This is a genomic window from Vibrio sp. 10N.261.52.C2 (assembly GCF_041471425.1).
GTDB classification, from domain to species: Bacteria; Pseudomonadota; Gammaproteobacteria; order Enterobacterales; family Vibrionaceae; genus Vibrio; species Vibrio crassostreae_C.
Window position 1 is genome coordinate 1 of sequence record NZ_JBFROH010000070.1, and the last position, 94,806, is coordinate 94,806.

Genomic DNA, 94,806 nt, shown 5'->3' on the forward strand with positions numbered 1-94,806 from the left:
TTTAATTACGCAACAAAGCCGAATTTGATTGAAAAAATGGTCACTAAATGCAGAAAATGGATAGCCCTAGGGCGCGAGCATACTTTGATTGATTTATAACCCAAAGAAGACTCGAGCCCGATAATCATCGTTCCAACCAGCTTTCTTCAACTTCACTTTTTGGCTTGGCGCACCACAATCACATTACTTCAGCATGTTCATCACAAAGCGTCTAAACAGCGCTATATCTTCTACTGCACCATCTAACGTTATCCGTGAGCTATCATCTTTAAAAACAACATCTAAAACGTAATGCTGGTTGTTTTCAATACGCCAATGCTGACGAATATGTTAGTAGGGGCTTGAAGCTACTAAAAAACCTTTCGGTCTATCTATCGCAGACATACCAATTATCAGGATAATCCCAGATAGTGCTCTCCTTAAAACCTGATGCTGTCCATCCATCGCCTCCTAAGTGGGCAACATGGACTTTGATTTTTTTATCGGTGAAATCCTCGACAAACCCTGTATATTTTCCTTGATAGCTATACTTCGCGTTTTGGCAAATTCTTAGACCACGAGTTGAAAGCATTTGAATTCTATCTGCTTCTTTGCGCTGTTGTTCACGTAACGCTTGTTGCTTTTTCGCAATTTTTTGGGCTTCGAGAGCAGTTTGACGTTGCTTTTCAGCCGTCTCAATTTCAGCAGCAGTTTCAAAGCCATTATTTTTTGCGAGAGCAATCCACTTACTATCCTTTGTGTCTGTATCGTTTATGGGGGCAATAACCTCTGCATAAGAAGAAGTGCCAGTTGAGCACTGCATGTTACTTTGGGCTATATGCATTTTAAAGAGAGGGGTGTCCGAATTGGATTTTACGCACCATTGACCACGTAGTTCACCACCTTTGTTTTGACACAGATCCTTTAAGTCATCTTTAAGGCTGTAAAAGGCCGCTTCTGATACTGCACACCATGACTTTCGATATTTACGGAAATTATTTCCATCATCTCGACCGCCAACGAAAGCTAATGGGTTAAGTAAACCTTTTTCAGAAGCTGCTTGGTACTGTTCAACATAATCAATAGGGTCAGTAACGGAAGCATCAGGCATAGAAGCAAACTGATTTACACAGCCTGTGAGTGCAAGAGGCAAGGTTGTAAGAAGAAGTAATTTGTTCACTATGCATTCCTTGATATGAACGATTAAAATACTTGTAACATAACATGTTGTTTAATACTAAATCTATGAAGTAAATAGAAAAATAAAAATGTTAAACTTTTCTTGTTAACAATATTAAACAGCTTTGGTTCCTTCCTTACTGCTCTTCGGAGGAGCTGACTACATTCAGCCACTGCTATTAGAAAATGTTGGTCATTATGAATTTGTTTATTTTACGAAGAGCATATGCTCTAACAAGAAAAGGGGCAAATCCGTGTTAGTCCTACTAAAAATCCCCTCCTAGCCTCCCCTTAATCAGTATCTACAATCCATTGTGGTTCGTAGAAAGGGGAGGAACTGAATACAGATCGTTACATGTGCAGTTACACATTCAGCGCTAAAGAAGGTTCTCCCCCTCGGTCGTCAATCTAGAGGGGGGATAAACTTAATTGGAGGGGGAGTTAGAGGGGGTGGGTGTTCGAAATCAGCCCGAACGCACAGGATATCAATGCTCTCAATTCAGAAAAACATTACGCTTCACCCAAAAGATTGGAATGCCTAAGCGTTCCAATTTTAATATCTGATTTACCTACGCCGCCTAGTGCACCGAATCATAAATCAATGTGCTTCTTCAGCTCTTAACCAAAACTCGGACAGGTCTTCAAAAAGGTCATCGTTATCTAAGATGCTCAAATGGGTTTCGTTGTAGCCGAGGATTTGTGACGCGTGGAGTTGGGCTGGGCGCGACAATTGGCTTGATAAATTGATCACACCATCGTTGCTGTTGGTATTAAATAGGTCGCCCGAGTTATAACCAAAGGCTAAAAAGTGGGGAATGTGAATCTTACTGCTGTCAATTAATAAGTCAGCGATAAATTTCCCGTCTGGATTTAAATCAACCCATGCCGGCATTACTACGGGAGAGTACTCGACCCCTTGTTTAGCAGACTCGACACCACCAAACGGCGAAGATATGGTGGCTACGCTGCTTACAAAATCGCATAGCTGCCCAATACGGCACTGGCGAAGACTGTTGATGGCGACAAGCCCGCCCATACTATGTGCCACAACATGTAATTGTTGGATTTTGTATTCCGTTAACACCGTGTGCATGAGGTTATTCAGGCCTTTGGAGTTCAAAGCCAGAGACAAGCCTGAAGGATAGTTAAAGACCCAGATCTGATATTTAGATTGGTCGACTTTTTCAATCAGTGGGGCAAAATCTAACGCAGTGGCGTTGATGCCATGCACAAACAAGATCGGGATTTTGTTTGGGTCGAACTCTGACAGAAAGTAGAGCCCAGCGTTATCTTCGAGCAAAAAGGTCAGCGGCTGCCACATGCCGAGTTTGCCATTTTTTCTGTCAAAAGGTGGAGCTTCCAAGCTCACGACTGTGCCTATGTCGATCAAATCCAATTCGATTTTTAACAGTGAAGATAGTGAACGATCAACAAACGCTCTTGGGGCTTCACTCTCATTAACCGTTAGTGAGACTTCTATTGTTGATCTGTCTTGGTGATCACGTAGGTTGATTACACTGAAAGCTTCATCGGCTTGTAGGGTAAGGTCTTGATTCTTATCTTCAAAGATAAGTAGGTAGTGGATGTTATTCGATACATGTAAGTGAATACTGTCACTGTCTATGATGCCATCGTAGCCATCAACCTCGCCTTTGTTAATGTCTTTGATTTGTTCAATCACCACGGCAGAACCGGAGGCATGTTGATTCAAGGTAACCATGTATTGATTGGTTATGGAGTCGATGGCTTGTATCTCATTAGATAGATTTCTAAAGTTACCGCACCCTGACAGCAGTGAACTGAGTAATAGCACTGTGCTGATTAAGCGTGCAGTAAGTAATAGCTTCATTCTAATTTCATCCTTATCCCACCCCGATTTATCCATAAATCAATAACCTGAGTTTAATAGTAGCAATAAAACAGCGCTTAATAAAAAGGCAAGCAAACGACTATAAAGTTCGCTTGCTTGCCTGAGAGGTTTCATTACTTAGTGAGTATATTGAACACTAAAGCGTGTTTTTGTACACCTTGCCGTCTTTCATGATCAGTTTTTGTGTCTCTGTGTTTGCCACACAAGCAACACTGTCCAGTGGGTTGCCATCGATGATCAATAGGTCGGCATACGCGCCTTCAACCACTTGACCAAGCTTGCCTTCTTGGTACGGGTGTTGATAAGTCGACATCTCGAACAAACGTCCACAGTTTGATGTCGCCATGCGAAGCGCGGTGATGGTATCGAATACTTGCTCAATCGCACCAAGTTCATTCAATTGTGTCGCATGAACGTTGGTTTCACCCACACAGTCGGTACCAAAGGCGATGTTTTGGATATCGTATTTCTTAATCAGTTCTGCCGACTTGAACATGGCTTTACCTACGCGTTCTGTTTTGCGGTATGTCTCTTCGTTTGGTAGTGGGATCTTACGCTCTGCAATCAATGAAGAGGTAAAGTAAGAAGGAATCACCCAAATGCCTTTCTCTTTAATGATCTCGGCAATGTCGTCGTCCATGATGGTCGCGTGTTCGAAAGACATCACGCCCGCTTCAGCTGCTCGGCGCAGCGACATAAGTGCCGTAATCTGAAGCGGCATCAACCGCAGCTTTCATCTCTTCAGATGTGAACTGCAATGTGTCTAGCGGATCAAACGTTGAAGATGCGCCACCACCCGCCATGATCTTGATTTGGGATGCGCCCATAAATAGCTGTTCGCGAACCGCTTTTAAGACTTCTGAACGACCATCTGCCACTTTCATTGCGCCAAGCTTCCTCATAGGTGAGTCTTCATGGCCGTTTGCTAAACGCTCTTGTGCTTGGTTTTGACGGTAATCGGAGTGACCACAGGTTTGTGAGATAGCTGCCATTGAAGGCAGAATACGTGGGCCAGTGGCATAGCCGTTGTCGATACTGGTTTTTAAGGCCAAGCGTGTTACCTGCTACATCACGAATGGTGGTAAAGCCACGCATTAACATCTCTTCAGAAATCTTTGCTGAGCGAATCGCCACTTCTTCACGCGTCATGGTATCAATGACATTGACGCGTGAAGATAAAGTGATATGAACGTGCGCATCAATCAGGCCTGACATGACCGTGCCACCTTGAGCATCAATCGTTTCATCGGCAATCGTTGGGTCAATCTCTCCAATCTGAGTGATCAAGTTATCTTCGATGAGGATTGATACGTTCTCGATTAAGTTGTTATCAACACCGTTAAATACGTTCGCGTTAGTGATTAGTTTTTTCATAATCTGCACCTTTTGGAAATGAGTGTGTGTCGCTGATGGAGTCATCTTATGGGGCGCAGCATTTGAAGAATGGCCATTTGGTGACAGTGATGAATTGGGCGTGTTTTTGCTATTGCTATAAGAGAGGCAAAGGGGATTTTTGTCGAATCATTAATTTGAGGAATGAATGTTGGCGATGTCATGAAATGGTAAGTTTTGCTTCGATTCGAACGCTAAGATGTATTTCAAATCAAGGCGACTTATCAAATTAGAGAGAGACAGAATGACTAAATCAGACAAAGTTTACGGGTTCAACACACCACAACGTCTATTCGTAGGTTACACGTTAGCCGTGCTGGTGGACTTAGTAGTGCTTAACTTCTTCGATGAGTACTGGGACTTCGTCAACATTGAGTCTTTCACTATATCTTTGATTGCGGCGTTGTTGTTGCAGCTATTATTGAAGCTCTCTATTGGTTTAGAGCACAAGATTGCTGAACACTTCAAAAGCAAGCCGGGCACTGCACCTAAGGTGTACCGAGCAATCACCACTTACATTATCTTGGTGGGCTCAAAATTCGTGATGCTAGAAGCGATTAACCTTCTGTTCGGAGATAAGGTGAGTTTTACAGGACCTTGGGGCGGCGTGGTTGCTTTCTTCGCTGTGGTATTTACGATTCTGGTTGCTGAAGTGATTGTATCGAAGATCTACTTTGCTCTGGATGACAAACAAGATTCACATGTGAAAGCGCTTAAAGAGACCAACGCGTAACAGAACTAAAATACAGATGTGAATAACAGACGAGCCAGTTGAATAAGCTGGCTCGTTTTCGTTTGAGTTGCGATAACCAATTCGATACGCGAATTGGCTCTATTTTTCGTAAACCACGTTCCCGCGTAACACCGTCATCAACACCTGAGTTTTGGCGATTTGTCTTGCTGACACTGTGGTGATGTCGCGGTCGAGAATGGCGAAGTCAGCGGATTTTCCTACCTCAATAGAACCTGTTACGTCTTCAATCCCAAGACTTTTGGCGGCATTGAGCGTGTAAGCGTCGATGGCGGTATAGATATCGGTTAGGCCGGTTTTGCCCATGATTAAGCTGTTCGCGATGCCGACCAATGGGTTGATGTCGTGTACGTTCCAATCACTGCTTAAGGTGATATTGGCGTCGGTCTTGAGTATTGCATCGAGGTTCATCATGGCTTTGGCACGGCGAGCACCAAGGAAAGCTTCGGCCCATTGGTGTTGATGACTTGCAACGTAATCAGAGCCAACTTGGAAATCTGCAGTTACATCTAACTGGCGAAAGCGTGGCACATCTTCATCATTGATTAATTCGACATGGGTTAGGGTGTAGGGTTTGGTTGAACCTTGTTTGCGAATACTTTCTATCGCATCAAGAGATTCACGAACCGCTCCATCACCAATCGCATGAATGTGGGCGCTAAAGCCGATTTTCTCGAGCGCAGTTAACCATTCTTTCATTTGTTCTGGCGGAATATAGTTCAAGCCATTAGGAGACTGGGGTAGATAAGTATCTAAGTAGGGCGCGAGTGTTTTGGCGGTGCCATTGATAAAGATGCCATCACTGTACATTTTCACCTGATCGACAAGTAACAGATGGCTTTTATCGTCGGAATGCATTTTCTCAAAGACTTCTAATTGAGAAGACATCACCATCGATGGGTACACCCAAGGGCGTAGCGATACTCGCGCCGTTAAGTCTTGATTTTGCTCGGCCTCTAGCCAAACGTCATACCAACCTCGTTTCCAATACATGCGACCGTCGCCAATGGTGGTGATGCCGTGGGTTGCCGCTTCCTCAAGCCCGAACATTAACCCTTGGTAGCTTTGATCAAACAGTTCGCTTTGGCTGTTCCAAGCCATCTCCATCAGTTGATCGCCAGCATTGTCTAATAAGATGCCATTGAGCTTACCGCTGTCTTGGTCTTTTAAATAAGCGCCACCTTGTGGATCTGGCGATTGCTGGCTGATTCGGGCAATTTTCAGTGCTTTAGAGTTGGCCCACATCGAGTGTGAAGTCTGCTCCATGATCACCACTGGGCGATCCGGGAAGATGCTGTCGATGATCTCAAGTGGTGTGTATTCAGAGTCGCTATCGAGCGTCGCTTCCAAAGAAAAACCATAGCCCATAAGCCAACCTCTGCCATCGGTATCAGCATTGATCTTACACGCTTCTAAGTAAGGGATTTGCTCTTCTAATGTGGCTTCAGAGTCGAGTTCACAATTGCCACCCAGCTCTGAGGCGGCTTCAAACACATGGTTATGGTTGTCAATAAATCCCGGAAGGACAAAGGCATTGTCTACATCAATGACATCAGTGCTTTGCCCTTGAAAAGTTTGCGCCTGTGATTGGTTACCAATGAAGATGATCTTGCCTTTGTAGGTAACGATCGAGTCCGACTCACGATGCCCGTATATATCAGCATTGATAAAGATCTGGTCAGCACTTTGGTTATGAACAGATGTTTGCGCTTGAACTGGTGTTTGTGTTTGAACAATAGTGTTGGCTTGTGCAAGCACCGGCGCTACGGCCGATAAGCTTGTGAGTAATGCTATCCATGCAGTACGTGGCAGAGTGAGCTTGTTATTCATTATTATGTCTTCCATGTTCCACGGTTTAGTAAGTATAGAAAGCGAGTGGCGAGAATCATATCGTGAATTTTTAATAATAAAGTGTCCTTGGTTGCTCTCTTGTTTGAATGTAATTCCAGTGCCTTTTGAGGTGGTTGTGGGAATACAGCTCGTCAATAAAGGATTGCGAACCCATTCGCAGACTAAACAATTCACATAAGGTTCTGAATAAATTACAGTTAAGTGAGCTATAAAAATGGATTTAACGTATTACCAAGGATGTAAGTTTATGTTTTCACGAGACTTACTCGCATTACTAATAAAAACAAGTCGAGGTTAGGATGAAAAAAATATTATTGCTGCTTAGCGTGATCTTATTGGGTGGTTGTGTTGGCATGCCCGAAACGGTTAAGCCTGTTCAACAGTTTGAGTTGGAACGATACCTAGGGAAATGGTACGAAGTGGCTCGTTTGGATCACTCGTTTGAGCGTGGCTTAGACAACATCAGCGCTGAATACAGCCTTCGTGATGATGGCGGCGTGAAGGTGATTAACCGTGGTTATTCGGCGGAAGAAGGTGAGTGGAACGAAGCGGAAGGAAAAGCGTACTTCGTTGAGGGCTCTGAACAAGGCTATTTGAAAGTGTCTTTCTTTGGCCCTTTCTACGGCGCTTATGTCGTGTTTGAATTAGACAAAGAGGGCTACCAATACGCGTTTGTTTCTGGGCCCGACACTGATTACTTATGGCTACTCGCAAGAACGCCTGAAGTCGCACCAGAAGTGATGGAGAAGTTTAAAGCCATGTCGAAAGAGCGTGGCTTCAATACCGATGAGCTGATCGTTGTGGAACATACCCAATAAACCGATCGCTGTTATTGCTGAGAGTGACTGATGATTGATAAGGCACAGAGGATGAATTTCTCTGTGCCTTTTTTATTCAAAGATAGAGCTACAATTAACGAGGCTGGTTGCCGTTCAAGAATAGCGCGACACATTCGCGAGTGTAGTGAAGTCTTTCTTCTTCAGATTCTCCGCTATCGTGTCCGAAGAATCCCCAATACGCCGATTTGCCGTGAAACATCAGCAACAGTTGGCGTGCTGCAATGACTGGCGAGCTTGATGTCGACAGTGTGAGATCACCAGAGTCTATTTTCGACTGCAAATAATCAGCAAGTAACTTGGTGGTTTTCTGAGGCCCAGTTTCTAAATAGATAGAGGCGATCTCTGGATGCGTATTCGCTTGGCTAATGGCATTTTGAAAGGTTTGTCTAGATTGTTCATCAAGTAATAAATCCTGAAACTTCACACCAAATTTCACCAACTCATCACCCACCGCAGCATCCATATCAAAGGCAGCAGGACTGAGTTCTCGCTCCGCACACTTGGTTTGCATGCAGGTTTCGAAAAGTTCGTCTTTGTTTTTAAAGTGAGAGTAGACCGTTTGCTTGGAAACGTTCGCTGCTTTGGCTATCTGGTCCATATTGATCTTGAAGCCATGTTCAGAGAAAAGTTGGCTGGCTGCGGTTAAGATCTGCGATCTCTTCTGTTCACTCTTGATGATTTTAGTCACGTGCTTGCTTCTCGTTACTTAGTGTTGTCTCGTTACCTAGTTTGTCTCTTTGCTTGGTGCCTGTTGGTGCTCAGTTCTATGTGTCTCGTTTTACGCTAAGCATTATGCTTTTTGTGATGGTTTTATCAATCATTAACGATGAAACTTATTTTTAACACAATCAAACTAGACAGTCTAGTTTGATTTGGTTAGTCTAAAAAAAGAACATAATTGAGTACCGCATAGGAACAGTACGTATGTATAAATTGATGAAGGGAAGCGCAGTGGCAGTGGCGTTGTCGGCTTTTCTTGTTGGATGTGGCGAAAAGGAACAAGCCCAAGAGTCGGTTGATTCAACCTCTGAAACGGCATCGAGCGTCCAAACTATTTTAACCGTGGAAACGATGGCCTTGGCGCTGTCTTCCTCTTATGCAGTACAACGCGAATATGTCGGTGTGGTTAAGGCGGGTCAACAGGCCAATTTAGGTTTCGAGTTGGCCGGAAAAGTAAACGAGATTCTGGTGGATGTCGGTGACACAGTCACAACGGGTCAGCCGTTGATCAGACTGGATACCCAACTTTTGGAAACCGAGTCTAGCCAACTGAAAGCGCAGGCTGAAGAAGTCAAAGCTCAATTGAGTTTGGTGGCAGCGAACCTTAAACGTCAACGTTCATTGAAAGCGAAAGGCTTCAGTGCCGAAGCGGAGATTGATTCTCTCACCAGTGAGCAACGCGTATTGCAGGCTAACTTGCTACGCATCGATGCATCGGTAAAAGGCAACGAATTGAAATTAGTGAAATCGACAGTGCTTGCGCCTTATTCTGGCACCATCGCAACCCGCTATGTCTCGCTCGGAGATGTGGTGAATGTCGGTAATCCCACTCTGACACTGCTCGCTTCTGAGGGCAAAGAGGCCTTCATCGGTATTCCTGCTCACCAAATGCAAAAAGTCACCTCACTTTCTTCGCCTAGCATCCGAGTTGGGCGCACAGATTATGCCGTGGAGCTACTGAATCCCGGCGCAATGGTCGACACTCAATCTCGTAGTGTCGGTTTGCGTTACCTGTTTCCTGAAAAATCGTCGGTATTAGAAGGGCAACTTGCCTATCTTAAGTTTGATGAACAGATTGAAGAGCAAGGTTACTGGGTGCCATTAACGGGTTTGATTGACGGCCTACGCGGTGTGTGGAACATCTTTGTGATTGGTGAAGACAACAAAGTTGAGCGCCGAAGTGTTCAAGTGTTGTTTGCCAACAATCAACAAGCGTACGTGAGTGGGGCGATTGAAGACGGTGAACAAGTCATTGCCAGTGGCTTACATCGCTTAGTTCCCGGCCAAATCGTGAAACCAGTCAGCGCGGCTGAGTAGGTAATAGTATGAAAATAATAGAGACTATTTCCAACACTCGACTGCTTATCTTGATGACCGCGCTGCTGATGGTGAGTGGTATTTCGGCGTTCATGACGTTGCCACGTGCAGAAGACCCAGTAATCATCAACCGTTATGCGAACATCACAACCAGTTTCCCCGGCGCCAGTGCCGAACGCGTAGAAACCTTGGTGACTGAGGTTATCGAGAATAAGCTGCGTGAACTGAGTGAAGTTAAACTCGTGAGCTCAACCTCTAGGCCGAGCGTATCAATTGTTACGCTAGAGCTTAATGACACCATTACCGAGCCAGAACCGGTCTGGTCCCAAGCTCGCGACAAGTTATCTGATATCGAATCCATTTTGCCTGCGGGTGCTCAATCGCCTGATCTCGATAGCGACCATACCTATGCTTTCACGACCATCGCATCTCTAACTTGGTCTGGTGCAGGCGAGCCTGATAGGTTAACGCTGGGCCGTTATGCCAAAGAGCTCGCCAAGCGACTAAGAACTTTGTCGGGTACTGAATTCGTTGATGAATACGGGATGCCGCAAGAAGAGATTCAAATCAGTTTACGTACGGCCGATGCCGCTGCTCTAGGGCGTTCAAGCGCCAATATCGCTGAATCGCTCGAAGGGGCAGACGCCAAGAACTCGGCGGGTGAACTGGTCAGTGCTTATTCTCGCTTTGGCTTAGAAATTAAATCTGAACTGGATTCCATTGAACGCATTAAGCAAGTGCCAATAGCCACTGATAGCAAAGGTCACATCATCCGTATGGAAGACATTGCTTCGGTGAAACGTGGTGAGAAAACCCCACAAGACCAGATTGCTATTGTTGATGGTGAGCCGGGTGTGATTGTCGCGGCAAGAATGCACCCTGATCTGCGAGTTGATAACTGGACGTCGCGAGCTAATGCTCTGATTGGTAAATTTGAGCAAGAGTTACCAAGTAACGTTAAGGTGACAGTGCTGTTTAATCAGCAAGGTTATACCGAGACTCGCTTAGACGATTTAGGCAAAAGTTTGATGATCGGTTTCGGTCTGATTTTGATTGTGCTGTTTGTCACTTTAGGCGTGCGTGCCGCGATCTTAGTCGCCATTTCTCTGCCGTTAACCTCATTATTGACCTTGTCGATCATGAAAATGACCGGTGTACCGATTAACCAAATGTCGGTGACAGGCCTAATTGTGGCGCTCGGGATCATGGTTGATAACGCGGTGGTGATGGTCGATACCATTCAAGCTTATCGCTTGAAAGGGCAACAGCGCGCTGAAGCGACCATGAATGCATTGAAGCATTTATGGGTGCCGTTATTAGGCTCAACCTTAACTACCGTGTTGGCGTTTGCTCCGATTATCTTGATGCCGGGTGCATCGGGTGAATTTGTCGGTGGTATTGCGATTACCGTTTCTTTCTCATTGATCGGCTCTTACATCATCTCGCACACCTTAATCGCAGGCTTAGCGACCAAGTTATTACCGAAACAACTCAGCGACGTTGATAAGAAAGGGCGGCACCATTGGTACATGACGGGTTTGAGAATCCCGGCTTTGACGCGTTGGTTTTCGTCTTCTGTTCGCTTTGGCGTCACGCATCCAACCATCACGATTGCTTTGGTGTTATTGGTACCGTTTACCGGTTACTGGAGTATGTCTCAGCTGACTGAGCAATTCTTCCCGCCATCAGACCGAGACATGTTTGAGATTCAGGTTTACATGCCGCCGCAAGCGAGCATTTACGCCACCAAAAACACCTCTGAAAAAATCGACGATATCATTCATCGTTACCCTGAAGTGGAGCGTATCGATTGGCTCGTGGGCGCAAACTTCCCATCCTTCTATTACAACCTGCAAGCAAGGCAAAATAACGCGCCGTACTTCTCGCAAGCCATGGTGAAAACAGAGAACTTTGATCAAGCCAATGCGCTGATTCCTGAGTTGCAAAAGATGTTGGATAACGAGGTGCCGGAAGCACAAATCTTGGTACGAAAGCTTAATCAAGGGCCTCCATTTACCGCGCCCGTTGAACTGCGAGTGTATGGTGAAAACCTCGATACGTTGAAAGCGATTGGTGAGGATGTGCGATTGATTTTGGCGGGTGTTCCTCATGTGACGCACACAAGGGAAACGCTGCAACCAGGTACGCCGAAGGTGTGGTTGAAGGTTGATGAAGACACCGCAAAGCTGAATGGTATTTCATTGAACCAGTTCGCAGGTATGCTGCAAACTACGCTGACAGGTCGTGAAAGTGGCTCTGTGATTGAAGGCAGTGAGTCGGTACCAATCCGTGTTCGTGTGGCAGATGAGGCGCGTGAAAACTTGGCTCACTTAAGCAATATTCGTTTGCCAATCAGTTCAGATGTCTACTCGACAGGTATTAACGTATCGACACTGGCCGAACTGGAATTGACGACCAGTCGCGGTGCGATTACTCGTCGTAACGGGCAGCGTGTGAATACCATTGAGGGCTACATTGAAGCGGGTGTCTTGCCTCAAACCGTGCTCAATGAATTCCAAAAACGCCTAGAAAACTATCAGATGCCATCAGGCTATACGATTGGTTTTGGTGGTGAATCTGCTGAACGAGATAATTCAGTCAACAGCCTGATCTCGAATGTCGCAGTCGTGGTGGTATTGATGGTGCTGGTGGTGGTGATGTCATTCAACTCGTTCCGAATGAGCAGCATCATCTTCATGGTAGCAGGATTGGCGGGTGGGCTAGGGTTGTTGTCGGTGTGGATTTTCGGTTACCCATTTGGTTTTACGGTGATCATCGCGATGCTCGGGATTGCGGGCTTAGCGATTAACGCTGCCATTGTCATTCTGACCGAATTGAAGTTAGACAAGGAGGCTTCCTCTGGGAATGTTGATGCAGTCGTTGATGCTGTTATGTCGTGTACTCGTCATATCAGCTCAACCACGATTACAACCGTGGGCGGCTTTATGCCACTGATCATTGCTGGTGGTGGCTTCTGGCCTCCATTTGCGGTCGCGATTGTGGGCGGTACCGTATTAACCACCCTTATCTCGTTCTACTTTGTACCTGTGGTTTATCATTTGATGACTCGAAATCAGCGAAAATCCATGACTACTCAAGCGGCATAACTGTTTTTCAATTTAACGTCTCTTCAATTTGGCTACTCTTTAATTGCCCATAATCGAGCCGTATCTGGCTCGATTATGGTGTGGTTATTCTCGATAAATTCATCCCAATTCCTACCTTTTTGTTGTGCTTTTCACCGCTATTACGCCCTCAATTAGTCAAATTATCCTTTCTGTTAGTCATTATATTCTTTCAATTCGTTACATTAGTGCATAGATGAATGCTTGATTATCTTGTTGGTGAATGAGTGGGTGTTTTGAATAATCTAACCAGTGAATACCTTGTAAATGGTATGTGAATTCACAATTTTGACGGGCGTCACACTTCTATTTATTCGCTCTTTCTAATGTACCTTGAACTTGCCCCGAGCTTTGGTGGTGAGCGAGTGTTTATCTACTTTTTCTAAATCCCTTGTCAGTACTGGCTCCATCTGTGTAGCACGCTATTGATGTGTGTCTTAATCGCTTACTGCTTCTTAGTTTTCGTCTTCATAAATGGAAGGTTAGTTTCCAAGTTTGTTTGGTGAGCTTTCAATTTCAACTCTTCATAATGCGCCGAATGTAACAATGTATTTCAAAGTGTAACAATTAAGTCATGTTTTCTGCGTGGTTTTAACCCAGCAGTAACGAACCTTATTGCATTGCTTTTTGAGATGCGGCGTTTCACATGCTCAACACATAAATATTCTAATGATCATGACAACCAGTACTCAGACGTTCGTTCTGAGGCTGGATAACCATCGAGAAAGTTAATGGAAGCTTCAAGATATAAACGCATTTTATCGAGGACAAATTTGTCGAAGATTGGTTTGCTGGGAACCGTTCTGATGCTCGAAGGATGTAACTCCGCATTGCTCGACCCAAAAGGTAGCGTTGGCGTTCAGGAAAAAGAGCTGATTATCACGGCTCTGTTGCTGATGTTGATTGTCGTCATCCCAGTGATTCTGATGACCATCTACTTTGCTTACCGATACCGCGAGAGCAATACCACGGAAGAGTATGCACCTGACTGGGCACACTCAACCAAGATTGAAGTGGTGGTATGGACGATTCCAATCATCATCATCGCGATTCTAGCCACCATCACTTGGCGAACAACACACGAATTAGAGCCTTCCAAGCCTCTGGTGAGTGACGTTAAGCCTATGGTGATCGAAGTGGTCTCTCTGGACTGGAAATGGCTGTTCATCTATCCGGAGCAAAACATTGCGACGGTTAACTATGTTGCGTTCCCGAAAGATGTTCCGGTGACGTTTAAGCTGACTTCAGACAACATCATGAACGCGTTCTTTATCCCGCGTCTTGGTTCGCAGATTTATGCGATGCCGGGAATGGTGACCAAGCTGAACTTGATTGCTAATCATGAAGGTGACTTCAAAGGTTTTGCATCGAACTACAGTGGTAAAGGGTTCTCTCAAATGAAATTCACCGCATCAGCCATGCCTGATCAAGTGGCGTTTCTAAACTGGGTGGAAAAAGTGAAAGCAAGCCCGGACCGTATTGAAGACTGGGAGCAATTCCGTTCTTTGGCTGCGCCGAGTGTGGCTGAACCTGTGACTCTGTTCTCCAGTATCCCACCATTTTTATTCACTGATGTTGTGACCCAGCACCCTGGCTCAATGAACTGTTTGCCGGAAACCCAAGGATAATCGTCATGTTTGGAAGATTAACTCTAGACTCAATTCCCTACCACGAACCCATTATTTTGTTCACGTTAACCATGATCGCTTTAGTGGGGGGGTTAGTGGTGTATGCGGTAACCAAAGCCGGTAAGTGGCAATACCTTTGGAATGAATGGTTTACTTCTGTAGACCACAAAAAACTAGGCTTCATGTACATTGCAGTCGCGATGGTGATGTTAGTTCGTGGCTTTGCCGATGCCGTCATGATGCGTAGTCAGCAATTGCTTTCTGCAGCGGGTGAGACCGGCTATTTACCGCCACATCACTATGACCAGATCTTCACGGCTCACGGCGTGATCATGATTTTCTTCGTCGCGATGCCTTTGGTTATCGGCCTGATGAACATCATTGTGCCGCTGCAAATTGGTGCTCGTGATGTTGCGTTTCCTTACCTCAATAACCTGAGCTTCTGGCTGTTTGTAGTGGGTATTATCCTAACCAACATGTCACTGGGCTTAGGTGAATTTGGTCGTACGGGTTGGTTGGCGTATCCGCCGCTTTCTGGCATTGAGGCAAGTCCGGGAGTCGGGGTCGATTATTGGATATGGGCGCTGCAAATATCCGGTGTGGGTACCACGTTAACGGGTGTGAACTTCTTCGCGACTATTTTGCGCATGCGTACTCCGTCTATGCCAATGATGAAGATGCCAGTATTCACGTGGGCGTCTCTGTGTGCCAACATCCTGATCATCATCTCTTTCCCAATCCTAACGGTCACCATCGCGTTACTGACTTTGGATAGATACATCGGCACGCACTTTTTCACCAATGACCTTGGTGGCAACGTGATGATGTATGTGAACCTGATTTGGGCATGGGGACACCCTGAGGTGTACATCCTAATCTTGCCGATCTTTGGTGTGTTCTCTGAAGTGACTGCAACCTTCTCTCGCAAAAAATTGTTTGGTTATACCTCACTGGTATGGGCAACGGTGGCTATCACTATTTTAGCGTTTGTGGTTTGGCTGCATCACTTCTTCACCATGGGTTCTGGCGCTAACGTGAATGCCTTCTTCGGCATCGCGACCATGATTATCTCTATCCCAACCGGGGTTAAGATCTTCAACTGGCTATTCACCATGTACAAAGGTCGTATCCGCTTCACCACGCCAATGATGTGGACAGTGGGCTTCCTAATCACCTTTACTGTAGGTGGTATGACGGGCGTATTGATGGCAGTACCGGGCGCAGATTTCATTCTGCATAACTCAGTGTTCCTGATTGCTCACTTCCACAACGTAATCATCGGTGGTGTTGTCTTCGGTTGTTTTGCTGCGATTGGTTACTGGTTCCCGAAAGCGACTGGTTTCACTCTGAACGAGCTTTGGGGCAAACGCGCATTCTACTGCTGGATCATCGGTTTCTTGATGGCGTTCTTGCCGCTTTACGCTCTGGGCTTTATGGGCATGACGCGTCGTTTGAGCCAAGACATCAACCCTGAGTTCTTCCCACTACTGGCGGTTGCGGCTGCAGGTACGGGCGTGATTGCGATGGGTGTGGTGTGTCAGTTCGTTCAGATTTACGTGAGTGTTCGTGACCGAGACCAAAACCGAGATCTAACTGGTGACCCGTGGGGCGGACGTACCTTTGAATGGGCAACGTCTTCACCACCGCCGTTCTATAACTTTGCAAAACTGCCTAAGGGCGATGAGATCGATTCGTTCTGGTATCAAAAGCAAAGTGGCGAGTTTGATCCAACTCAGGAAGAAGAATACGAACGTATTCACATGCCGAAGAACACACCGACAGGCATTTATGTGTCTGCATGGGCGTTGGCATTTGGCTTCGCAATGATCTGGTACATCTGGTGGCTAGCGGCTGCAAGCTTAGTGGGCATCGTGGTGACGTGTATTCAACACAGCTACAACGACGATGTGGACTACTACGTGGAAGTTGAAGAGATCAAAGCGATTGAAGCGGCTCGACGTGCGCAGCTTGCAGAAGCGAAAAAACAGTCAGTGAAAGGCGATCATTCTGGTCGTGGTAACAGCGCTGACAGTGATGCTGATAGTGATAACAACGACAATAAAGATGACTTGGAGACGACGTATGCAAGCTAATACTCCGTCACACACTTATGATCTTGCACACTCGCATGATCATCACCACGAAGCTGCGGGCAATAAGTTGTTTGGCTTCTGGGTTTACTTGATGAGTGACTGTGTCCTGTTTGCCACGCTTTTCGCGACTTATGCCGTGCTTGAGAGTGGATCTATCGCAGGGCCTACAGGCAAAGATATCTTTGAACTGCCGTTCGTGTTTGTCGAAACCATGATGCTGTTGTTCAGTAGTATCACCTTTGGCTTTGGCATGATTGCGATGAAGCGCAAAGACGTTACCGGACTGAAGCGATGGATAAAAGTCACTTTCGTATTGGGTTTAGCCTTTATCTGTATGGAAGTGTATGAGTTCCATCACTTGATTGCAGAAGGCTATGGCCCTCAAGAAAGCGCATTTCTTTCTGCGTTCTTTACCTTGGTTGGCACACACGGTTTGCACGTAACGTTCGGTCTGATTTGGATGGCGGTGGCGTATCACCAGCTTTCAACCAAAGGCTTGAACGACAACATGTCGATGCGTTTCCAGTGCTTAAGCCTGTTCTGGCATTTCCTTGATATCGTTTGGATTTGCGTATTTACCATCGTGTACTTAATGGGGGTGATGTAATGGAACAGCATCTAGACAGCGGTGCAACGGATTACGTGAAAGGCTTTATTGCGTCACTGATTCTGACCATTATTCCGTTCTACATTGTGTGGTCACATGCGCTACCAAGCACGGAAACTTACGTGATCTTGTTCGGTTGTGCGCTGGTGCAAATCTTTGTGCACTTTAAGTACTTCTTGCATATGGAAGCGAAATCTTCCGATGGGCGTTGGAACTTAGTGTCACTGATGTTTACTGCCATTGTTGTATTGATTCTTATCGCTGGCTCGGTATGGATCATCTACAACATGAACGTCAACATGAAGTTGTAGGCCAAGGTATGCTGAAAAAATATTTGTCTATTACCAAACCGGGCATCATTTTCGGCAACCTGATTTCTGTTGCGACGGGGTTCTTTCTCGCCGCAAAAACAGAACCAGCCAGTGCGATGTTGTTACTGACGACTTTAGCGGGTGTAGGGCTTGTGATTGCATCAGGTTGCGTGGTGAACAACATCTTTGATCGAGATATCGACCAGAAAATGAAACGTACCCAGAACCGTGAATTGGTTCAGGGCAATATCAACACAGACGTCGCATTTATCTATGCGTTAGTTATGTTGTTGGCAGGCACGGCGCTGCTGTTTCAGTTCGCTAATCCGATCTCTGCGGTCATGGTGTTGCTTGGCTATGTGTTTTACGTCTTTTTCTACACCATGTGGTACAAGCGTACATCGGTGTACGGCACCTTAGTTGGCAGTATCTCTGGTGCAGTTCCGCCATTAGTTGGTTACCTTGGTGTGACGAATTACTTGAGCTTAGAAGCAGTTCTTCTGTTCATCATGTTCTGCTTATGGCAAATGCCACACTCGTATGCGATTGCGATGTTCCGCATTCAAGATTACCGCGATGCAGGCATTCCTGTTTTACCTGTGAAAGAGGGCGTTGATAAAGCGCATCAACACATGAAAGCGTATGTCGTGGCGTTTGGTGCGGTTGCTCTGGGGTTATTTTTACTCGGAGAGGCGGGTTATGAATACCTAGCCGTGTCGGCAGCCGTTTGCTTTATGTGGACCAAAGTGACGTTCCGTAAGGTTGATTGTCTTAACTACATCCAGTGGTCAAAGACAGTCTTCAAGGTCTCTCTGCTGGTGGTGATGAGCATCAGCGGCGTACTTGGACTGGAACTGATTCCGTTGCCTACGCTTTTTTGATTTAGTTTTGTCGTTGAACCCTCAATGTTTTTAAATCCGAGGGTTTAACGACCTTTTATCTGATTGTCTGTTTATCTTGTCATCTATATTGCCGTTCAGCTGAGAACTACAGCCCCTCGAAAATATCACTAAACCAATCTTCAAGTTGCTCTCGTTTGTCTTGAGGGCCATTGATTACCACTAAGCCATTCAGTGTCGCTTGATCCCAAGAGATCGTTCCGTTCGCCAATGCATCGAAAACATCGAGCTCTGTAATAAGCAATAAATCGCTTTCTGTCGGCAAAGTGTCTCTTCCTGAAACGTTCACGCCTTTTTCAATGCTGATTTGGCTGTAGTGACCTTTAATCGCTTCAAATAAGTTGAACTCAACCTTGCTCGGATGCGCCTTTGCGAGGGCTGATTTTATCGCAAACAGTTTGAAATGATCCGGTTTGTCTAGGTTTCCAAACTCGTCATCTTGTCGAGCATGAATGATGTTACCAAATACTTCGAGTGAGCCCGGTTCGGTCACCAAACTAAACCCGGTTTCTTGGTGTAAGCCGCAAGCGAATACCAGAGAAGAACTGAGTGAAAGCAATAGAACAAAACGTTTTAGCATGTGTGAACCTTAAACGAAGTAGGGCAGTTTCCTTACTTCAACAATAGACCTAGATCGTTGAGTGAGGGCTGCGAACTGTACCAATAAATAAACGATAAAGGGACCACAATGGGTCCCTAAGTTATCGGCTCGCCATCCTTAGCAGGCCTTTAATTGGTGTATATCCAATTAACGAACGATAAGCATCAGTTCTTCAGGAGAAAGAGGCTTGTCGAAGTAGCTCATGAAGAGACCGAAGCCTTTGATATCGCCATTCGAGAACTTGAATTCACCAGACTGCATGTTCTTACCAATCACTTGCTGAGCATTAGGGCCAGCCATCAGGATTTGGTTCAGCACTTGACGAGAAGTGTTGATTTGAACATCTGCGCCTTCTACGGCTGTTTCATGAAGCTGTGCAATACCGTTACGAACTTCGATAGTAAATGACTCATTCGTATCAGAGAAGTTGTACGTTAGCGCCATGTTTACATCTAACGTGCTTTCTGCAATGAGAGTCGACGTCATCATGTCGAAGATCTGCTTACTTGGTAGGGCTGTTAGAACGTCTACAGAAGCAAAGCTGATCATGTTAGAGAAATCGCGAGTACCTTCTAGCTCAGCAGCGGCATTTAATGCCCAGTTACGCCAGTTGATGTTCACTTGGTCTGCAGACCATGCTTTGTAAGCTTGTGCTTTCAGTGCGCGAGCTTCCATGTCGTCTTTGTTTACCGTGATTGGGTAAGAAAGAATCTCTGCAGCGAATGTGTAGTTTTCTGCTTTGATCGCGGCTTTCGCTGTGTCGATGATGTTGTCACGACCGCCCATGATTTCTACGAACGCTTTAGCACGTTGCTCGTAAGCCATTGGCTCTAGCTGCCACGGATCGGCTTCGAAGAAACCGTTGTAGCCTACGTAAATTTGGCGAACAGCGTGTGCAACAGTACCGTAGTGCTCACCTAACCAAGGGTGGTCGGCAAGGTGTTTAGGCAGCTTAACGACTTCAACAAGTTCGTCAGGTGTTAGACCCTTGTTCATGTGACGAATCGTTTGGTCGTGTGTGTATTGGATTGCATCACGGTAGGCCGTTAGTACATCCGCTACCGCTTCTTTGCCTTCAACAGGACGACCATGCGAGTTGATCATGATTTCTGTATCGAATTGACGCATAACGTCGATGCCCTTGAACCACATTGATGGGTCACGGAATTTCGTACCACGAATCGTGTGTAGGTTCGGGAAGTTTTCGCCTTGTAGAACCTCTGCTGCGTGCAGGATTTTTTGTTCTGGAAGGTAAACCACGATTTCATCTTTAGTTTCTGATGGCACGTTTACGATCTGCATGTGAACACCAGAGATTGTGATGTCTAATGTGCCATTTTTTTCAACGAGCATATTAGGCTCAATGAACGAGATATCACCTTGCATGAAGCGAGGGCCAAGGCCATCGTTTACTGTGCCGTGTTCGCCTTCTTCAACGTGTTTTGCACCCGTGTAAGATGTGCGGTGACCAAACAGTGTACCTAGGTTTGAAGACCAGTTAGCCACTGCTGCGGTTAGGCCTTCTTCAGCGATGATTTTTACTTCGCCTGATGCTACTTCTTCATCAGTCACCCATGCACGCACACCAGAGATGTGGTCGATGTGGTTGTGAGAATAGATGATGGCTTTAACCGGCTTGTCTGTGATTTGACGGAACTGTTCTTTAACCGATTGAGCCATTTCTACCGACTCGCCTGGATCAACAATGATGATGCCGTCCGTACCTTCGATCATGACAGGAGTGTCTAGACCGAAGCCGTAACCAAGATAAATATTGTCATCAACTTTGATGATCGCTTGGTCCATTTTACGACCGTGCTTGGTTAGGATTGGGTGTACGTGATCAGACTCTTCTGTGAAAGCCAGTGAATCGCCCGTTTTTGAAAGCACTTGGATACGTTCGCCTTTGCCCCAGAACATGTTTGATTCGTGTTCGAATAGAACCTCACTTTTGTAGCGCGCATCAAGATCGATGTTTTGGTATTGAGCTGCATTTGCGGTTTGAAGCTCTTGGCCTACCGTTGATGTTGCTTCTACAGTTGGCGTTGCAGATGCAAAACCAGAAGCAAGTAGAGTGCTCGCAATAGCAACAGGAAGCGCCATTTTTTTGAATGTATTAGTCATGGTAGTGACCTTATATTTGGATACAGGAATTGGATTTCTTGAGCCAAATGATAGAGGTGGGGGAGGTCGCTATCTACGCGCTAATAATATTTCAATCTATCGTTTTTTCGATGATTTGTTTGATAAACGATTGTATTGGCGATTAATTTTGATCTAAATCAATTAGTAAGTGAGCTTGCAACAGATACAAAAATGCCCTGAAATTCAGGGCATTTGTTTTACAATTAGTCGCTAGTTCATGAGTGGCTGTGATACGAGTGAATAACAGCCAAATCATTGAATACTTAATTGCTTATCAAGAGCTAATCGTTTACCAAGAGCTTAATCGTTTACCAAGCACCTAGGTATGACTTGTAAGATTGTAGGCGAACTGTTGCTGCGCCGATTACATCAATGAAGCCCCAGAACGGATGTGGTTTCTCTGCCGAGATCCAAGCCGCGCCAGTTGAACCAATAGGGATGTTGTAACCTTCTGGTTCAATGATCTCAAGTACGATAGTACGACCTAAACCATTGCCGTTTCTTACCACGTGTTGACCGACGCTTTGTGGCCCCTGAAGTGGAGAAATACTCGACTCACCGGTACCGGCATTAAAGCTGTGTACTTTTGCTCGGAACACGTGGCCTGGGTATGCATCAACGAAGAACTCAGCGAAGTCTCCTACTTGAACATAGCCATAAGTTTGGTCTGAAATACGCATCTCAAGAAACTTTTTGCTGGTGTTGTAGAGGTGCATGTTACCCATGACAGAACCTTCAGCAATATTCACTATCGATACCTGACCATCAAACTCAGCTCTAATGGTCTTTTTCTCTTGCGCCCAATTTACTTTTTGTAAATCGGCTTTTAACGACACCAGTTCAGCATGCAGCACTCGAAGATCAGAGTCGTACTTTTCTACGTCACGCATATTGAAAATTTCAGGTGACGTTTCAGCACGCTCTAAGTCGCGATTCATTTGCTTGATCTCTTCTTCTTTCTGAACAATTGAAGATTCGATCTTTGCTTTGTCTGCGGCTGAGTCAATGTCGACGAGTGTGTAAATTACGTCGCCTTCTTTAACCATTTGGTTGTGTTCAACAAGCACTTGGTCGATCTGCTGGCCAAAGATCGGTGACATTACCGCGTGTGGTGCTTTCACTGTGGTTGAGTTGGTTAGATCAACGGGTGCCCACAAGCGAGAGATAACCGCTAATACCGCAAGAATCGTTACGCCGCCAATGGCAGCCCATGTGTAGTTCTTGAAGTTCTTCTTAAGTGCGCCTGTCGCGAACAGTGACCATACAATTAGGATGTATGGAATCATCATCTCTTTCATTATGCGACCTCTTTTTCTGTAGCGGATGGTGTTGTTGGAGTCTTTTCTTCTGAAGCCTGTTCTTTTGAAGATTGCTCTACTGAAGACGGCTCTGTTACCGGTTGTTCAGGTGATACGTGGACTGCGGCTGTCTCTGTATTGGTCGCGTCTTGTTTAGGCTGAACACCACGGCGAATCACATCACTCAGTGATTGACCAATATGTTTCCAGTTCGCCAATGCGATAACCAATGCGATAACCCAGAATGTTTTGCTGATGAAGAGTCCGCAAAGTGACAGTGCAAACACGATTTGAACGTGAGCGCTTTTGTGCTCTTTTGCTTTATGCACACCCAGTTCATGCAACTGCCACATGCCGTAAACACCGGCTAAAACCACAGCAATGGTCACTGAGAACAAGTAACCAGAGAAGGACTCCATCTGGAAGAAGTTCATCATCATTTCATTGGGATGATTGTTGAATTGAGACATGTCGATGTCTTTAGAATGGATTGTGCCTAATGGTGCAAGAGCCCATGCTCCCGCAAACATCACTGCCATAAACAGGCAGAATTTAATCAAGACCATCACAACGGCCCAGATTTTCTGGAAAACGATTTTTATAAAGTTCATATCTCAACCTAAATAAGGAGAGAGAAAGTGCAGCCTTGGTACAAGACTTTTAGAAGACATCTGAAAGAGGTGTTGAACTCACGTAACCGTATAGACCTACTGAGTCAAAAGTACTAGATGACAATTAAAAATCGCTTTGACCACGTAGACAACGCATTCTCGCGAATAGAGTGTTAAAAACACCTGGCGAAATCATTCTTAAGTAACGTCTACCATTGATAGGTTCGTTTGCTGCATTGGGTTTTAAGGCCGTCTTCCGTGATGTGTGCAACACCATCATCTACACATTTTTAGGTTTTCTGTTTAGGTTAAGAATTGATTTGTTGGCGAAATAATAGGAAGTGTAACTGGTGCTATCTACGCATTATTGCGATATTGAATTATCGTAATTACGATGAATTGAGTGGTTGCTTAAACGTGAGGTGGGTTTATTTGAACAGGCTCAAACTCGGCTTATAAAATATGTCTATTTAATTAGCCTGGATCATAGAAGTGGCTATAAAAGTATCAATAAGGCAGGACGGAAATATTGAATACTCCGACCAGTCTAGGGTGAGTTTGGGTGGATTAAGCGTTACTGGCACAGCGAAGAGATTTAGATTCCAATCTGGCGAATGTGGCAGCTATTCGAAAGAGTGAGTTGTTCTGACATTTTTGCTATTTACCATATGATGCTTCCTTCTCAGTTTTGTTTTCTCAATGAGCATCCGTTGTTTCATTCTATCGCTTTTACGATAAGATAATTAAATCTATCGCCAAATGAGCACTGAATCATGAGTAATGACATTCCGAATTTTAACTTATTGGCTGTGTTTTCAGCGGTGATGGAGCAGGGCAGTTTGAGTAAAGCTGCGGATCAACTCAGTACCAATCAATCGACCATCAGCACCGCGTTAACTCGTCTAAAGAAAGAGATTGGCCAAGAGCTTTTTGTTCGCAAAGGAAGAGGTGTTGCGCCTACGTCTTATGCGCAAAGCTTGTATGAACAAATTAAAGCGCCGATCAATGAACTCAATGGCGTGTTTCAGTCGATGGCTAATTTTGATGAGCAATCCTCTGAGCGTAAGTTTGTTATTTCTGCACCTGAGCACTTACAGTGGGTACTTCTCAATAGTTTCGCGGCGCTTCCTAATCAAAACTTGTCGCTGGAAGTCTTTGATCAACCAGACAGTGATGAGCGCATTTATGAAGATCTTTTGACTCAAGAGTTCGATGCGATGATCGATATTGTGGTGCCTGAACACCCAAGTATCGTCAGTGAAACACTTTATGAAGGCGAGTTTGTGATCGTGTGTCGAGCTGATCATCCACGGATTCAAGGTGAAATCAGCGAAGCTCAGTTCCTAAGTGAAAAGCATGCTGTATTAGACAGAACACGACGTAAAGTTCGCAGTTTGAATCACTACACTTCTTTGGATCTGTCCCAGCGTAAAATCGTGTTTCACGGGCGCTCGCTGTTCAGTAATATTTTGCTGTGTAGCCAATCCGATTACATCACTGTCGTGCCTTTATCTATGGCCGTGCAGTTCCAAGAAAAGTTAAGTTTGCAGCTGTTCAAGCCGCCCTTTGAATATCAGCCGATATCTCATTACCTGATTTGGTTGAAGAAGCAGAACAGCGACCCCGCTCATAAATGGTTCAGAGAACAAGTCATCAATACATCAGATTCAATGTCGAAGGCGCTTAAAGATAGGCGGTTGCGATTTTAATTGAGAGTCTAAATCTAAGGGGAGTATTGGCTTCCCTTTTTTGTGTCGCTTAGTTGGTACTAGACAATATGTTAATAACAAAAAATTATTAAAATGAGAATATTTAATAATTTCACTGATTTGTGTGTGTTCAGTAATATACCTAGCAACAGAGAAGTAGGTGGCCTCAAGGTCAACCTAAACGAACATTACTTAGCTTCTGAACGAGGCTGAGATTAAAGTATCAAGGGCGAAATATGAAATTCCTACACACAATGATCCGAGTTACTGATTTAGACAAGTCTATCGAGTTCTATACCAAGGTATTGGGAATGAAGGAACTTGAACGCCATGAAAACAAAGACTACCGCTACACATTGGTTTTTGTTGGCTACGAGCAAGGCGGCACGACTATCGAGCTAACGTACAACTGGGATACGAATGAGTACGAGATGGGCAGCGCGTTTGGTCATCTGGCATTGGGTGTAGAAGATATTTACGCAGCATGTGACAAAATCAAGTCGCTAGGTGGCAACGTCACTCGCGAAGCGGGTCCAGTGAAAGGCGGCTCAACTCATATCGCTTTTATTACTGACCCAGACGGCTACCAAATCGAACTGATTCAACTAGGTTAATCGAGGATATAACAATGACAAACGCACTATTTCAACCAATTCAACTTGGTAATATCGAGCTTAAAAACCGTATTGTTATGCCACCGATGACGCGTTCTCGCGCAACGCAACCTGGTAATTCAGCAAACGATATGATGGCGGCTTACTACGCTCAGCGTGCTTCTGCAGGTTTGATTATTGCTGAAGGCACACAAATTTCACCTATGGGTCAAGGCTATGCTTGGACTCCGGGTATCTATTCTGATGAGCAGATCGCTGGTTGGAAAAAAGTGACTGATGCCGTACATGAAAAAGAGGGCGTTATCTTCGCTCAACTTTGGCATGTAGGCCGTGTAACACACCCAGACAACATTGGTGGTGAACAGCCAATCTCGTCTTCTGCACTTAAAGCACAAAACGTAAAGGTATTCATCGATAACGGTACTGATGAACCGGGCTTTGTTGATGTGGTTGAACCTCGTGAAATGACGAAACAAGACATCAAAGAGGTGGTTGAACAGTATCGCCAAGCGGCTTTGAATGCGGTTGAAGCAGGCTTTGATGGTATCGAACTTCACGCAGCGAATGGTTACTTAATCAACCAATTCATCGATTCTGAAGCAAACAACCGCACTGACGAATACGGTGGTTCAATTGAAAACCGTTTACGTTTCCTAGGCGAAGTGGTTGAAGCTATGGTTGAAGCGATTGGTGCTGACCGTGTTGGTGTACGCCTTGCTCCGTTCACATCGTTGAATGGTACGGTTGACGCTACACCAGTAGAGACTTACACAGCGGCGGCAGCACTACTTAACCTATACAAAATTGTTTACCTACACATTGCAGAAGTTGACTGGGACGATGCACCTGAAACGCCAAAAGCATTTAAAGCAGCAGTTCGTGAAGCCTACGAGGGTGTCCTTATTTATGCGGGTAAATACGATAGCGAGCGTGGCGAAAAAGCCGTTACTGAAGGCGTAACTGACATGGTTGGTTTTGGTCGTCCATTCGTTGCGAACCCAGATTTACCAGCTCGTATTCAAAATGGTTACCCACTTGCAGCGCACGATCCAAACACATTGTTCGGTGGTGCTGAAAAAGGTTTAACGGATTACCCAGAATACGCAGGCTAAAAACAGCTGCCTGAAGCAGAGTATTGAGATAGTATCTTGATCCTGTTGAATGTTTATAAAAAGCAACCTTGCAGAGTCGGGTTGCTTTTTTTGTTATTGGACCAAGTAAAATGATGAAAGCGATGCGCGGAGAGCTTTACCTCCTATTTGCTACCCTGTTAGCTGGGATTGGATGGATTGCATCTAAGCTGGTGGTATTAGAAATGCCGGGGCCAGTGTTCATTGGTGTGCGATTCCTCGTCGCGAGTTTGATTCTTCTACCGTTTTGTATTCATCACATTCGTAAGCTTTCGCTTAAGCAGGTTCTTTCTCTTTGCGGAGTGGGTTTGCTGCTGTCTGCTTCATTGCAGGTATGGGTGTTTGCAGTATCGGTGACAGAAAGCTTGTCGGAAGGGGCATTCATCATGAGCTTAGCCATGATCATTGCACCGTTTGTGTCTTGGATTTTTTTTCGAGTTAAGCCTAATCGTGCGTTTTGGATGTCTTTCCCTATCGCGATTATCGGCATGCTACTGCTGACTTTGGGCAACGGCTGGCATGTTGAGCAGAGTCAGGTTTACTTCTTGTTAGCATCGATGTTGTTGTCTGTTCACTTTGTGATGAACAAGCGTGTGATTACCAATATCAAGCCTATCGCATCAATTTGTGTGCAGCTGTTTGTAGTGGGTGTGAGTGGTTTAGCCTTTGCTTCTCTGACTGCTCAGCCGGAGTTCGAAATCACCAAAACCTTAGTCTTCTGGTTTATTGTCTCTGCGGTGATCGCAACGTCTATTCGTTACTTGCTGCAAACGGTCGGTCAGCACTCCGTGAACATGGAAGTGGCGGCATTGATCATGATTCTTGAGCCTGTGTGGACGCTGCTGTTAAGTGTGAGTGTGCTTGGCGAAAGTGTAGAGATGCAGAAGTTGCTCGGTGGGGCGGTGATCATTGCTTCACTATTTTGCTATATCAAATCGTCGAGACGAAAATAAAACACTCGGCGCAAGGCCGAGTGTGGGTTGTTCTTCAAGTGCTTTTCTGAGCTTTATCAGGCGAGTGTTGAACAAGACTTGTCGAGTGCAGAGCAAGGGTTAAATTCTGCGAATAAGACGTGCAAAGGGTGTCACCGTACTTATCGTTCTCGCTGGTAACTATTCTAACAACGAGCTTTGAATACAGGTGGTAAAGTCGAACCCTTACCACCATAGTCCTATCGCACAGCCTTCTTTTCTTTATGCCATCAATTCGAATGCACTAGGGGCGGGAAAGGACGTGAATGAATTAGTCGCGAATAGTGACTTTTGTAATCACAATATCTTCGCAAGGCACATCTTCGTGTCCCCAGCGAATGGTTGTTGGTGCTTTCGCAATTTTGTTTACCACATCCATACCTGCTGAAACCTTACCGAATACCGCGTAACCCCAGCCAGCATTGGTTGTTGAGGTGTGATCTAGGAAATCGTTGTCATCAAGGTTGATGAAGAACTGCGCCGTTGCAGAATGTGGTGCATCAGTCCGAGCCATTGCCACAGAACCAATCACATTCTTCAAGCCACGGTTTGCTTCGTTGACGATTGGGGCACGAGTTGGTTTTTCTGTCATGTCGATAGTGTGACCACCACCTTGAATCATGAAACCTTCAATAACACGGTGAAATGTCGTGCCTTCGTAGAAACCGTCTTGGCAGTATTTAAGGAAGTTTTTCGACGTTACTGGCGCTTTTTCAAGGTTCAGTTCAATCTCGATATCGCCAAAGTTGGTGGTGAAAGTAATCATAGGGTTACCTAAAGTTGAAGTTTTACTGAGTCGTAATGACGAAAGTGGGTTGCAGTATAGGGAAAATAACAGCAGATACTAGTGATGGTTTTATTGTGGTTGAATTCTCATCAACCACCAAAATCACGCCTGATATTGTTTAAGGAACATCTCGACACTTGAAGTAATGATCACTTGTTTGTGCGCAGCATCCGGTGACGGCACATGACCAATGATTTGCGGCCAAAACGCAAAAGACTTAAGCAGACCAATGAACTGCGTGGAGGCGAATTGTGGGTCTAGTTCTACTAAACGACCGTCTGCCAACGCGGCTTTAATCCAGGTTGTAAGTCCACTTTCTGCTTGGGAATATTTTTCCATCGCTTGATGCGCCAGTTCTGCGTTATGGAAATACTCTGAGAACAAAACGCGTGACAGGTCGATGAAGCCTTCAGACTCAAGTAACTCAAGCTCTTGATTGGCTATCGAGGAAAGCTGTTCTTCAAGTGGCAGTTCTGCTTGATATGGGAAATGCGTTGCGGCCAGAGTTTTGCTCCAAATGCTGTCTAGAATCTCATCTAAAAGCAGTTCTTTGCTGGCAAAGTGATTGTATACGGTACGCTTTGATACTTCTGCGCGACTCGATATTTTATCCATGCTGGTGGCCTTGTAGCCATGCTCAGTAAACTCTGCGATAGCAGCGGCAACGATCGATTCACGTTTTCTTTGGCTCAGCGTTTTTTTTACAGTCATCGGGATACTACTCAATATGTCGCGGTTAGCATTACATACGCTAATTTTACACCAGTAAGTTTACTTTTAGAACACCAATCTGCGTATTGGTAATTCGGTCGAGAGCAACTGAATCGCTTTGCAATGCACGGTGGGTATCATAGAATCGAAAGTGTATTCGAATTTTATTGATATCAACGGAAGAGAATAAACAATCAATGAGTAGTATTTTAGAGTGTATTCGTACAGTTGGACGAGGAGAAAGAGGGCGTAAGCCTTTATCGTTCGAACAAGCCTACCGCATCATGGATGAGTATTTAAGCGGAGAAGTCGGTGACGACCAAATGGCAATGCTACTGATGTTGATTCGTGTGCAGAATGAAACCAATGAAGAGATCGCTGGCTTTGTAAAAGCGTTTCAATCTCGAGTGCCAGATTTAGGCGCTGATATTGATTGGCCGTGTTATGCAGGTAAGCGTAACGATAACGCCAGTGGCAAGCCTTGGAACTTGTTGGCGGCAAAAATCTTAGCTGACAATGGCTATAAAGTGTTAATGCATGGCTATATGGATAAGCCGAGCGGTAGGACGCACGTTGAAAGCCATTTGCAAGATGTCGGTGTGCAAAGTGCTGAGAGCCCTGAACATGCTAAGTCGATTCTTGAACAAGACGGCATTGCTTATTTACCGCTAGCTAACTTTGCGCCCGAAGCACAAACCATGATTGGTTGGAAACACCGCTACGGTTTGAGAACGCCAATTAACACGGTAGTTCGAGCATTGAATCCTGGTGGTGGCCGTTTAGGTCTGCGTGGCAGTTTCCATCCTGGCTTTCCACAACTTCATGCGGAAGTTGAGCATGTTATCGGAAATAAATCCCACTCGGTGATTTCATTCAAAGGGATGAACGGTGAGTCGGAATATAATCCTAAAGTTAGCCAAACGGTATGGATGAGCTCTCCTGACAAAGTCGAATCGTTCTACTGGGAAGAGATGATGAACCTAGAGCTGCCACTTCCTAGTCAATGTGTACTTGGCACATCGGCTGAAGATATGGCGCTAATGGCGAATACCGTTGTCGACAGCATGACAGCCATTCTCTTTGCAGAAACGCACGATAAAACTGAGGCATACCAGAAAGCGGTGCGCCTGTGGCATGAGTATTGTGCGCGTTAGATGGTGGTTTGTAATCAATGAGAGAAGGTCAGCGAGCGCTGGCCTTTTTATACTTGATTTCTAGCAAGGGCTTTTCGTGAACGCCCAAACAATAAAGCTACTTCACTCGCATCAAGCGATGCATTTTGTCTTCGAACTGAATCTCAATCACCTGTGAGATTTTCATCTTATCAACACGATCAAGCATTCTCGCTTGGTAATCACGTTTTTTCATCCACTCTAGCGGTTCTTTAAAGCCATCTTCATTAATCACAAACGACTGATCGGTAATAGAGTCTTCAAAGATATGAACCACCCAAATGCGTGATTGGAAATCCAATAACTCACTAAAGTAGCTTTTTAACTTAGATAAGGAATTCGTTAGATACGTTTTAGGTGGGGTTTGGGAAGACATAGTAAACCGTATTTGGACAATGAAAATCGGCAAGGGCGCCGTCTGATCATTATAGCCTTTACCCGTTAGGCTTGTCAGGTCGAATTCGGCAGCCATTCACGGCTATTGCGCTTGCTAATGCTACTATGGCTGCCAGTTAGAGATTAACCAAATCAGTGTCGGATTCACTATTTAACGAATAGGCCGAAGTCGATCTCTTGTTCTCTTTGATATTTCACCAGCTTCACTTTTAGGTCGTGTTTTGCTGCTAAATCAATGGCTAAGCATGACATGCGTTTTATCTCATCAACGCAGCTTGATATCAGCGGTTTTTCTTGATTATCGATAGTGGCGATGAGTGTGTTTTCTGTGCCGTCGTTACCTGCGTAAATATACGCGTACATGTTGTTGTCGTGTTGCATAAACTTCCTAAAACGGGATTTCTAATTATTAGTGAGGTGAAGATTACAGGGTTTATTTACGCAGGCTAGCTCGGCTAAGTAAGGTTAATCAAGGGAAAGTAAGGCTTTGTAAGGGCTCTTTTTTTTCTTTTTTCTGGCGTTCGAAAACGTGCTCAACCCTTTGTTTGTCTCACTTTTTTGTCTTGTTAGGTTTTGCCTATCAATAAAATTGTTGAAATCCATTTAGTAAAATCAAGATTTTAGACAACAATTAACTTAACAAGATAGAAAATATATGACGCAAAGTATTTAGGGAGAACGCAATGCATTCTATTAAAGTGAAAGATTACATGACGCAGCAGGTTGTGACATTTACTCCTGATATGCCGTTAAGTCTAGCGTTAGACAAAGTGATGCGTAGCCACCATATGGGTGGGCCCGTAATCGATGATAACGAACAAGTGATTGGCTTCCTTTCAGAGCAGGATTTACTCGAGAAACTTGTGAAGGTCAGTTACTTCTGCCAAGACACACACCTTGTGGGTGACTGTATGTACCAAGAAGTGCTGTCGGTGTCACCTGACTTATCCATTATTGAATTGGCGGACATGATGCAGGTTGGAAAACCTAAAGCATACCCTGTGATCGATAATCGAAAACTGGTGGGTATTATCACCAGAACTGATGTTTTGAGAGCAATTGGCAAGAACTTGGAAGAATGCTTCAAACATCAGGTATAGTAGCGTGTTAAGAACGATTATTTTTCTCAATACTCTCAATTGAAAAAAGGCGCACTAGCGCCTTTTTTCTGTATAGCGCTTTTCTTGGTCGATCCTTTCTTTTTGGATCCCTAGCCAGTTGAACAGCTGATTAGGCTTTAGCTCTTGGGTATTCCAACTTTTGGAGGTTTCATGTCAAATCAAACGGCAAAGTTTGTTGAAGGTTCAACGATGCGCCACATATTGGTGATGTCGGGGGCTGGCTCTGTCGGTTTGATGGCGTTATTTGTGGTCGATCTGCTCGACATGCTGTTTATCAGTATGCTCGGACAGGTTGAATTGGCTGCTGCGGTAGGCTTTGCAGGTACGCTGACTTTCTTTTCTACCTCCGTTTCTATCGGTACTTCCATTGCCATGGGCGCATTAGTGTCCAAAGCCATCGGCTCTAAGAATCAAGAGCACGCTCGAAACCTAAGCACCAGTATCATGCTGACTGCGTTTGTTATCAGTTCAACCATAACTGCAATCATGTTCGCTTATATTCCAGAGCTGCTAGCCGCGATAGGCGCCAAAGGCATTGCAGCCGAACGCGCTCAAGCTTACCTACAGATTTTGCTACCTAGTGGTCCATTTTTGGCGTTAGCGATGGCAGCGGGTGCGGGCTTAAGAGCGGCAGGTGATGCTAAGCGTTCGATGTGGGCAACTTTGTCTGGCGGCATTGTTAACGCGATTCTCGATCCTCTGTTTATTTTTGGTTTTGGTTGGAACATCGAAGGGGCGGCTATCGCTTCGGTTGTCGCTCGTTTCTCGGTGCTATTCTTTTCGCTTTATCCTCTTATTCGCAGCCATCAGCTGGTAGCTCCGCCTTCTTTTGTGCAATGGCGCATTAATATTCGACCAATATTGGCGATTGCGCTGCCTGCGATTATCACCAATACCGCAACGCCTATCGGTAATGCGATTGTAACAACGGGTATCGCACAATATGGTGAGGATTTTGTCGCGGGCTTTGCCGTGATAGGTCGTCTGACGCCAGTTTGTTTTGCGGTTATCTTTGCCTTGTCTGGCGCTGTGGGGCCAATCATTGGTCAGAACTTTGGTGCTGAACGCATGGACCGAGTAAAAGAAACACTCAATAACTCATTACTGGTTACTACGGCATACACCATCGCTGTTTGTATTCTGTTGTACTTCGTTCAAGGTTATGTCATTCAAGGCTTTAGCTTACAAGGTGATGCAGCAATCATTGTGGCGGCTTTCTGTACCTATGTGGCGTTAACCTTCACCTTTAACGGTGCACTATTTGTTGCCAACACGTCTTTCAACAACCTAGGTAAACCGCTTTACTCGACAGCATTGAATTTGGGTAAAGCGACGTTAGGTACTCTGCCGTTCGTATATCTAGGTTCGCAATGGTATGGCGCTTTGGGTGTTCTCTATGGTCAAGCTTTGGGTAATGTTTTGTTCGGAATTTTAGGTATCTTGGTGCTTCGACATCATATCGCTGAACTGATGCAAGGATCTCAAGTTGATCCAGTGGAAGATGATGTGTCGATTGTCAGCTTGAACACTCAGCCATTCTGTTCACACGATGCGGTTCTTATTGATGATGTATCCGCTAACCGTGAAGAGTGTGCGGAGCTTAAATCTCAGTAAGCCATCGGCGCTGGCATAATATTTTTGTTTTCTTGAAAACTTCTTCTTGACCTTGGAGTAGCCTCCAAGGTTTATACTTTTGATGAACTTAAGGTTCTGTTGCTCGTAAGTTAGCAACAACCTCAAGGCTTTTGAGTATTAAGGAGATACATTATGTGCGCAAAACATGCAGCGTGCCGCTCAGCAAAAGTGGACGTTCAACCTCAAGCGGCAGGAGCAAGTTGCTCTAGCCCTAAAATTTCAAGCATCACAGCAGCAGGTACTTCATCTGGTTGTTGTAGCTCTTCTGCTGCTTCGTCATCGTCTGGAGATGATTGTTGTAGTTCGTCGGATAGTGGAGAAGAAGACAGTCAGTCCTCAACTTTATCTCTCGATGCCAAATTTTCGAAAAGTTGGCTGGTTGCCGGAATGGACTGCCCAGCTTGTGCAAGAAAAATAGAAAACGCGATCAGCAATATTGACGGTGTTATTCAAGCGAAGGTTCTCTTTGCTACCGAAAAGCTGGTTGTGAAATTCGATAATGAAAGCCTTGCTGACACCATTGAACAGGTCTCTATCAAAACGGGTTTCCCTCTTACGGAAGTCGGTTCAAAGAAAGAAAAACAACAACCTGAGACTTTTTGGCAAGCTTATATCCAACCTAATTTACAGATTATCGCGATTGCAGCGGCAATGCTGTTTGCGGCGCTTGTAAAAATCACCTCACCTCAATTAAGTGAAGGCTTGTTTACGGTAACTTGTCTGCTTGGTTTATATCCGGTGGCGAAGAAAGCGGTTCAGCTGGCGCGTTCAGGTACACCGTTTGCTATTGAAACCTTAATGAGTGTTGCCGCGCTGGGTGCTTTGTACCTTGGCGAAACTGCGGAAGCAGCGATGGTTCTATTGTTGTTCTTGATTGGTGAGCGCTTAGAAGCGTTTGCTTCATCAAGAGCAAGAAGTGGCGTTCAAGCGCTAATGGCATTGGTACCAGAAAACTCGACTAAGATCATCAACGGCGAGCGTGTAGAAGTAGCAGTCAGTGAACTGGTTCCAGGTGATGTGATTGAAGTGGCCGCGGGCTCTCGTTTACCTGCTGACGGCCAATTGATTACAGACGCGGCAAGCTTTGATGAAAGTGCGTTAACCGGTGAATCTGTTCCTGTTGAACACATCGAAGGCAATAGCATCATGGCTGGCGCTGTGGTGGTCGATAAAGTGGTTCGTATCACCATCACTTCAAAACAGGGTGAGAACGCGATCGATCGCATTCTTCATCTGATTGAAGAAGCAGAGTCTCGTAAAGCACCACTAGAGCGATTCCTCGATAAGTTCAGCCGTTGGTACACACCGTTAATGATGGTAGTGGCTCTGTTGGTCATCATCACACCACCATTGTTGTTTGTGCAGCCATGGGAAACATGGGTTTACCGTGGCCTAGCGCTATTGTTGATTGCTTGTCCGTGTGCCTTGGTTATCTCGACTCCTGCAGCGATTACCTCTGGCTTAGCAGCAGCAGCGAAACGTGGTGCGCTCATTAAAGGCGGCGCAGCGCTAGAGCAGCTTGGTAAAATCCAAACCATCGCCTTCGATAAGACAGGCACACTGACCGAAGGTAAGCCTCAGGTTACGGATATTCAACCTCTATCGGGGTGGCAACAAGACGCGATGCTGCGTGTGGTTGGGGCGATTGAAGTTGGCTCTACTCACCCGTTGGCGCAGTCACTTGTCGCTAAAGTAAAAGACCTGAATATTGAGATTCCTGAATCACACAACAAGAAAGCGTTGATTGGTAGTGGTGTTGAAGGGGATGTTGATGGTGTTAAGTATCAGGTTCTGTCACCGTCTAAAGTCACGTTCGAACTTGGTGCCGATGTGGTTTCTCAGGTAGAAGCATTAGAAGGTGAGGGCAAGACGGTTGTGGTTGCTCTTGAGGTTAAAGATCAAGAAGAATCAACAGAGCAAGCTACGACGGTGATTGGTCTGATTGCTTGGCAAGATACGTTACGCAGTGACGCTAAGCTTGCGATTGAACGACTTAATGAATTAGGTATTCAATCTATCATGTTGACCGGCGATAATCCGCGCAGTGCAGCAGCGATCAGTAGCAAGATTGGTATGCAGTACAAGGCAAGCCTATTGCCAAGCGACAAGGTATCTTACGTTGAGGAGTTATCTCAACAGTCGCACGTGGCGATGGTCGGTGATGGCATTAATGATGCACCAGCAATGAAAACGGCGAATGTCGGCATCGCAATGGGTGGTGGTACGGATGTCGCTTTGGAAACGGCGGATTCAGCACTGACTCATAACCGTTTAACTGAGCTGCCAGCGATGATTGAACTGTCGCAAGCGACCATGAACAACATCCGTCAAAACGTAGCCCTTGCGCTTGGTTTGAAGGTCGTATTCTTGGTGACAAGCTTGTTAGGTATTACCGGTTTGTGGGTGGCAGTTTTAGCGGATAGTGGTGCAACTGCATTGGTGACATTGAACGCATTGCGTCTGCTTCGATTTAAATCTAAAGCGGACTAAATCGAGCTCACCGACATAGAGCATTCTTAATATAAAAGCGCCTTTAGCGGTAATACGTTAAAGGCGCTTTTTGTCTCATTAGTATGCAACATAGGCGTGCGGATTGCTTATTTTTGTGATGCCAATCGGTTTTTTGTGAAACTTGAATTATTGTTGCGATCATTCATGTGACATGTGTCACTTCATTTTGTAATGAGCTTGGTTAGAGTGTGTTCGTACCCCACGAATTTACTATGAGCTTAAATAAGGGTAAAAAGCCCAATAAGCCAAAAGGAGCGAACTATGTCTCAAGCTGTTTTCCACTTAGGTGTTACTGAAGCAGATCTTAACGGTGCTACTCTTGCGATCATCCCTGGTGATCCTGCTCGTGTGCAAAAAATTGCAGAAGAGATGGAGAACCCAGTATTCCTTGCTAGTCACCGTGAATACACGCTTTACCGCGCAGAGCTAGACGGCAAACCAGTTGTTGTATGTTCAACAGGTATTGGTGGTCCATCGACTTCTATCGCAGTTGAAGAGCTTGCTCAACTTGGTGTTCGCACTTTCCTACGTGTTGGTACGACTGGTGCTATCCAACCTCACGTAAACGTGGGTGACATGATTGTTTCTACAGGTTCTGTTCGTCTAGACGGCGCTAGCCTACACTTTGCTCCTATGGAGTTCCCAGCAGTGGCTGACTTTGAAGTTGCAACAGCAATGAAAGCGGCAGTTGATGAATCAGGTGCAACAGTTCACATGGGCGTAACGGCATCAAGCGATACGTTCTACCCAGGTCAAGAGCGTTACGACACGTTCTCTGGTCGCGTTGTTAAGCGCTTCCAAGGCTCTATGCAAGAATGGCAAGACATGGGCGTTCTAAACTTCGAGATGGAATCTGCAACACTGCTAACTATGTGTGCAAGTTCTGGTCTGAAAGCAGGTTGTGTTGCTGGTGTAATCATCAACCGTACTCAAAAAGAGACGCCTGATCACGACACTCTAAAAGTAACAGAAGCACGTTCAATCAAAGTGGTTGTAGAAGCCGCTCGTAAAATGCTTTAAGTCTTAAAGTGCTCTGAGTTTTAGAGAGCATTAAGTCTTCAAGTGACATTAAATTTTGAAAATGGCCGCATCGTATGATGCGGCCATTTTTTTGTGCCGTCTGAAAGTAATCAATAGAGAAAACAGACAACAAAAAAGGCGAGTGACTTAATCGTCATTCGCCTTTTTAACAATCTGCTTAAGAGCATTGAGCTCTCATGAGCTTATTGGTTTTTAGTACTCTAGATCTTCACTGCCACCCGCAGCTGTAAACCATGCCGTTAGGTGTGTTTTAAGATCTTTCAATTCGTCAGGGCCAATCAATGCAAGGCCAAGATCTTCAGCTCGTGTGATGTCGTTATGGCGAAGAGGGCGGAAGCTCACTAACATTGCACGTGCTTGTAGGCCACCTAGCAGGTCTCTAAGCGATTCCAGTTTGTACAAGGTGTCATCACCATCATCACGCATGCCTTTGGTCTTACATTCGATGATGTGCAGCTTATTGTTCACCACAGAGGCAACATCAAGCTCGTTACGAACCTCACGTTCACCCAGTTGACGGTATACCTGAACATTCAAAGAACGGTCTTGAATGGTCGGCATGTCATCTTGGATCTGCTTAACTGTGCTGTGAACCAATGTTTCAAGCCATTCACCGTTTGAGAAGCGGCGCGCGTCTTCGTTGGCAAAGGTCAAAATACCATTGTCGTAAGTCGCAATTTTAGCTTCAACCAAATCGCTCAACAGCATGTTGAGCTCGCGATAGCCTTGTTGCTTCTCAGATAGGCCTACATCAAGTTTTTGTTCTTTACGGCAGGTCGTTGCTAGGTAGTTCAATGTCGCAAGGCCAGGGCCTAGTTCGAGTGCGTTACTTGCCCAACGTTCACCCAGTTCATAAAGTTTCTGATCCAGTTGCGGAGACAGCTGAACATCGCTGAATTCACCGCGAGCACCGAACACAGTTAGGTAGTCGTCGATAGTGATGCGGTCTTGAACTTGTGCGTCTTCTTTACCATTAGGGTACAACCAGCAAAGCTTGTCGCTATTTGGTTCAACCACGAAGATTGGCCAGTGGTAAGTACGGAATACTTCGTACACAGAAAGTAGGCGGTGACGGAGGCCACAACTTGCGTTGAGCTTCACTTCTTGACCGCGTGCTTTGAGGTCTTCGGCAAGGGTTTGGATAGATTCTTTAATGACAGATGTATTTACGATGGTCGGAATTTCGAAAAACTCACTCGTAATGTCGCGCTTGTGCAAAACGCTGTCTAAACGTTTGTACATACTGACTTGATTTTTGTCACCGATAAACACGATGTGAGTGCTGACCGTTCGGTTATCAAGTAATGGGGTGAGCAAGCGAATGGGGTCTTGATCGATAATGCCAACATGAACAGCCATATAAATTCCTTAATAGCGGCTCGCTCATAAAGGTGAAAGAAAAAACGGGAAGCAGCAAGCCTTAATAATCATATAATGACAAAGCTCATAAAAAACAAGGGCAACCCTTGATAAAAGTTGCCCTAGCTCAATTAGTCACCACTATTGGGTAAGAAGTCTCAACAATCTCACTAAATATCTATCGATTCTTCATTTATCTATAGTTTGAATTGATGTACTAAATCACCTTGCTGATTCGCCAAAATTGTTAGGTTTTGGCTTGCCTCCGCAATTGAAGACATCGCTTGGTAACTCTTATCTGCGATGTGGTTGATGTCTTCGATGTTGCGTGCAATATCACCAGACGTTTCACTCTGCTCAGCGGCTGCTTGAGAGATGTGTGTACTCATGTGGCTGATCTCTAGAATCAAGGCTTGGATCTCTTCCATCGCACTGTTTGCACTTGAAGCTTGTTGAACCGACATGTCCATATCGCTCATACAGCTTTCAATTACGTTACTTGCAGTTTTCGAGCTTGATTGCAGATTGCTGATCATAGTCTCGATTTCAGAGGTTGATTGAGTGGTCTTCTGTGCTAGCACTCGTACTTCATCGGCAACGACTGCAAAACCACGACCTTGTTCACCTGCACGCGCTGCTTCGATTGCCGCATTAAGTGCAAGTAGGTTGGTCTGTTCAGCAATACCACGAATAACGTCAAGGATTGAACCAATCTGGCTACTCATCTGTTGTAGCTCGCCTACAGCGCCCACTGATTCAGTAAGGCGAACTTCAAGCTGATTAATGGTGCTGATGTTGGTGTTCATGATCTGACGACCAGACTCAGAAGCCGATTCTACTTGTTGAACCATGGTGAGTGAGCTTTGCGCGCTGTTTGCCACTTCTTGTACAGAATGAGACATCTCTGTCATTGCGGTCGCAACAGTCGCGGTTTGCTCACGTTGGCTGTTCAATTGAGCCTGCGTTTCAGATGACGTCTTCTGGTTGACGCTTGCAGTCTTAGTTAAGTCATCTGAAGCATCATTCAACTTCACAAGGATATTGTGCAGGTTGTCAGCCAAGGTGTTGATGTGACGGCTCACGCGGCTGAATTCGTTGTCGTAGCGAATATCGATACGCTGAGTCATATCACCTTCAGTTAGACCTTCTAATGTACCGAGGATGCGAGTTAATGGCTCTCGTACGCTGTGTGCAATGTGGTAACCAATCGCAGCAGCGAACACAGTCACAACAATGCCAATGGCAATCGCGTTGAATAGGCCTTTGTCGTAGATGCTGCTTGCGTCAGCGAGTGATGAGTTAAGTTGCTCTTCAGCGGTCACGTTGAATGAGTCCAAAACAGCCATCGCTTGGTCAACTTCTAGAGCTAGGTTAGCGATGTTCACGTACAACGCTTGTTTGGCTTGTAGGTAGTTGTTGTGTTTGTCTAGTACGCCACCTTTCTGACCAACGTCTTTGGTGAACTTCTGAACCGACTCATCGAAGACATTTTTAAGTGCTGGTAGTTGTGTTGATAGACCTCGATAAGCGTAGTTAAGATGAGTAACGGCCTTTTTGTTTTGGTTAAGGGCTTTTTGAACGAAGGCAACATCAGAGCTAGCAAGTGCATCAGAGGTAATAACTTCTGCGTCTTGCAGTTTGATGAAGTAGCTCTTTGCCATCACTTTTACAGAGATGCTTTTTTGGTCGGCAACGTACTCTTTCATACCAACGGTTAATTCTGAATGTAAGCGTTGGAAGTCACGAGACGCTTTTTGTACTTGTTCTTGTGCTTCGAACATCGCGACGTAGTTGTTCATCGCTTCGTCAGCTTCGGCGAAGTAGCGTTCTTCCATTGCTCTTAATTGCGCGATACGTTCAACAAGTGAAGCATTGTTTTGGCTTGCCGCTTCTAAACTACCGAGAACTTCTGAAAACGAGTTTTGTGATGCAGCAAATTCTGTACGCATTGCAGACATGCGTTCAGCGTTTTGTGTGGTTAAGAAATCTTTGAATGACTTATCAGCAGAAAGCAATTGAACACTCGTTTGATTTGAAAGCGCGACAAGTGGTAATGAGGTTTCTGAGACACTCTCAAAATTGCTGTGTATCTGATTCATGCTGTTCATCATGATGGTTATCGTGACTGCGAACATGATGATGATCAGTGCGAAACCAGCGTACATACGCTTGATCACAGATCCCTTCATGGCTTTCTCCCTAAATAAAAATGCAGACCTAATGTCAGGTCAAAGTAAAACTAACAAAATTATCAGCATTCTATTGAGCTCGGCTTACGCATTTTATGACGCACACGTCAAAAATAGCGCTCAGTTATAACCAACATGCCATTCTTGAGAGCTAAGGCTCGTTTTCTTTGATTTGAACGGTGTTTTTTATTATGCTTTAAAGCAGATTTATTGTGGTTTGATGCGGCATAGCGCATACTCAAAGCATTAAAAAATAAATGTTTTATCGGAGAGAAACATGGCTGAAGAAACCATTTTTACTAAGATCATCAACAAAGAAATCCCAGCAGATCTACTATACCAAGACGATTTAGTAACCGCATTTCGCGATATTAACCCTCGCGCGCCAAGCCATATCCTAATCATCCCAAACAAGCTGATTCCGACAACTAACGATGTTGAAGTCCAAGATGAAGCGATGATGGGGCGCATGTTTACTGTTGCTCGCAAGTTAGCAAAAGAAGAGGGCATTGCAGAAGATGGCTATCGTCTTATCGTGAACTGTAACTCTCACGGTGGCCAAGAGGTTTATCATATTCACATGCACTTGGTTGGCGGCCGTCCACTTGGCCCCCTATTAATGAGCTAATAAAAAGTTAATGAGCTAATGAAAAGCTAACGAGTTAATGAGCTAGTTTAAACGCGCTCATTAGTGGGTTAACACAAGTAGTTAGTTGGAAAATTTGTAGTTTGTATGCCAACTTTAAGTTCTATCTGTTGTCTGAACATCGGCATCGCCTAGGCAGAGGCTAAATCAGTAGGGTTTCAACTGGCTTGAGATCCTTTTTACAACGCGTTTCGTTTTGATAATGAGACCATTAAAGGTCAGCAGACCCTAATAAAGTAGGCATTTTAAACATGCACGGAGACGATAAGTGAAGCAACAGTTTAGATTCGCTTCCATTGCCCTGTTATCGGCGTTGACCGTAGGTTGTGCGAGTATGTCTGCAGGAAGCCTGTTCAGTCATTACAGCGCACAAAACAAAGCGATCTACCAAGCCGTTAAATCTGGAGATTATTCAGAGGCTCAGCAAGAGCTACCAGATTACGCGGCAGGCGACATCCTTGATAACTTTGAAAGAGGCAGAATTAATCTGCTGGATCAAAAATACCCTGAGAGTAAGGCTTCGTTTGAAGTGGCTGATCAGGCGGTTACTGAGCAGCAACGCAAAGCCGTGATCTCAATCTCAGACAGTGCAACCAGTGTGGGTGCGTTGGCTGTGAATGACAATATTACCGAGTATGTGCCAGCCGATTACGAGTTGGGCTTTCTTCATCTGTATCTCGGTTTAAATTACCTCAAGAAAAACGATTTAGAAGGTGCGGTGATCGAAATGCGTCGCGCCAACCAAGTTCAAGAACAAGCGAAGAAGCAACGCGAGGCTGAGTTAGACAAAGCAGCCAGCGATGCGAAGAAGCAAGGCTTGTCTGCCAATGTGGGTAGCATCCTTGCCAATTACCCCAATGCGGGTAAGAAACTGCAGTCAGTACAGAATGCGTATCTGATGTTCTTGTCTGGTCTGCTTTATGAAGCGTCAAATGATTTAAACAGCGCCTACGTTGACTATCGTCGTGCTTTGGCTGTGATGCCAGATAACCAAGAAATCATCGATAGAACCATGGCAACAGCCGCTCGTTTAGGGATGCGACAAGATTTAGCAACATTAGAAAAACGCTATAAGCAATCTTCTAAACTTAGTGCAGGTGAAGGGCGAGTGATTGTTCTTCAAGAGCAGAGCGCTGTGCAAGCTATGGACAGTTGGCGACTGGATTTGCCTGTTTATGACAGTCGCGATCAGGGGGCAATATACTCTCTTGCGCTGCCATATTACCCAAGTCAAAACGTAGAGCGTTTTTCTGCCTTGCGAATCAGCGGACAGCCGCTACAAGAACATTTGATCACTGATGTAAACGCGATGGCGCAGAACGATCTATCTGAACGTATGACAAGCATTGTTATTCGCCAAGCGTTACGTGTCGTCGCGAAAGATCGCATTCGTAAAGAAGCAACCAAAGGCGATGATGTCGGTAATATTCTGTTCAACGTGTGGAACACACTGACAGAGCAACCAGACACTCGCAGTTGGCAATCATTACCTGCAGAGATTAAAAGCAGCACGTTTGTAGCAAATAGCGGTCAATATACGTTGGAAGCGGGCGCTAAAACGTACGACTTTGATATTCGAGAAGGGCAGACCACCTTGGTGTGGATTTCTCGACAAGGAAACAACGCAACAATGTGGCATAAACAGCTAGGGAGGCTGTAATGAAAAAGTGGTTAGTGAGCTTAGCAGCGGTTATGGCTCTGGCTGGTTGTGCTGATAATACAGCTGGCGTAAGGGTCGATAGTCTGACTCAGAACGTTTTCTTTGGTGACAAGGTATTGGGCAGCCGCTTACAGGTTGAAGATATTCGCACCGATCTAGTCGACGGTCATACGCGAGGAATCGTTCGTTTAAACAGTAACTATAAAGGCGATCAACATATCCTTTATCGTTTTTACTGGTACGACGATGCCGGGCTTGAGGTCAACCTCAAACAAGGCCCTTGGAAGCAAGCGATTGTTCGTGGTTTTGAAAGTATTTCGTTGTCGGAAGTGTCGGTAAACCCGAAAGCGACTCAGTTCAGAGTCCAGTTCCGAGAGCAGTAAGTTAGATTAAACGGGTCTCATGATTCGTAAATACAAGAATTTAAGAGTGTGGGTAACCCCGCTCAGTGATAAGTTGAGGAAACAAAATGAAAAAGAGTGTCATTGCGCTATTAGGTTTAGCGGTTATTTTAGGCGGTTGTTCAAACAAGGTAAGCTACGGTGATGCACAAGCAGTAGAAACCACGACAATCGATTTCGGTTCAACTGACCTTCAAACGATTGCGGGTGAAATGGTCGATAGCATGATGGCGTCTGGTTCTGTGTCTTACATTACTCGTGAACAGCGTCCAATCGTGTTTGTAGAGCGAATCAAGAACAAAACAAGTGAGCACATCGATACTGAGTCAATCACTGACACTATCAGTACTAAGATGCTGAACTCCGGTAAGTTCCGTTTCGTTGATATGGACCGTGTAGAGTCTGTTCGTGACCAATTGAACTTCCAAAACAACGATGAGCTTGTAAACCAAAGTTCAGCGATTCAATTTGGTAAAATGGTTGGTGCTCAGTACATGCTGTACGGCAACCTATCAAGCATCGTTAAGAAAGCGGGTAGCGATGAAGACGTATACTACAAAATGACGATGCGTCTAATGGATCTTGAGTCTGGCTTGATTGAATGGGCTGACGAGACTGAAATCCGTAAGCAACAATCTAAGAGTCTACTAGGCCTTTAATTTCGCTTACTTGCCAACTATACGCGGCCAGTTTTGACAGCGTATAGCTTGGTCACACGCCAATGCAGTGCATGATGCGCTGTTTATGAAGAGACACTGGCTTTTGGTCAGTGTCTTTTTTGTAGGGAATGAAGGCGTTTATAGGGCAGTTAAGACGTTTATAGGGAGTAAATATGGCAATTTTTTCTTGGTCTGAGGCTAAGCTTCTTGATACCAGTTTGAGTTCGCTTGACGGTTACTTTTCTGAGCCTCCAGTTAGAGCTCAGACATTAACCGGCGGTTTGACCAATCGATGTTGGAAGTTGGTTGATGCCGATGGTACTGCGTATGTTTGGCGGCCAACCACACCTATCACCAAAGCGTTCTTCATCTCTCGTCATGAAGAGTACCAAGTGCTGTCTGCCATTGAGCGACTCGGTATCGGACCAAGCCCAATGGTAGTGAATGAGCAGGGGTTACTGGTTGAGTGGATTGCGGGTGAGACACTTTACGAAGATCTAGAACTCGATGACCTTTTGAAAACGCTGATCTCTGTTCATCTGGTTAATACTGCGCGATTACCACTGCAACCATTCAGTTTCACGGCGCGAGTCGACCATTACTGGCTGCAGCTTGATGCGATTCATAAGACCGAAGCCTGCACGCAGATTTATCAAGAGTGGCGCGTGGCTCCGAGTATTACCAATGTTGACCTGTCTTTGTGCCATTTTGACTTAGGTGGTTATAACCTAGTGAGAAACAGTGACGGCATTAAGATTATTGATTGGGAATACGCTGCGCTCGCAGACCCTAGGCTCGATTTAACATTAACCATTGCGGTTGCTGGCGTGCCAGTCACAGAAGCGGTTGAGAAGTACTGCCAGCTGCGAGGCATCCATGATGTTCAGCCGTGGCTTGACGGTGTTGAAGCATGGTTACCAAGAAGCCAAATGATGGCGATGCTGTGGTATTTACTTGCTCATCAGCTTTGGGGCGATGAAAGTTATCTGCGTGAAGCGGAGGCTCTGAGTCACACTTTATGTAGCTAGGATCACGTTTAGGAAGTGAAAAATATAATTTCTCAGCTGTTACCTTTAAAACCTTGTTTTTCGTGTTAGATTGATCAAAACGTACCAATATTCAACGGGGGAGGTACAATGATTATCTATCTACATGGCTTCGACTCAACAAGCCCGGGCAATCACGAAAAAATACTGCAGTTGCAATTCATTGATGATGACGTTCGTTTCATCAACTACAGTACTTTGCATCCAAAACACGATATGCAGCATCTGCTAAAAGAAGTGCATAAGGTGATAGAGCAATCCGATGATCCGCACCCCATTATTTGTGGTGTAGGTTTAGGTGGTTTTTGGTCTGAGCGTATTGGCTTCTTATGTGGGATTAAGCAGGTGGTGTTCAACCCTAATCTGCACCCTGAGAACAACATGGTAGGTCGAATTGACCGTCCAGAAGAGTACGAAGACATCGCAACTAAATGTGTTGCTCAGTACCGCATGAAAAACAAAGGACGCTGTTTAGTAGTGTTGTCTCGTGAAGACGAAATTCACGACAATACCAAAACAGCTGCCGCGCTAGAAGATTACTACGATGTAATCTGGGATGATAAAGAGAGTCATAAATTCAAAAAGATCTCTCAACATCTTCAAGCAATGAAAGCGTTCAAAAACGCTTAATCAATCCAGATGTTTTATAAAAGCAGTGCTCAATGAGTGCTGCTTTTTCACATCTGAATCTTAGAGATTGGTATTGATAAAGTAGTTGTATATGTTTTATCGGTCGGTTTGTGCATTTATAGATCAGTTTGCGCAAACGTTAACTAATTAGTCGCGAATCCTCATTGAGGGTAAGGATTTTTTTGTTGCGGTCATCTTTTTGCTATATATAATGTTCCCAAGCAAAATATTTTGACAAATATCAAAAAAAATTGAGAGCGAGTGAAAAAACTTGCCCATAATTTGTGTTCTGCCTCTCAGGTAGTCACTTTTTTATCCATGTGAGCAAAACAACAAACCAATATTTGTTGTTTGTAACCCCTCTAACTACTCGGTGAGCTGTCGTTATTCTTTTTCGCGGTAATCCAATTTGTAACAGCCTTCACATTCAAGGCCGAGTAGATACATAGAATTTATCGGTTGGAGTAATCGAGCCGAACCCCATTTATTCATTTTGTAGAGGATTGTCATTGTGACAAAAATTATCGTAGTAGGCGGTGGTGCTGGTGGTTTAGAACTAGCAACTAAGCTAGGCCGCACTTTAGGTCGTAAGAAACGTGCCCAGATCACTCTGGTAGACCGTAAAGCAAGCCACCTATGGAAACCATTACTTCATGAAGTAGCAACGGGCTCACTGGATGAAGGTGTTGATGCATTAAGCTACCGTGCGCACGCAAAAAACCATTACTTCGATTTCCAAATGGGCAGCCTGAACGACATCGATCGTGAGCGTAAAGTGATTGCACTAAGCGAACTTACAGACGAGCACGGTGAACTGCTGATGCCAAGCCGTGAACTTGAATACGATATTCTTGTGATGGCGCTAGGTTCTACGTCAAACGACTTCAACACTCCAGGCGTTCGTGACAACTGTATTTTCCTTGATAGTCCAGAGCAAGCACACCGTTTCCGTACAGAAATGAACAACCAGTTCTTAAAGCTTCACGCTAAGAACGGTCAAGGCACGGTAGACATCGCGATTGTTGGTGCTGGTGCAACAGGTGTAGAGCTTTCTGCAGAGCTACACAATGCAGTTAAAGAGCTTCGTACTTACGGCTTCGGCGACCTAGATTCAAGCAAGCTGAACGTAAACCTAGTTGAAGCGGGTGAGCGTATTCTTCCAGCGCTACCTCCTCGTATTTCAAGTGCAGCACACTCTGAGCTAACCAAGCTTGGTGTGAACGTTCGTACGAATACGATGGTGACTCAGGCGGATTCTGACGGCTTAACAACTAAAGATGGCGACAAGATCCCAGCTCAAATCATGGTATGGGCAGCAGGTATCAAAGCACCGGATTTCATGAAAGATATCGGTGGTCTTGAGACCAACCGTATCAACCAGTTGGTTGTGAAGAACACGCTGCAAACAACTTTGGATGACAACATCTTTGCTATCGGTGACTTGGCGCAATGTACACAAGCAGATGGTTCATTCGTTCCGCCACGTGCACAAGCGGCTCACCAAATGGCAAGCTGTGCATTCAGTAACATCATTGCTAAGTTGAACGGTCGTGACCTGAAAGACTACATCTACAAAGACAAAGGCTCACTAGTTTCACTAAGCCGTTTCTCTACGGTAGGTAGCTTGATGGGTAACCTGACAAAAGGTTCGATGATGGTTGAAGGTCGTATTGCTCGTGTGGTTTACATCTCTTTGTACCGCATGCACCAGATGGCGCTTCACGGCTTAATCAAAACATCACTGATGATGCTGGTTGGTCGTATTAACCGTGTACTTCGTCCAAACCTAAAGCTTCACTAATCAGGTAAGCCTTTAAGGTCATTACGCTGATAATAAAAAAGAGCTCTTCGGAGCTCTTTTTTGATCGTGTCGATTATGTACTATCGCAGGTGTGGAACTCATTTATGCTGTTAAGACGTTGGAGGCAGCACAGAATAAACCACGCCATCTTTGGGCTTACCGTTAAACAGAAATCGATTCTTGGCAATGGTTTCTCGCTCAGCGCCACACTTCTCTATCAACTTTTGGCTGGGTAGGTTCTCGGTATCGCAGACAATCTCCAAACGCGTTAACTTGAGTTGCGCGAAGCAAAATTCAAATAGGGCGAGCATTGCTTCTTTGGCGATCCCTCTCCTTTGAAAGTCATCACCGACCCAATAACCTAAACTCGCCATATTAAAGGTGTGGTAAAGTTCATTAATGGCAACCATACCGACTAACTTATCGCTTTTTCGTTCAAAGATGCCAAAGCCAAACGCATCGGCTTTGACCCAGTTTAAGCGAGTCGCCAGAATAAATTTCTCGGCTTCGACGATAGAAAACTCGCTATGACACCAGTCGACCCATGGCAACAAGCTAGGGGAGGACTTAACCAGCTGAGAAAATTCTTGAGCATCTGAGGCCTCAATGATTTTAAGGCTAAGATTTTGTGTATTGATCTGAAATTCAGGGCTCATAGGACGTACCAAGTAACGTGTAAGTACTGAACAAAGAGAGTCAGTACAGAATAAAGATAGATAGCACTTAATAAAACGCCCTCACTAGGAGGGCGGATTGAATTATTTGTATAATTATAGCCGAATCGGCAAGTAACTTACTGCGCTACACGTCTAACTTGAATCACCATTCCAAGAAGTGGGTGGTCAAGGTAATGAGTTTCTGTACTACGCATACGACGTTTTTGGTCCATGCGGTAGCTCTTAAGGAACTCTTGGACTTCAACCGTCGGAGAAATTTCAGTTAGGTTGCCCACTTGGACGTTGCTTTCTGCGCCACTTACTGGTGAATCTAGCTCAATTTGTTGCTCTTGTAGAGTCACTTCACGAACGCTTGGCGCTTTTAAGTCCAAGGTCGTTTCAGCGTATAGGTAGTGCTGAACGTAGATTTGCAGCTTGCCGTCTAATTCGTAGAGTGGCTTATCAATGGTTTCTTCTTGGAACCCATCAGCGCTGCCTGCAGTGATTGCGCCTTTTTCAGAGCCATCAGCATTAAACTGTTTAGAGAAATCTTTACCTGCTTGAATATGGAAAACAGGTGCAGAGCTCTTACCTTGGTCGCCTTGACGCCAAGCGGTATGCATCAGAACTTCAAAGCCAGCGTGTTTACGTAGCTTGTCTTTCTGAGGCGTTAACTTGTATTCCGAGTAAGGTAGCATTTGAACGCCTTTCTTTGCTCGGTATTGGGTATCTTGAAATGAACCAACGCGTTCAAGTGAAATCTTAGGCTGTGTATTTGGCCAAGATTCGTTCACCTTCTCTGCATCAACAGCGCGCTTAAAAATGATCACTTCTATATCAAATTGTCTCTGCGCCAAACTTGGCAGTGAGACGAACAATAGTAGCAGTGGGATCAGTCTTTTCATTTTTACTCCGTCTTCCAGCCGAACTACCGGCTGGATAATTTATATGTGCAAGTGGATTGGGTCTTATGCTGAAGGCAGCAAGTTTTGTCTGAATTCGCCCAATAAATCACTAACAAATTGAATTCGTTTCCGTCTGTCGACCAATGGTATCGTAAACTTGAACTTTGTTGGTCCTTCCATTGAAAACTTTTGCGGTTGAGATTGCAACAGTTTAACAAGGTAGGCCGGGTTTATGTCAGCATCCGGGTAGAATTCTAAGAATCCACCCTTATCGTGGGCTTCAATTTTCTTCGCTTTGATAGACGCTGCGGCTAATTTTAGCTCAGAAACTGACAACAAGCTTTTGGTTGCATCAGGTAGAAGGCCGAAGCGATCAATCAGCTCGACTTTCAACTCTGCCAATTCATCGGTGTCACTCACACTCGCTATACGTTTGTACGTTGATAAACGCGTGTTGATGTCTGGGATGTAGTCATCTGGTAATAGTGCAGGCAGGCGCATCTCAATTTCAGTTTGTTCACGCAGTAGGTCATCAAGCGATGGCTCTCGGCCTTCTTTCAATGCTTCAACCGCTTGTTCAAGCATCTCCATGTACAAGGTGAAACCAACCGACTGGATTTGACCACTCTGTTCATCACCCAACAACTCACCTGCACCACGAATCTCTAAATCGTGAGTTGCTAAGGTAAAGCCCGCGCCCAAGTCTTCGAGTGAAGCTATCGCATCCAATCGCTTGATCGCATCTTTGGTCATTGCTTTAGGGTGTGGCGTTAACAAGTAAGCATAAGCTTGGTGGTGCGAACGACCTACACGACCACGTAATTGGTGCAGCTGTGCTAAACCAAGGTTATCGGCTCTATCCATCAAGATGGTATTTGCCGTTGGTACATCGATACCGGTTTCAATGATGGTTGTACAAACCAGTAAGTTGAAGCGCTGGTGGTAGAAGTCATTCATGATGCGTTCCAGTTCGCGCTCACGCATCTGGCCATGAGCCACGGTAACACGCGCTTCTGGAATCAACTTCTGTAGTGACTCTGCTGTTTTCTCAATCGTGTCGACTTGGTTGTGCAGGAAGTAAACCTGACCACCACGCATGATTTCACGAAGTACTGCTTCTCTTACGATGGCATCATCACTCTCGCGAACGAAGGTTTTAATTGCCAAGCGTCGTGCGGGTGGTGTAGCGATGATCGAAAGGTCACGCATACCACTCATTGCCATGTTCAGCGTTCGCGGAATAGGCGTTGCAGTAAGCGTTAGAATATCGACATCCGCACGCATCGCTTTCACTTTCTCTTTCTGACGCACACCAAATCGGTGTTCTTCATCGACAACCAGCAAGCCAAGGTCTTTAAACTTAATATCACTCGAAAGCAGCTTGTGAGTCCCGACTAGGATATCCACTTTACCGTCGGCGACATCTTGCATGATTAGTTTTTGCTCTTTAGCTGATTTGAATCGGGATAGAACCTCAACACGAATCGGCAAGTTGGCGAAACGGTCACGGAAGTTTTCGAAGTGTTGCTGAGCAAGTAGAGTAGTAGGAACTAAAACCGCTACTTGTTTGCTGTTGTCGGTACAAACGAATGCTGCACGCATCGCGACTTCGGTTTTACCAAAGCCAACATCACCACACACCAAACGGTCCATGGCTTTGGCTTGGCACATATCAGACATAACAGCATTGATGGCCATCGCTTGGTCATCGGTTTCTTCAAACGGGAAGCCAGATTTGAAAGTCGCGTATTGGCCGCGGTCGAGTACAAACTTGTAGCCAGGTTTAAGCTCACGCTTGGCGTAAACATCCAGCAGCTCTGCAGCAACGTCACGTACTTTTTCAGCGGCACGCTTACGCGCTTTTTGCCACGCCTCACCACCTAGTTTGTGTAGCGGTGCAGACTCTTCGGCGCCACCAGAGTAACGTCCAATAAGGTTCAAAGACGCAACGGGCACGTACAGCTTGGCATCGTTTTGGTACTCAAGTGTCACGTATTCGGTTTTCATGCCACCGGCTTCGAGTGTCTGCAAGCCGATGTAGCGACCAATACCGTGGTCAATGTGCACTACAGGTTGACCTGGTTTAAGTTCGGCTAAGTGACGAATGACAGTGTCGCTGTTAACACTTTTTTTGTCTTTCTTACGGCGCTGAACAACGCGATCACCCAACAGGTCGCTTTCACAGATAAGGGCGATGTTTTGCTCTTCATGGATAAAACCGTGTTCAGCAGAGCCAAGGATGAGGCTGAACTTGTCTTTGCCTTTAATTGAGGCATCGAGGTTTTCAACTTCGCTTGGTCGTACTTTAATACCACGAAGCAGTTCACTCAGCGCTTCACGACGACCTTCTGATTCAACCGAAAAGACCACTTTTCCTTCGAAGGCTTCAGTGAACTTTCTTAGGTTTGCGAGTGGTTCTTTATTCTGATGCTGAACACTGAGATCAGGAAGAGACACAACCGGAAGGTTGGTACGTCCAGCTTTCTCTTCAATTGAATCTAAGCTCAGATTGACTTGTGGCTTCTGTTTGAAGTGTGCGAACAGCTCGTCTTTCTTCAACCACAGTTGTTCAGGCGTGAGAAGTGGCCGTAATGGGTCAACACCGCGCTGTTCGTATCGGTGAGCGACATCAGTAAGGAACGAATCAACCGCGGTTTCTACGTCACCCAGAACCAAGAGTTGCGCTTCATCGGCAACATAGTCAAACAGTGTTTCTGTGTGATCGAAGAATAGAGGCTGCCAGTACTCAATACCCGCAGGCCATGTGCCTTTAGATACCTGCATGTAAACTGACTCTGGTTCACGGCGGGCATCAAACTGTTGGCGCCAGCGAATACGGAAGTCTTCAATCGCCGTTTCCGAGGTTGGGAATTCGTGCGCTGGTAACAGGCGGATCTCAGAGATGTCTTCAATAGAACGCTGGTTTTCAGGATCGAAAGTACGAATAGTGTCGATTTCGTCATCGAAAAAATCGATTCGATACGGGTCTTTACTGCCCATTGGGAACAGATCGAGAATAGAGCCACGGCTTGCGTATTCACCGGGGCCAAACACTTGGTCAACGTAACGATAGCCTGACTTTTCAAGCTGTAGACGCAGTTTCTCTAAAGAGTAGAGATCGCCCGTTTTCACCATTAACGTGTGTTGTAGCAAAAAGTCACGCGGTGACTGGCGTTGCAATAACGTGCTGATCGGAACGATCGTGATGCCATCTTTTAGTGTTGGCAGTGCGTAAAGGCGTGCGATACGATCTGAGATGATCTCTTGGTGCGGCGAGAAGCTATCGTATGGCAGCGTTTCCCAGTCAGGGAATAATGCGACTTCATGTGCCGTAAACTGTTCAATTTCAGATTGAAGCTTAAGCGCCACTTGTGGGTCGGGTACAGCCAAGACGGTATGGCTGTTGTGTTGCTCTGCGAGTTTGGCAATGGCAAGAGCGAGAGACGAACCGACTAGGTTACCGATGTGCTTTTTGTCACCGGCACCTTTAAGTTTAGGTAGTGTAAATATGGATTTTTTGGTCATGTTAATTTACTTGTTATCTCGGTCTAGAGAGCGTTGACGCAAGAGTTTCTGTTGTTGATAAAGTGCCGCTTTAATGAGCAGGTCTTGGTCGGTATCGCGAAGATGAGCGTATTTAAATTTGATTTCGAAACCTGAGTCTTTCGCCTCGCTAGCAAATACTTCTGCGTAGCAATAAATGGCTGCAGCTGGGTGCTCTAGAAAAAGTTTGGCTTTTACTAAGCGACCCGGTTCGATGTCTGCTTTTGAAAAGCAGGAAAACTGACTCGCACCAAATGAATAGGTGTGAGTGCGAAATTTCTCATCATCTTGCTGCGATAACATAAAGCTCAACAAGAGGTTTAATTTTGAGTTTTGTGCATCCAATAAACTGGTGACATTCTTCAAGTCGCTGTTTTTCAGTTCCGCTCGAGCGCTGTCAGCTAACAGATCCAATTGGCTAAATTCACTTGCCACCACAAATGGTGCTGGGATCTCAGATTCGAATTGAATTTGAGAAGGTAAAGTGAAGCCGCTGTCCATTGGTTCAATATTAGCGGTAAGGCTATGGTGAACGGTGAAAAACTCTTGTTCTGTCATGCGTTAGTTCCTTGAAGTGATCTATTGATTATCGCTATGTGGCCACAGTAATCAAGGTCAGTTAATTGAAAGTCTCAAATAGTTGTTTGAAATTTGGCTATTTGACAAGGTTCTGTTTTTCAAGCCTAACTAATTGAGTTAATTCACTCTATATTTTCAATTAACCCCTACACAGTAACAGCAATACCCGTTACATTAACCCGCATCCCCTTTAGATGGTTCAAAGTATGTTTCATCCTATTTCGTTGTTTGTTGGCCTACGCTATTTGAAAGGCCGTTCAGGTGATCGCTTTAGCCGTTTTGTTTCTTATATGTCGACGGCAGGTATCACCATTGGTGTGCTGTCTTTGGTTACTGTTTTATCGGTAATGAATGGATTCGAAGCGCAGTTAAAAGACCGAATTCTTGGAGTTCTTCCTCAAGCGGTGGTTTATGAGCAAGGTGGCACCACTTCTCTTTTTGCCCAAGCGCCTAATTTTGCAGAGCAAATCTCGCTTAATGGTCACGTTGAACCGATTGTCCGCAGTGAGGCAGTGATTCAGAGCCCTGCTCAGCTTTCTGCTGGCCTTTTGATTGGCATCCAACCCAATTCTGATGATCCACTTCAAGACCACTTAATCGCGGGTCGCTTGTCTTCACTTCAAGCTGGGCAATATCAGCTGTTTCTTGGTCATACTCTGGCGAGAAACCTAAAAGTATCGATGGGCGACAAAGTTCGTCTAATGGTGACCAGCGCGAGTCAATACACACCATTGGGGCGTATTCCTAGCCAACGTAATTTCACCGTAGCTGGTATCTTTAATACGGGCTCGGATATTGATGCCCAACTTATGGTGACGGATATCCAAGATGCTGGGCGTTTGATGCGTTATAAGTCAGACACCATTTCAGGTTGGCGACTGTTTTTTGAAGACCCATTTGAAGTCGCGGAACTATCGAACCAACCCTTACCTGATGGATGGTTGTGGAGCGATTGGCGTGACCAACGTGGCGAGCTGTTCCAAGCGGTTCGTATGGAGAAAAACATGATGGGTTTAATGCTTGGGCTTATCATCGGTGTTGCTGCTTTCAATATTATCTCAGCACTTATCATGGTGGTGATGGAGAAGCAGTCTGAAGTCGCGATTCTTAAGACCCAAGGCATGACTGATGGTCAAGTCATGGGGATCTTCATGGTTCAAGGCGCAAGTAGTGGCGTGATTGGTGCGCTCTCTGGTGGTGTGTTAGGCGTTGCTCTAGCGATGAACCTTAATACTATTTTAGAGGCGATGGGTGTTGCTCTATTCTCGTTTGGTGGTCAGTTACCTATTTTGATTAACCCAATTCAAATCGCTGTTGTTGTGGTTCTGGCTATTGCACTTAGCCTGATTGCCACTGTATTCCCTTCTTATCGTGCATCGTCTGTGAAACCTGCTGAGGCCCTTCGTTATGAGTAATTTTCTTCAATGTAATGATATCCGTAAAACGTACCGTGAAGGCTCGTTAGATACTGAGGTGCTCAAGGGAGTCAGCTTTGACATCGAAAAGGGTGAGCTAGTAGCAATCATCGGTACCTCTGGCTCGGGCAAAAGTACCTTACTGCATATCTTAGGCGCATTAGACGATGCTTCTGCGGGCAGTGTGAGTTTTCTTGGCCAGGACTTAGCATCTTTGAGTTCGAATAAGCAGGCGAAGCTTCGCAACCAGCATCTTGGCTTTGTGTATCAGTTCCATCATCTTCTATCTGACTTTTCAGCTTTAGAAAACGTGGCGATGCCGTTATTGATTGGCGGCGAAAAGCCCGCTAAAGCAAAGCAAGAAGCACAACGTTTGTTGGACAAAGTTGGATTGAGTCACCGCGTGGACCACCGACCTTCAGAGCTTTCTGGTGGCGAGAGGCAACGTGTGGCGATTGCTCGTGCATTGGTGAATAAGCCTGCGCTAGTGTTGGCGGATGAACCAACCGGTAACCTTGACCATAACACCGCACTGTCTATTTACGACTTAATGCGTGAACTGAACCGTGAATACGATACTGCCTTTTTGGTCGTGACTCACGATGGTGAACTTGCCGGTAAGATGGATCGCCAACTTCACATGCAAGATGGTTTACTGGTCAACGTAGAAAAAGAGGAGAGCTAAGTGTTTTCCTCTTTATCTCTATTGATAGGCGGCCGATTTAGCCGTGCGAAACAACGAGACAAGATGGTGTCGTTCATCTCATTGTCTTCGACGATTGGTATTGCGGTTGGTGTCGCGGTGATCATTATCGGCTTATCTGCGATGAATGGCTTTGAGCGAGAGCTTCAATCACGAGTACTTTCTGTCATTCCTCATGGTGAATTTGAAGGCGTGAATGAGCCTGTGACTCGTTGGGAGCACGTGATTGAGGAGTCGGTTAAGCACGATAAAGTCGTTGCTGCTGCGCCTTATGTGAAAATTACTGCGCTTGCTGAAAAGGGCAAAGAACTCAAAGCAATTGAAGTTCGCGGCGTTGATCCGCAGCTAGAACAACAGGTATCAAGCCTATCGAGTTTTATCGATAAGCAAGCTTGGAGCGAGTTTAAGGCAGGGCAACAACAGATCATTTTGGGTTCTGGTGTAGCGAATGTGCTGGGTGCGAAAGTCGGTGATTATCTGACTTTGATGATTCCGACGGTAAACGGTTCTGTGAAGGTTCAGGCACCAAAACGTGTTCGAGTGAAAGTGGTTGGCTTGCTGACGCTTAATGGTCAGATAGATCACAGTTTGGCGCTAATCCCGATTGGTGATGCTCAGGTCTACGCAAACTTAGGTGAGGCGGTAACTGGGGTTTCTTTGAAAGTGACCGATGTGCTGAACGCGAACTCTATTGTGCGTGAAGTGGGCAATCAGCTTGATGTGTATGTGTATCTACGAAGCTGGCAGCAGAAGTTTGGTTTCTTGTATCGAGATATCCAACTCGTTCGTACCATCATGTATCTGGTGATGGTACTGGTTATTGGTGTGGCTTGTTTCAATATTGTCTCGACGCTAATGATGGCAGTAAAAGACAGAGCATCAGAGATCGCGATTTTAAGAACCATGGGTGCATCAGACGGCCTTGTGAAGCGCATCTTTGTTTGGCAGGGCGTATTCTCAGGCGTGTTAGGCAGTTTAGTGGGCAGTGCAATAGGTGTGCTAGTCGCTCTTAATCTCACGACACTAATCAAAGGACTTGAAAAGTTGGTCGATCACCAGTTCTTGTCCGGTGATATCTATTTTGTCGACTTCTTGCCATCACAACTTGATATGACGGATGTTGTTGTGGTTTCCGGCACTGCGATTGTGCTGAGTTTACTGGCGACATGGTACCCAGCATCACGCGCGGCGAAGTTGAATCCAGCCTCAGTGCTGAGTTCTAAATAGCATTCGCCTAAATAACAGGCCGTCAGTTTTCAGTCGATACAAAAAAGGATCCCAGTGGGATCCTTTTTTATTGAATTCAATTCGTGTTCTTTACGACTTTCGTTACATGCCAATCTTGCAGAGGTAAGTAGCTCATCCGATTTTAACTTGTGTACGTTTTAAGTGAAGCGCATACAAGGTTAGATTGAATAACAAGAAATGGCGTTCAGTGCCTTGCTTGTCGCTTCTTCCAACTTCTTACTACTGAGTAGCGCCATAAACCGCGAATACCAAAGTAGCCAATCATTGCTGAAACCACGCCACAAATCAGACAACCCAATAAGAACGGAGGCCCTATAGTGCTCATTTGCGCCAAGATGAAGTCCCAAGACAATTCGAAATGGAAGGCTTGCGGTGGCACATGCATAACAAACGCCCCGACTTTATAAGCAAAGTAGAAGAGAACAGGCATGGTAACCGGGTTACTGATCCAAACAAGTGCGACAGCTAAAGGCAGGTTAACGCCACATGCGACAGCAAGGCCTGCAGACATAATCATTTGACTTGGTAGAGGGACAAACGCCATGAATAACCCAACAGCAAACGCGCCAGCCGCAGAGCGACGATTAAGGCACCATAAGTTGGGGTTGTACAAAACATTGCCAAAAACTTTCAATGCTTTCTGACGCTTGATTAGATCATGGTCAGGCATAAATCGTTTGATAAACTTTCTTGGCATAGGAGGAAGCTACTCTCTTGTTTAACACTTGGTTCTTGATTTCATTTGCTGCGACAGTTGTGTCTGCCAGCTTCTGGCCTGTGATGCCACATTGGGTTTGGGCACCATTGATGCTGTTGTTACTGCTAGCACCAACAAAGTATAGCGTTTTCCGGAGTGCAAGAGGTCCAGTAACAGCATTGATACTAGTTATCTGCCTAGGGAATGCGATTGAAATACAAACGAGTCGCTTATTCCAATCAGGGCAGAATACTACCATAAATGCGTCGGTTGTTAGCCTTTTTAGTGAAAATAGCCACGGTTTTGAAAGCGTAATAGTAGTCAGATCAATTGGCGGCGAAAAATTAATCTTTCCTCAATTGATAAAATTGCGTTTGTTTACTCCTTTCAAGCTAACGCTTGGAGATGATGTCTATTTATCGGCCTCAATAAAGCCGATATGGGGCAAACTCAACGAAGCCGGCTTTGACCGAGAAAAGTACTTGTTTAGTGCTGGCGTGGTTGCCAATGCAACTTACAGAGCAGATACCAAGTACCGAATTCATTCTAGCACCAACTTACGCGCCCAATGGTTTGAAGCCAGCCTTGAAAGGTTAAGTCTGCTGGCAAATCAAGATCTCATTATCGCTTTGAGTTTTGGATATCGAGACCTTATTCCGCCTCAGCGGTGGGATATGCTTAAAAGCAGTGGCCTGATTCACTTGATGGCTATTTCGGGGCTGCATATTGGGATTGCCTTTGGTATCGGCTATCAGATTGGCAAGATATTAAGGTTACTTTCCCCTTCATTTCTTTGGTTACCTACAATATTCGGGCTCGGCTTGGCGTATTTCTATAGTTGGTTTGCTGGATTCACGCTGCCAACTTTGAGAGCTTTGGTGATGTGCGTTATCGCGAGTTATTTCTTGTGGCGTGGGCAAAATATCAGTTTGCTTCGGTATGTTACTTTAAGTGTGTGCGTGGTTCTGCTGATTTGGCCGTTTTCAGCTTTGTCGAGCAGTTTTTGGTTGTCCTTTGGTGCATTGGGCGCTGTTTTCTATATCGCCTGTAATACTCAGCGCTCAGCTTCAAGCTTTACATTTATCGACTACGCACTCCAACTTATTAAGCTTCAACTGATGCTGACATTCCTTATCGCGCCTTCCTCGATGTTGTTTTTCAAAGGAGTCAGTTTAGTCTCTGTTTTCTACAACTTGTTCCTTTTGCCTTGGGTATCGATGGTGACGATCCCGCTGTTGTTTCTGGCAATGTTTCTAAGCTTAATATCGGAGTCAGTGTCTGGCGTGGTTGGTATAACAGCGCTAGAAAATGATTTGGTCAGTCAGCTGTGGAAGTTAGTCGACTTATCGCTTGAGCCTCTCGTATTTAGTCTTCCTTTCTCTGAGCGATTTTGGATCCAAGTCGATAATCAGACGATTGCATTATCAGTATTCCTTATCTTGTTTTTGAGCTTTGTTAGTCGGTATTTCAAGCGAACATTATCGATATTGGTAACTGCAGTGTTTGTGCTGTGGTGGGAGTTCAGCAAACCCCAGCAAGACAAACTAACTATTGATATCTTGGATGTTGGGCATGGGTTGTCTTTGGTCTTGGAAAAGAACAATCAGATTGTTGTTTATGATCTTGGCAATGCGTGGCCAGGAGGCTCGGTTGTTGAGTCTTTGTTGATTCCTACTTTGAATCAGCGGGGGATTTATGAATTAGAAGGCGTGATTGTGAGTCATTTCGATTCTGACCATGCTGGTGGTTATCCGGCATTACTTGAGAACTATACGCCAAAGTGGATAAGAACCAGTCAGAACATTATTCAAGAACGCCAATCTATCACTCAAGGCCCGTCTAATATTCAAACATGTACTATTGGAGAGGTTTGGAACTGGCAAGATGTTGTTTTTGAGGTGTTGTGGCCGCCTAAGCAAGTAAAGAGGGCGTATAACCCACATTCGTGTGTGGTCAAGATCTCAGATCATAGTGCTGATTTCTCAATGTTGCTCACTGGTGATATTGAACTGGTAAGTGAGTGGTTACTTGCTCGTGAAGGAGAACAGCTAAGGAGTGATGTTATGTTGGTTCCGCATCATGGCAGCGATTCGTCATCGATTAAGTCGTTTATTGAGGCGGTGTCTCCTCAGCTGGCGATAGCTTCTCTTGCCAAAGGCAACCAGTGGGGAATGCCGAGTGAGTTTGTTATTGAACGTTATCAGGAAGCGGGGAGTACTTGGCTAGATACTGGAGAAAGCGGACAAATAACCATCACTCTTAGCAAAGAAGGTTGGCAATATCATGCGATTAGAGAACAACAAGGCGGGCAGTGGTATAGGCAGATGCTCCGTAAGGGAGTAGAATAGATAGATTATTGTGAGAAAATTAAGCGATTCTATGTCAACACAAACAGATGAAACTACCTGGGTCACATTTAAAAGACTTTGGACTTATATTCGATTATATAAGGCCGGCCTAGGTGTTGCGGTAATTGCGCTTATTATAAATGCCGTTTCTGATACCTATATGATTTCCTTACTAAAGCCGTTACTTGATGAAGGCTTTGGTAATGCTGAATCTGACTTTTTACGTACACTTCCACTTATTATCTTTGCCATGATGTTCGTTCGTGGCGTCAGTGGCTTTGTTTCAACCTATTGCTTGAGTTGGGTCTCTGGCAATGTGGTGATGGAAATTCGTCGTAAGATTTTCAGCCATTTCATGCACATGCCTGTTTCTTTCTTCGATAAAGAACAGACAGGCGCATTGCTATCTCGAATTACTTACGATTCAGAGCAAGTGTCTGCAGCAACCAGTAAAGCGTTAGTCAGTATTGTCCGTGAAGGTGCAAGTATTATTGGCTTGTTGACGCTGATGTTCTGGAATAGTTGGCAGTTATCTTTGGTGTTATTTGCTGTAGCGCCTTTGGTTGCGTGGGCGATCAGTATCGTATCGAAGCGATTCAGAAAGATCTCTAAGAACATGCAAACTAGCATGGGTCACGTTGCTTCTTCAGCTGAACAAATGCTGAAAGGGCATAAAGTGGTTCTAACTTACGGTGGTCAAGATCTAGAAAAACACCGCTTTGATAAAGTTAGTAACCAAATGCGCCAACAAAGCATGAAGTTAATCACTGCTCAAGCGGCCGCTAACCCGATTATTCAAATGATCGCATCAGTTGCGATTGTTGTTGTTCTATTCCTTGCTAGTGTCGATTCTATTAAAGCCGAGCTTACTCCTGGTACGTTTACCGTTGTCTTCTCTGCAATGTTTGGTCTATTACGTCCGCTAAAGGCGTTAACTAACGTAACGTCTGAATTCCAACGTGGTATGGCTGCGAGTACGACTCTATTTGGCTTGATGGATCTAGATACCGAGCAAAACAAAGGAACGTTGAAACCTGAAACTGTAACGGGTGAAGTTGCAGTAAAAGATGTCACGTTTACTTATGACGGTGCAGAAAAACCAGCACTTGATAAGGTCAGCTTTAATATACCGAAAGGTAAAACGGTTGCGCTTGTTGGGCGATCGGGTTCGGGTAAGAGTACCATTGCCAACCTATTTACTCGTTTTTATGACGTAGACTCTGGTTCAATTGAGCTTGATGGCCACGACATTCGTGATTACGAATTGAGAAATCTGCGTGAGCACTTTGCGCTCGTTTCTCAAAATGTACATCTGTTTAACGATACGGTGGCTAACAACATCGCTTACGCAGCAGAAGAACAGTATTCACGTGAACAGATCGAATACGCGGCTAAGCTTGCTCATGCAAGTGAGTTTATCGATGGTATGGAAAATGGCATTGATACGGTTGTGGGCGAGAATGGCGCGAGTCTATCTGGTGGTCAAAGACAGCGTATTGCGATTGCACGAGCGCTATTGAGAGATGCACCGGTTTTGATTCTTGATGAGGCAACGTCTGCACTGGATACAGAGTCAGAGAGAGCTATTCAATCTGCACTAGAAGAACTGCAGAAAGACAAAACAGTATTAGTTATCGCACACAGACTCTCTACCATCGAGCAAGCTGATGAAATTCTAGTGGTTGATGATGGACATATTGTAGAAAGGGGCGCACATGCTGAGCTAATCGCGCATGATGGTGCTTATGCACAATTACACCGAATTCAGTTCAGCGGATAAATTAGGTCTTGTTGTGATCGAAAAGATTTGGTTTAACAATCACCCGTTGAAATATCTTCTCTGGCCGCTTTTGTGGCCACTGAGTCTGCTGTTCAAAATGATCAGTAGTCGGCGTCGTGACGCTTATCTCTCAGGAAATAAAGAGACCTACCGCCCGCCTTTACCTGTTATTGTTGTGGGCAATATTACTGCTGGTGGAAATGGTAAAACACCGGTTGTGATTTGGTTAGTTGAGATGCTTCAGGCTCACGGCTTTAAACCCGGAGTCGTATCTCGCGGCTACGGTGCAAAAGCACCAAGCTATCCGTTGGTGTTGGATGAAAATACCCCAGCTGAGCATTCGGGTGATGAACCTCGCTTGATTCGTAAGCGAACTGGTGCGCCAGTCGCAGTCGACCCTGTGCGAGCTAACGCAGTGAAAGCATTGCTGAGCAAAGGCGTTGATGTGATTATCACTGACGATGGCCTTCAGCATTACGCGCTTGAACGCGACATTGAATTTGCAGTTATCGACGGCGCAAGACGCTTTGGTAGTGAGAGTTTGATTCCTTTAGGTCCATTACGAGAGCCGGTTTCTCGTTTAGATGAAGTCGACTTTTTGGTAAACAATGGCGGTAAAGCGCACGGTCGAGAGTTCTCGATGTCTTTGCTTCCAAGCCAAGCAGTTAACCTAAAGACTGGTCAGAAAAGGTCTGTGGCAAAATTACACAAGCTGGTGGCTTTTGCCGGTATTGGCCACCCACCGCGCTTTTTTAAAACATTGGAAGATCTTGATGGTGATGTGGTTTTCACACAGGGCTTCGCCGACCATCAAGATTTTGATAAAGATGAACTTCATGCCTTAGCTAATAAAGGTATGAATCTGATTATGACAGAAAAAGACGCTGTAAAATGCGAAGAATATGCGCAAGATAACTGGTGGTATCTTCCAGTTTCTGCGCAGTTTGATGAAGATTCGCAACAGCAAATTTTAAAAAGAATAAAAGAGGTTATGGAATACTATGGATCACCGTCTACTTGAGATCGTTGCTTGCCCTGTATGTAAAGGTAAACTAACTTTTGACAAGGATAAGCAAGAGCTTGTTTGTAAAATTGATCGCCTTGCTTACCCAATTAAAGAGGGTATTCCTGTTCTTTTAGAACCTGAAGCTCGCACCGTTTCTATGGATGAGGGTAAGTAATGTCTTATACGGTTGTTATACCTGCAAGATACCAATCGAGCCGTTTACCAGGGAAGCCACTTGCTGACATTGGTGGAAAGCCGATGATTCAATGGGTATACGAACAGTCAATGAAAGCGGGTGCCGATAACGTTATTATCGCTACCGACGACGCTCGAGTTGAAAAAGCGGCTAAAGCATTTGGCGCGACCGTTTGTATGACATCACCGAATCACGAATCGGGCACTGAACGCCTAGCTGAAGTGATTGAAGTTATGAATATTCCTGATGATCATATTATCGTGAATGTTCAAGGTGATGAGCCACTTATCCCACCTTCGATCATTAATCAGGTTGCCAACAATCTTGCTAACAGTACAGCTCCGATGGCAACGTTAGGTGTGGAAATCACTCATGCTGATGAAGTGTTTAACCCTAATGCCGTTAAAGTTGTAACCGATAAAGACGGTTATGCCTTGTATTTTAGCCGAGCAACCATCCCTTGGGATCGCGATGCTTACGCGAACAACGGTACTGCAGCGGAATCTCCTTTGCTTCGTCATATTGGTATCTATGCTTACCGAGCGGGTTTTATCAATACCTACATTAACTGGGAACCAAGCACTCTTGAACGTATTGAGTTCCTAGAGCAATTACGAGTACTTTGGTACGGTGAAAAAATCCACGTAGACGTTGCGGCGGAAGCACCTGCGGCTGGTGTTGATACGCCTGAAGACCTAGAAGCGGTTCGAGCTATTATTGGTTAAGCTTCTTTGAGCGAATTCTTGTTTGCTCTACAAAATGAAAAATCATGAGCCTTGCCTATTGCGAGGCTTTTTTCTATCTACCGAAAAGTGCGCTATCGAAAAGCGCGTGTGTGTCTTATTGACCTAAGCAAACGGATATTGGGATAGTTGCATTGGTTTATGCATCATCAACACGGAATTATCTGAGATTTACCTCGCTCGAGTTCCAATTTTTCTCTATAATATGCCGCCTATAAAGTAGTGGCGAATCGCTAGTACAGAATAAAACTTACGACAAAACGTGGAGTAAAAGATGCCTTCTCAAAGCCCAGTGATTACGGTTGATGGACCAAGTGGTGCAGGTAAAGGTACCCTGTGTATGTTGCTAGCAGATAAGCTAGGCTTTCATCTTCTAGACTCAGGCGCGATCTATCGCGTATTGGCTTTAGCGGCAATTCACCATGGTGTGGATACTGAATCAGAGGATGCTTTAGTACCGCTTGCTACACACTTAGACGTGCAGTTTATTGCTGAAGGCGACTTAGTTAAGGTTATCCTAGAAGGTGAAGATGTGTCTGGTGAACTTCGTAAAGAAGAGACAGGCATGGCGGCTTCAAAAGTTGCTGCTTTACCTCGCGTTCGCGAAGCACTGCTTCGTCGTCAACGTGCATTCAGCGCTGCGCCTGGTTTGGTTGCAGATGGTCGTGACATGGGAACGGTTGTGTTTCCTGAAGCTGAAGCGAAAATATTTTTAGATGCAAGTGCTGAAGAGCGTGCGAGTCGCCGCCTTAAACAGTTGCAACAGAAGGGGTTAGATGTTAAATTTGACGACCTTTTGAGCGAGATCCAAGAGCGAGACGACCGAGATCGTAATCGCCCAGTGGCGCCACTTCGCCCTGCAGAGGATGCTCTAGTGCTTGATTCCACCTCAATGAATATTGAGCAGGTAGTAGAAAAAGCACTACACTATATTGAATCGAAACTGGCTGGGTAATTTCGCCGAGCTAGTACGAACGTTGGTCGCAAGGATGATGACCGGCGAATTTATCAACCCCATGCGGTAGGATACCCATGGACGTTTAATTATTGAAGATTAAATAATGACTGAATCTTTTGCTCAACTCTTTGAAGAGTTTCTATCTGAAACTGAATTCCAACAAGGCAGCATCGTTAAAGGTACTGTAGTAGCTATCGAGAACGGTTTCGTTCTTGTAGACGCTGGTCTTAAGTCTGAATCTGCTATCCCTGCTGAACAATTCAAGAACGCTGCTGGCGAACTTGAAGTTGAAGTTGGTGCTGAAGTAGACGTAGCTCTAGACGCTGTTGAAGATGGTTTCGGTGAAACTCAACTTTCTCGTGAGAAAGCTAAGCGTCACGAAGCTTGGATCGTACTTGAGAAAGCTTGCGAAGAAGCTGAAACTGTTGTTGGTATCATCAACGGTAAAGTTAAAGGCGGTTTCACTGTTGAACTTAACGGTATCCGTGCTTTCCTTCCTGGTTCTCTAGTAGACGTACGTCCTATCCGTGACACTGCTCACCTAGAAAACAAAGAGCTAGAGTTCAAAGTAATCAAGCTAGACCAGAAGCGTAACAACGTTGTTGTTTCTCGTCGTGCTGTTATCGAATCTGAAAACAGTGTTGAGCGTGACGAACTTCTTGAAACTCTACAAGAAGGTACTGAAGTTAAAGGTATCGTTAAGAACCTTACTGACTACGGTGCATTCGTTGACCTTGGCGGTGTTGACGGTCTTCTACATATCACAGATATGGCTTGGAAGCGCGTTAAGCACCCATCAGAGATCGTTAACGTTGGTGACGAAATCCTAGTTAAAGTTCTTAAGTTCGATCGTGAGCGCACTCGTGTTTCACTAGGTCTTAAGCAACTAGGCGAAGATCCATGGGTAGCAATCGCTAAGCGTTACCCAGAAGGTCACAAGCTTTCTGGTCGTGTTACAAACCTAACTGACTACGGCTGCTTCGTTGAAATCGAAGAAGGCGTTGAAGGTCTAGTACACGTTTCTGAAATGGATTGGACTAACAAGAACATCCACCCTTCTAAAGTTGTTAATGTTGGCGACGAAGTTGAGGTTATGGTTCTTGATATCGACGAAGAACGTCGTCGTATCTCTCTAGGTCTGAAACAGTGTAAAGCTAACCCATGGCAGTCATTTGCAGAAATGCAAGCTAAGGGCGACAAAGTTACTGGTAAGATCAAGTCTATCACTGACTTTGGTATCTTCATCGGTCTAGAAGGCGGTATCGACGGTCTTGTACACCTATCTGACATTTCTTGGAACGCTGCCGGCGAAGAAGCTGTACGTGAATACAAGAAAGGCGACGAAATCTCTGCTGTTGTTCTAGCAGTAGATGCAGAGCGTGAGCGTATTTCTCTTGGCGTTAAGCAAATGGAAAACGACCCGTTCAACGCATACGTTGCTGACAACAAGAAAGGTGTTCTTGTAAACGGTACTGTTACTGCAGTTGACGCGAAAGGCGCTACTATCGAGCTAATCGAAGGCGTTGAAGGTTACATCCGCGCTTCTGAAGTTTCTCGCGACCGTATCGAAGATGCATCTCTAATCCTAAGCGTTGGCGACAGCGTTGAAGCGAAGTTCACTGGTGTAGACCGTAAGAACCGCGTAATCAACCTATCTATCAAAGCTAAAGATGAAGCTGATGAGCAAGAAGCAATGGCTTCACTGAACAAGTCTGAAGAAGGCGCGTTCGGTAACGCAATGGCAGACGCATTCAAAGCTGCTAAAGGCGAATAATAGCTTCTCATTAAGAGAATTATAGCTATCTAGCCAAGAAAGGAGCCGTAAGGCTCCTTTTTTTTTGCTTATTTTTCCGATAGGTCTATAATTTCTAAAAAGAAAACCAACGAGGGTAACTATGACTAAGTCTGAATTGATTGAAAGACTGTGCGCTGAGCAAACGCATCTTTCTGCAAAAGAAATTGAAGACGCTGTAAAAGACATTTTAGAGCATATGGCTTCAACACTAGAAAGTGGTGATCGAATCGAAATTCGCGGTTTTGGCAGTTTTTCTCTGCATTATCGTGAGCCTCGTGTTGGACGTAATCCAAAGACTGGTGACAAGGTTGAGTTAGAAGGTAAATACGTTCCTCACTTCAAACCAGGTAAAGAGCTGCGTGAACGAGTAAACTCAGGAATGTAGCCTACTTATCGGAATTAAGAAAAGCGGCATACTATAATGTATGCCGCTTTTTTATGACCATAATATGGTGGTCTGATTAGTAATTTTCCTGCATAATCGTACAGCTAACCAACCAATGAGTGATGAACTATGAAAATTATAAAAATAGTCGCCGTTATCGCACTTTTCCTAATTGCACTGGCTTTAGGCTCTCAAAACCAAACAACTGTGAATTTCAACTATCTGCTAGCGCAAGGTGACTTCCACCTATCAAGTTTATTAGGTGTTGTATTCGTTTCAGGCTTCGCCCTTGCTTGGTTAGTCTTTGGTAATATGCACATGCGGTCTCAGCTAAAAATTCATCGCTTGAAGAAGCAACTCAATAAGCAATCAAAGCAGGTCGCTGCTGATACTAAAGCTTAAAGGCTATATTTGATGTTAGAGTTACTGTTCTTACTTTTGCCCATCGCAGCCGCTTATGGCTGGTATATGGGTAATCGTAATGCTCAGCAAGAAAAACAAAAGCAATCACACCAGATCTCCCGTCAATACGTGACGGGTTTGAACCTATTACTGTCAGATCAATCTGACAAAGCGGTTGATCATTTCATTGAGCTGCTTCAAGTAGACGATGAAACCATCGATACTCACTTGGCTTTGGGCAACTTGTTCCGCTCAAGAGGCGAAGTCGACCGTGCTATTCGTATTCACCAAAATCTCATCTCTCGTTCGGGGCTTACCCTCGATCAGAAAAACCTCGCACTGCAACAATTAGCGAAAGACTATATGGTCTCTGGTTTCCTTGATCGCGCTGAAAAAATATTTGAACAACTTGTAGAAGAACCTGACCATAAAGAGGGCGCTTTACAGCAGTTGGTTGCTATCTATCAGCAGACCCGTGAGTGGAACAAAGCCATCCATTACGGAAATATCTTAGTTAAGCTCGGCAAGAAAAAAATGAAGATGCGTGCGACCGTTGCGCATTTTTGGTGTGAACTTGCAATGCAAGAACAAGCCGATGGTAATCGTTCTAAAGCGCTTCAGCATTTTAAGAAGTCGCTTTCTGAAGACCCTAAATGTGTTCGCGCAAGTATCGCGCTAGGGAAGTTCCACTTAGCAAACGAAGATTACCAAAAGACAATTGATTGTCTTGAGTCGGTACTAGAACAAGATATCGATTTTATCAGTGAGGTGTTACCAACCCTAGCTGAGTGTTACCACAAGCTTGGACAAGAAGCTCAATTGGTCGAGTTCCTCAAAGCGTGTATTCAGAAGAAAGCCGGTGTATCTGCCGAACTGATGCTGGCGCAATTGGTTGCTCACCATGAAGATGTAGGCTCTGCTCAAGAGTTACTGACAAAGCAGCTTGTTAAAAATCCAACCATGAAAGGTTTTTATCGATTAATCGATTACCACCTAGCGGAAGCAGAAGAAGGCCGAGCAAAAGACAGCTTAACCACACTTCAATCTATGGTTGGTGAACAGCTTAAGGTTAAGCCTCATTACCGTTGTCGTCAGTGTGGTTTCTCGACACACTCTTTGTATTGGCACTGCCCTTCATGTAAAGGGTGGGGGACGATCAAGCCTATTCGTGGGCTTGATGGTGAATAGATTTGTGGTCACTTTAAGACCAAATTATTAATTGCAGCTTTCGGGCTGCATTTTTATGACTGTTATTTATCACCTGCTTAGGTGATTAGAAATTTTTAGAAAGTTAACTGCGTTAGGAGATGAAATGAACGACCAAAAAATCATTGTAGCCTTGGATTATGATAATCAAGCGGATGCGTTAGCCTTTGTCGATCGAATTGACCCAGCATCTTGCCGCCTAAAAGTGGGCAAAGAGATGTTTACCCTGTTTGGCCCTGAATTTGTTCGTGAATTACATAAGCGTGGTTTCTCAGTATTTTTAGACCTTAAATTCCACGACATCCCGAACACATGTTCAAAAGCAGTCCGTGCTGCCGCTGAACTGGGTGTTTGGATGGTGAACGTACACGCAAGTGGCGGTGAGCGTATGATGACGGCTTCTCGCGAAATCTTAGAACCTTATGGCAAAGATCGTCCACTGTTAATCGGTGTAACGGTACTCACCAGTATGGAGCAATCTGACTTAGCGGGTATCGGTCTGGATCTTGAACCACAACAACACGTGATGCGCTTGGCTTCTCTAACGAAAAACTCTGGCTTAGACGGTGTTGTATGTTCTGCACAAGAGGCTTCTTTGCTTAAAGGTGCACTTGGTCAAGAGTTCAAGCTAGTTACTCCAGGTATTCGTCCTGTCGGCGCAGATGTTGGTGACCAGAAGCGCATCATGACGCCTTCTAAAGCGATTGAATCAGGTTCAGACTACCTTGTTATTGGTCGTCCGATTACGCAAGCGATAGACCCTGCTGCTGTACTTGCAGAGATCAACGGTACGCTTGCTTAAGTCTATATTTGGATTGAGATATAAATAAAGAAGGCCAGCAAATTGCTGGCCTTAATTTTTTAGTCTGGATTAGTCTAAACTGGACTGAATGCTCTGTGTGGAGCCTAAACCGGAGCACCACTATGGAATTTGAAGTCGCTGTCTTCTGAAGTGATAAGATCAGCTTCTACTTGAGCAAAATGCGAAATACGCTCTGAAATATCTTTCCCTGCGATCTGTTCTGCTAGCTCAAGGTAATCTTGGTAGTGGCGAGCTTCTGAACGAAGTAGAGACACGTAAAACTTCTCCATGTCTTCTTCCAAGAAAGGAGCCAATTTAGCGAAGCGCTCACAAGAGCGAGCTTCAATAAACGCACCGATGATAAGCTTATCAACCAGAGCATCAGGCTCGTAAGTCTTAACTTGTTTGATCAAGCCCTTAGCGTAACGACCCGCCTCGATTGGCTGGTAAGTCACGCCTTTCTTCTCCATCAACTCCATGACTTGGTAGAAGTGATGCAGCTCTTCTTTGATCAGTAAAACCATCTTATCGATTAGGTCAGCACCGTAATTACAGCCTTCTTTCGCTGTGATTTGCTTGGATACGTTGCTTTTACCACGCAGAGACTCTAAGTCTCCGATACGACGGTAAGCAAATTGCTCGTATGGCAAAATCCATTCATTCAGTTGCTTCGCGCTTTCTTTATCGACGGCGTACTTGCGAATAAGGAATAAAGCACTCTGTGCAGCCTTAAGTTCACACAGCATGTGATCGCGTAGAATGATGTGAAGATTTTCTGGCTTTTTGGCTTCATCTATCCATGAATCTGGCGTTTCGGCTTTAAGAAAAGAGTGGATTGGAGCGAGTAATTCTTGATACATGGTCAGGGAAAGTTTGTTGATAATGCGGGGATTTTATCACAGCTCAAGAGATCTCCCTATACAGAGAAAGGAAATTCAACAGCTACAAAAAAGGCCGCCTATTTAATGTAAATAAGGCGGCCTTTAAGTGTTGAGTTAGACTGTTACCATTTCTTCTTCTGACCGAAGAGGGCATCCATATCGTCTTCTCGTTCTTTAGATTCCATCTGCTGCAAATCTTGAGCGTTTTTGTCTTGGCGTTTCTGGTCAAGCTCGTTAAGCATCTGTTGAAGCTTTTCTTTGGCTTGATTAGAGTACGAGTCGTTCTTAGTCGCCAAAGCATCAATACCTTTGCGTAATAGCTGAATCGCTGTTCCCGGTTGTCCGCGAGAAATCGAATCGTTTGCACGTTTGATAACATTTTCAATGTTAATACGGATTTGAATTGTTTCTAGGCGAGCATTTTCAACCACATAAGCTTGAGTCTCGAAACGGCCTTTATTGTGCTCGTTGCGCACCGTATCACGCAGGCGTTTAACTAACTTAAGCATCATGATCGCTTGCTTGTCACTACTTGGTACGCGGAAAGCGGTACTCTCGCCACCTTTGTAGTTCTCTTTTAGCTGAGTGATTTGTTGTTTTACGCTTTCAATGCGTTGGGCAAGCTGCTTATTTTTTGGATCGAGTTGATACATGTTTTCTAATGCATCAAGAATTCGATTGTTTAAGCATACAAGAAGATCTTGGCTAAACGGCATGTGATGAGCGTTGCCAATCAGTTCTTCTGTACCGTCAATAATGGTTAGATAACGAGAAGCTTCCTGTTTCTTCGCTGTTTCTACCTTAACTTTATATTGAAGCATGATGTTGTAGCCTAAAACTAACACCAAAAGAACGGCTACTAAGACGATTATTAAACCAATATTCATATATTTGAGTCTGCTTATTATTTTCTATAGCTAACTGGAGAGGATACACGATTCCATTGTGTATCGGCACTCGTAAATTGCAATTTCTGATTATCTCTTGTTGAGCGAAATCGGCAATCAAAACTTACCAACTAATGTATGAGAATGAGGGTTGGGTTGCAAAGCGTTAGTGATATTTTTGTTTGTTAAGCTAGAAAAACTCAATTTTCCTGTCATTTTTGTGTTCGAAGCGTTATAACTATTAATTATATTACACGCGACTATAACGCTCTCTTTGCAAATAAGTTAGCACAGAAATGAGTAAAGGATTACGAGGTTAGATATGAAGTTACAGCAACTGAAGTACATTGTTGAGGTTGTAAACCATAACCTAAATGTTTCAGCTACAGCAGAGAGTTTGTACACATCTCAGCCTGGCATTAGTAAGCAAGTTAGATTACTTGAAGACGAACTAGGCATTCAGATTTTTGAGCGTAGCGGCAAGCATCTAACGCAGGTTACCCAAGCGGGTGAGGATATCATTCGTATCTCTCAAGAGATTTTGGCGCGCGTTGAAAGCATTAAAGCGGTAGCGGGTGAACACACACATCCAGAGATGGGTACATTGAATATTTCAACGACTCATACTCAAGCTCGTTATGCACTGCCTGATGTGATTAAAGGTTTCACGGCGCGCTATCCAAAAGTATCGCTTCACATGCACCAAGGTACGCCAAGCCAAATGTCAGAAGCCGTCGCTAAAGGTACAGCGAATTTTGCGATTGCAACGGAAGCGCTACACCTTTACCAAGATGCGATTATGCTGCCTTGTTACCACTGGAACCGTTCGATCGTCGTGACCAAAGATCATCCCCTGGCACAGAAGCGTAATATCACGATCGAAGATCTTGCGGCTTACTCTCTCGTGACTTATGTATTTGGTTTCACTGGCCGTTCTGAGCTTGATACCGCGTTTAACAAAGTAGGTTTAACACCGCGTGTTGTGTTTACTGCGACCGATGCAGACGTAATCAAAACCTACGTTCGTATGGGCATTGGTGTTGGTGTCATTGCAAGTATGGCCATCGACCAAGAACAAGATACTGACCTGGTCGCTATTGATGCTAGTCATTTATTTGGTGCAAGCACCACCAGCATTGGCTTTAGAAAAGGCACTTTCCTGCGTTCGTACATGTTTGATTTCATGGAGCGTTTCGCCCCGCATTTAACTCGACCTGTTGTTGAACAAGCTATCTCTTTAAAATCGAATGATGAGATCGAAGAGATGTTTAAGGATATCGATCTGCCGGTGAGATAGTGATTAGAACATTACAAGACTAGAAGCTCGGAAGCATTTCTAAATTTTAAATCGGTCTGTTATCAGGCCGATTTTTGTTTTAATTATGTATCATCCTCAAACGTTCGCATCTCGATAACTTTTCTTTACACTGCCTCTCTTTGCGCCGCATCTCATGTAGTGCCTTTCTATTTCGGCCTCTACCCTCTACAATCCACCCATCATAGGGGGAAGCATGCATTCACGATTCAAAATACTCGACTCATTTTTGTTAGAGCACCAAATTTATTGGCGTTCAGAGCCCTTCCATCTATGTCGAACTCACCAAACACCATGGCGCAATGTGAATCGTCCTCTTGTTGATTGGTTAGAAGGCTTGAGTATTCAGCGCATTCAAACGTTGAAAGAGCAGCCTCAGCTATTGGCCGATGAATTGACTCTTTTCCTCCCTCAATTATATGCCGTTAACCAAAATATCCAGTTTGAAAGAGCGACACTTGCCGGGTTAAAGCTTGCTCGCGGTACTGGAGATGGTATTCCTGGAAGAAAGTTGCAACAAATTGTTTCGATGGGAGAAGCTGTGCTTGAGAACCATTATGGAAAAGAGTGGCTCGAGTGGTGTTCTGGTAAAGGCTTTCTTGGTCGAATCCTATCTCAGCAATCGGATCAAAAAGTCACTAGCTTTGAATGGCAGCAATCGTTATGCGAAAGCGGACAAAAGATTGCGGATGACCAGAAGTTAGCGATGGATTTTGTTCAAGGAGATGCGTTTTCAGACAAGGCCGATGACGTGTTTAATTCGTACCAACATGCCGTGGCCCTTCATGCTTGTGGTGATCTTCATGTTGAGCTAGTTAAAAAGTCAGTGTCACATGGGCTACCAGCGGTCACTATTTCTCCTTGTTGTTATCATCTTATTCGAGACGAAAACTATCAAGCGATGTCTTCTATCGCGAAAAGCTCAGCATTAACGTTAAGTAAGAGCGACTTGAGAATCCCGCTTCAAGAAACCGTTACTGGTGGTGAAAGAGTAAAAAGACATCGTCAACTAGAGATGAGCTATCGTCTAGGCTTCAGCCAGTTGCTTAAGGCTGAACTTAACATTGACGAATACATTCCTGTACCGAGCATCAAAAAATCAGAGTTAGCTGAGGGCTTTGAATCTTTCTGCCGTTGGGCATCTGAAGTGAAAGAGCTATCGCTGGGCTCAGATATTGATTTTGACTCTTATTTGATTCAAGGCGAAGCGCTTTTCTGGGAAATGGAAAAGCTGAGTTTGGTTCAACAAGTCTTTAGACGACCATTAGAGATATGGCTGGCTTTAGATCGCGCTATCTATCTGCAAGAGCAAGGTTATGAAGCTACGATTGAAGAGTTCTGTGAACGCAGTATTACGCCAAGAAATCTATTGATTCATGGGGTTAAAATCGAGCGCTAGTGGTAAACCGTACTGTTACGTGTTTTTACGAACTAAATCCATTAATGCAAAAAAGCCAGCGCGACATAATGTCGTACTGGCTTTTTGTTTAATGTGTATGAGTTAACTGAACGCTTCAACGAGAAGATTATTGCGTTCAGTTAGTCATTACATCATTAGTTAAACATTGCGATTGCTTCTGCTGGGTCTACGTATTCAAGGTCAAAGCTTTCTGCAACTTCTTTACAAGTTACTTTACCGTGAATAACGTTTAGACCTTCTAGGAAGCCTTCATCAGATAGAAGTGCTTCGCGGTAGCCTTTGTTCGCTAGCTTAACAATGTAAGGAAGTGTTGCATTGTTTAGTGCGTAAGTTGAAGTACGAGCAACAGCGCCAGGCATGTTTGCAACACAGTAGTGAACTACGTCATCAACAATGTAAGTTGGGTCTGCGTGAGTGGTTGCGTGAGAAGTCTCGAAACAACCGCCTTGGTCGATTGCAACATCAACAACTGCTGAACCTGGCTTCATCTTAGCGATGTGCTCTTTTGTAACCAATTTTGGAGCTGCTGCGCCAGGAATTAGTACTGCACCAATTACTAGGTCTGCTTCTAGAACATGCTTCTCAATGGCGTCTTCAGTAGAATAAACCACTTTTGCGCGACCTTGGAATTCTTCATCAAGTCGACGCAGTGTATCTACGTTACGGTCAAGAATTGTAACATCAGCGCGAAGGCCTACAGCCATACGTGCTGCGTTAGCACCTACAACACCGCCACCAACAACAACAACTTTTGCTGGTTCAACACCTGGAACGCCACCAAGAAGAAGACCACAACCACCGTTAGATTTCTCTAATGTTTGTGCACCTGCTTGAATAGACATACGACCAGCTACTTCAGACATTGGTGCTAATAGTGGCAAGCGACCCATATTATCTGTTACAGTCTCATAGGCTACGCAGACAGCTTTGCTCTTGATAAGCTCTTCAGTTTGTGGAAAATCTGGTGCAAGGTGTAAATAGGTAAATAATATTTGCCCTTCGCGAAGCATAGCTCGCTCGACAGCTTGAGGTTCTTTAACCTTTACAATCATCTCTGCTTTCGCGAAAACGTCAGCAGCAGTAGGAAGAATGGATGCGCCTACAGCGATGTAATCATCGTCTGAAAAACCGATACCAGTACCGGCATTGGTTTCTACAAAAACTTGGTGGCCGTGTGAGATTAGTTCTCTCACGCTAGCTGGGGTCATACCAACGCGGTATTCGTGGTTCTTGATTTCCTTAGGTACGCCAATGATCATCCTGACTCCTCATTTTATTTTGGTTGTTTTATCTATGTGTAGGGTAATTCTGTCGAATTAATATCTAGTATAGATAGGTTTAGATAAAATTTGATACTGAATATTAAAAAGTTGTAGTATATTTTTTTGCAAGGAAGTAATAAGGTGGAATAAAAAATGGCAGACAATTATAAGAAGCCGTCCAAGGAACTAGATCGTATTGACCGCAACATTCTTAATGAGTTGCAAAAAGACGGTCGTATCTCAAACGTTGAACTCTCAAAACGAGTAGGACTTTCTCCAACTCCATGTCTTGAACGTGTTCGTCGTTTAGAACGTCAAGGTTACATTACTGGGTACACAGCGTTGCTGAACCCACAGTACCTTGATGCTTCACTTTTAGTGTTTGTTGAAATTACGTTGAACCGTGGTGCGCCAGATGTGTTCGAACAATTCAACACCGCTGTGCAGAAACTGGATGACATCCAAGAGTGTCATTTAGTGTCGGGTGATTTTGACTATCTTCTAAAAACACGTGTATCTGATATGGGTGCTTACCGTAAGCTACTGGGTGATACGTTACTTCGTCTACCGGGCGTAAACGACACTCGAACTTACGTAGTAATGGAAGAAGTGAAACAAACCAATCAACTTGTGATTAAAACTCGTTAGTCACAATTGGTGAAATGAAAGAAAGCGGACATTTGTTCCGCTTTCTTGCTTTCTGGAATTGGGTTTTTCTGTTTGATATGGTTAAATCAACAGTAGTTTCATTGAAACGAGCGGCTTTGGCCGCTCGAGATGTTTTTATCCCGTTTAATTATTAAGTTGGTTTATGTTCAAGCAGAGCAGTAATAAAGTAGAAACAATCATTAAAACGAGTGAAGAGCCTCAGTCTCCTCGTTTGAGTGGTTCTCAACGTCTCAAAGAGTGCAGTCTGATTCTCGGTGTTCTCTTCTCTATTCTACTTGCCGTTGCGTTATTAACTTTTAGTCCTGCAGACCCATCATGGTCGCAAACGGCGTGGGGTGGTGACATTCAAAATGCGGGTGGCTACCTAGGTGCTTGGTTGGCGGATACGCTTTTCTTCGTATTTGGCTCTTTGGCTTACCCTCTGCCTATCTTAGTGACGGTTGCTGCGTGGGTTTTATTCCGCAAACGTAATGAAGACGAGCAGATCGACTTCATGCTGTGGGGCACTCGCTTACTTGGCCTGACTATCCTAATTCTTACGAGTTGTGGTTTAGCGGATATCAACTTTGACGACATCTGGTACTTTTCATCCGGTGGCGTGGTAGGTGACGTTTTAACAAGCCTTGCACTTCCAACGTTGAATGTTCTTGGTAGTACGCTGGTTCTTCTTTTCTTATGGGGTGCTGGTTTCACTCTATTAACCGGTATCTCTTGGCTAAGCATTGTGGAATGGTTGGGTGAATGTGCCATCAAATTTTTCACGTCTACTGTTAATAAGGCTCGTGGCCAAGACCAAGAGCTGCTTGAGCCTCAATTAAGAGAATCAGCAGACCGCGATTTAATCGAAGAACGTCATCAGCAGCATCAAGCGCCAACTTACCGCGATGTTCCTGCTATAGAAGGCAACAAAGAATCAACAGAGCATGATCCGCTAGATCCTGCGATGAGTTTTTCTGCGACCAATGAGTCGGCAGACGTGGCGACAAATGCGCGAGACAATGCTGCATCGCCGAAGCGTCATTACAATATTCATATGCCTGTCGATGCTCCTGCGAAACAAGAAGCTCCTGTTCATGAAGAACCTCAGGTTCAGCCTCAAGCGGTAATTGAGTCAGAGCAAACGATCCCTGCAGCAGCTGTTTACCAAGCGCCAGAAGAACCGCTAGAAGAAGGTATTGAGCGCTCTAAACAGTTGAATGCAACGATAGAGCAGCTAGAAAATGCGGCCATGTATGAAGATGACCTAGCAGAACAAGATCAGGTTGACGCGCATGATTCTCAGGTTGTTTACCAACAATACATGCAGAACGAACAACCAGAAGTTGGCCCTGCTCATGCTGACCTTAGAAGTGCTGAACCAGAATTAGATAGCTCACCACAAGTAAATGGCGAATTTGGTGCTGAAGATGTTCAACCTGAATCTTTATACGCTTCACCTATGGGCGAGCCAGAAGCAACCGTGGAAGACGATTTCTCTGCACAACCTTCACCGTTTGATGTTACGGAAGAGCAAAGCTACCAACAGGGCTCAGAGCTTGAATCAGAACAGGCTGAAGCTGAATTAGCTGACGCAGCATTAATCGAAGAACAGTTTGAACCTTTCCCTTATCAAGAAGAACATTCAGAACCTGAACAGCCAACAGCACAAAACCTAGAGCCAACTGTTGATCTTCCTTGGGAAGAAGTAACGGAAGAAGAACCTGCGCATCAAGATCAAGATGTCGCCGCATTCCAAAGCATTGTTTCTGAAGCCCAAGCGAATATGGCAGCGGCGCAGAATCCGTTCTTGGTTCAACAAGATGTTAATTTACCTAAGCCTGCTGAGCCATTACCCACGCTTGAATTGTTATTCCACCCTGAAAAGCGTGAAACCTTTATTGACCGTGATGCACTAGAGGCAATTGCTCGTCTTGTTGAATCTAAGCTAGCGGACTACAAGATCAAAGCAGACGTTGTCGACATTTTCCCAGGTCCAGTAATCACTCGATTCGAACTTGATCTGGCTCCAGGTGTGAAAGTAAGCCGTATTTCTGGCCTTTCTATGGACTTAGCGCGTTCGCTCTCTGCATTGGCAGTACGTGTCGTAGAAGTGATTCCGGGTAAACCTTATGTTGGCTTAGAACTGCCGAATATGAGTCGCCAAACGGTATTCTTCTCAGACGTGGTTGCTAGCCCTCAGTTCCAAGAAGCGAAATCGCCAACGACAGTGGTTCTAGGACAAGACATCGCTGGTGAAGCCGTTATTGCTGATCTATCGAAAATGCCTCACGTTCTGGTTGCAGGTACAACCGGTTCTGGTAAGTCGGTAGGTGTGAACGTAATGATTCTGAGTATGCTTTACAAAGCATCACCGGAAGATGTTCGCTTCATCATGATCGACCCGAAAATGCTTGAGCTATCGGTTTATGAGGGTATTCCTCATCTATTGTCTGAAGTGGTAACCGACATGAAAGATGCGTCGAACGCCCTTCGTTGGTGTGTTGGCGAGATGGAACGACGTTATAAGCTGATGTCAGCATTAGGCGTTCGTAACATTAAAGGTTACAACGATAAGCTTAAGATGGCAGCGGAAGCGGGTCATCCAATTCACGATCCACTGTGGAAGCCGGGCGACAGCATGGACCCAGAAGCGCCATTGCTTGAGAAACTGCCTTACATTGTGGTTATCGTTGATGAATTTGCCGACCTAATCATGGTGGTTGGTAAGAAGGTTGAAGAACTGATTGCACGTTTGGCACAAAAAGCACGTGCGGCGGGTGTTCACTTGATCCTAGCGACGCAACGTCCATCAGTGGATGTTATTACTGGTCTTATTAAAGCGAACATTCCAACCCGTGTGGCCTTTACGGTATCAACTAAAACGGATTCACGAACTATCCTTGACCAAGGTGGTGCGGAATCACTATTGGGCATGGGTGATATGCTTTACTTGCCTCCTGGTTCTAGCCATACAACTCGTGTTCACGGTGCCTTTGCATCTGATGACGATGTACACGCAGTCGTGAATAACTGGAAAGCGCGTGGTAAGCCAAACTATATTGATGAAATCACCAACGGCGAACAAACCCCAGAAACCTTGCTTCCGGGTGAGAAGATGGAAGGTGATGAAGAGGTCGATCCTCTGTTTGATCAGGTGGTAGAACACGTTGTTCATTCACGTCGTGGCTCAGTTTCAGGTGTACAGCGTCGATTCAAGATTGGCTACAACCGTGCTGCACGTATTGTCGAGCAACTTGAAGCTCAAGGTATCGTAAGTGCTCCAGGTCATAACGGTAACCGAGAAGTCTTAGCACCAGCGCCACCAAAAGATTAGTTCCGGTAGGAACTCATAACTATTCAGTCGGTCAAATCGAAAATATGACCGACTTATGTTCTAACAGGATTATTGATGAAAAAAGTATTCGCACTTTTATTTATGAGCTTCTCAGTGTTTGCTTCTCCGAAAGAAGAGTTGAGTAGCCGCTTGGCATTAAACGCAGGCTTCAGCGCTGACTTTAAACAAGTCGTGACCAGCCCTGATGGTGATGTTGTTATGGAAGGTGAGGGCACGGTAGAGATTGCACGCCCAAGCCTGTTCCGCTGGGAGACCACGTTCCCTGATGAAAACTTGTTGGTATCTGATGGCCAAAGCTTGTGGTACTACAGCCCGTTCATTGAGCAAGTGAGCATTTATTGGCAAGAGCAAGCGACATCACAGACACCTTTTGTCCTGCTTACACGTAACCAAGAAAGTGATTGGGATAATTATAATGTGGCGCAAACGGGTAACCAATTCACGCTAACGCCAACTGCTGTCGATTCTAATCAGGGTGACTTCCAGATTAATATCACCGAAAAGGGCATTGTTCAGGGCTTTAATGTGATTGAACAAGACGGTCAAAAAGGTGAGTTTACCTTTAGCAATGTTGATTTGGGTAAACCTGCAGCAGACCGCTTTACTTTTGTGGCACCGGAAGGTGTCGAGGTCGACGACCAAAGAAACTGATCTAAACAAGCAGATCGTTTGGTAGTACGTCGATAGGCATTAATGCCATCAACGAATCAAGAGATTGCAATTGAGTAATTACAGCTTAGATTTTGCGGGGGACGAAGATTTTCGTCCCCTTGCTGCTCGTATGAGACCGGAAACTGTCGAACAGTACATCGGTCAGCAGCATATATTAGGCCCAGGTAAACCACTTCGCAGAGCGTTGGAAGCGGGCCATATCCACTCGATGATTTTGTGGGGGCCTCCGGGCACCGGTAAAACGACGTTAGCCGAAGTTGCAGCAAACTATGCGAATGCTGAAGTGGAACGTGTATCGGCGGTAACCTCGGGCGTAAAAGACATTCGTATTGCAATTGAAAAAGCGCGCGAGAACAAGCAAGCAGGGCGCAGAACCATCCTGTTTGTGGACGAAGTCCATCGCTTTAACAAAAGTCAGCAAGATGCTTTTCTGCCTCATATCGAAGATGGCACCGTGACCTTTATTGGTGCGACGACAGAAAACCCATCTTTTGAACTGAACAACGCTTTGTTGTCACGTGCGCGTGTCTACAAACTGACGTCCCTGAACACAGATGATATTTCTCTTGTCATTCGCCAAGCGATTGAAGATAAGCAACGTGGGTTAGGTGATGTGCCTGTTGATTTTGCTGATAATGTTTTAGATCGCCTTGCAGAACTGGTTAACGGCGACGCGCGTATGTCGCTTAACTACCTTGAACTGCTGTATGACATGGCAGAAGACAACGATAAAGGCGAGAAAGCGATAACCTTGCAGTTGTTGGCTGAAGTGGCTGGTGAGAAAGTCGCTCGTTTCGATAACAAGGGTGATATTTGGTACGACCTAATCTCCGCGGTTCATAAGTCAATTCGTGGCTCAAACCCTGATGCGGCCTTGTACTGGTCAGCACGAATGATTGCTGCGGGTTGTGATCCTTTGTATATAGTTAGACGCTTGCTGGCGATTGCTTCTGAAGATATCGGTAACGCTGATCCTCGCGCCATGCAGGTAGCGATGTCGGCTTGGGATTGCTTCACGCGCATTGGCCCTGCTGAAGGGGAGCGTGCGATTGCGCAGGCGGTTGTTTATCTCGCATGTGCACCAAAGAGTAACGCCGTTTACACCGCGTGGAAGCAAGCGTTAACAGATGCTCACAATCTTCCTGAATATGAAGTGCCGCATCATTTGCGAAATGCACCGACAACTTTGATGAAGGACATGGGCTACGGGCAAGAATACCGTTATGCTCATGACGAACCAGGAGCCTACGCCGCTGGTGAAAAGTATCTGCCTCCTGAAATGGGAGAGAAGCAATACTATTTCCCAACAAAACGAGGCTTAGAGACCAAAATTGGCGAGAAGCTAGATTATCTGGCGGATTTGGACGCAAAAAGCCCACAAAAACGCTATGAAAAGTAGTCTTTTTTGGATATCGTTACCTAGTCATAAAATTTCAATTAAATCGTTATAAATTGGTCGAAATAACACCAGTTTTAGGGGTTTAGCAGTGATTCAGTAGCAAGCTACTGAATATTCAAATAACTAAAGCATAGGATTAGCAATGCTGGATTCTAAATTACTTCGAGCTGAGCTGGATGAAACAGCGGCAAAATTAGCACGTCGAGGCTTCACCCTTGATGTAGAGACAATTCGTGAACTTGAAGAAAAACGTAAGTCCCTTCAGATGAAAACTGAAGAGCTACAAGCGTTACGTAACTCTCGATCGAAGTCCATTGGTCAAGCGAAAGCAAAAGGCGACCATGAAGAAGCTGAGCGTATCCTTGCAGAAGTAGGCAACTTAGGCGCAGAACTAGACCAAGCTAAAGTAGCATTGGCTGATCTTCAATCTGAGCTAGAAACGATCACAATGTCTATTCCTAACCTACCTGATGCAGAAGTGCCAGATGGTAAAGATGAAGACGATAACGTAGAAGTTTCTCGTTGGGGTCAACCTAAGACTTACGACTTTGAAGTGAAAGATCACGTCGATCTTGGCGAAATGTCTGGCGGTCTTGATTTTGCTAGCGCAGTTAAAATCTCGGGTTCTCGTTTCATCGTGATGAAAGGCAAATTTGCACGTCTACACCGTGCTATTGCTCAGTTCATGCTGGACCTTCACACTGATGAGCACGGCTACACAGAAATGTACGTACCGTACCTAGTGAACCACGATAGCCTTTACGGTACTGGTCAACTTCCTAAGTTCGGCGAAGACTTGTTCCACACAAGCCCGCTAACTGAGCAAGTAAGTGACGTGCCTCTTAAGACTCTATCGCTTATCCCTACTGCGGAAGTACCGGTAACGAACATGGTTCGTGACACGATTACTGATGAAGCTGAACTGCCACTTAAGATGACAGCTCACACGCCGTGTTTCCGTTCTGAAGCGGGTTCTTACGGTCGTGACACTCGTGGTCTTATCCGTATGCACCAATTCGATAAAGTTGAATTAGTACAAATCACTAAGCCAGAAGACTCAATGGCAGCGCTTGAAGAGCTAACTGGCCACGCTGAGAAAGTACTTCAACTTCTAGAGCTTCCTTACCGTAAAGTGATTCTATGTACAGGTGACATGGGCTTCGGTTCTGCGAAAACTTACGACTTAGAAGTATGGGTTCCAGCACAAGAGACTTACCGTGAGATTTCTTCTTGTTCAAACATGTGGGATTTCCAAGCGCGTCGTATGCAAGCTCGTTTCCGTCGTAAAGGCGAGAAAAAACCTGAACTTGTACACACACTAAACGGTTCTGGTCTTGCTGTTGGTCGTACTATGGTTGCTATCCTTGAGAACAACCAAGAAGCAGATGGCCGTATTGCTATCCCAGAAGTACTTCAACCATACATGGGCGGCGTAACGCACATCGGTTAATTAGATTGATTAAGCATTAGGTTACTTATAAAACCCAGCCAACAGGCTGGGTTTTTTATTGCCTATAGAATAGTGCAGTGGCGAGAAATAAATAATTTTTGTTACCTATGTGTAATAGTGTTTTATTGATTTTGATAATTATTACAATCCTTAAATGTGGCTATAATATGCTCTTACCGCGGTAGGTATAGATTTTCTCGTTCAAATACTGAGGAGGGCTTATGGCCGTAGGATGGGCTGGTGACGATAGTGTCAGCCAGCAAATACAAAATACCATTGATGATGAGATCTCTCGTGTAAGAGGAAACCTTCGAGGTGGTGAGGGTTTGCGTTATTGTGATGAGTGTGGTGATGAGATTCCGGAACAAAGACGACGCGCGATCAAAGGCGTTCGTTTGTGTATAGAATGTCAGTCAGTATTAGAGCATGACGCACATCGACATTCATTGTTTAACCGTCGAGCAAGTAAAGATAGCCAATTACGTTAAACTGACGGTTACCTTCAAGCAGTTAAGGCCTTACTTTTATGTAAGGCCTTTTAGTTTAATTAAATGATTTATTAATGAAGATATATAGAAATAATCGTCGCTCTTGTTTAGAGCAATAAACGCCTTATTTAAAGCAATGAGTATTTTGTAATGCAGTGTCGATAGCAGCGACCAATTGCTCAATATGTTGTGGTTTGATAATAAACGGAGGCATCATATAAATTAGCTTACCAAACGGACGGATCCAAACGCCTTGCTCTACAAAGTGAGCTTGAATGGCTTCCATATCGACGGGTGTGTGAGTTTCAACGACGCCAATAGCGCCTAACCAACGCACGTCTTTAACCAGTTCATGTTCTCGCAACGGTGGTAACAACTCAGAAAAGAGCTGTTCAATCTGTTGAGTCTGATTTTTCCAATGGCCTTGCTCGATGATGGATAAACTTGCCGCACCGACTGCGCAAGCCAATGGGTTGCCCATAAAGGTTGGCCCATGCATAAAGCAGCCTGCTTCACCGCCACATACCGTGTCAGCAACTTCCTTACTCGCAAGCGTCGCTGACAATGTCATATAGCCACCAGTTAAAGCTTTGCCTACGCATAATATGTCCGGTTGAACATCGGCATGCTCACAAGCGAACAGTTCCCCTGTGCGGCCAAATCCGGTCGCAATCTCATCCAAGATCAGCAATACGTTGAATTCATCACACAGCAAGCGAACTTGTTTTAGGAACTCAGGGTGGTAGATGCGCATGCCGCCAGCCCCTTGAACGATAGGCTCTAAGATCACCGCTGCGACTTCTTGATGGTGTGCTGCCAGCTTTTCTCGAAAACTATCAATGTCACTTGAGTTCCACTCATCCCAAAAGCCTGTTTTTGGCGAATCAGCGAAAATATGTTCCGGCAAAAAGCCTTTGTAGAGGCTGTGCATCGAATTGTCAGGGTCGGTCACTGACATCGCCGCAAAGGTATCACCGTGGTAGCCATCTCTTAGTGTGAGGAACTTTGAACGAGGTTGTCCTTTAGCGTGCCAATATTGCAATGCCATCTTGAGGCTAACCTCTACGGCAACTGAACCTGAATCGGCCAAAAATACATGCTCAAGATTACTTGGCGCGAGATTCAAAAGCTTCTTACATAGATCGATAGCGGGCTGGTGGGTGATGCCACCAAACATAACGTGTGAAACCTTATCGATTTGACTATGAGCTGCAGCGTTTAGCTCTGGATGATTGTAGCCGTGGATGGTTGACCACCAAGATGACATACCATCAATAATTCGTTTTCCGCCTTCTAATTCTAGGTAAACACCGTCTGCGTTGGTGACTGGGTAGCAGGTCAGAGGTGTTAACGTTGATGTGTAGGGATGCCAGATATGCTGGCGATCAAAGGCGAGATCCATAGTAACTTCCATTCTTGGTGTGATTAAAAAATAACCAGATGTAAACTTTTGATATTATCAATGTGTTGACAGTCTAAAGCTTGTCGGTAGACTAGCCAAGCATAAATGCAATCTCTATTGATAGAGATGAAACATCAAATAATAAAAAAGGATCGACACGTGGAAGTTCGTCATGACTGGACAGTTGCTGAAGTAACAGCACTGCTTGAAAAACCGTTTATGGATTTAATGTTTGAAGCTCAAGTGGTTCATAGACAGTACCAAGAGCACAACCACGTGCAGGTGAGTACGCTTCTATCGATTAAGACTGGTGCTTGTCCTGAAGACTGTAAGTATTGTCCTCAAAGTGCTCACTACCGAACGGATGTCGACAAAGAACGCCTAATGGAAGTAGAGCGTGTTTTGGATGCGGCGCAAAAAGCCAAGAACGCGGGCTCGACTCGTTTCTGTATGGGCGCGGCGTGGAAAAACCCGAAAGAACGCGATATGCCTCACTTGACTGATATGATCAAAGGTGTGAAAGGTATGGGTCTAGAAACCTGTATGACACTAGGTATGTTAACCCCTGATCAAGCTGGCGAGTTAGCGGATGCAGGCTTGGATTACTACAACCATAACCTTGATACGTCTCCCGAGTTTTACGGCAGCATCATCACCACTCGTACTTACCAAGATCGTTTAGATACGCTATCTCACGTACGTGATGCCGGTATGAAGATCTGTTCTGGTGGCATTATTGGTATGGGCGAAAGTACCAATGACCGTGCAGGCCTGCTGGTAGAGCTAGCGAACCTTCCGGTACACCCTGAGAGTGTGCCAATCAACATGCTCGTGAAAGTGAAAGGCACACCGATGGAAAACGTCGATGATGTTGAATCTTTTGACTTCATTAAGTTGATTGCGATTGCTCGTATCATGATGCCAATGTCAGCGGTTCGTCTATCTGCAGGTCGCGAGAATATGAATGAACATATGCAGGCGATGTGCTTCATGGCTGGCGCGAACTCTATCTTCTACGGTTGTAAGCTACTGACTACGCCAAACCCAGATGAAGACACGGACATGCAGCTGTTTAAGAAGTTAGGCATCAACAGCCAACAAGTGGCTCAGAAGCCTGATGAAATTCAAGAAAACGAACTGTTAGATCAAGTAGTGGAGCGCGTTGCTGCTCGTCCAACGAAAGATGACATGTTCTACGATGCCACTGTTTAAATCCCGTATCAAAGATGCCCTTGTTCAACGCCGTGAGCAGGGGCTAACTCGTCAACTTAAAGTGCTCGAAAACAGTAATGGTCCTTTGCTTAATTGCGAAGGTTCTCGCTTTATTAATTTTTCGAGTAATGATTACCTAGGCTTGGCGAACGACCCTGAATTGGTAGAGGCGTGGCAAGCGGGGCTTTCCCTTTATGGTGCTGGCAGTGCGGCATCGCCATTGGTCACGGGTTTTAGTCCTGCTCATAGAAATTTAGAAGCTCAGCTGTGTGAATGGTTGGGCTTTGAACGTGCGATTCTCTTTAGTTCTGGTTTCAGTGCGAACCAAGCCTTGTTGTTTTCTCTGCTCGAAAAAGACGACTCTCTGCTGCAAGACAAGCTTAATCACGCCTCTTTGATGGAAGCGGGGATGCTTTCTCATGCAACCATGAAACGCTTTAAACACAACGACACGCAGCATCTAGAGTCTCTATTAAGCCGATCTCTACAATCCTTGGTCGTCACTGAGGGCGTATTCAGCATGGACGGCGATCAAGCGCCTCTCAGCCAGATATCTAACCTGACTCATCAATACGACAGTTGGTTGGCGGTTGATGATGCCCACGGTATCGGCGTATTAGGTGATAAAGGAGCTGGGAGTTGCAGTGCAGCACAAATCTCCCCCGATATTTTGGTGGTGACCTTTGGCAAAGCATTTGGCGTTTCTGGTGCTGCGATTCTTTGTTCGTCAGAAGTGGGTGATTACTTAACTCAGTTTGCTCGTCATCATGTGTACTCGACGGCGATGCCACCTTCACAAGCGGTGGCTTTATCTCATGCCTGTAAGATGACTCAAACTCAAGAGTGGCGCCGAGAAAAGCTGACTGAGTTAGGGTCTCTCTATGCAGAGCAGGTGAGCGGCTTGAAAGGCTTTGTGGATACTCAGACTCCGATTAAGCCATTTGTGATAGGTGAAGCACAAGCGGCATTATCAATAGCTGAAGAGTTAAAGCAAAACCAAGTTTGGGTGACCGCAATAAGGCCGCCAACCGTTCCAGCCGGAACCGCTCGATTACGAATCACGCTAACGGCTAACCACAGTCAGAAACAGGTTCTCCAGTTAACCAGCTCGTTGCTTAAAGCAATAGAGCTAAATAATGAGGCTCAGTAAATGTCACAAGAAGCAGTAGTGCATAATTACGTTGGCCAAGATAAGAGTGCGATTGCCGAAGCCTTTGGTAAAGCGGCAACAACCTATGACAAACACGCTGAATTTCAACGCGATGTTGGCCACCGACTACTGGATAAATTACCCAGCGATCTGTCAGGCTTTAAGGTGCTGGATCTAGGTTGTGGTACTGGCTATTTCTCCGAGCAACTTGTAAAACGAGGCGCCGAAGTGGTTTGCGCTGATCTTTCTGTTGGAATGCTAGCAACAGCAGAGAAGCGGTGTGGTGCATCTGTATCTTTATATCAACAAGCCGATGCCGAACAATTGCCGTTTGAAGATGGGTGCTTTGACATCGTTTTCTCTAGCCTTGCGTTGCAATGGTGTGACGATTTGTCGTCGCCTTTGAGAGAGATGAAGCGTGTTACGGCGGCTGGTGGGCGTGTTATTTTCTCAACTTTGCTTGATGGGTCGCTGTTTGAACTGAAAAAGTCGTGGTCCAAAATTGACGCACATCAACACGTTAACCATTTTATTACAATCAATAAGGTAAAAATTGCGTTAGCGCAATCTAGCTGTACCGTTCATCAACTAGACTTGCCCACCATCACCGTTTGGTACGACACTGCGTTTGAACTGATGCGCGACCTTAAAGGTATCGGCGCTAATCACGTAAGTGGTCGCTCACAAGGTTTAACAAGTCGTCGCATGTTGCAGCTTGTTGATCGGGAATATCGAGAGTTTAAGAACCATCAAGGTTTCTTACCAGCAACATATCAAGTTTGTTTAGGGGTTATTCAATTATGATTGATGCATTATTCATTGCAGGTACGGATACCGAAGTGGGAAAAACTGTGGTTTCAAAAGCGATTCTTCAAGCTTTGGCCGCACAAGATTTATCAACAATTGGTTACAAGCCAGTTGCTGCAGGGAGTGAAAAATCCCCTGAAGGACTACGTAATAGTGATGCACTGCATCTTCAAGAAGCGGCGACGCAAGATATTGCTTACGAAGACGTCAATCCATACGCGTTGTTGCTACCATCATCGCCTCACATCGCTGCTAAGCATGATGGTGTTGTAATTGATGAGGCGGTATTATCAGCGAAGCTAGAAGAGCATAAGAAAAACTCTGACATCGTGTTAGTTGAAGGTGCTGGTGGTTGGCGAGTCCCGGTTTCAGACGATGAATATCTTTCTAGCTGGGTTAAAAAAGAGCAACTGCCAGTGGTACTGACTGTGGGTATTAAACTTGGTTGTTTGAGCCACGCTCTATTAACGGCAGAAGCGATTCGTGCTGATGGCCTAAACCTAGTAGGTTGGGTCGCAAACCGTATCAATCCAGGTACTGAGCACTACGCAGATATTATTGCGATGCTTGAAGATAAGTTAGGTGCACCTAAGTTAGGTGAAATCCCTTACGTCCCAAAAGCGAAGTCTAAAAACATTGGTAAGTACATTGATGTGCAGCCTTTGCTTGCGCTTTAATTACCACGTTATGTACTAAATAAGAAAAGGGCTGCGATTGCAGCCCTTTTGCTATTTTAAGCCTTTAGACCTTGAGTTGATAAACAACCGGTCTTTTAATAAACAAGCTTAGAACTAATGTTCTTTAGTCAGTCCCATTAAAGCTTGCTGAGTTTCTGTGATTTTTGTCTGTGCCGTTTGCGGTGTTAGGGTTCCAACCTGCTTTTTCGCTTCTTCTTCAGTAATCCCTAGGTGACAGCACAGTAAATCGATAGCCATTTGAGTGTTAGTACCTTCAACCATGATCCTTTCCTTTTTGTACATGGACTAGCCAATAAATCATCTGAAGTCACTGTAAACGGATTGTTATATCGACACCATACGACTTAGGTCTAATAGAGTGGATTTAATTCGGATATGGTCTCGTAATCAAATGTTGCAATTTAATGCTTAACCTTGTTTTCTTAATCTAAGACTATATGTATAAGTAAGTATAAGTCTTCAAGGTTGGAATCTATTGCTGTCTGCCTTGTCTATAACAATAAGTTTTATAAAAACAGCTTTCATGCGGAGATAAGTAATGAAGCGAGTAATGTTGTTCCTTGCAACTAACCTAGCGGTTGTATTGGTACTAAGTGTTGTTCTTAATGTTGTATACGCAGTTACAGGTATGCAACCCGGTAGCCTCTCAGGTTTATTGGTGATGGCTGCGGTATTTGGTTTTGGCGGCTCATTCATTTCATTAATGATGTCGAAGAAAATGGCGCTACGCTCGGTAGGCGGCATGGTCATTGAAAGCCCACGTAACGAAACAGAACATTGGTTGATGGAGACGGTAAGCCGTCAATCTCAACAAGTTGGTATTGGTATGCCAACAGTGGCGATCTACGACTCGCCAGACATCAACGCATTCGCGACAGGTGCTAAGCGTGACGATTCATTGGTAGCAGTATCAACAGGCCTGCTGCACAACATGACGCGTGATGAAGCTGAAGCAGTATTAGCGCATGAAGTGAGCCACATCGCGAACGGTGATATGGTGACCATGACGTTAATGCAAGGTGTAGTGAACACGTTCGTTATCTTCCTATCTCGTTTTATCGCCAACATTGTTGCGTCGAATGACAACGAAGAAGAGGGTGGCAGCAACATGATGGTGTACTTCGGTGTGTCTATGGTGTTGGAATTGGTATTTGGTTTCTTAGCAAGCTTCATTACGATGTGGTACAGCCGTCATCGTGAATTCCATGCCGATGCAGGTGCAGCGAACCTAGTAGGTAAAGAGAAGATGATTGCAGCGCTAGAGCGCCTAAAGGTGAGCCATGAGCCACAACTAGAAGGTTCTATGATGGCATTTGGTATCAACGGTAAGAAGTCTCTAACAGAGCTTCTAATGAGCCACCCGCCGCTAGACAAGCGTATTGCTTCTCTACGTAACATGTAATCGCTACGTATTCTTCAGTCGCTAATCGACAAGATACATTTGAAAGGCTTCCTTCGGGAGGTCTTTTTTGATCTTGGCATCTAAGACAGTAAGTATTCGAGGAATAGGTGTCTGGCGATAGAGGGTTACTGGTGATGAAGCATTACGATATTGATTGGTTGATATCGCACGGATTGAGATGAGTAGGGTAATGATACTGGGTTGCTTTGTATTATTTTGCTGACGTCTCTTGTGCTCAATACACTTTGTTCCGCTCAACAAAAAGGCTTCCACATGGGAAGCCTTAGTCTATTCTGTGATTCGAAATTCGAACCTTACAGTTTGTCAGTTAGCTCGATTGCTTGGCCGATGTAGTTCGCTGGAGTCATCTCTTTCAGGCGAACTTTCTCGTCTTCAGGGATCTCAAGACCATCGATGAATGCACGCATGCCTTCGCCATCTACACGTTTACCACGAGTTAGCTCTTTTAGCTTCTCGTATGGTTTTTCGATGCCGTAACGACGCATTACTGTTTGTACTGGTTCAGCCAATACTTCCCAGTTCTTGTCTAGTTCAGCAAGTAGCGCAGCGCGGTTAACTTCAAGCTTGCTAATACCTTTCAGAGTCGAAGTGTATGCAATGATTGCGTAGCCAACACCCACACCTAGGTTACGAAGAACCGTAGAGTCAGTTAGGTCACGTTGCCAGCGAGAAACTGGAAGTTTCTGTGCTAGGTGGCCAAATACAGCGTTAGCTAGACCAAGGTTGCCTTCAGAGTTTTCGAAGTCAATTGGGTTAACTTTATGCGGCATTGTAGAAGAACCAATTTCGCCAGCAATAGTCTTCTGTTTGAAGTGACCAAGAGCGATGTAGCCCCAAACGTCACGGTCGAAGTCTAGAAGAATCGTATTGAAACGAGCAACAGCGTCGAATAGCTCAGCGATGTAATCGTGAGGTTCGATTTGAGTTGTGTAAGGGTTCCAAGTTACACCAAGAGATTCAGTGATGAACTCTTCAGAGAACTGGTGCCATTCAACTTCTGGGTATGCAGAAAGGTGTGCGTTGTAGTTACCTACCGCGCCGTTGATTTTCGCTAGGATCTCAACGCTTTCGATTTGCTTGTATTGACGTTCCATACGATACGCAACGTTAGCCATCTCTTTACCCATAGTAGAAGGAGAAGCTGGCTGACCGTGTGTACGAGACAGTAATGGAATATCACGGTACTCGTTCGCAAGTGCTTTGATAGCATCAATTACGTTACGGATTTCTGGAAGAATCACTGTGTCACGAGCTTCTTTAAGCATAAGCGCGTGAGAGGTGTTGTTGATGTCTTCAGAAGTACATGCAAAGTGAATAAATTCGTTTACAGCGTGAAGTTCAGGAACGCCAGCAACTTTCTCTTTCAAGAAGTACTCAACCGCTTTAACGTCGTGGTTAGTCGTGCGCTCGATCTCTTTGATACGTAGAGCATCTTCTTCGCTGAAGTTAGCGGCTAGTTCATCAAGAAACTGGTTAGCTTCTGCACTGAACGCTGGTACTTCTTTGATTGCATCAGTTGCTGCAAGCTTTTGTAACCAACGAATTTCAACGATAGAGCGGTACTTTAGTAGTCCAAACTCACTAAAGATGCTGCGTAATGCAATAGTCTTACTTCCGTAACGGCCGTCTACTGGTGAAACAGCAGTCAATGCTGACAGTTCCATGGTGTTCTCCTGAATTGAGTTTTCTAAATTTTGAGAGGTTTATACCAGTAACAATCTCAATTGTCACGCACATTGCGCAATCGTTTGCGTGAGAGTTGTGTTGATACAAAAAACAAGCTCGCGACGAGGCGCGAGCTAATAAACTACATTCGAGCTAGTAGGATTTGAGCCTGCTCGATCATCTTCTTACGACCGAAGATAAGGTGGCGACGTTTACCGCCAACTTGACGCCATAACACAGCGCTTCGAATCCCTGATAGAAGCAGTGCGCGAACCTTATGTTGGCTCGATGTCTGCTGAAGTACAGACGGAGTACCAGAAACCTGAATGCGAGGGCCGATAGGGCTGACGACATCAAGGTAGATACTTGCAAGGTTGCTGATCATTTGCTCGTCAAACAGATCAAAGTGTTCAGTTTGGCGCTCTGCAGTTTGAATGCGGTCACCAAGCTGAGACATAGAGTCGTTGCGAGAAGACAGCTTACGCTCAAGCGCCATCAAGCTGATGATGTAACGCGTGATATCGCTACCTGCTGGAGTACTATCGATACCTTTTACTAAGCACTCAAGGCCAAGCTTTAGGTTCGCTTCACGTCCAAATACGCCCACGGTATTCGATGGGTTGGTATTTAAAATGGCACTGAGTGAAGCTTCAAAGGCATCTTTATCACAATGGCCGTCTTTCGCTACTTGTTGAACCAAAGCCACAGCTTGGCAAATTCCGGCGAAAGCAATAGTACGGTCATAAAGTGTATTAGCCACGTAGTAACTCCTAGTTGTCTTCTATCGTTTGTCGTTTGATTGATTAGATGCGCTTTTCGATGATACCACCACCAAGACATACTTCGCCTTGGTAGAACACTGCAGATTGACCTGGGGTCACTGCGATTTGTGGCTCATCAAAAATAACCTTAATGTTCTCATCATCAATTGGGATGATTGTACAAGGAATATCTGTTTGACGGTAACGTGTTTTTACCGTGCATGTCATAACTTCAGTAATTGGTGTGCGATTTACCCAATGAAGTTGAGATGCGATCAAGCCTTCTGATTTCAGAAGAGGGTGGTCTTTACCTTGTACTGCGATAAGTACATTACGCTTAAGGTCTTTTTCACCAACAAACCATGGTTCTTCGTTACCGCCACCACCTTTAGTGCCGCCAATATGAAGGCCTTTACGCTGACCTAGCGTGTGGTACATCAAACCTTGGTGTTGACCAATCACTTGGCCTTCAGGTGTTTCGATGTTACCCGGTTGTGCTGGTAGGTATTTGCCTAGGAACTCAGTGAACTTGCGCTCACCGATAAAGCAGATGCCTGTTGAATCTTTCTTCTTAGCTGTGATCAAGTCTTGCTCTTCAGCAATACGTCGCACTTCTGGCTTCTCTAATTCACCGACAGGGAATAGGCTGCGTGCCACTTGATCTGAGCTTAGCGTGTATAGGAAATAACTTTGGTCTTTGTTGCTGTCTAGACCGCGTAGCATTTCTGGTTTTACGCCAGCATCAAGCTCTTCTTGAGTTGGGAAAGTACGACGAACGTAGTGACCCATCGCAATGTAGTCTGCGTCTAGCACTTCATCCGCAAACTCTAAGAATGCTTTAAATTTGATTTCTTTGTTACAAAGAATATCTGGGTTAGGTGTACGACCTGCTTTGTACTCTTCAAGGAAGTATTCGAATACGTTGTCCCAGTATTCTGCAGCAAAGTTGATAGTGTGAAGGTGGATACCTAGTTTGTCACATACCGCTTGAGCATCAGCAAGATCTTCAGCTGCCGTGCAGTATTCTTCGTTATCGTCTTCTTCCCAGTTTTTCATGAAAAGGCCTTCTACCTGATAGCCTTGTTGCTGAAGAAGATACGCCGATACTGACGAATCTACACCGCCGGACATACCGACAATTACTTTCTTTTCGCTGTTTCCAGAGCTGATATCTGACATGTCTAAACACCGTTACTATTACTTGGTCGCAGATTCTAACAGAAAGAGAAACGCCGTGACAGATCCGAGACCGGAATCACAGTTTCATTTGCACAAATAGTGCGCTGACTTTGTTAGAGAATCGCATGAGAGCGAGGTGAGTCGCTAGGATGTCAGAAGTATATGTGGCATAGTCGCTCGAAATCCAAGACCTGAGATAAAAAAATGTCTGAACAAAATGAATTTATGCAAGAAGAAGAGCTGATTGAGATCATCGAGAACCAGCTTGAAGATGGCGAACCAGTGAAAGTGAAAGAGACGTTGATGCGTTTAATGATGACAGGCACTCCACGTGAAGAAGCAATTGCGGCTATGGCATGTGCACTGGCAATTGAAGTATTTGACGTTATGAAAAACGGCGCGGAGTTTAATCAAAAACGTTACGCAGAGCATTTGGGCATGCTGCCTGATTTAAGCTTTATGGAAGGCGAATAAAAAAAACCTTCAGCAAACGTTTGCTATAGTTTGAAAGATTGCCGCGTTAAATATAGCGCGGTAGAATCCGCCACCTATTTCCCCTTGACTTAGACTAGCCCTATGAAATTCCCTGGACAACGTAAATCAAAGCACTACTTTCCGGTTCACGCTCGTGATCCTCTAGTGAGCCAAGCTCAAAGCAGTAAAAGAATGTCACGCACTCATATTATCGGTATTGACCAAACATTGGTGGATATTGAAGCAAAGGTGAGTTCTGAACTTATTGAGAAGTATGGTTTGAGCAAGGGACATTCACTGGTTATTGGCGACGCAGCCGCTGAATCTTTGTATCAAGAATTAAAAGAGCAGTGCCTGATTACCAATGAATACGCTGGTGGCACAATTGGTAACACATTACACAACTATTCAGTGCTAGCGGATGACCGTTCTACACTGTTAGGTGTAATGAGCCAAGATATTAAGATTGGTAGTTACGGTTATCGCTATTTATGTAATACATCAAGCAGAATGGATCTGAACCATTTACAAGGGGTAGATGGCGCAATTGGTCGCTGCTTTGCATTAATTACAGAAGACGGTGAACGTACTTTCGCAATTAGCGAAGGACAAATGAACCAATTAAAACCAGAAAGCATTCCTGAAAAAATCTTCAAAAGTGCTTCTGCTTTAGTTTTAACGGCTTATTTAGTTCGCTGTAAGCCAGGCGACCCGATGCCTGAAGCAACAATGAAAGCGATCGAATACGCGAAGAAATACGATGTGCCAGTCGTTCTTACACTAGGTACTAAGTTCGTTATTCAAGATGATCCAGAATTCTGGAAAGATTTCCTTGAGCAACACGTAACGGTTGTTGCAATGAATGAAGACGAAGCTGAAGCGTTAACGGGTGAAAGCGATCCACTGGCTGCATCAGATAAAGCGCTAGACTGGGTAGACCTTGTTCTATGTACTGCGGGACCTGTTGGCCTATTTATGGCTGGTTATACAGAAGATGCAGCTAAGCGTGAAACGTCACTGCCTTTACTTCCAGGTTCAATTGCGGAATTCAACCGTTTTGAATTTAGCCGTCCTGCGCATAAAGATTTATGTGAAAACCCAACTAAAGTGTATTCGCACATTGCGCCATACATGGGTGGACCAGAAAAGATCAAAAATACCAATGGTGCAGGTGATGCTGCGTTATCAGCTTTATTACATGATATGGCTGCTAATAAGTACCACAAAGAAAACGTGCCAAACTCAAGTAAACACCAACATTCATTCTTGACGTACTCTTCGTTCTCACAAGTTTGTAAATATTCTAACCGTGCTAGCTATGAAGTGTTGGTTCAACACTCTCCACGTTTATCTCGTGGCCTTCCTGAAAGAGAAGATAGCCTAGAAGAAGCGTACTGGGAAAGATAAGTTACTTTCTTTAATCAGTAGTACTATCAGTATCAGTTGGTTTCTAATACTGATAGTACATGTCTCGTCCTAAAATACG

The 94,806-nt window shown here is 44.9% G+C and carries 81 protein-coding genes and 3 pseudogenes; 55 read left to right on the top strand and 29 right to left on the bottom strand.

Translation table 11 applies throughout. From position 1 onward, the window contains the following. Positions 1-93: 93 nt before the first annotated feature. The 4 genes and pseudogenes from AB4307_RS20765 to AB4307_RS20780 form a co-directional block, all read right to left on the bottom strand. A pseudogene (locus AB4307_RS20765) lies at positions 94-330 on the bottom strand (transposase); the annotation flags it as partial. Between the two features lie 37 nt (positions 331-367). Next, the gene (locus AB4307_RS20770; RefSeq protein WP_102321375.1) at positions 368-1,159 is read right to left on the bottom strand and encodes a hypothetical protein; all 792 of its coding nucleotides are present in this window, start codon (positions 1,157-1,159) and stop codon (positions 368-370) included. Positions 1,160-1,756: 597 nt separating this feature from the next. Further along, entirely contained in the window at positions 1,757-3,007 is a 1,251-nt protein-coding gene (locus AB4307_RS20775; protein WP_372133327.1) for a lipase family alpha/beta hydrolase, read from the bottom strand. Between the two features lie 157 nt (positions 3,008-3,164). Beyond that, positions 3,165-4,402, bottom strand: a pseudogene (locus AB4307_RS20780) (metal-dependent hydrolase family protein). A gap of 262 nt (positions 4,403-4,664) precedes the next feature. Here AB4307_RS20780 and AB4307_RS20785 point away from each other — a divergent pair. Next, positions 4,665-5,153 carry a hypothetical protein gene (locus AB4307_RS20785; protein WP_017068109.1) on the top strand — a complete coding sequence of 163 codons (489 nt, stop codon included), beginning with the start codon at positions 4,665-4,667 and terminating at the stop codon, positions 5,151-5,153. Positions 5,154-5,252: 99 nt separating this feature from the next. Here the strand turns inward: AB4307_RS20785 and AB4307_RS20790 are convergent, their stop codons facing one another. Next, on the bottom strand, positions 5,253-7,001 hold the full coding sequence (locus AB4307_RS20790; protein ID WP_372133330.1) for an amidohydrolase: 1,749 nt from the start codon (positions 6,999-7,001) through the stop codon (positions 5,253-5,255). A 320-nt stretch (positions 7,002-7,321) separates the two neighbouring features. Here AB4307_RS20790 and AB4307_RS20795 point away from each other — a divergent pair, with 320 nt between their 5' ends. Beyond that, positions 7,322-7,840: a lipocalin family protein gene (locus tag AB4307_RS20795; RefSeq protein WP_017060193.1), complete on the top strand. Its 519-nt coding sequence runs from the start codon at positions 7,322-7,324 to the stop codon at positions 7,838-7,840. A 94-nt stretch (positions 7,841-7,934) separates the two neighbouring features. Here AB4307_RS20795 and AB4307_RS20800 read toward each other — a convergent pair whose 3' ends face one another. Further along, positions 7,935-8,549 carry a TetR/AcrR family transcriptional regulator gene (locus tag AB4307_RS20800; RefSeq protein ID WP_004736309.1) on the bottom strand — a complete coding sequence of 205 codons (615 nt, stop codon included), beginning with the start codon at positions 8,547-8,549 and terminating at the stop codon, positions 7,935-7,937. A gap of 236 nt (positions 8,550-8,785) precedes the next feature. Between AB4307_RS20800 and AB4307_RS20805 the strand changes: the two genes are divergently transcribed. The 7 genes from AB4307_RS20805 (at position 8,786) to cyoE (ending at position 18,543) form a co-directional block, all read left to right on the top strand. Then, on the top strand, positions 8,786-9,898 hold the full coding sequence (locus AB4307_RS20805; protein WP_372133333.1) for an efflux RND transporter periplasmic adaptor subunit: 1,113 nt from the start codon (positions 8,786-8,788) through the stop codon (positions 9,896-9,898). Positions 9,899-9,906: 8 nt separating this feature from the next. Then, positions 9,907-13,005 (top strand): efflux RND transporter permease subunit, encoded by a 3,099-nt coding sequence (locus tag AB4307_RS20810; RefSeq protein ID WP_372133336.1) that lies wholly within the window; start codon positions 9,907-9,909, stop codon positions 13,003-13,005. 749 nt (positions 13,006-13,754) lie between these two features. Then, a complete protein-coding gene (cyoA, locus tag AB4307_RS20815) occupies positions 13,755-14,651 on the top strand; it encodes a ubiquinol oxidase subunit II (RefSeq protein WP_081325387.1) in 897 nt (298 codons plus the stop codon). A gap of 5 nt (positions 14,652-14,656) precedes the next feature. After that, entirely contained in the window at positions 14,657-16,744 is a 2,088-nt protein-coding gene (gene cyoB, locus AB4307_RS20820) for a cytochrome o ubiquinol oxidase subunit I (protein WP_372133339.1), read from the top strand. Beyond that, positions 16,734-17,351, top strand: coding sequence for a cytochrome o ubiquinol oxidase subunit III (gene cyoC / locus AB4307_RS20825; RefSeq protein WP_010439790.1), 618 nt, complete (start codon positions 16,734-16,736; stop codon positions 17,349-17,351). The genes cyoB and cyoC overlap by 11 nt, the downstream gene beginning before the upstream one ends. Further along, the gene (gene cyoD, locus AB4307_RS20830) at positions 17,351-17,662 is read left to right on the top strand and encodes a cytochrome o ubiquinol oxidase subunit IV (RefSeq protein WP_010439794.1); all 312 of its coding nucleotides are present in this window, start codon (positions 17,351-17,353) and stop codon (positions 17,660-17,662) included. Before cyoC ends, cyoD begins: the two co-directional genes overlap by 1 nt. Then, positions 17,623-18,543: a heme o synthase gene (gene cyoE, locus AB4307_RS20835; protein WP_372133341.1), complete on the top strand. Its 921-nt coding sequence runs from the start codon at positions 17,623-17,625 to the stop codon at positions 18,541-18,543. The genes cyoD and cyoE overlap by 40 nt, the downstream gene beginning before the upstream one ends. Before the next feature lie 106 nt (positions 18,544-18,649). Here cyoE and AB4307_RS20840 read toward each other — a convergent pair whose 3' ends face one another. The 4 genes from AB4307_RS20840 to AB4307_RS20855 all read right to left on the bottom strand — a co-directional run bounded on the left by AB4307_RS20840 (position 18,650) and on the right by AB4307_RS20855 (position 23,216). After that, positions 18,650-19,141, bottom strand: coding sequence for a hypothetical protein (locus tag AB4307_RS20840; RefSeq protein WP_102384195.1), 492 nt, complete (start codon positions 19,139-19,141; stop codon positions 18,650-18,652). Between the two features lie 168 nt (positions 19,142-19,309). After that, on the bottom strand, positions 19,310-21,286 hold the full coding sequence (locus tag AB4307_RS20845; protein WP_372133345.1) for an alkyl sulfatase dimerization domain-containing protein: 1,977 nt from the start codon (positions 21,284-21,286) through the stop codon (positions 19,310-19,312). A gap of 329 nt (positions 21,287-21,615) precedes the next feature. Continuing rightward, positions 21,616-22,605, bottom strand: a complete 990-nt coding sequence (locus AB4307_RS20850) for an efflux RND transporter periplasmic adaptor subunit (RefSeq protein ID WP_012604427.1) — start codon at positions 22,603-22,605, stop codon at positions 21,616-21,618. After that, the gene (locus tag AB4307_RS20855; RefSeq protein WP_017065282.1) at positions 22,605-23,216 is read right to left on the bottom strand and encodes a hypothetical protein; all 612 of its coding nucleotides are present in this window, start codon (positions 23,214-23,216) and stop codon (positions 22,605-22,607) included. Before AB4307_RS20855 ends, AB4307_RS20850 begins: the two co-directional genes overlap by 1 nt. Before the next feature lie 773 nt (positions 23,217-23,989). Here AB4307_RS20855 and AB4307_RS20860 point away from each other — a divergent pair. The 5 genes and pseudogenes from AB4307_RS20860 to AB4307_RS20880 all read left to right on the top strand — a co-directional run. Next, positions 23,990-24,925, top strand: a complete 936-nt coding sequence (locus AB4307_RS20860) for a LysR family transcriptional regulator (protein WP_017070445.1) — start codon at positions 23,990-23,992, stop codon at positions 24,923-24,925. 236 nt (positions 24,926-25,161) lie between these two features. Then, entirely contained in the window at positions 25,162-25,539 is a 378-nt protein-coding gene (gene gloA / locus AB4307_RS20865) for a lactoylglutathione lyase (RefSeq protein ID WP_017084654.1), read from the top strand. A gap of 14 nt (positions 25,540-25,553) precedes the next feature. Continuing rightward, on the top strand, positions 25,554-26,651 hold the full coding sequence (locus tag AB4307_RS20870) for an alkene reductase (RefSeq protein ID WP_372133348.1): 1,098 nt from the start codon (positions 25,554-25,556) through the stop codon (positions 26,649-26,651). Between the two features lie 110 nt (positions 26,652-26,761). After that, positions 26,762-27,622 carry a DMT family transporter gene (locus AB4307_RS20875; RefSeq protein ID WP_372133350.1) on the top strand — a complete coding sequence of 287 codons (861 nt, stop codon included), beginning with the start codon at positions 26,762-26,764 and terminating at the stop codon, positions 27,620-27,622. A gap of 42 nt (positions 27,623-27,664) precedes the next feature. After that, positions 27,665-27,781 (top strand): annotated as a pseudogene (locus AB4307_RS20880) (cytochrome c); the annotation flags it as partial. Positions 27,782-27,911: 130 nt separating this feature from the next. Here AB4307_RS20880 and AB4307_RS20885 read toward each other — a convergent pair. Further along, a complete protein-coding gene (locus AB4307_RS20885; RefSeq protein WP_017060208.1) occupies positions 27,912-28,406 on the bottom strand; it encodes a peptidylprolyl isomerase in 495 nt (164 codons plus the stop codon). 123 nt (positions 28,407-28,529) lie between these two features. Beyond that, complete coding sequence (locus tag AB4307_RS20890; protein ID WP_017065287.1) at positions 28,530-29,138, bottom strand: TetR/AcrR family transcriptional regulator; 609 nt, start codon at positions 29,136-29,138, stop codon at positions 28,530-28,532. A 167-nt stretch (positions 29,139-29,305) separates the two neighbouring features. Between AB4307_RS20890 and AB4307_RS20895 the strand changes: the two genes are divergently transcribed. After that, the gene (locus tag AB4307_RS20895) at positions 29,306-30,292 is read left to right on the top strand and encodes a glycosyl transferase family protein (protein WP_081324522.1); all 987 of its coding nucleotides are present in this window, start codon (positions 29,306-29,308) and stop codon (positions 30,290-30,292) included. A 97-nt stretch (positions 30,293-30,389) separates the two neighbouring features. Here AB4307_RS20895 and AB4307_RS20900 read toward each other — a convergent pair whose 3' ends face one another. Together AB4307_RS20900 and AB4307_RS20905 are read right to left on the bottom strand one after the other, a co-directional pair. Further along, positions 30,390-30,686 carry a hypothetical protein gene (locus AB4307_RS20900; protein ID WP_029235295.1) on the bottom strand — a complete coding sequence of 99 codons (297 nt, stop codon included), beginning with the start codon at positions 30,684-30,686 and terminating at the stop codon, positions 30,390-30,392. A gap of 167 nt (positions 30,687-30,853) precedes the next feature. Next, positions 30,854-31,087 (bottom strand): hypothetical protein, encoded by a 234-nt coding sequence (locus AB4307_RS20905; RefSeq protein WP_017060212.1) that lies wholly within the window; start codon positions 31,085-31,087, stop codon positions 30,854-30,856. A 302-nt stretch (positions 31,088-31,389) separates the two neighbouring features. Between AB4307_RS20905 and AB4307_RS20910 the strand changes: the two genes are divergently transcribed. From AB4307_RS20910 to udp, 4 genes are all read left to right on the top strand, one after another. Then, the gene (locus AB4307_RS20910) at positions 31,390-31,806 is read left to right on the top strand and encodes a CBS domain-containing protein (protein ID WP_017060213.1); all 417 of its coding nucleotides are present in this window, start codon (positions 31,390-31,392) and stop codon (positions 31,804-31,806) included. A 171-nt stretch (positions 31,807-31,977) separates the two neighbouring features. Next, positions 31,978-33,441, top strand: a complete 1,464-nt coding sequence (locus tag AB4307_RS20915; protein ID WP_017065289.1) for an MATE family efflux transporter — start codon at positions 31,978-31,980, stop codon at positions 33,439-33,441. A 153-nt stretch (positions 33,442-33,594) separates the two neighbouring features. Continuing rightward, positions 33,595-35,952: a zinc/cadmium/mercury/lead-transporting ATPase gene (locus AB4307_RS20920; protein WP_372133352.1), complete on the top strand. Its 2,358-nt coding sequence runs from the start codon at positions 33,595-33,597 to the stop codon at positions 35,950-35,952. 282 nt (positions 35,953-36,234) lie between these two features. Next, the gene (udp, locus tag AB4307_RS20925) at positions 36,235-36,993 is read left to right on the top strand and encodes a uridine phosphorylase (protein ID WP_017065292.1); all 759 of its coding nucleotides are present in this window, start codon (positions 36,235-36,237) and stop codon (positions 36,991-36,993) included. Positions 36,994-37,206: 213 nt separating this feature from the next. On the opposite strand, the gene AB4307_RS20930 is transcribed toward udp, so the two are convergent. Beyond that, positions 37,207-38,373: a DUF1887 family protein gene (locus tag AB4307_RS20930; RefSeq protein ID WP_017065293.1), complete on the bottom strand. Its 1,167-nt coding sequence runs from the start codon at positions 38,371-38,373 to the stop codon at positions 37,207-37,209. 197 nt (positions 38,374-38,570) lie between these two features. Further along, positions 38,571-40,562 (bottom strand): methyl-accepting chemotaxis protein, encoded by a 1,992-nt coding sequence (locus AB4307_RS20935; RefSeq protein ID WP_017068093.1) that lies wholly within the window; start codon positions 40,560-40,562, stop codon positions 38,571-38,573. 277 nt (positions 40,563-40,839) lie between these two features. On the opposite strand from AB4307_RS20935, the gene hinT reads away from it, so the two are divergent. The 7 genes from hinT (at position 40,840) to AB4307_RS20970 (ending at position 47,405) form a co-directional block, all read left to right on the top strand. Continuing rightward, complete coding sequence (hinT, locus tag AB4307_RS20940; RefSeq protein WP_017060220.1) at positions 40,840-41,190, top strand: purine nucleoside phosphoramidase; 351 nt, start codon at positions 40,840-40,842, stop codon at positions 41,188-41,190. A 286-nt stretch (positions 41,191-41,476) separates the two neighbouring features. Next, complete coding sequence (locus tag AB4307_RS20945) at positions 41,477-42,868, top strand: COG3014 family protein (RefSeq protein WP_372133354.1); 1,392 nt, start codon at positions 41,477-41,479, stop codon at positions 42,866-42,868. Beyond that, positions 42,868-43,251, top strand: coding sequence for a YcfL family putative periplasmic lipoprotein (locus AB4307_RS20950; protein WP_017060222.1), 384 nt, complete (start codon positions 42,868-42,870; stop codon positions 43,249-43,251). Before AB4307_RS20945 ends, AB4307_RS20950 begins: the two co-directional genes overlap by 1 nt. 86 nt (positions 43,252-43,337) lie before the next feature. Beyond that, the gene (gene lpoB / locus AB4307_RS20955; protein ID WP_017060223.1) at positions 43,338-43,928 is read left to right on the top strand and encodes a penicillin-binding protein activator LpoB; all 591 of its coding nucleotides are present in this window, start codon (positions 43,338-43,340) and stop codon (positions 43,926-43,928) included. A gap of 173 nt (positions 43,929-44,101) precedes the next feature. Next, entirely contained in the window at positions 44,102-44,956 is an 855-nt protein-coding gene (locus AB4307_RS20960; RefSeq protein ID WP_086970395.1) for a phosphotransferase, read from the top strand. Positions 44,957-45,064: 108 nt separating this feature from the next. Continuing rightward, entirely contained in the window at positions 45,065-45,604 is a 540-nt protein-coding gene (gene ycfP / locus AB4307_RS20965; RefSeq protein ID WP_372133357.1) for an alpha/beta hydrolase YcfP, read from the top strand. A 511-nt stretch (positions 45,605-46,115) separates the two neighbouring features. Beyond that, on the top strand, positions 46,116-47,405 hold the full coding sequence (locus tag AB4307_RS20970; protein WP_009847154.1) for an NAD(P)/FAD-dependent oxidoreductase: 1,290 nt from the start codon (positions 46,116-46,118) through the stop codon (positions 47,403-47,405). A gap of 110 nt (positions 47,406-47,515) precedes the next feature. On the opposite strand, the gene AB4307_RS20975 is transcribed toward AB4307_RS20970, so the two are convergent. The 4 genes from AB4307_RS20975 to AB4307_RS20990 form a co-directional block, all read right to left on the bottom strand. Further along, entirely contained in the window at positions 47,516-48,061 is a 546-nt protein-coding gene (locus AB4307_RS20975) for a GNAT family N-acetyltransferase (RefSeq protein ID WP_009847153.1), read from the bottom strand. A 137-nt stretch (positions 48,062-48,198) separates the two neighbouring features. Continuing rightward, positions 48,199-48,966 (bottom strand): peptidoglycan binding protein CsiV, encoded by a 768-nt coding sequence (locus AB4307_RS20980; protein WP_017065298.1) that lies wholly within the window; start codon positions 48,964-48,966, stop codon positions 48,199-48,201. Positions 48,967-49,029: 63 nt separating this feature from the next. After that, positions 49,030-52,491 (bottom strand): transcription-repair coupling factor, encoded by a 3,462-nt coding sequence (gene mfd, locus AB4307_RS20985; protein ID WP_372133360.1) that lies wholly within the window; start codon positions 52,489-52,491, stop codon positions 49,030-49,032. 6 nt (positions 52,492-52,497) lie between these two features. Beyond that, entirely contained in the window at positions 52,498-53,067 is a 570-nt protein-coding gene (locus tag AB4307_RS20990) for a hypothetical protein (RefSeq protein ID WP_017065300.1), read from the bottom strand. Positions 53,068-53,294: 227 nt separating this feature from the next. On the opposite strand from AB4307_RS20990, the gene lolC reads away from it, so the two are divergent. The 3 genes from lolC to lolE are packed head-to-tail and all read left to right on the top strand — an operon-like array spanning position 53,295 to position 56,433. Beyond that, complete coding sequence (gene lolC / locus AB4307_RS20995) at positions 53,295-54,503, top strand: lipoprotein-releasing ABC transporter permease subunit LolC (RefSeq protein WP_372133363.1); 1,209 nt, start codon at positions 53,295-53,297, stop codon at positions 54,501-54,503. Further along, entirely contained in the window at positions 54,496-55,188 is a 693-nt protein-coding gene (gene lolD / locus AB4307_RS21000) for a lipoprotein-releasing ABC transporter ATP-binding protein LolD (RefSeq protein ID WP_017060230.1), read from the top strand. Before lolC ends, lolD begins: the two co-directional genes overlap by 8 nt. Beyond that, positions 55,189-56,433 (top strand): lipoprotein-releasing ABC transporter permease subunit LolE, encoded by a 1,245-nt coding sequence (lolE, locus tag AB4307_RS21005; protein ID WP_017072111.1) that lies wholly within the window; start codon positions 55,189-55,191, stop codon positions 56,431-56,433. A 205-nt stretch (positions 56,434-56,638) separates the two neighbouring features. On the opposite strand, the gene AB4307_RS21010 is transcribed toward lolE, so the two are convergent. Then, the gene (locus AB4307_RS21010) at positions 56,639-57,151 is read right to left on the bottom strand and encodes a DUF2062 domain-containing protein (RefSeq protein ID WP_017060232.1); all 513 of its coding nucleotides are present in this window, start codon (positions 57,149-57,151) and stop codon (positions 56,639-56,641) included. A gap of 17 nt (positions 57,152-57,168) precedes the next feature. Between AB4307_RS21010 and AB4307_RS21015 the strand changes: the two genes are divergently transcribed. The 11 genes from AB4307_RS21015 to pyrF all read left to right on the top strand — a co-directional run bounded on the left by AB4307_RS21015 (position 57,169) and on the right by pyrF (position 68,772). Beyond that, complete coding sequence (locus tag AB4307_RS21015) at positions 57,169-59,499, top strand: DNA internalization-related competence protein ComEC/Rec2 (protein ID WP_372133366.1); 2,331 nt, start codon at positions 57,169-57,171, stop codon at positions 59,497-59,499. Positions 59,500-59,530: 31 nt separating this feature from the next. Beyond that, the gene (msbA, locus tag AB4307_RS21020) at positions 59,531-61,279 is read left to right on the top strand and encodes a lipid A ABC transporter ATP-binding protein/permease MsbA (protein ID WP_102321278.1); all 1,749 of its coding nucleotides are present in this window, start codon (positions 59,531-59,533) and stop codon (positions 61,277-61,279) included. A 13-nt stretch (positions 61,280-61,292) separates the two neighbouring features. Further along, positions 61,293-62,300 (top strand): tetraacyldisaccharide 4'-kinase, encoded by a 1,008-nt coding sequence (gene lpxK, locus AB4307_RS21025; protein WP_102321280.1) that lies wholly within the window; start codon positions 61,293-61,295, stop codon positions 62,298-62,300. Then, positions 62,281-62,460 (top strand): Trm112 family protein, encoded by a 180-nt coding sequence (locus AB4307_RS21030; RefSeq protein WP_004736429.1) that lies wholly within the window; start codon positions 62,281-62,283, stop codon positions 62,458-62,460. The genes lpxK and AB4307_RS21030 overlap by 20 nt, the downstream gene beginning before the upstream one ends. Further along, positions 62,460-63,206 carry a 3-deoxy-manno-octulosonate cytidylyltransferase gene (gene kdsB, locus AB4307_RS21035; protein ID WP_372133369.1) on the top strand — a complete coding sequence of 249 codons (747 nt, stop codon included), beginning with the start codon at positions 62,460-62,462 and terminating at the stop codon, positions 63,204-63,206. The genes AB4307_RS21030 and kdsB overlap by 1 nt, the downstream gene beginning before the upstream one ends. A gap of 292 nt (positions 63,207-63,498) precedes the next feature. Next, a complete protein-coding gene (cmk, locus tag AB4307_RS21040) occupies positions 63,499-64,179 on the top strand; it encodes a (d)CMP kinase (protein WP_017060237.1) in 681 nt (226 codons plus the stop codon). Positions 64,180-64,285: 106 nt separating this feature from the next. Next, the gene (gene rpsA, locus AB4307_RS21045; RefSeq protein WP_010439921.1) at positions 64,286-65,956 is read left to right on the top strand and encodes a 30S ribosomal protein S1; all 1,671 of its coding nucleotides are present in this window, start codon (positions 64,286-64,288) and stop codon (positions 65,954-65,956) included. 121 nt (positions 65,957-66,077) lie between these two features. Beyond that, positions 66,078-66,362: an integration host factor subunit beta gene (gene ihfB, locus AB4307_RS21050; protein WP_017060238.1), complete on the top strand. Its 285-nt coding sequence runs from the start codon at positions 66,078-66,080 to the stop codon at positions 66,360-66,362. A gap of 129 nt (positions 66,363-66,491) precedes the next feature. Next, on the top strand, positions 66,492-66,764 hold the full coding sequence (locus tag AB4307_RS21055) for a LapA family protein (protein WP_017066774.1): 273 nt from the start codon (positions 66,492-66,494) through the stop codon (positions 66,762-66,764). Between the two features lie 12 nt (positions 66,765-66,776). Next, positions 66,777-67,952, top strand: a complete 1,176-nt coding sequence (gene lapB, locus AB4307_RS21060) for a lipopolysaccharide assembly protein LapB (protein WP_372133371.1) — start codon at positions 66,777-66,779, stop codon at positions 67,950-67,952. Positions 67,953-68,076: 124 nt separating this feature from the next. After that, positions 68,077-68,772, top strand: coding sequence for an orotidine-5'-phosphate decarboxylase (pyrF, locus tag AB4307_RS21065; RefSeq protein WP_017060241.1), 696 nt, complete (start codon positions 68,077-68,079; stop codon positions 68,770-68,772). Between the two features lie 104 nt (positions 68,773-68,876). Here pyrF and miaE read toward each other — a convergent pair whose 3' ends face one another. Together miaE and AB4307_RS21075 are read right to left on the bottom strand one after the other, a co-directional pair. After that, positions 68,877-69,632, bottom strand: coding sequence for a tRNA isopentenyl-2-thiomethyl-A-37 hydroxylase MiaE (gene miaE, locus AB4307_RS21070; RefSeq protein WP_017060242.1), 756 nt, complete (start codon positions 69,630-69,632; stop codon positions 68,877-68,879). 143 nt (positions 69,633-69,775) lie between these two features. Next, positions 69,776-70,540, bottom strand: coding sequence for a hypothetical protein (locus AB4307_RS21075; RefSeq protein WP_017060243.1), 765 nt, complete (start codon positions 70,538-70,540; stop codon positions 69,776-69,778). A gap of 322 nt (positions 70,541-70,862) precedes the next feature. On the opposite strand from AB4307_RS21075, the gene cysB reads away from it, so the two are divergent. Then, a complete protein-coding gene (gene cysB, locus AB4307_RS21080; RefSeq protein WP_010439939.1) occupies positions 70,863-71,837 on the top strand; it encodes an HTH-type transcriptional regulator CysB in 975 nt (324 codons plus the stop codon). A gap of 214 nt (positions 71,838-72,051) precedes the next feature. Next, positions 72,052-73,254 carry a methyltransferase gene (locus AB4307_RS21085; RefSeq protein WP_372105243.1) on the top strand — a complete coding sequence of 401 codons (1,203 nt, stop codon included), beginning with the start codon at positions 72,052-72,054 and terminating at the stop codon, positions 73,252-73,254. Positions 73,255-73,409: 155 nt separating this feature from the next. On the opposite strand, the gene ald is transcribed toward AB4307_RS21085, so the two are convergent. Further along, positions 73,410-74,534 (bottom strand): alanine dehydrogenase, encoded by a 1,125-nt coding sequence (ald, locus tag AB4307_RS21090; RefSeq protein WP_017060246.1) that lies wholly within the window; start codon positions 74,532-74,534, stop codon positions 73,410-73,412. Positions 74,535-74,690: 156 nt separating this feature from the next. Here ald and lrp point away from each other — a divergent pair, with 156 nt between their 5' ends. From lrp to AB4307_RS21120, 6 genes are all read left to right on the top strand, one after another. Then, positions 74,691-75,185, top strand: coding sequence for a leucine-responsive transcriptional regulator Lrp (gene lrp / locus AB4307_RS21095; RefSeq protein ID WP_004734558.1), 495 nt, complete (start codon positions 74,691-74,693; stop codon positions 75,183-75,185). A 163-nt stretch (positions 75,186-75,348) separates the two neighbouring features. Beyond that, positions 75,349-78,519 carry a DNA translocase FtsK gene (locus tag AB4307_RS21100; protein WP_372133375.1) on the top strand — a complete coding sequence of 1,057 codons (3,171 nt, stop codon included), beginning with the start codon at positions 75,349-75,351 and terminating at the stop codon, positions 78,517-78,519. A gap of 75 nt (positions 78,520-78,594) precedes the next feature. Next, a complete protein-coding gene (gene lolA / locus AB4307_RS21105; RefSeq protein ID WP_017060248.1) occupies positions 78,595-79,191 on the top strand; it encodes an outer membrane lipoprotein periplasmic chaperone LolA in 597 nt (198 codons plus the stop codon). A gap of 64 nt (positions 79,192-79,255) precedes the next feature. Further along, positions 79,256-80,611 (top strand): replication-associated recombination protein A, encoded by a 1,356-nt coding sequence (locus AB4307_RS21110; protein WP_017060249.1) that lies wholly within the window; start codon positions 79,256-79,258, stop codon positions 80,609-80,611. Between the two features lie 142 nt (positions 80,612-80,753). Continuing rightward, entirely contained in the window at positions 80,754-82,061 is a 1,308-nt protein-coding gene (gene serS / locus AB4307_RS21115) for a serine--tRNA ligase (RefSeq protein WP_017060250.1), read from the top strand. A gap of 221 nt (positions 82,062-82,282) precedes the next feature. Continuing rightward, the gene (locus AB4307_RS21120) at positions 82,283-82,549 is read left to right on the top strand and encodes a DksA/TraR family C4-type zinc finger protein (RefSeq protein WP_372133378.1); all 267 of its coding nucleotides are present in this window, start codon (positions 82,283-82,285) and stop codon (positions 82,547-82,549) included. A 124-nt stretch (positions 82,550-82,673) separates the two neighbouring features. On the opposite strand, the gene bioA is transcribed toward AB4307_RS21120, so the two are convergent. Then, positions 82,674-83,951 carry an adenosylmethionine--8-amino-7-oxononanoate transaminase gene (gene bioA, locus AB4307_RS21125; protein ID WP_171732192.1) on the bottom strand — a complete coding sequence of 426 codons (1,278 nt, stop codon included), beginning with the start codon at positions 83,949-83,951 and terminating at the stop codon, positions 82,674-82,676. Positions 83,952-84,110: 159 nt separating this feature from the next. Between bioA and bioB the strand changes: the two genes are divergently transcribed. From bioB to bioD, 4 genes are read left to right on the top strand one after another with little or no spacing between them, the layout of a single operon-like run. Beyond that, positions 84,111-85,163: a biotin synthase BioB gene (bioB, locus tag AB4307_RS21130; RefSeq protein ID WP_372133380.1), complete on the top strand. Its 1,053-nt coding sequence runs from the start codon at positions 84,111-84,113 to the stop codon at positions 85,161-85,163. Next, entirely contained in the window at positions 85,150-86,313 is a 1,164-nt protein-coding gene (bioF, locus tag AB4307_RS21135) for an 8-amino-7-oxononanoate synthase (RefSeq protein WP_372133386.1), read from the top strand. Before bioB ends, bioF begins: the two co-directional genes overlap by 14 nt. Next, positions 86,314-87,117, top strand: a complete 804-nt coding sequence (bioC, locus tag AB4307_RS21140; RefSeq protein ID WP_017060254.1) for a malonyl-ACP O-methyltransferase BioC — start codon at positions 86,314-86,316, stop codon at positions 87,115-87,117. Continuing rightward, on the top strand, positions 87,114-87,797 hold the full coding sequence (gene bioD, locus AB4307_RS21145) for a dethiobiotin synthase (RefSeq protein ID WP_017060255.1): 684 nt from the start codon (positions 87,114-87,116) through the stop codon (positions 87,795-87,797). Before bioC ends, bioD begins: the two co-directional genes overlap by 4 nt. 114 nt (positions 87,798-87,911) lie before the next feature. Here the strand turns inward: bioD and AB4307_RS21150 are convergent, their stop codons facing one another. Next, positions 87,912-88,079: a hypothetical protein gene (locus tag AB4307_RS21150; protein ID WP_372133383.1), complete on the bottom strand. Its 168-nt coding sequence runs from the start codon at positions 88,077-88,079 to the stop codon at positions 87,912-87,914. Positions 88,080-88,356: 277 nt separating this feature from the next. Between AB4307_RS21150 and htpX the strand changes: the two genes are divergently transcribed. Beyond that, on the top strand, positions 88,357-89,220 hold the full coding sequence (gene htpX, locus AB4307_RS21155) for a protease HtpX (protein WP_029235495.1): 864 nt from the start codon (positions 88,357-88,359) through the stop codon (positions 89,218-89,220). 314 nt (positions 89,221-89,534) lie between these two features. On the opposite strand, the gene purB is transcribed toward htpX, so the two are convergent. The 3 genes from purB to mnmA form a co-directional block, all read right to left on the bottom strand. Continuing rightward, positions 89,535-90,905, bottom strand: coding sequence for an adenylosuccinate lyase (purB, locus tag AB4307_RS21160; protein WP_136978553.1), 1,371 nt, complete (start codon positions 90,903-90,905; stop codon positions 89,535-89,537). A 143-nt stretch (positions 90,906-91,048) separates the two neighbouring features. Next, positions 91,049-91,666 (bottom strand): high frequency lysogenization protein HflD, encoded by a 618-nt coding sequence (gene hflD / locus AB4307_RS21165; protein WP_017060259.1) that lies wholly within the window; start codon positions 91,664-91,666, stop codon positions 91,049-91,051. A 43-nt stretch (positions 91,667-91,709) separates the two neighbouring features. Further along, entirely contained in the window at positions 91,710-92,846 is a 1,137-nt protein-coding gene (gene mnmA, locus AB4307_RS21170; protein WP_017060260.1) for a tRNA 2-thiouridine(34) synthase MnmA, read from the bottom strand. Positions 92,847-93,050: 204 nt separating this feature from the next. Between mnmA and AB4307_RS21175 the strand changes: the two genes are divergently transcribed. Beyond that, entirely contained in the window at positions 93,051-93,320 is a 270-nt protein-coding gene (locus AB4307_RS21175; RefSeq protein ID WP_010439986.1) for a hypothetical protein, read from the top strand. Positions 93,321-93,422: 102 nt separating this feature from the next. Next, on the top strand, positions 93,423-94,727 hold the full coding sequence (locus AB4307_RS21180; RefSeq protein ID WP_017060261.1) for an inosine/guanosine kinase: 1,305 nt from the start codon (positions 93,423-93,425) through the stop codon (positions 94,725-94,727). Positions 94,728-94,806 lie beyond the last annotated feature (79 nt).

Excerpts from the sequence above, each read along its gene's own strand:
- bioC (WP_017060254.1), top strand. The coding sequence starts at position 86,314 with ATGTCACAAGAAGCAGTAGTGCATAATTACGTTGGCCAAGATAAGAGT.
- AB4307_RS20850 (WP_012604427.1), bottom strand. The coding sequence starts at position 22,605 with ATGAAAGAGATGATGATTCCATACATCCTAATTGTATGGTCACTGTTC.
- cmk (WP_017060237.1), top strand. The coding sequence starts at position 63,499 with ATGCCTTCTCAAAGCCCAGTGATTACGGTTGATGGACCAAGTGGTGCA.
- rpsA (WP_010439921.1), top strand. The coding sequence starts at position 64,286 with ATGACTGAATCTTTTGCTCAACTCTTTGAAGAGTTTCTATCTGAAACT.
- bioF (WP_372133386.1), top strand. The coding sequence starts at position 85,150 with ATGCCACTGTTTAAATCCCGTATCAAAGATGCCCTTGTTCAACGCCGT.
- AB4307_RS20795 (WP_017060193.1), top strand. The coding sequence starts at position 7,322 with ATGAAAAAAATATTATTGCTGCTTAGCGTGATCTTATTGGGTGGTTGT.
- AB4307_RS20870 (WP_372133348.1), top strand. The coding sequence starts at position 25,554 with ATGACAAACGCACTATTTCAACCAATTCAACTTGGTAATATCGAGCTT.
- purB (WP_136978553.1), bottom strand. The coding sequence starts at position 90,905 with ATGGAACTGTCAGCATTGACTGCTGTTTCACCAGTAGACGGCCGTTAC.
- AB4307_RS20920 (WP_372133352.1), top strand. The coding sequence starts at position 33,595 with ATGTGCGCAAAACATGCAGCGTGCCGCTCAGCAAAAGTGGACGTTCAA.
- AB4307_RS20915 (WP_017065289.1), top strand. The coding sequence starts at position 31,978 with ATGTCAAATCAAACGGCAAAGTTTGTTGAAGGTTCAACGATGCGCCAC.
- AB4307_RS20860 (WP_017070445.1), top strand. The coding sequence starts at position 23,990 with ATGAGTAATGACATTCCGAATTTTAACTTATTGGCTGTGTTTTCAGCG.
- pyrF (WP_017060241.1), top strand. The coding sequence starts at position 68,077 with ATGAACGACCAAAAAATCATTGTAGCCTTGGATTATGATAATCAAGCG.
- msbA (WP_102321278.1), top strand. The coding sequence starts at position 59,531 with ATGTCAACACAAACAGATGAAACTACCTGGGTCACATTTAAAAGACTT.
- AB4307_RS20910 (WP_017060213.1), top strand. The coding sequence starts at position 31,390 with ATGCATTCTATTAAAGTGAAAGATTACATGACGCAGCAGGTTGTGACA.
- cyoD (WP_010439794.1), top strand. The coding sequence starts at position 17,351 with ATGGAACAGCATCTAGACAGCGGTGCAACGGATTACGTGAAAGGCTTT.
- AB4307_RS20840 (WP_102384195.1), bottom strand. The coding sequence starts at position 19,141 with ATGCTAAAACGTTTTGTTCTATTGCTTTCACTCAGTTCTTCTCTGGTA.
- cysB (WP_010439939.1), top strand. The coding sequence starts at position 70,863 with ATGAAGTTACAGCAACTGAAGTACATTGTTGAGGTTGTAAACCATAAC.
- AB4307_RS21085 (WP_372105243.1), top strand. The coding sequence starts at position 72,052 with ATGCATTCACGATTCAAAATACTCGACTCATTTTTGTTAGAGCACCAA.
- AB4307_RS21120 (WP_372133378.1), top strand. The coding sequence starts at position 82,283 with ATGGCCGTAGGATGGGCTGGTGACGATAGTGTCAGCCAGCAAATACAA.
- htpX (WP_029235495.1), top strand. The coding sequence starts at position 88,357 with ATGAAGCGAGTAATGTTGTTCCTTGCAACTAACCTAGCGGTTGTATTG.
- AB4307_RS20950 (WP_017060222.1), top strand. The coding sequence starts at position 42,868 with ATGAAAAAGTGGTTAGTGAGCTTAGCAGCGGTTATGGCTCTGGCTGGT.
- AB4307_RS20885 (WP_017060208.1), bottom strand. The coding sequence starts at position 28,406 with ATGATTACTTTCACCACCAACTTTGGCGATATCGAGATTGAACTGAAC.
- AB4307_RS21150 (WP_372133383.1), bottom strand. The coding sequence starts at position 88,079 with ATGGTTGAAGGTACTAACACTCAAATGGCTATCGATTTACTGTGCTGT.
- mfd (WP_372133360.1), bottom strand. The coding sequence starts at position 52,491 with ATGACCAAAAAATCCATATTTACACTACCTAAACTTAAAGGTGCCGGT.
- lolC (WP_372133363.1), top strand. The coding sequence starts at position 53,295 with ATGTTTCATCCTATTTCGTTGTTTGTTGGCCTACGCTATTTGAAAGGC.
- AB4307_RS20960 (WP_086970395.1), top strand. The coding sequence starts at position 44,102 with ATGGCAATTTTTTCTTGGTCTGAGGCTAAGCTTCTTGATACCAGTTTG.
- hinT (WP_017060220.1), top strand. The coding sequence starts at position 40,840 with ATGGCTGAAGAAACCATTTTTACTAAGATCATCAACAAAGAAATCCCA.
- AB4307_RS20790 (WP_372133330.1), bottom strand. The coding sequence starts at position 7,001 with ATGAATAACAAGCTCACTCTGCCACGTACTGCATGGATAGCATTACTC.
- AB4307_RS20785 (WP_017068109.1), top strand. The coding sequence starts at position 4,665 with ATGACTAAATCAGACAAAGTTTACGGGTTCAACACACCACAACGTCTA.
- AB4307_RS21180 (WP_017060261.1), top strand. The coding sequence starts at position 93,423 with ATGAAATTCCCTGGACAACGTAAATCAAAGCACTACTTTCCGGTTCAC.
- AB4307_RS20900 (WP_029235295.1), bottom strand. The coding sequence starts at position 30,686 with ATGTCTTCCCAAACCCCACCTAAAACGTATCTAACGAATTCCTTATCT.
- AB4307_RS20890 (WP_017065287.1), bottom strand. The coding sequence starts at position 29,138 with ATGACTGTAAAAAAAACGCTGAGCCAAAGAAAACGTGAATCGATCGTT.
- AB4307_RS20810 (WP_372133336.1), top strand. The coding sequence starts at position 9,907 with ATGAAAATAATAGAGACTATTTCCAACACTCGACTGCTTATCTTGATG.
- AB4307_RS20930 (WP_017065293.1), bottom strand. The coding sequence starts at position 38,373 with ATGGCTGTTCATGTTGGCATTATCGATCAAGACCCCATTCGCTTGCTC.
- AB4307_RS20805 (WP_372133333.1), top strand. The coding sequence starts at position 8,786 with ATGTATAAATTGATGAAGGGAAGCGCAGTGGCAGTGGCGTTGTCGGCT.
- miaE (WP_017060242.1), bottom strand. The coding sequence starts at position 69,632 with ATGTATCAAGAATTACTCGCTCCAATCCACTCTTTTCTTAAAGCCGAA.
- AB4307_RS20990 (WP_017065300.1), bottom strand. The coding sequence starts at position 53,067 with ATGACAGAACAAGAGTTTTTCACCGTTCACCATAGCCTTACCGCTAAT.
- bioD (WP_017060255.1), top strand. The coding sequence starts at position 87,114 with ATGATTGATGCATTATTCATTGCAGGTACGGATACCGAAGTGGGAAAA.
- gloA (WP_017084654.1), top strand. The coding sequence starts at position 25,162 with ATGAAATTCCTACACACAATGATCCGAGTTACTGATTTAGACAAGTCT.
- lolD (WP_017060230.1), top strand. The coding sequence starts at position 54,496 with ATGAGTAATTTTCTTCAATGTAATGATATCCGTAAAACGTACCGTGAA.
- cyoE (WP_372133341.1), top strand. The coding sequence starts at position 17,623 with ATGGATCATCTACAACATGAACGTCAACATGAAGTTGTAGGCCAAGGT.
- kdsB (WP_372133369.1), top strand. The coding sequence starts at position 62,460 with ATGTCTTATACGGTTGTTATACCTGCAAGATACCAATCGAGCCGTTTA.
- cyoC (WP_010439790.1), top strand. The coding sequence starts at position 16,734 with ATGCAAGCTAATACTCCGTCACACACTTATGATCTTGCACACTCGCAT.
- lolA (WP_017060248.1), top strand. The coding sequence starts at position 78,595 with ATGAAAAAAGTATTCGCACTTTTATTTATGAGCTTCTCAGTGTTTGCT.
- lrp (WP_004734558.1), top strand. The coding sequence starts at position 74,691 with ATGGCAGACAATTATAAGAAGCCGTCCAAGGAACTAGATCGTATTGAC.
- cyoB (WP_372133339.1), top strand. The coding sequence starts at position 14,657 with ATGTTTGGAAGATTAACTCTAGACTCAATTCCCTACCACGAACCCATT.
- AB4307_RS21075 (WP_017060243.1), bottom strand. The coding sequence starts at position 70,540 with ATGAATATTGGTTTAATAATCGTCTTAGTAGCCGTTCTTTTGGTGTTA.
- bioA (WP_171732192.1), bottom strand. The coding sequence starts at position 83,951 with ATGGATCTCGCCTTTGATCGCCAGCATATCTGGCATCCCTACACATCA.
- AB4307_RS20935 (WP_017068093.1), bottom strand. The coding sequence starts at position 40,562 with ATGAAGGGATCTGTGATCAAGCGTATGTACGCTGGTTTCGCACTGATC.
- ycfP (WP_372133357.1), top strand. The coding sequence starts at position 45,065 with ATGATTATCTATCTACATGGCTTCGACTCAACAAGCCCGGGCAATCAC.
- AB4307_RS20905 (WP_017060212.1), bottom strand. The coding sequence starts at position 31,087 with ATGCAACACGACAACAACATGTACGCGTATATTTACGCAGGTAACGAC.
- AB4307_RS21030 (WP_004736429.1), top strand. The coding sequence starts at position 62,281 with ATGGATCACCGTCTACTTGAGATCGTTGCTTGCCCTGTATGTAAAGGT.
- ihfB (WP_017060238.1), top strand. The coding sequence starts at position 66,078 with ATGACTAAGTCTGAATTGATTGAAAGACTGTGCGCTGAGCAAACGCAT.
- AB4307_RS21010 (WP_017060232.1), bottom strand. The coding sequence starts at position 57,151 with ATGCCAAGAAAGTTTATCAAACGATTTATGCCTGACCATGATCTAATC.
- lpoB (WP_017060223.1), top strand. The coding sequence starts at position 43,338 with ATGAAAAAGAGTGTCATTGCGCTATTAGGTTTAGCGGTTATTTTAGGC.
- AB4307_RS20980 (WP_017065298.1), bottom strand. The coding sequence starts at position 48,966 with ATGAAAAGACTGATCCCACTGCTACTATTGTTCGTCTCACTGCCAAGT.
- cyoA (WP_081325387.1), top strand. The coding sequence starts at position 13,755 with ATGGAAGCTTCAAGATATAAACGCATTTTATCGAGGACAAATTTGTCG.
- AB4307_RS20775 (WP_372133327.1), bottom strand. The coding sequence starts at position 3,007 with ATGAAGCTATTACTTACTGCACGCTTAATCAGCACAGTGCTATTACTC.
- AB4307_RS21175 (WP_010439986.1), top strand. The coding sequence starts at position 93,051 with ATGTCTGAACAAAATGAATTTATGCAAGAAGAAGAGCTGATTGAGATC.
- serS (WP_017060250.1), top strand. The coding sequence starts at position 80,754 with ATGCTGGATTCTAAATTACTTCGAGCTGAGCTGGATGAAACAGCGGCA.
- AB4307_RS21100 (WP_372133375.1), top strand. The coding sequence starts at position 75,349 with ATGTTCAAGCAGAGCAGTAATAAAGTAGAAACAATCATTAAAACGAGT.
- lapB (WP_372133371.1), top strand. The coding sequence starts at position 66,777 with ATGTTAGAGTTACTGTTCTTACTTTTGCCCATCGCAGCCGCTTATGGC.
- AB4307_RS20845 (WP_372133345.1), bottom strand. The coding sequence starts at position 21,286 with ATGACTAATACATTCAAAAAAATGGCGCTTCCTGTTGCTATTGCGAGC.
- AB4307_RS21055 (WP_017066774.1), top strand. The coding sequence starts at position 66,492 with ATGAAAATTATAAAAATAGTCGCCGTTATCGCACTTTTCCTAATTGCA.
- udp (WP_017065292.1), top strand. The coding sequence starts at position 36,235 with ATGTCTCAAGCTGTTTTCCACTTAGGTGTTACTGAAGCAGATCTTAAC.
- AB4307_RS20975 (WP_009847153.1), bottom strand. The coding sequence starts at position 48,061 with ATGAGCCCTGAATTTCAGATCAATACACAAAATCTTAGCCTTAAAATC.
- ald (WP_017060246.1), bottom strand. The coding sequence starts at position 74,534 with ATGATCATTGGCGTACCTAAGGAAATCAAGAACCACGAATACCGCGTT.
- AB4307_RS20875 (WP_372133350.1), top strand. The coding sequence starts at position 26,762 with ATGATGAAAGCGATGCGCGGAGAGCTTTACCTCCTATTTGCTACCCTG.
- AB4307_RS20855 (WP_017065282.1), bottom strand. The coding sequence starts at position 23,216 with ATGAACTTTATAAAAATCGTTTTCCAGAAAATCTGGGCCGTTGTGATG.
- mnmA (WP_017060260.1), bottom strand. The coding sequence starts at position 92,846 with ATGTCAGATATCAGCTCTGGAAACAGCGAAAAGAAAGTAATTGTCGGT.